General features: G+C 31.4%; 72 protein-coding genes and 1 tRNA gene. 19 read left to right on the top strand and 54 right to left on the bottom strand.

Going from position 1 to position 81,925, the window contains the following annotated elements:
- Positions 1-110 precede the first annotated feature (110 nt).
- The 3 genes from PKN74_RS01455 to PKN74_RS01445 all read right to left on the bottom strand — a co-directional run bounded on the left by PKN74_RS01455 (position 111) and on the right by PKN74_RS01445 (position 5,313).
- Entirely contained in the window at positions 111-2,345 is a 2,235-nt protein-coding gene (locus tag PKN74_RS01455) for a hypothetical protein (RefSeq protein ID WP_472307861.1), read from the bottom strand.
- Positions 2,346-2,541: 196 nt separating this feature from the next.
- Positions 2,542-3,888, bottom strand: a complete 1,347-nt coding sequence (locus tag PKN74_RS01450; RefSeq protein WP_472307859.1) for a hypothetical protein — start codon at positions 3,886-3,888, stop codon at positions 2,542-2,544.
- A 108-nt stretch (positions 3,889-3,996) separates the two neighbouring features.
- Positions 3,997-5,313, bottom strand: a complete 1,317-nt coding sequence (locus PKN74_RS01445; RefSeq protein ID WP_472307857.1) for an alkaline phosphatase — start codon at positions 5,311-5,313, stop codon at positions 3,997-3,999.
- A 344-nt stretch (positions 5,314-5,657) separates the two neighbouring features.
- Between PKN74_RS01445 and PKN74_RS01440 the strand changes: the two genes are divergently transcribed.
- From PKN74_RS01440 to PKN74_RS01420, 5 genes are read left to right on the top strand one after another with little or no spacing between them, the layout of a single operon-like run.
- Positions 5,658-6,650 (top strand): LacI family DNA-binding transcriptional regulator, encoded by a 993-nt coding sequence (locus PKN74_RS01440; RefSeq protein WP_472307855.1) that lies wholly within the window; start codon positions 5,658-5,660, stop codon positions 6,648-6,650.
- 15 nt (positions 6,651-6,665) lie between these two features.
- Positions 6,666-7,919 carry an extracellular solute-binding protein gene (locus tag PKN74_RS01435; protein ID WP_472307853.1) on the top strand — a complete coding sequence of 418 codons (1,254 nt, stop codon included), beginning with the start codon at positions 6,666-6,668 and terminating at the stop codon, positions 7,917-7,919.
- A 14-nt stretch (positions 7,920-7,933) separates the two neighbouring features.
- Entirely contained in the window at positions 7,934-8,821 is an 888-nt protein-coding gene (locus PKN74_RS01430; protein WP_045087547.1) for a carbohydrate ABC transporter permease, read from the top strand.
- On the top strand, positions 8,818-9,651 hold the full coding sequence (locus PKN74_RS01425; RefSeq protein WP_472307851.1) for a carbohydrate ABC transporter permease: 834 nt from the start codon (positions 8,818-8,820) through the stop codon (positions 9,649-9,651). Before PKN74_RS01430 ends, PKN74_RS01425 begins: the two co-directional genes overlap by 4 nt.
- A 26-nt stretch (positions 9,652-9,677) precedes the next feature.
- Positions 9,678-10,562, top strand: a complete 885-nt coding sequence (locus PKN74_RS01420; protein WP_472307849.1) for a glycoside hydrolase family 130 protein — start codon at positions 9,678-9,680, stop codon at positions 10,560-10,562.
- A 211-nt stretch (positions 10,563-10,773) separates the two neighbouring features.
- On the opposite strand, the gene PKN74_RS01415 is transcribed toward PKN74_RS01420, so the two are convergent.
- From PKN74_RS01415 to frr, 38 genes are all read right to left on the bottom strand, one after another.
- Positions 10,774-11,175, bottom strand: a complete 402-nt coding sequence (locus tag PKN74_RS01415) for a hypothetical protein (protein WP_472307847.1) — start codon at positions 11,173-11,175, stop codon at positions 10,774-10,776.
- 722 nt (positions 11,176-11,897) lie between these two features.
- On the bottom strand, positions 11,898-14,081 hold the full coding sequence (locus PKN74_RS01410) for a TIM-barrel domain-containing protein (protein ID WP_472307845.1): 2,184 nt from the start codon (positions 14,079-14,081) through the stop codon (positions 11,898-11,900).
- A gap of 161 nt (positions 14,082-14,242) precedes the next feature.
- Positions 14,243-16,585: a glycoside hydrolase family 31 protein gene (locus tag PKN74_RS01405; RefSeq protein ID WP_472307843.1), complete on the bottom strand. Its 2,343-nt coding sequence runs from the start codon at positions 16,583-16,585 to the stop codon at positions 14,243-14,245.
- Positions 16,586-16,617: 32 nt separating this feature from the next.
- Positions 16,618-17,856 carry an ABC transporter substrate-binding protein gene (locus PKN74_RS01400; protein WP_472307841.1) on the bottom strand — a complete coding sequence of 413 codons (1,239 nt, stop codon included), beginning with the start codon at positions 17,854-17,856 and terminating at the stop codon, positions 16,618-16,620.
- 156 nt (positions 17,857-18,012) lie between these two features.
- On the bottom strand, positions 18,013-18,840 hold the full coding sequence (locus PKN74_RS01395; RefSeq protein WP_472307839.1) for a carbohydrate ABC transporter permease: 828 nt from the start codon (positions 18,838-18,840) through the stop codon (positions 18,013-18,015).
- Positions 18,830-19,714 carry a carbohydrate ABC transporter permease gene (locus PKN74_RS01390; protein WP_472307837.1) on the bottom strand — a complete coding sequence of 295 codons (885 nt, stop codon included), beginning with the start codon at positions 19,712-19,714 and terminating at the stop codon, positions 18,830-18,832. Before PKN74_RS01390 ends, PKN74_RS01395 begins: the two co-directional genes overlap by 11 nt.
- Positions 19,715-19,735: 21 nt before the next feature.
- Positions 19,736-20,935, bottom strand: a complete 1,200-nt coding sequence (locus PKN74_RS01385) for an ROK family protein (RefSeq protein WP_472307835.1) — start codon at positions 20,933-20,935, stop codon at positions 19,736-19,738.
- A gap of 413 nt (positions 20,936-21,348) precedes the next feature.
- A complete protein-coding gene (galT, locus tag PKN74_RS01380; protein WP_472307833.1) occupies positions 21,349-22,344 on the bottom strand; it encodes a galactose-1-phosphate uridylyltransferase in 996 nt (331 codons plus the stop codon).
- Between the two features lie 46 nt (positions 22,345-22,390).
- Complete coding sequence (locus PKN74_RS01375) at positions 22,391-23,836, bottom strand: glycogen synthase (RefSeq protein WP_472307831.1); 1,446 nt, start codon at positions 23,834-23,836, stop codon at positions 22,391-22,393.
- 32 nt (positions 23,837-23,868) lie between these two features.
- Positions 23,869-24,483 (bottom strand): CBS domain-containing protein, encoded by a 615-nt coding sequence (locus tag PKN74_RS01370; protein ID WP_472307829.1) that lies wholly within the window; start codon positions 24,481-24,483, stop codon positions 23,869-23,871.
- Positions 24,484-24,526: 43 nt separating this feature from the next.
- The gene (locus tag PKN74_RS01365; protein WP_472307827.1) at positions 24,527-25,750 is read right to left on the bottom strand and encodes a M20 family metallo-hydrolase; all 1,224 of its coding nucleotides are present in this window, start codon (positions 25,748-25,750) and stop codon (positions 24,527-24,529) included.
- Between the two features lie 338 nt (positions 25,751-26,088).
- Positions 26,089-29,274, bottom strand: coding sequence for a UvrD-helicase domain-containing protein (locus PKN74_RS01360; protein WP_472307825.1), 3,186 nt, complete (start codon positions 29,272-29,274; stop codon positions 26,089-26,091).
- 262 nt (positions 29,275-29,536) lie between these two features.
- Positions 29,537-30,268, bottom strand: coding sequence for an ABC transporter ATP-binding protein (locus PKN74_RS01355; RefSeq protein WP_472307823.1), 732 nt, complete (start codon positions 30,266-30,268; stop codon positions 29,537-29,539).
- Positions 30,241-31,230, bottom strand: a complete 990-nt coding sequence (locus PKN74_RS01350) for an ABC transporter permease (protein WP_472307821.1) — start codon at positions 31,228-31,230, stop codon at positions 30,241-30,243. Before PKN74_RS01350 ends, PKN74_RS01355 begins: the two co-directional genes overlap by 28 nt.
- Positions 31,231-31,234: 4 nt before the next feature.
- Positions 31,235-32,176, bottom strand: a complete 942-nt coding sequence (locus PKN74_RS01345; protein WP_472307819.1) for an ABC transporter substrate-binding protein — start codon at positions 32,174-32,176, stop codon at positions 31,235-31,237.
- A 303-nt stretch (positions 32,177-32,479) separates the two neighbouring features.
- Entirely contained in the window at positions 32,480-33,940 is a 1,461-nt protein-coding gene (gene cls / locus PKN74_RS01340; protein WP_472307817.1) for a cardiolipin synthase, read from the bottom strand.
- A 7-nt stretch (positions 33,941-33,947) separates the two neighbouring features.
- A complete protein-coding gene (locus PKN74_RS01335; RefSeq protein ID WP_472307815.1) occupies positions 33,948-34,640 on the bottom strand; it encodes a dTMP kinase in 693 nt (230 codons plus the stop codon).
- Between the two features lie 35 nt (positions 34,641-34,675).
- Entirely contained in the window at positions 34,676-35,239 is a 564-nt protein-coding gene (locus PKN74_RS01330; RefSeq protein WP_472307813.1) for a chromate transporter, read from the bottom strand.
- Entirely contained in the window at positions 35,236-35,778 is a 543-nt protein-coding gene (locus PKN74_RS01325; RefSeq protein ID WP_472307811.1) for a chromate transporter, read from the bottom strand. Before PKN74_RS01325 ends, PKN74_RS01330 begins: the two co-directional genes overlap by 4 nt.
- Positions 35,779-35,790: 12 nt before the next feature.
- Positions 35,791-36,897 (bottom strand): TM0106 family RecB-like putative nuclease, encoded by a 1,107-nt coding sequence (locus tag PKN74_RS01320; RefSeq protein ID WP_472307809.1) that lies wholly within the window; start codon positions 36,895-36,897, stop codon positions 35,791-35,793.
- 59 nt (positions 36,898-36,956) lie between these two features.
- Positions 36,957-39,023, bottom strand: coding sequence for a glycine--tRNA ligase subunit beta (glyS, locus tag PKN74_RS01315; protein WP_472307807.1), 2,067 nt, complete (start codon positions 39,021-39,023; stop codon positions 36,957-36,959).
- Positions 39,016-39,879, bottom strand: coding sequence for a glycine--tRNA ligase subunit alpha (locus PKN74_RS01310; protein WP_472307805.1), 864 nt, complete (start codon positions 39,877-39,879; stop codon positions 39,016-39,018). Before PKN74_RS01310 ends, glyS begins: the two co-directional genes overlap by 8 nt.
- Before the next feature lie 16 nt (positions 39,880-39,895).
- Positions 39,896-41,569 carry a DAK2 domain-containing protein gene (locus PKN74_RS01305; RefSeq protein ID WP_472307803.1) on the bottom strand — a complete coding sequence of 558 codons (1,674 nt, stop codon included), beginning with the start codon at positions 41,567-41,569 and terminating at the stop codon, positions 39,896-39,898.
- Between the two features lie 15 nt (positions 41,570-41,584).
- Positions 41,585-41,920: an Asp23/Gls24 family envelope stress response protein gene (locus PKN74_RS01300; RefSeq protein ID WP_472307801.1), complete on the bottom strand. Its 336-nt coding sequence runs from the start codon at positions 41,918-41,920 to the stop codon at positions 41,585-41,587.
- Between the two features lie 25 nt (positions 41,921-41,945).
- Positions 41,946-42,761 (bottom strand): AmmeMemoRadiSam system protein B, encoded by an 816-nt coding sequence (amrB, locus tag PKN74_RS01295; protein ID WP_472307799.1) that lies wholly within the window; start codon positions 42,759-42,761, stop codon positions 41,946-41,948.
- Positions 42,762-42,790: 29 nt separating this feature from the next.
- Positions 42,791-44,890 carry a hypothetical protein gene (locus PKN74_RS01290; RefSeq protein WP_472307797.1) on the bottom strand — a complete coding sequence of 700 codons (2,100 nt, stop codon included), beginning with the start codon at positions 44,888-44,890 and terminating at the stop codon, positions 42,791-42,793.
- 237 nt (positions 44,891-45,127) lie between these two features.
- Positions 45,128-45,655 carry a hypothetical protein gene (locus tag PKN74_RS01285; protein WP_472307795.1) on the bottom strand — a complete coding sequence of 176 codons (528 nt, stop codon included), beginning with the start codon at positions 45,653-45,655 and terminating at the stop codon, positions 45,128-45,130.
- Between the two features lie 83 nt (positions 45,656-45,738).
- A complete protein-coding gene (locus PKN74_RS01280) occupies positions 45,739-46,134 on the bottom strand; it encodes a hypothetical protein (RefSeq protein WP_472307793.1) in 396 nt (131 codons plus the stop codon).
- A complete protein-coding gene (locus PKN74_RS01275) occupies positions 46,115-46,564 on the bottom strand; it encodes a hypothetical protein (protein WP_472307791.1) in 450 nt (149 codons plus the stop codon). Before PKN74_RS01275 ends, PKN74_RS01280 begins: the two co-directional genes overlap by 20 nt.
- 32 nt (positions 46,565-46,596) lie before the next feature.
- Complete coding sequence (locus tag PKN74_RS01270) at positions 46,597-47,022, bottom strand: hypothetical protein (protein ID WP_472307789.1); 426 nt, start codon at positions 47,020-47,022, stop codon at positions 46,597-46,599.
- A complete protein-coding gene (locus PKN74_RS01265; protein WP_472307786.1) occupies positions 47,012-48,148 on the bottom strand; it encodes a type II secretion system F family protein in 1,137 nt (378 codons plus the stop codon). Before PKN74_RS01265 ends, PKN74_RS01270 begins: the two co-directional genes overlap by 11 nt.
- Positions 48,132-48,797 carry a hypothetical protein gene (locus PKN74_RS01260; protein ID WP_472307784.1) on the bottom strand — a complete coding sequence of 222 codons (666 nt, stop codon included), beginning with the start codon at positions 48,795-48,797 and terminating at the stop codon, positions 48,132-48,134. Before PKN74_RS01260 ends, PKN74_RS01265 begins: the two co-directional genes overlap by 17 nt.
- Complete coding sequence (locus tag PKN74_RS01255; protein WP_472307782.1) at positions 48,794-49,597, bottom strand: patatin-like phospholipase family protein; 804 nt, start codon at positions 49,595-49,597, stop codon at positions 48,794-48,796. Before PKN74_RS01255 ends, PKN74_RS01260 begins: the two co-directional genes overlap by 4 nt.
- 2 nt (positions 49,598-49,599) lie before the next feature.
- Positions 49,600-52,230, bottom strand: a complete 2,631-nt coding sequence (gene alaS / locus PKN74_RS01250; protein ID WP_472307780.1) for an alanine--tRNA ligase — start codon at positions 52,228-52,230, stop codon at positions 49,600-49,602.
- Positions 52,231-52,501: 271 nt separating this feature from the next.
- Positions 52,502-52,906: a type II secretion system protein gene (locus tag PKN74_RS01245; RefSeq protein ID WP_472307778.1), complete on the bottom strand. Its 405-nt coding sequence runs from the start codon at positions 52,904-52,906 to the stop codon at positions 52,502-52,504.
- Positions 52,907-52,922: 16 nt separating this feature from the next.
- The gene (locus PKN74_RS01240) at positions 52,923-53,768 is read right to left on the bottom strand and encodes a phosphatidate cytidylyltransferase (RefSeq protein WP_472307776.1); all 846 of its coding nucleotides are present in this window, start codon (positions 53,766-53,768) and stop codon (positions 52,923-52,925) included.
- 5 nt (positions 53,769-53,773) lie between these two features.
- A complete protein-coding gene (gene uppS, locus PKN74_RS01235; RefSeq protein ID WP_472307774.1) occupies positions 53,774-54,514 on the bottom strand; it encodes a polyprenyl diphosphate synthase in 741 nt (246 codons plus the stop codon).
- Positions 54,515-55,036, bottom strand: coding sequence for a ribosome recycling factor (gene frr, locus PKN74_RS01230; protein WP_472307887.1), 522 nt, complete (start codon positions 55,034-55,036; stop codon positions 54,515-54,517).
- A 203-nt stretch (positions 55,037-55,239) separates the two neighbouring features.
- On the opposite strand from frr, the gene PKN74_RS01225 reads away from it, so the two are divergent.
- Positions 55,240-57,297 carry a metallophosphoesterase family protein gene (locus PKN74_RS01225; protein ID WP_472307772.1) on the top strand — a complete coding sequence of 686 codons (2,058 nt, stop codon included), beginning with the start codon at positions 55,240-55,242 and terminating at the stop codon, positions 57,295-57,297.
- Between the two features lie 49 nt (positions 57,298-57,346).
- On the opposite strand, the gene rsxA is transcribed toward PKN74_RS01225, so the two are convergent.
- From rsxA to rsxC, 5 genes are read right to left on the bottom strand one after another with little or no spacing between them, the layout of a single operon-like run.
- Positions 57,347-57,916 (bottom strand): electron transport complex subunit RsxA, encoded by a 570-nt coding sequence (gene rsxA, locus PKN74_RS01220; protein WP_472307770.1) that lies wholly within the window; start codon positions 57,914-57,916, stop codon positions 57,347-57,349.
- A complete protein-coding gene (gene rsxE, locus PKN74_RS01215; protein WP_472307768.1) occupies positions 57,913-58,533 on the bottom strand; it encodes an electron transport complex subunit RsxE in 621 nt (206 codons plus the stop codon). Before rsxE ends, rsxA begins: the two co-directional genes overlap by 4 nt.
- 1 nt (position 58,534) lies before the next feature.
- On the bottom strand, positions 58,535-59,872 hold the full coding sequence (locus PKN74_RS01210) for an FMN-binding protein (RefSeq protein ID WP_472307766.1): 1,338 nt from the start codon (positions 59,870-59,872) through the stop codon (positions 58,535-58,537).
- On the bottom strand, positions 59,869-60,846 hold the full coding sequence (locus PKN74_RS01205; RefSeq protein WP_472307764.1) for an RnfABCDGE type electron transport complex subunit D: 978 nt from the start codon (positions 60,844-60,846) through the stop codon (positions 59,869-59,871). Before PKN74_RS01205 ends, PKN74_RS01210 begins: the two co-directional genes overlap by 4 nt.
- A gap of 1 nt (position 60,847) precedes the next feature.
- Complete coding sequence (rsxC, locus tag PKN74_RS01200; RefSeq protein ID WP_472307762.1) at positions 60,848-62,176, bottom strand: electron transport complex subunit RsxC; 1,329 nt, start codon at positions 62,174-62,176, stop codon at positions 60,848-60,850.
- A gap of 352 nt (positions 62,177-62,528) precedes the next feature.
- Between rsxC and PKN74_RS01195 the strand changes: the two genes are divergently transcribed.
- Both PKN74_RS01195 and PKN74_RS01190 read left to right on the top strand, forming a co-directional pair.
- Positions 62,529-63,857 (top strand): sigma-70 family RNA polymerase sigma factor, encoded by a 1,329-nt coding sequence (locus PKN74_RS01195; RefSeq protein ID WP_472307760.1) that lies wholly within the window; start codon positions 62,529-62,531, stop codon positions 63,855-63,857.
- A gap of 82 nt (positions 63,858-63,939) precedes the next feature.
- Positions 63,940-64,014 (top strand) — tRNA-Glu (locus tag PKN74_RS01190).
- 347 nt (positions 64,015-64,361) lie between these two features.
- Here the strand turns inward: PKN74_RS01190 and PKN74_RS01185 are convergent.
- From PKN74_RS01185 to rpmH, 7 genes are all read right to left on the bottom strand, one after another.
- Positions 64,362-64,895, bottom strand: coding sequence for a fibronectin type III domain-containing protein (locus PKN74_RS01185; RefSeq protein WP_472307758.1), 534 nt, complete (start codon positions 64,893-64,895; stop codon positions 64,362-64,364).
- 386 nt (positions 64,896-65,281) lie between these two features.
- Positions 65,282-66,121, bottom strand: coding sequence for a hypothetical protein (locus PKN74_RS01180; RefSeq protein ID WP_472307756.1), 840 nt, complete (start codon positions 66,119-66,121; stop codon positions 65,282-65,284).
- 50 nt (positions 66,122-66,171) lie between these two features.
- Positions 66,172-66,825: an RNA-binding cell elongation regulator Jag/EloR gene (gene jag / locus PKN74_RS01175; RefSeq protein ID WP_472307754.1), complete on the bottom strand. Its 654-nt coding sequence runs from the start codon at positions 66,823-66,825 to the stop codon at positions 66,172-66,174.
- A gap of 8 nt (positions 66,826-66,833) precedes the next feature.
- On the bottom strand, positions 66,834-68,228 hold the full coding sequence (gene yidC / locus PKN74_RS01170; RefSeq protein WP_472307752.1) for a membrane protein insertase YidC: 1,395 nt from the start codon (positions 68,226-68,228) through the stop codon (positions 66,834-66,836).
- 40 nt (positions 68,229-68,268) lie between these two features.
- A complete protein-coding gene (gene yidD / locus PKN74_RS01165; protein ID WP_472307750.1) occupies positions 68,269-68,538 on the bottom strand; it encodes a membrane protein insertion efficiency factor YidD in 270 nt (89 codons plus the stop codon).
- Positions 68,535-68,894, bottom strand: coding sequence for a ribonuclease P protein component (gene rnpA, locus PKN74_RS01160; RefSeq protein WP_472307748.1), 360 nt, complete (start codon positions 68,892-68,894; stop codon positions 68,535-68,537). Before rnpA ends, yidD begins: the two co-directional genes overlap by 4 nt.
- Before the next feature lie 11 nt (positions 68,895-68,905).
- Entirely contained in the window at positions 68,906-69,040 is a 135-nt protein-coding gene (gene rpmH / locus PKN74_RS01155) for a 50S ribosomal protein L34 (protein WP_472307746.1), read from the bottom strand.
- A gap of 294 nt (positions 69,041-69,334) precedes the next feature.
- Between rpmH and PKN74_RS01150 the strand changes: the two genes are divergently transcribed.
- Both PKN74_RS01150 and PKN74_RS01145 read left to right on the top strand, forming a co-directional pair.
- On the top strand, positions 69,335-70,216 hold the full coding sequence (locus tag PKN74_RS01150) for a damage-control phosphatase ARMT1 family protein (RefSeq protein WP_472307744.1): 882 nt from the start codon (positions 69,335-69,337) through the stop codon (positions 70,214-70,216).
- Positions 70,217-70,237: 21 nt separating this feature from the next.
- The gene (locus tag PKN74_RS01145; protein WP_472307742.1) at positions 70,238-71,743 is read left to right on the top strand and encodes a 5'-nucleotidase C-terminal domain-containing protein; all 1,506 of its coding nucleotides are present in this window, start codon (positions 70,238-70,240) and stop codon (positions 71,741-71,743) included.
- A gap of 70 nt (positions 71,744-71,813) precedes the next feature.
- Here the strand turns inward: PKN74_RS01145 and mutL are convergent, their stop codons facing one another.
- Positions 71,814-73,724 (bottom strand): DNA mismatch repair endonuclease MutL, encoded by a 1,911-nt coding sequence (gene mutL, locus PKN74_RS01140; RefSeq protein WP_472307740.1) that lies wholly within the window; start codon positions 73,722-73,724, stop codon positions 71,814-71,816.
- Positions 73,725-74,039: 315 nt separating this feature from the next.
- Here mutL and PKN74_RS01135 point away from each other — a divergent pair, with 315 nt between their 5' ends.
- The 9 genes from PKN74_RS01135 to PKN74_RS01095 are packed head-to-tail and all read left to right on the top strand — an operon-like array spanning position 74,040 to position 81,834.
- Entirely contained in the window at positions 74,040-75,200 is a 1,161-nt protein-coding gene (locus tag PKN74_RS01135) for a glycosyltransferase (protein ID WP_472307738.1), read from the top strand.
- Entirely contained in the window at positions 75,193-75,612 is a 420-nt protein-coding gene (locus tag PKN74_RS01130) for a Mini-ribonuclease 3 (RefSeq protein ID WP_472307736.1), read from the top strand. The genes PKN74_RS01135 and PKN74_RS01130 overlap by 8 nt, the downstream gene beginning before the upstream one ends.
- A complete protein-coding gene (rlmB, locus tag PKN74_RS01125; protein ID WP_472307734.1) occupies positions 75,585-76,319 on the top strand; it encodes a 23S rRNA (guanosine(2251)-2'-O)-methyltransferase RlmB in 735 nt (244 codons plus the stop codon). The genes PKN74_RS01130 and rlmB overlap by 28 nt, the downstream gene beginning before the upstream one ends.
- 25 nt (positions 76,320-76,344) lie before the next feature.
- Positions 76,345-76,824 carry an OmpH/Skp family outer membrane protein gene (locus tag PKN74_RS01120; RefSeq protein WP_472307732.1) on the top strand — a complete coding sequence of 160 codons (480 nt, stop codon included), beginning with the start codon at positions 76,345-76,347 and terminating at the stop codon, positions 76,822-76,824.
- A gap of 10 nt (positions 76,825-76,834) precedes the next feature.
- Positions 76,835-77,545 carry an LPS export ABC transporter ATP-binding protein gene (gene lptB / locus PKN74_RS01115; RefSeq protein ID WP_472307730.1) on the top strand — a complete coding sequence of 237 codons (711 nt, stop codon included), beginning with the start codon at positions 76,835-76,837 and terminating at the stop codon, positions 77,543-77,545.
- Complete coding sequence (locus tag PKN74_RS01110) at positions 77,539-78,084, top strand: TIGR00725 family protein (protein ID WP_472307728.1); 546 nt, start codon at positions 77,539-77,541, stop codon at positions 78,082-78,084. Before lptB ends, PKN74_RS01110 begins: the two co-directional genes overlap by 7 nt.
- Entirely contained in the window at positions 78,078-79,484 is a 1,407-nt protein-coding gene (gene gltX / locus PKN74_RS01105) for a glutamate--tRNA ligase (protein WP_472307726.1), read from the top strand. The genes PKN74_RS01110 and gltX overlap by 7 nt, the downstream gene beginning before the upstream one ends.
- An 18-nt stretch (positions 79,485-79,502) precedes the next feature.
- Positions 79,503-80,705, top strand: a complete 1,203-nt coding sequence (gene coaBC / locus PKN74_RS01100; protein ID WP_472307724.1) for a bifunctional phosphopantothenoylcysteine decarboxylase/phosphopantothenate--cysteine ligase CoaBC — start codon at positions 79,503-79,505, stop codon at positions 80,703-80,705.
- Positions 80,638-81,834: a L,D-transpeptidase family protein gene (locus tag PKN74_RS01095; protein WP_472307722.1), complete on the top strand. Its 1,197-nt coding sequence runs from the start codon at positions 80,638-80,640 to the stop codon at positions 81,832-81,834. The genes coaBC and PKN74_RS01095 overlap by 68 nt, the downstream gene beginning before the upstream one ends.
- Positions 81,835-81,925 lie beyond the last annotated feature (91 nt).

Here is an 81,925-nt window from a genome sequence, read left to right as displayed (position 1 = left end):
TTTACATGTTACTGCTCTTGTTTATATTATATAATATCTTTTTAAAATTAAAAAAGGACCTTTTAATTAATACTTAAAGGTCCTCTAATTAAAAAAATAAATTACTGATCTTACTTTAAAGTAATAGCTAAAATGTGCATCGTTGGTATCTGAGGGAAATAAATAGATTTTATAGGCTTTCCTTTCAATGGAATCTTATTTAAATACAATCTGGTTGTTATATTTTCTTTAATTCCTAAATTATCATACCTATAACCAAATTCCATTATGATGGTTTCTCCATAAACTGGTTCTTGACACCAGTCTGAAAAAGCTATCCTATTTTGTTCTACTGTTTCATCGCTATATACAATAGTTAAATATCCCTCATAGTTACCATGATCACAGGATCCCACAACATATAAATATGAAGGCGAAGCATTGAAATATTTTAAGTAAAGCTCTTGTGATGTACATATTAAGTTATCTTTTTCTTCTATTTTAAATTTAAAATATACATCTTCTTTTTCAAAATAAAAGAGATTATTGTCCAGCAGCTTTTGAATCTCTTCTGCTGGATATTTTGCACCAATAACTCCATCAAAGTTATCAAAGTTTCCAGCTTTTCTATTTGCAAAATCAACTATTCCGTCATTATTAAATAATTCTTCTAAATTCAGTAAATAACTTTCGTTGATTTTTTCAACAGGTACCTCCACTTTTTGAATGTATTGGCTTTTCACATCTGCTATCTCATATTCTACTTGTTTCACTCCCGCTTTACTAAACTCGTAATAATTGTCTTTAAACTTGTATACAAAAATAGGATCCACCGGTTTTAAAATGACTTGATCTAAGTAAATGTTGCCGTTGTCTGGTTTAAAATATAGTATTATTTCGTTTTTATCCATGTTTATCTTTTCAACACTAACTATCCCTTTTGATGGTTTTAAAATCTCTTCTATTGAGTTATTTCCTGAAGTCACTTTAACCGTGGTCATAGGCTCAAAGATACCGCTAACGTATACTTCGTAGTCTCCAGTATAAAAATTTTCTAAAGTCTGTCTAATTCTGATACTTTCATCGGTTTTTAAAGCAACATTGTTCATATTATCAAGAGTAAAACTATAAATACCGGTATTCATCTTTTCTGCTTCTAATAAAATTGTCTTTCTCCCTGCAACTATTATTGCTTTGGTTAGTTCTTGAAACTTAGTTGGTAAAGTTTTAAGTCTGGTGATACTTAATAAGGCACAGATTGTTGATTCTGCTCCAGCATTCGTATTAATGTACACAGAATGCAACGAATCATATCCTTCACCATTTGGGCCATACATTGGAGTTTTTAGAAGATTATTTTTTTCAAAAAAACCACCAAATAATGAAGCCATATATGCGTAATTTTCTTCCTGGGTTACTGAATACAGCTTGACCAAAGTTGATATTATAGGTTCAACACCATAAGCAATTTGAGGATACAGCTTTATATATTCTCCGATTTGATAAACAGGTCCTAAAGAGAGTAAAACTGGGTAAAATTCATCAGCCAGGAACTTTACTGACTCTAAATATTTTTCATCTTGAGTAATTCTATATAATTCTAACAGAGCTTCGCCTTGACGGCTACCCCAGCTATGCCACAGCGGTGTCTCTTCTCCTTCGTCAAACGCTCCTTTTAGAAAGCCTTCGTTGATTTGCTTCTTTAAAATAGAATCACCTATTTTTATAGCTAAATCTTTCACTTTCTCGTCTTTTGTGTACTTATAATACTCTAATACCCCCATTAAAAATACAGAGGAAACATCTGAATTATGATTTAAAAAGTAATTTTCATCTAAACTTTTAGAAAGAAAATTGTAAGCTAATCTAGCCGAATTTTCTAACTTCTTTTGAAAATCTTTGTCGGTTTCAAATATTTCTAAAGCGTTAGAAATAGACCAGAAACCTCTTGCCGCCCACCAATTAGCTGATTTTCTGCTTGTGATACCTTGCTTGTTAATAGTTCCGTCTTCAAAAACAAAATTGTAAAAGTCTCCATCCGTATCTTGAAAAGCCATTACAAAATCTAAAGCTTCTTTAGCTCTTTGCAAATAAAATTCATTATTATCAAGTTTATAAAGTTCGGTGTATAAAACCGCTACCCTGGCTACATCATCGACACATGTAACTCCCTCTCCCTTGGCTGGGGTGTGGACATATTTATCGCCGTATTTCTCAGCATATATCCAATATCCTATCTTTGTTTCATCTTCAATTTGAAACTCGTCTCTTAAAAATTCAAGATGATTGAGATTTAATTCTGGCATTCCTAATACGGTTAAAGGTAGAAATATCATCGTGAAAATTATAAAATATTCCATTTTCATTACGTTGCCTCCTTTGAAACATTATTAATGGCAGAGTAAAAGTGCTGTACTAATTTGCTTAAAATATTTTAGTGTTTTGTAACTTACGTAAAGAGGGCGAGTCTTCGCCCTGTTGATCATTTTAATTAAATGCTTCGGATTATAAAATGGAAAAGAAACCTCTGCAGTATTCTAAATACCGCAGAGGTTCACGAAATTATTCAGTGATAACTTTCAGATTTTGAATTTCATGTGTTCTGTTTTCTAGAAGTTTTATTGCTTCATCAACATTTTTTGCAGAATACATCGAAAAATATCTCTTGTAAACTACCTTGTCTCCAGCTTTAAATTGCGCCATCCAGTCAGCTTCATGTGTATTTTCAAAAACACCTTTAGTTGCTTCATAAATTTCTAATTCTCCAGGAATCCATCTAAAAATCCCGTCTCTAAATTCTCTACTTTCATAGAACCAAAAATCTTCATAAACAAATTTTTTAAGGTCAGAATATACTACCGGTTTTTCTGGTAGAATCTCTGCGGCAATTAAGTCGTATCTATCAGAGAAATTAGCTCTCCAATTTTCCATCGAAACAAAACAATATGTAGCTCCCCACCACAATGGTTTCATAGGATCAATTGCTGGAAAAACTATGTATGGATTATTATCAACAATCTTTACAGCGTTTCTCTCTTTCCAATATTCATAAGGAGAAATTCCTAATTGCTCGGCCCAAATCATTCTCCTGAACATAGGCATGATATAAACTGCTTTATCATCTAAGCTTGTCAATGGTGAAGTAGCCATGACCTGTAGTTTCATTATATCAACATAATTAGTGAATGAAAACTCATTTTCTACGAGTACATCTCCTGTTTTAAATATATGTGTGGTTATTTTTTGGTTAAAACCAGGCAATTCTTCATAGTAGAGTAAAGCTTCCACTGTAACCGCAACTGGTCCAGGCTGAAACACATTGAGTTCCTTAACTTTGAATCCGGAAGAAGTTGTTTCCACATGTCTTCCTAAATAGCCATCAACATAATATGTGCTTCCAGACCATCCTGCAATCCTAGCAGTTCCAAGCTCGTTGTACAAATTACCTTCAGCATTGTTGAATTTTACAAAATTTGCAATACCATAGTTATTCACTTTCACAGTAAATTTATCAGATGAAACAATATATTCACCGTCTTTTTCTTCAACTTTTAAAGCGGGAGCAAATTGGAGTAAATCTAAATCCCAATCATCAGAAACAACTATTTTTGCTTCTTTTTTGAAGGTAAATTGAAGGAAATCTTTGGACGAGATTTTCCCATTTTTGTCTACATCAACTATTTGATATGGAAGATCCTTCCCGTTTGCTTCCTTTACTCTAATTGAATACCAGTTTGCATCGAAATCTTCACCTACTAAATCTAATAACTCAGAAAAACTCATCACATAAGGAACTTCGATGTTTGTCTTTTGATCTGTTACAACTTTTATAACTTTTTCAGCTGAAAAAGTCGCCACTGACATTAAAACAATTAGGAAAAACACAAAAAAAATTTTCCTATTTTTCATTTTACTACCTCCTCCTTTAAAGATTTTGTATTTTTATATCTCTTTACAAATCCCAAAAATTATGTTTAATGTCTATTACTTGTTAGGACTAGGGATTCCTTTTAAAAGTTAGTGCGTTTTAATTAGACTAGAAGAAGAAACTTCAATTTCCAATAATTCTAAAATAATTTTAGGTACGTCTGTATTATCTAGAATTTTGCTAAATTTTTCTGCGCCAGGGCCGAAGGCAAATACTGGTACTAATTCATCAGTATGTTCTGTAGTAGACCACTTTGCAGCACAATTAGCTTTTCCAACTATTACTTCAAAAACAGCACTTTGCTTATCTTGTGAACTTTCAATGTAATTCATTTCTTCTGGAGTTAAAGTAACTTCAAAAGATTGTTCTATGTTAGTTTTCAATTCTTCTATATCTGAAGAACTGTATATCACCTTAGCTAATCTACTCTGAAATGTCTTCATTGTTTCTAAATCAACAGTTTGACTGCCTCCTAAAGGCGTAGATAGCCCTCTTTTAGTAGATAAATTCAAACCGCTAACATTTAAAATTAATCCACCAGTTTCATGATCAGCAGTAACTAAAACTAATGTATCAGGGTTCTTTTCTGCAAATTCTAAAGCAATTCCAATAGATTCATCAAATTCAAGAACTTCTTTTAATACTCCATCGAGATTGTTTTCATGAGATCTCGTGTCGATTTGAGATCCCTCAACCATAAGAAAGAAGGGGCCACCGTCTTTTGACAAAATTTCTATCGCCTTTTGTGTCATTTCAGGTAGAAAAGGCTCTTCACTCGGCCTTTGTGTTACAGGATGAAGATGGTCGTCGTTGAACAAACCTATGACCTTTTTCCCTTTTTTACCAACATAAGAAATCATTTCTTGTTTTGTTTTCAAATAGTCAAATCTGTTAAACTTTAGATCTTCTTCTAAATCTTTAAAATAATTAACCCCTCCACCAAATACAACGGTCAAATTGCTATCTACTAACTGCTTAGCAAGTTTTGATTCTTCATCTCTACTTGCAACATGACCATAGAATCCAGCTGGGGTCGCATGAGTGACTCTACAAGTTACTACTATTCCTGTTTTATAACCATTTTTAGATAAGATCTCTGCCAAATTGGGGATAACTTCACCATTTGGAAGCATCCCGATCATTCCATTATTAGTTTTATATCCTGTAGCTAAAGCGGTTGCAGCTGCTGCAGAATCAGTTACTTCATTATTTAAAGAGTGGGTTTGGATATATCCAAAAAAGTTTGCTTTTAACATATTAAGTTCCTTTTTTTCTAAAAAACTAGTTGCAACAACATGATTTTCTCCCATGCCATCGCCAATAAATAATATGACATTTTTGATTTCAGTGGCAAACGAGAATACAGAAAAAACAATAGCTAAAATAATAAATAATATTTTTTTCATTTTTATCACCTTTTCAATCAGCAAAACTTAAGTTATTTAGCAAATGTTATGTAAGCGCTTACAAAATTATTATAATACAAAACAAAATAATTTCAAAAGAATATTAGAGCCAAATATAGATAATTAGATGTAATTAAAGCTGTTTAGGCTTAGAAAACGAAAAATATCTCAATCTTTTACAAAATGATTTTGTGAACTATGAAAAACTACAAGCTCTTCAATCATAAATGCTATTATTTCTTTCTAATTTACTCTAAACGCTTAAAATTTCACTTGCACTTTCTTCTAATTTTTGATAGAATGTTTATGTAAGCGCTTACAAGAAAAGGAGGATAAAATTAACTATGCCAACAATAGATGATGTTGCTAAACTAGCGGGCGTTTCTATTGCAACTGTCTCAAGGGTCTTAAATTCAAAAAATGGAGTTTCAGAAAAAACTAAAGAAAAGGTTTTAAAGGTAATCGAAGAACTAAATTATAAACCTTCAACAATCGCTAGAGAACTCGCTAACAAAAAAACTTCCTTCCAAGTTGGAGTTATTATAAGTGAACGAATTGCTAAAATTCTCAAAAATGAAGATCGATATGGTATAAGGGAATTTTATCTTACTGTACTGACTGGGATCGAATCTTATTCCAAAGAAAATAATATCTCATTTGAAGTAAAAACATTCGAAGAATGTAGTGAAGATTTTTTGAAATCCATTGATGGTTTTCTTGTCGTAGGTGGTGATAAGTTACCTAGTCATATTGAAGAATGTGAACTACCAAAAGTATTAGTTGATAATTATATCCCAACTTTAAAGGTAGATTCAGTTGTCTCTAACGGCTTTGACGGTGCATACTATGTCATAAACAAGATGATTGAAAGAGGTTATTTAAAAATCGTTCACATTCATGGTCCTGTTAGCTTCTATGGTTTCCGAGATAGATACGAAGGTTACACTGCTGCAATGAGTGAACAAGGTTTGTTACCTCAGACTTTTGAATGTGATGAAACCCCAGAAGGAATTGCATACGCTCTGAGTTTAGCTTTATCAAAAAATCCAGAAGTAATTTTTGCATCAAATGATGTTATTGCTTTGACTATATTGAACGAACTTAAAAACTTGGGAATAGACGTTCCAAACGATATCCAATTAATTGGTTTCGACGACATTATATCAGCCTCAATCTCGGAACCTAAGCTTTCCACCTTGAAAGTATTTAAATACGAGATGGGAAATATAGCATTGAGCAGATTAATAGACATGATTAACGATAAAAATCCCCATCCTGTATTAATTTCTCTTTTTACTACATTCATGGAAAGAGAAACAACTAAAAAGGAAAAGTAAAGGAGGTTAAGTAACATGAAGAGAGTGTTAACTCTATCTATAGTAATGTTGTTGTGTGTGTTTTCTTTTTCAGTAACTAAGTTGGTATTTTGGACTGCTCCTGATCCACAACAGGAAGTATATTGGAAAGAGTTGGTTGCAGAATATGAACAACTTCATCCCGAAATAGATATAGAATGGAGTACAATTCCAGCTGCTGGGAGCTCAGAAGAAGCCATTCTAACAGCTATTGCATCCGGAAGAGCACCAGACGTATGTACTAACATTTTTTCTGGTTTTGCTGCTCAACTGGTTGAAATCGATCAACTTATGGAACTAGACGAACTTGAAGGATTTGATGAAGTCGTTGAAAAAAGAAAAATGGGTAATATCCTTGAGGGATGGAAAATAGACGGGAAAAATTATGTTATTCCTATCTATTCAAATCCTATTTTGATGTGGTGGAGAACTTCTTTACTTGAGGAAGTAGGATTTGACTCTCCTCCTAGAACCTATTCTGAGATCTACGAATTTTCAAAAAAATTTGTTATACCTCAAGAAAGATATTCGGTTCAAGTCATTCAAGGAAGGAACTGGTGGGATAGATGGTTTGACTTTATCACTTACTATTATGCCGCCAGTGGAGGAGAACCTTACATAGATGCTTCAAAAGGTAGAGCCGTTTTTAATGATGAAGCAGGAAAAGAAGTTGCCACTTTTATCGATACAATGTTTAAAAATGATTGGACCGCTGTTGAACTTGTAAGTAATCCGTTTTACATTGGAGCTATAGCAGGTGGTCTAAGGGGACCCTGGGAAATATCTTTTGCCCAAACCCAATTTCCTGACATCGTAAATGATATAACAATCAGCCCTCCACCCGTTCCTGACAATTATCCTAAAGACAAACCAATTTACACATTTGCTGACGCTAAAGGCCTTGTAATATTTAAAAGCACAAAGCATCCAGAAGAAGCTTGGGAATTTGTTAAATGGATATTTACAAAAGAAGATTTTGATGTAAAATGGCTTGAATACACAAAAATGCCTCCTGCAAGAGAAGATTTGTTGGATAATGAAGATTTCAAAGATTTTTGGAATGAAAATCCTTTGGCAGCTGAATATGCTAAGTATGTTGCCTACGCTGTTCCTCCTGCACCTATAACTCAAACAGTCGATGTTCAAGATTTAATGACTTTTGAATTTATAGAACCTTTAATGTATCAGAAAAAAGATCCACAAAAAGCTTTAGATGATGCTGTAAAAGCTATAAATAAGATTCTTTGGTAAAGGTAGGAGAGAAAATGTCTAAAAAAAATAAAAACTTAGCAAAGAAGGAGGCAATAAAAGGGTTTTCAATTTCTTCTATATATCTCATTTATGCTGCTATATTTTGGGGTTATCCTTTTGTTTGGCTATTTATTCTAGTTTTTTCTAAATGGAAATTTGTAGGATCTCCTCAATTTGTTGGTTTTAAAAACATAACGAGGGTCTTATCAGACCCTCTTTTCTGGAAAACCGTTCTTAATGTTTTTCGTTTTATGCTATATTATATTCCTCTTGTTCTTTTAGGAGCTATGCTTTTTGCAATCGCTTTAAACAAGCTTAAATATGGAAAAACCTTTGTTACTCTTTCTTTCTTAGTCGCTAATGTATCATCAGGAGTAGCATATTCAATAATGTTCTCAAATCTTTTTGCAGTAAATGGACCTATAAATAAACTCTTGTATAATCTATTTGGAGTAACTATTCCATGGTTCACAAGTCCATCACTAGCAATGTTTTCAATTGCTTTAATAGTTATTTGGAAATTTATCGGGTATTATGGGCTAATTCTATATGCTGGAATTAGCGCCATCCCTGAGTCTTTATATGAAGCAGCAGAATTAGATGGAGCTGGTGGTTTTACAAAGTTCTTTAAAATCACTTTACCTCTTTTAAATCCTTCTATTGTTATGGTTATGGTATTGGCAATAACTCTAGCTTTTGGAATATTTACTGAACCATACATGATAACTGGAGGAGGTCCAATGAGAACTACTCTGACTCCAATGATGCACATGATTACAACCTCATTTCAAAGAATGGATCCAACATATGCTGCTACAATGGCTGTATTTGTTGCTGGAATAAGTTTTGGAATGGTTTGGCTTGTAAGAAAAATTATGGAGAGGGAAGTTGATTTAGTATGAAAACTAAAAAAAAGAAAAAAACAGGAAATGTAATCCTTCACATAGTTATGTTTGCCCTAGCACTAATTTGGATTTACCCGTATGTATGGTTATTCTTAGCCTCTGTAAAACCATCTGCAGAAATCTACACCAGATTTTGGCCAACAAAATTTACTTTAGAACATTTTAAATTCATTCTGGAAAGTGCTGAAAGAATGAATAGACCATTTGTTAGAGCCTTTTTTAATAGTTTATTTGTTTCAGTAACAGTTACTTTGTGTGTCATGTTAAGCTCAGCAATAATAGCATTTGCTCTATCTAAATACAAATTTAGAGCAAGAGATGGAATATTCAACTTTATAATATTCCAAATGGTTTTCCCTGGTTTTATGTTCACTATCCCAATGTATATTTTAATTAGAAATTTAAGGTTGCTAAACACATATTCCGCTTTAATATTACCTTCTATTATGAGCGGATGGGGGATTTTTATGTTAACACAGAGTTTTAAGGGAACGCCTGATGACTACATTGAAGCTGCAAAAATGGATGGGGCGTCTGATTTTTTTGTAATTTTTAGGATAATGGTTCCTTTAAATAATTCAGCTATGGCAATAGTTGGACTTTTCACATTCATTGGTATATGGGACAACTTTATGTGGCCTTTAATAGTAATCCAAGACTATAATAAAATGCCTCTCTCTGTTCTATTAGCCACTTTTAATCATGAATATGGTGCCTATATTGGTCCCATAATGGCCGGGGCAGTCATACAAACTATACCAATGGTTTTAATATTTATTATTTTTAGAAAAGCGTTTTTGCAAGGCATATCGATGACTTTAAAATAATTATGTAAGAAAGGAAGGGATTTACTTTGAATTTGAAACTAAAAAGACATCCATTAAACCCCTTGTTCGGGCCTAACCCTATGCATATATGGGAATCAAGATTTGTATTTAATCCAGCTGTAGTTTATGATGGGGAAATATTTCATATGCTGTATCGCGCACAAGGTGAAGACATGGTTTCAAGAATGGGTTATGCTGTCAGTTTAGACGGAGTACATTTTAACAGGATGGAAAAACCTGTCTTTGAACCCCAACACCAAAATGAGTTGTACGGAGTGGAAGATCCAAGGCTTACTTACTTAAATGGCAGATATTATATGTGCTATACAGCATATTCACCAAAGAATATAAGTGTAGCTATGGCTTCTACAAAAAATTTTATCACGTGGGAAAGATATGGAATAATTTTACCTGAAAGTCCTAATAAGGATGCTGCTTTATTTCCAGAAAAAATAAAAGACAAATATATTTTAATCCATAGATTAGAACCAGACATCTGGTTTGCATATTCTGATGATTTAAAGCAATGGGGAAATTATGTAAAAGTCGCTTCACCACGCAAAAACTATTGGGATAATCTAAAAATTGGTGCAGGAGGTCCTCCGTTGAAAACCCCTTATGGTTGGTTGCTTTTATATCACGGAGTCCAAGAAGATGTAAGACCTATTTACAGACTTGGATTCATTCTTTTACATTTAGATAATCCCTCAAAGGTTTTAAAAAGATCTGAAGAACCTATTTTAGAACCAGAAGAAACATGGGAAATTTTTGGAGGAGTTCCAAATGTAGTGTTTTCTGATGCCATGGTAGAATACAATGACCAATATTACGTATATTACGGGGCCGCAGATAATTATATTGGCTTAGCAACTATCTCAAAAGAAGAAGTTTTTAAATGGATAAATGAATGAATAAAAAACTATATTAAAGGCTTAGGATATATCCTAAGCCTTTTTTTATTTTATCTTCTCCAATGCTACATATAATAATTTCAGTTTATAATTACAAAACAAAAATTGGCAGCTTAAGTTAGCTGCCACATATTGAGAGGGGCGAACCCAGTTAAAAACGAGTTTTTTGTCTATTTATTGTTTTACATGATAATCTTCTTTTTGAGAATTTTCACTTTTTTGGTGGATATCTTTTAATAACTTCTGAATGAAATATATATGGTTTATCAACATCCATTTCTAATACAATGGATTGACCAAGGTCTACCTTGATAAAAGAAGGTAGAGACGCTGAAAAGTTCCATTTTTCGTTTGAAAAATAGAAATAGAGTCTTCTATTTGTATCGTAATATACGCAAGCATCTGGATAGTAACGATAGGTATATTTTGCTCTGTAGCCATGAGCTGGAGCCCATGGTGGTGGACTTTGATCCTTAGGTTTAGAATCTGAAACAGTTGTTCCTTTTACAAAGGAAATCTTAAGAAAATAATCATTTTTCTCATGAAAAAAGCCCTGTGCATATATTATCGAAATGACCCCTACAATTAAAAATACTAACCATATTTTTTTCATGTTAATCACCTCCTTTCAAATATAACAATTTTTCAACTTCCACTTTTGATAAAGTCCTTCTCACTTCTACATATTTTTCTATTTTAATCTATTTATTTAACTTCTTCATTATTTTAATCGAAAAAAGAAAAATCTATACCTTCCACTTTCTTTATTTCAAAATCGTATTTTAAAAATTATTTATTTCTAAAGTTCTTTTCTTTTCAAATATTATATCTTCTTTATGAATTTTTGATTAAAATGTTTATAGTCCCCTTTTTCCTCAAAATTACTCAGATCCCGCTTGTGTATTATGCTTGACTTTTTTTAAAATATGGGTTATAGTTGACTATAACACATAAAAACAAAAAGAAGGACAAAAATTGTTAAGTGAGATAAATTATCTAACAAAATTAACAATCTCTTTGATTTTTTCAATATGTGCTCATATTATACCTTTAACTTCCTTAAAGGTTCTATTTAGTATTATAGCTATACTTTTACTCACCTGTACCATCTTTGGAGAAAATTTAAGTATTTTTGTTTTTTTAGCTTTTTATCTTATAATTTCTTTGATTATTGTTATTGTCTGCAGCCTCATTAATTTAATAACGGGTATTTCTGAAGTTTACAAAAAAGAAGATAAGAGATCAATGAAAGGCATTACGCAGTAAGATTGTTAGAGAAAAATATTATTAGAATTTAAAACACTACGACTCAAAGGTCGTAGTGTTTTAAATAGACTATATTGTCATGTCTTTTTTTATAACATTCCCATTTTCATCATATAGCTCAAAGTGAATCTTTTTAACTTTTATCATGTTTTTTGGATCTTCTTTTTCTACGTGAATTTTAAAATTGTTAAGTTCTTTTAAAACTTCTATTTTCAAATGTCCAAATTCACCTTTTACAAAATTGTAGGTCAACCCATCATCATCGTAATAAGTATAAACTGCCTGAGAAGTCACTAGCCCAACAACCCACAACTCAGTAATATCTTTTTCTCCTACATAGTTCATCGGTTCTGTCAAAATTAGTAGGTTGTTTTCTTTTATAAAAAGTGGAATTTGGCTTAAACCTGCTTCAACGTAATAGTCTCCAGGTTTATATACCTTCATATTTCTTTCTTCAAATTTTGAGGCAGTCCAATTGAGCCATCTTACATCTGGCAGATATACATATCTACCTTTTTTGTTTTGTTCGTGAACAGGGGCAACCATCACAGAATTACCATACATAAACTGATCTTCAATATTTTTTTCTTTCTTTCCATCAAATACAAAAGATAAAGGTTTTATAAAAGGTTCTGATTCTTTAACACAGTTCATATATTCAGAATATGTATAAGGTAAAAGCGCATATCGAAGTCTAACTGTATTTCTCATTATATTCAAAGATTCTTCATCAAACTGCCATGGTTCTTGAGGCCTTGTATTTAAAGCAGTATGGTTTCTATAAAAAGGATTAAAAACTCCAAGTTGCATCCATCTTACCACTAATTCAGGCGAGGCATCTCCTCCAAAACCACCTATATCTGCACCTGTATAGAAAAATCCCATCATATTTAAAGATTGAAGCATTCTAATATTCACTAACATATGTTCCCACCAAGACATATTGTCGCCCATCCATATTGAAGCCATTCTATGGAGCCCAGGATAACTACTTCTCGATAGTAAAAGCAGTCTTTCATTAGGTAAGAGAGTTTTTAAAGCATCTGCAGTTGCTTCTGTCATTTTAAAACCGTATAAATTATGTACAAGATCGTGGTTTATTAATGTTCCGTCATCTAATCTATGATAAAAACTTTTATAGTCTTCCCTGTTATTAGGTATATTTTTAACAGCTTCTTGAATCAAAGATAATTTCTCTCCTAACCCGTTTTCTTCGACTTTAGCTTTTTCTAAAGACTCAAACAATCTCTGTACCCTCGTTGGGGTATAGAAAATAGAGGGTTCATTCATATCATTCCAAATACCTTTTACGCCCATATCCGTAAATATCTTGTATTGACTACCCCACCATTTCCTTGTCTTAGAATTCAAAAAATCGGGAAAGTGAGTTAGCCCAGGCCAAACAGCTGCGACAAAATCCTCTCCATTTTTATCTACACAAAAATATTTGTTTTTCTTTCCTTCTTCATACATATGGTAACCTTCTTCTATCTTTACTCCAGGATCAATGATAGGAATAACTTTAATTCCCATGTTAGCCAAATCTCTAACCATTTCTTCGTAGTTTGGAAATGTTTCTCGATTGATGGTAAACACTTTATAACCATCCATATAGTCAATATCTGTATATATCGCATCTAAGGGTATTCCAAGCTTTCTATACTTATTTGCAATATTTCTAACTTCTTCTTCAGAAAAATAACTCCATCTAGATTGTTGATACCCAAAAGCCCATTTTGGAGGAATATAAGGTTTACCTGTTAAGGCAAAATACTCCTTTATTATGGTCAATTTTTCATCACAATCAAATAAATAAATATCAAAATCCTTCGAAGTAATAGTAATCTTAATGTAATCTTTATGAGTAAATCCTATATCAAAAATAATTTCAGATGGATAGTCAACAAACAATCCAAAAGATTGTTCCCCATCTAAGATCATAAAGGGGTGTGAACCATATAAAGCCTTTTTATCAGGGGTATGGTGTGGATCATCTGTGGCATAAAACTGATAGACTTTCCCTCTTTTATTTAAAGCACCTAAGGTTTCTCCTAAACCATAAACAACATCGTCTTTTTGCATCTGATAAATAAGGTTTGTTTCTTTATCATTCACTTCAATTTTAAAATATGGAATTGTAGAACTTTCTTGAAAATCATCTTCATTTAAATTTAAAATAATGGCACCGGTTTTAAAAGGTCTACCACTTCTGTATAAGGTTGTTTGACTTGAAATTTGTAACTTTTTAAACATATTTCCTCCTCCTGTATAAATATTAGACTTACTATAAAATAATCCTTTCTAGGTTTTCTAAAATATTAGACTATTTTATAAGATAACTAATATAAAGAATATAAAAGACTTACGATTATTATACCATTTCAAATTAAGAATCACATTATGGTTGTAAAAAGTTATAAAGTAATCCATTCAATTCCAATAATTTCTTTTTCTTTTTTGCTGGGAAAGCCTATCATAAGCTCTTTTTTATCAAATTCTTTTTTTATTATTTCAATTTCTTCAAGATAGGTTTTTAAACAATCACGATCTTTTCTACATCTTTCTAGATCATCGACAACTAAAACAGCGTTAAAATCCTGACTCCAATGAGGTTCTCCCAAGCTTTTAGACTTATCTATACTTAACGGAATAATTGAACCTTTCTTCAAAAATACGGGGTGATACTTCTTAGAAATATAATATAACGGTTCTTCTTCGCTTTGTACCCATTCACCTTCCCATAAACTTAACCATGTTCCATAAGGTAACGTAATTTTATCTTCATCACATTGTTTAGAAATTTTTGGATAGACAATTATACTTCTACCAAAAAAATAAGCCAAAGGTTGGTCATCAAACTTACTGTTGTCTAGCCATATTGGACAAGTGAGTGGACAATTTCTTTCTACACTAAATTTAGCCTCTTGAAAAATATATGGCGATAAATTCATTCTTAAAGAAGCATAAAATCTATAATTGTCTATTATTTGATTATTTTTATAGTAATCAGCCATATTCCAAGGTGACCTTTCGGCACTAGGTACAGGATCTCCAGGGTGTTCTGAATGAAATTGAAATATTGGAGTAAAAACAGCCAACTCGCAAGATCTATTGTATAGATCGGGTTCGGGAAGATCTCCACTGAAACCTGCTATATCCCATCCCCAAAACGGATTACCTGATAGAGAGACATTTAAACCAGCAATAATATTAGCTTTTAAAGCCTCATATTCCGAATCTTCATCACCAACCCAAAACAAGGTGTTATTCGGCGTATGGATATATCCAGATCGACTGAATAAAATAAGTTTATCTTTTTGAATTGATTTTGCAGTTTCAAAATATTTTTCAGGATATAAATTCCTTAATTGGGTGCTTTCTAGTTCTGAGTCAATTGAAATTAAATCTCGTCCCCATAAATGTTCCCCACCATCTGTTTTAAAACCTGCCACGCCTAATTCTTCCACTAAATATTTACGTTTACTTGCCCACCATTTTGAGGCCTCTTCATTGTAAAAATCAACTACAAAACTGTTTTCAAACCATCTTCCCTTTGGAATCCTATAGTGATCTCCATCCGCGGTTTTCAAAACATAATTAGCTTTTAGAGCATAATCAACATCATTTTTATGCTGTTTTTCAAATTGATCGTAGTATTTTAAAACCGGTATTTGCCATAGAATCAATTTGATATTTTTCTGTGTGAGTTCTTCTATCATCTTTTTTGGGTTTGGCCAAGGTTCTTTGAAATTAAAATCTTCTAAAGCAAACGCTTGTTCTCCGTTTTTTTCCTTATATTCAGCCCCATTAAAAATGTAAAATGTTTGCTCATCAGACCATGCTTCAATAACCAACACAGTAGCAGGAATGTCATATTCACATGTCTTTTGTACTACTCGTTCAATTTTTTTCTGGGAATTCCACTCATTTGCAGACATCCAAGGACCAAATACCCATATAGGAGGAACTTTGGGTTGAGATATTCTATATATGTTAGCAATAGAATCTTTCATACTCTCGTTTTCCCATAAATAAATTTCTATTTTATTCATCAAAGGCTGCCCTAATGTATCAATTTCTATTTTGACATCATTCAAAGAAAAATCCCACTTTGTCCTAAATCCTGTGTTAATAAGCATTCCAAATCCTATATTTGAAAACAAAAATGGAACAGGGGCGTATGCTCTTTCTCTTTGAACTTTATATTGATCAAAAACATGAACATATCTAACTCCTTCAGTTATCTCTAAATCCTCATAGTGCTCACCTAAACCAAAAAATTTCTCTCGATTTTTCCTTTTTACACAAATCCGAATGTTATATACATCTTTTTCATCTGTCAAAAATTCGATCTTATTAATTCTACTTTTATCTCCATTTCCTTTGAATAAAAGTTGTTCTTTAAAAACATCTTCTTTCCATTCTTTAACTGTGTAGCAAAACCAATCACTTACAAAAGAATTCTTTTTACCAGTTCCTACCCTTATCCTATATTCAACGTTTGTTCCAACTTTTACTGGAGGAATAAATCCATACCATTCTGCCATATCTCCAACATTATTTTGAAACTGAGCACGACTTTCATATATTTGTCCCTCACGCTTATATTCAATCCATGCTCTTTGACCTAAAATGGGCGTTGCTTGAAAATTTATTTTCACTTCATCATTAATAAGTGGATCCCTGGGATATCTTTCAATCCCAGGGAAGCTAATATATGGATCGTCCATTCCATAAGGTTTATGTATTATTTCCATATATTTTTCTCACTCTTCCTTTCAAAAATTAATTATTTTAATTTAATCGCCTTCTCAAGTTCAGCTTGAGCGTCATTTAAAGCCTGCTGTGGGGTTTTCTTTCCGTATCTTGCTGCCTCTAGATGCTTATCGATTATATCTGCTGCTTTTTGGTATTCTACTATTGGTGGTGGAGTTACTAAATAATTTAATGATTCGAACACTGCTTCTTTGTTATATGGTGGAGTATCTTTTTTGTATAATTCAATTATCTCTGGATACATTGCAGCTGGTAATTCCCAATTTGCTTTAACTCTACTTTCCGCAACTTCTTTACTAGAAGATAAAAACGTCATCCATTTGAAGGCTGCTTCAGTCTTTTTTGTATCTTTACTCATAACTAAACCGTTTGAAAAGAAATGGGTCGCCTTCTTTTTATTTCCAGGCTCTACTGCTATATCCCAATTAAAATCAGCTTTTTCTTTAAAAGTAGGAAATGCCCAGGAACCCGTAACAATCATACCCAATCTTCCAGAAATGAAAAGATCCCAATCTCCCATTCCAGCCATTTGGGCATCTGTAGGCATTACATTGTACTTTAATACCCTATCTACCATGTATTGTAAAGTTTCTACGTTTTCCGGTTTATTTACAGTAAAAGCAGTTCCATCTTCATTTAAAAGACTTCCATTATTTTGTTGAACCATTTTATATAATTCATTGAAGGTTATAGGCTGATATATACCGAATATCATTGGGTCAAGGGCCCTTATCTTTTGAGCAGCAGAGAAAACATCATCCCAAGTCCATTCATTTGTCGGATAGGAAACTCCTGCTTTGTCAAAAAGATCCATGTTGTATATCAAAATAACATTTGAAAAACTATAGGGAAGACCATACTGGGTGCCAGCAACTTGAAACGCTTCTAACGCGTTTTTATTAATTATACTCAGATCATAACCAGTTTGCTTTATCAATTCATCCAAATTAAATAGAACTTTTTTTGAAGCATATGTATTAAAGTTTTCATAATTAAGTTCAAAAACATCTGGGGAATTCCCGCCAGCTATCACTGTAGCTAACTTCGTAAAATAGTCACCAAAACCCACCGTTTCAATCTCAACTTTTATATCTGGATTTTGCTTCTCAAATATTTCTTTCCATTCATCTAAATATTTTTCATTGCCACCTGCACACGAAAAATTCATGAACTTAATAGTCGTAACCCCAAAACCTATCGAAAAAACCATAATTACCAATGCCACCAAAATAATATTTATAGTTTTCTTCATACTCACACATCTCCTCAACAATATATTTTTTAAACCTTTTTTCTGCAAAAAATGCACTCAAAATTTAAAAATCACCTCCTTTTTTATGATAAGTTTTAGGATCTGGCAAAGGTTACTTTATAATATAGAAAGGATATAAAGCTAATAACTTAGTTATTATCCCTTTATTCCTCCTGCTGTAAGGCCTTCTTCAAAATATTTTTGTGCAAAAGCATATACAATAAGGATAGGAATGATAGATATAAGTGCTCCAGCCATAAGTAAATTGTATTCTGTGGAATATTGCCCATTTAACATACTGAGAGCCACTGGGAGAGTCATCTTATTTTTATCAGTCAAAACTATAAGAGGCCACAAATAATCGTTCCAGGCACCCATAAAGGTAATAACCGCAAGAGTAGCTATACTTGGTTTAGAAAGAGGAATTATTATATTAAAAAAGATTTTCCATTGGGAAGCACCATCCATAACAGCTGCATCTATAAAATCATCTGGAATTGTCCGAATGTGCTGACGCAATATAAAAATACCAAAAATATTGAAAAAGGAGGGTAATATAATTCCTAAATAACTATTTAAAAGATGTAAGTTTCTTAATATAAGATAATTGGGTATCAACGTTACACTTCCTGGGATCATCATAGTAGAAAGAAATATTCCAAACAAAACTTCTCTTCCTTTAAAAGGCATCTTAGCAAATACATAAGCTGCCATACTTGCTGAAAAAACATTTATAAATGTTATTGCAAGAGATACTACTACGCTATTAATAAATGCCTTACCAAAGGGAAATATAGTAAACAACTTTGAATATGATTTAAAGCTAACTTTTTTTGGAATCCATTCTATCGGTATTGCAGTTAATGCTCCACTTTCTTTTAAAGATGTAGTTATCATCCAAAATAACGGCAGAATCATAAAAATAGACAGAATAATCATTATTAAATAATATAATAATTTAAAAATTAATTTTTTATGTTTCATAGTGAACCCACCTTTTTTGGAAAATCCACTGTAATACTGTAAACAAGAAGATAAAAACAAAAAGTATCCAGGAATACGCCGATGCATAACCCATCTCATAATACTTAAAGGCATAAGAATAAATCCTTTCCATAAACACTTCAGTAGAACCAAAAGGGCCTCCTTGTGTCATAATCATTACTTGTGGAAACAACTGAAAAGAATTAATGGAAGTAATAATTAAAACAAAAAAAACAGATGGAGAGAGCAACGGAAACGTAATTCTTAAAAACCTTTGAATCGCAGAGGCACCATCAATTTCGGCCGCTTCGTAATAAGAAGGATCGATTGCTTGTAGACCAGAAAGAAAAATTAGACCAAAATATCCCACATCTTTCCATAAGCTCGCTAGAACTATTGCTGGCATCGCCCATCTTGAATCATATAACCAATTTGGGCCATGAATCCCAAAAAACTGGAATATTGCATTCACAGGTCCATAGTAGGGACTCAATAACCATCTCCACAACATAGCTGCTGCAACCCATGAAGTTAAAACAGGAATAAAAAAGATCGTTCTAAATATGTTAGTAGCTTTACTCTTTACATTTAAAAGTAAAGCTACAATAAGAGAAAAAATAATTATAAGCGGGATATATAAAACCATGTAGTAAAGCGTATTTTTTAAAACTCTCCAAAACTCTTCACTATGAAGAATATTAGAATAATTCTCAAAACCCATGAAACTAAAGGGTGTCAAAATGTCCCAATCAGTAAAACTTAAAAAGAAAGAAAACGAAATTGAAAACACTGAGAATATTGAAAAAGCTAATATGCTAGGTAAAAGAAAAGAAAATATCGTTATGTTCTTTTTAGCTTTTTTATTCAATTTCATTATGATTCCTCCAAAATTCTTTTAGCCGTTTTTCTGAATATCAACATAAAAAATCTCTTCTTGAATTACTTTATAAATTCCTCCTAAAATCCAAGCATCTGCTCCAAGATTATCTATTTCAAAAGTTACTCTTTCACCCAAATTACCAAAAGAAGCAGTTTTTGCAAACTTGATAGACTTTTCAAGGAAATATTCAGAAAATTCTAAAGCTTCCCCGCCAATTAAGATACATTCAGGTGCATAGATATTAATTAAATTCTTAATAGCAATTCCTATTATGTATGAATACTCATCAAAAACTTTTTTGAATATTTTTTCATCTTCTTTAAGAGCCAATTTTAAAAAGTCAATCTGAGAAGTTTCAAGATTTTTGTAATCTCTATACGCTTCTTTAAGTACTATATTTTTAGTATTCTCATAAATTTTGGTAGCAAGTGCATCAAATCCTGCCTCAGACTCTAGACAACCTTGACTCCCACAACTACAGGTATTACCTTTATCAATCAATGTCATATGACCAAATTCCCCAGCCCCTCCATTACCTGTATACAGTTCACCTCCAATAACAATCGATCCTCCAATTCCTGTTCCTAAAGTAAGTACTAACGCATTCTTATAATTGACTAATTTTCCTTTCCATAAGTGGGCTATAGTAAAAGAATCCACATCATTAATTAAATATACTGGTGCTTTAAGTACATGTTTTATTAAACTAGCAAGTTTTACATTCTTCCAATTTAGAAGGAATGAATCAAGTACTATACCTTTTTTAGGGTCTACTGTTCCTGAAACTGCAATCGCTATTCCAACTAGACTATTTTTGTTTTGCTCATCAACATAATTTTTTATTATGTTGGTAATTTTTACGGGATCTGCTTCTTCACCATAATCTAGTCGCGATTTTGATAGTACGTCCCCATTTAAATTGGTTATCATTATGTATAAATATCCCACTCCCACTTTAACCCCCAAAATGTTTCCATAATCTTTATTTACACAAAGTAAAATTGGTTTTCTTCCACCGGTTGAATCACTTTCCCCAACCTCAACTATTAAACCTTTTTGAATCAAACTTGAAACTATTTTCGTCACTGTAGCACTACTTAGTCCTGTTTTTCTAGCAAGTGAAGCCCTATCAATTTGTTTTTCTAGAAATATTGTTTTTAAAATTGTTTTTTCATTTATATCCCTTATTAATTCTCTGCTTCCTATTATAGACATTATTTTCTCCTTTATGTTATTATTAATGAAGTAATTTATCTCACTTACTTTCTTTACTAAGGAAAGTAAGTTTATTTTTATTATAGGTTATATTTAAAAAATAAGCAAATAAGATTAGATAGAATGAAAGAAGATTAACGAAGATTAAATGTATTTATAACTGTTTAACTTACTTTTTCTCATAATTTTTACAATTTCGGGTTTCTTATTTTTAAAAAGTTTTATTCTTAGTATCGAAAAATTTATTAAACAGTTAGAAAACAAGGTTCGCTTATATAATATTATTAAAAATGGCATTAATTCATAAATTTATTAAAGCTACTTTTATTGGTTTGACAAAATGGTATTCTAACATAATCACATTTTAAACAATTTTGTAGCGTAAAGTACCATGATAATTTTGTTTTAATTTTTTACTCAATTAAATCTGCACAAGCTTGTTCGGGAGCTATGTGATTAATGTTAAATCCTGTACCCCATTCAAAACCCGCAATATTCGTTAGTCTTGGTATTATTTCAATGTGCCAATGATAGTAAATTTCAAGTCCTTCTACAAAAGGTGCTGTATGTATAACTAGATTAAAAGGAGGGTCATCAATCTTTTTCTCAAACTTTTTGGCTATGATTGAAATAGCTTTTGCCAGATCTTCAACTATGGGAGGATTTGCTTCTATACTTCCAAAATCATGGGAATGTTTTAAAGGTAATATCCAGGTTTCATAAGGAAATCGAGAAGCGTAGGGCTCAATTACTACAAATTCTTTTGTTTTGAACACAACTCTAACCTTTTCAGTTAATTCTTGGGAAATTATATCGCAAAATACACATCTTTCTCTAAAATCATAATAAGAATTGGCACCTTCTATTTCTGAACGTATTGTGATGGGAACCATTGGTGTTGCTATGAGCTGTGAATGTGGGTGGGAAAGGGTAGCTCCTGCTTCTCTTCCTTTGTTTTTAAATATTTGAATATATTTAATATTTTTATCTTTTCTGATTTCTTGAAATCTTTTAACATAAGCCCACATTATTTCTTTAATTTGACTTTCCGGCATCTTAGCAAGAGACGTGTTATGTTCAGGTGTTTCAATTATTACTTCATGATATCCATATCCTGTCATTTTATCATATATACCGTATCCTTGTTTTTTTAATTCGTGCTCTGTACTTAAGGCTGGAAACTTATTTGGAACAACTCTAAGCCACCAACCAGAAGAGTTTGGCTTTGAAGAAGGATCTCTGAAAGCTAAAACTTCAGGAGGGGTACTGTATTCATTTCCGTAATCAAAAGGGCAAAAAATTGTCTCTGGCTCTTCCACGTTCTTCTTAAAATCCATGGGCCTTTTTGACCTTTCTGAAGATATAATAACCCATCTCCTTACTATAGGATCTTTCCGCAGTTCTATCATTTTATATGCGCCACCTACCTATTGTAATTTTTTTAAGTCTTAGAATTTAACTTTTTTTGGCCATTGCTTTTTTGTAGAGTTCTATATATTCTTTTGCAGTTTTTTCGTATGAAAAATCTGCACTCATACAGTTTTTAAATAATATTTTCCAATCATCCTTTTTCTTTTGATGATAATAAATAGCTTTCAAAGTAGTGTATAACAAAGCACTTTCACTATATTCATAAAAACCAAAACCTGTCCCAGCTTTTGAAACTGGATCAAATTCCAAAACTGTATCTTGTAATCCTCCAGTATATCTAACAACTGGAATTGTTCCATATCTCATTGAGTACATTTGACCTAGTCCACATGGTTCATATCTTGAAGGCATAATAAAGATATCTGAACCGGCATATATTTTTTGGGCTAAATCTGTATCAAAAGTAATATTTATAGAAACCTTTTGTGTATATTCTTTTTGTAAAGATCTGAAAAATTGCTCATATTTTTCATTTCCTGTTCCAAGAATTATGAATTGAACATCAGCAAGTAGTAGGTATTTTATTGTATTTGTTATCAAATCTATTCCTTTTTGTTCATATAATCTACCTATAAAAGAAATGATTGTCGAGCCCTTTTTTTGAGGTAGATTGAGATATTCTTGCAATTTTCTTTTATTTTTTATCTTGTCATCATAGCTTTTTATTGGATGAAAAATAGAGGGATCGGTTAGTGGATTGTACACAGAGTAGTCTATCCCATTTAATATGCCGTAAAGATCTTCTGATCTTATCTTTAAAATCCCTTCTAACCCAAATCCGTATTCTTTTGTTTGTATTTCTTTTGCATAGGTTGGGCTAACAGTGTTGATAACATCACTAAACATAATTCCACCTTTTAATATGTTGACTTTTCCATAAAATTCCAAGGCTTCCATATTAAAAAGATAAGAAGGTAAACCTGCTGTTGTTAGTACTCCAGAATCAAATAATCCTTGATATCCAATGTTGTGTATGGTTAATACTGTGGCTATCTTTCTAAGAGAGATATCTTCATAATAATTAGTCTTTAGGTAGACGGGTATAAGAGATGTATGCCAGTCATTGATATTTATTACATCTGTATCTGGCTCCACTTCTTTTATGGTTTTTAAAGAAGCATCACAAAAATAGGAGGTTTTTAAAAATATGTTCTCTTCTTCGTATATATTGTTGGAGTCAAATAATTTATCTGTTTTTATAAAGTATATTTTTACCTCAGAATTTGGTAAATAACTCTGAAATACAGAAAAAGGTGTTTTGTAACTATGAGAATCTGGGACTAAATTTTCCCTAACCAATTTAAACTCAGAAACATCAAAATTTTTTTCAATACTTTTATGCAAAGGCATAATTACGTATGGTTCTACACCCATTTTTTTTAAATATATGGGTAGAGCTCCGGCTACATCTGCTAATCCTCCTGCCTTTGCGTAGGGAGAAACTTCATATGAGATATATGCAATTTTCACATAGGAACCTCCTTACTTTAATTTTCTTGTTCTTAATTTCCTTTGTCTTCTTCATAAATCCCATCATATTCAATTTCTTGATCTTCTAGAATTTCTGAGATCTTATTTATATCTTTAATACCTAGTTTTAAACTAACCATTCTTTTGTTTTCTGATATCTTAGCGGTCATCAATGATAAAACATTGATTTTCTCTTGAGCAAACACGCTCAAAACCTTATTTAACTCTCCTGGTTCGTCTTTAATCTTTATAATCGCTCGTGTACCTGCCTCATCCATTGCAGAAATTGTTTTAAACGCTTTTAATAATTCAAAAAAGCCAAAGGTGCCAACAGGATACAGTTCACTATCAACAACAGGTAAAACTTTAACTCGATTATCTAACATAATCACTAAGGCATCTTCCACTAAATCATCATCAAATAGAAAACTATCAGTTGGATCCAGAATCTCTATTAATCTTTTATTTGGATCATAAGTTTTCAAAAACTCCATATCACTTTGCGATAAAAGATTATACAAAGTGCCGTCTCGTCTTATAACCATAAGTGCGTCTCCGATGGAAATAAGCCTATTTACAGCCTCCTGGATTGTTTCATAGTAGTCTATTTTTTCAAAATGAGTATTCTGCCATAATTTGATGTACATTTTCCGGCCCCCAATAACCATAAAGTTAAAGAATTCTATTTTCCTACAATTGAGACATTAAATATCCAAAAACTTTTGTATCATTTATTAAATTTTCGATCTTCACGTATTCGTTAGGCTGATGAGCAGTACCATCTTTTGTAGACCATACTACTGCAGGAAATCCCGCTGCTCTAACAATTGCTGCACATGTACCACCACCTATTCCTCCAACAAATGGTTCGAAGTTCCTTAATTCTTTTATACTATCTTTTAGCAGAAGGATTGATGGATGATCTTGTGAAGTTGGTGAGGCAGCCTTTTCTATATGGTAAGGTTCGATATTTATCTTAACATTTAACTTTTTTTCGAATTCTCTTGAAAGCTTTTTTAAGTCCTCGATCAATTCATCTATGTCATAATTTGGCAATATTCTTCCATCAAAGTATATTATGTCTGTTCCTGGAATTGTATTAACATTCTCTACATTAGCAACTTTTTTTGTTGGTTCAAAAGATGAATAGGGATAATCAAATAAGTCATCTTTTAAATTATAATTTTCATGTACGTACTTGTCACACGCCAAAGCAAATTCCATACCAGCACGATGGGCATTTATTGAAACATTAGGCATTGAAGCATGCCCTTGCTTACCTAGCGTAGTAATTTTTACCCACATTATCGACTTTTCTGCAATTTCGATAAAATCTCCTCTACTATTCCCTGCATCTGGTACATAGAACCAATCCTCTTTATTAAATATTTCTTGCTTCAGAAGATATTTTATTCCATAATCTGAACCTGTTTCTTCATCAGAAACTAAAGCTATTGCAATATTATTTTTTGGCCTAATTCCGAGGTCCATAATACTTTTTACTGCATATATAGTTGCTATTAGTGATGCACCATTATCTTCACTTCCGCGTCCAAATATCTTCCCGTCTTTTTCTACAGGTGTAAAGGGATCTGTTTCCCATAGACTCAAATCTCCGGCAGGAACTTTATCCATGTGGGTGACATACCAAATAGTCTTTTCTGGATTCTTCCCTTTATATATCGAGATAATATTAGGCCTATATCCATATTCAACCTCTTTGTCTGGGGCATCATATCTTTTAATCTCATCAAAAGCCCATCCTTTTAGTAAAGATTCTAACCATTCGGCTGCTTCTTTTTCACCAGGCCCCCCTGTTCTAGGATTAACTGAATTTATAGAAATGAATTTTTTACAACTATTAATGATTTCTTGGCTCAGAAAATCAACTTTTTTGCTTATCTTGTTTTTCATTTTTCCTTCCTCCTTTGATTAAGTTAATAGCTACATTTTAAAATTTTAAACCGCTTTTTATTCAAAGGCACTCATGTAGTAACTCCTTACAGTTTTTGGGTTCTCCTACCAAAAGGGGGAGAGGGCTCAACCCTTGTACCTCTTATAAATTCAAAATCTTATTTTTAGAAAAATCCCATTTCTAAAATGCCTTCCACATAGATCTTGATGTCCTCGTTGAAACTCTAAAAATATATCTGTCTATGTTTTAACCGAAGTAGAAAAGCCTTGGTGAAAGTCCCGTATTTCCTACCCCTACCATCCTGAAGATACTCATTCCAATATTTCTAATGCCTTTGTCACTCTATCTCTTTTAAGATACTTAAGAGAATTTCTTCAAAATTATCGTTGTATACTATCTTTATTGGTTCCATTAATGTTTTTAAACTAACTATATAGCCAGCTTTTGGTTTGCCAAAATCTTTAAGTAAATATAAATAAAATTGAATTTGAAAATTATAATCTTTTATCTTTTTTGGATCATTCAAGTCTGAAAATTTGTAATCTAGAATCTCTATTTCTCCATTTTGAATTATTACTTTATCAGGAATTCCAAAAAGCATATATTCTCTGTCTTGATATTTTACACTTTTCATAAGTCGCCACTCATTTTTTATAATCTTATTAGGTTCTGGTGAAAAGGCCTTTTTAATTATTTCTAATTCATCAAACCCCTCTGGCAATTCTTTGTTCTCTATCATATTCTTTATATGGCTTAGATTTTGGGCACTGCATAATTTTTTGTGCAACTCTGAACCTTTTGTCAATAGCGTTTGCTCAGAGAACAATTTATCGGGTTTGAAGGTAAAAGATAAACTAATTTGGCTATCTTCCAAATCTTCTGCCATCTGTAATTCTGAAGGCTTAACTTCTTGAATTAAATAAGTAGGAGCTATATATTGCTTGTAAGCTAAATTTCTAAAATCTTTTAGATTTTCTTGAGGAACCTCTTTAAATAAAATATCGGAGTAAATTTTGCTAGTTTGTTCTTCTTCATCCTTAAGTTCTATATCAGCACTATCGATTACATCCACCATATCCAGATGCCCATCTCTATTAATTTCAAAAAAGTTATTGTAAGATTCTTTTTTATCCGCTGAAACTAAAATAGGAATAAGCAAATCTTTTGCCCTTGTTATACCAACGTAGGTGAGCCTGTGGGCTTCTGTTAACTCTAAAAAATCATTATTTTTAAACCATTTTAAAATCCAGTTATCACTTTCTTGAAATATTCCATCAAAAGCTCTATTTTTAAGAAGATAGTATCTTTTACCGTCGGCATCTGGCAGTGAAAATTCTATATCAACATAATCGTGAATTTTTTTAAATCTTATATCGTTATGTAAGCCCATCAATATTACTATAGGGAATTCTAATCCCTTGGCTTTATGGATGGTCATCACTTTTACACTATTAGAAGTCTCATCTTCAATAGAAGCTTCCTCTTCTGAAAGAGAGGTTGCGCTTTTTAAATATCTTACTAATTCTGAAAAAGAATTCGCTATATTGTTATAATTTTCAGCTTCATTCATTAGTTTTTTAACGTTAGATATCGCTACTTCTGGTTCACTTGTTAGTGATAGTTTTAAAAAATAGTTGTTTTCATTTATTATTCCTTTGAATATTGCAGCCGGGGTCAAATAATATTTAAGATCTTTATATTTTTTTAAAACTTCATAGCTGTTAACTATATCATCAGAAAACATGTCTTTTATTTTTTCGAATGTTTCAAAAAATGAACCTTCTTGGTATTGAACCAATTTTGATAAATCTTGAAAACTCATTCCTACCAACAGTGACATCATATATTTAACAAATTCATAGTTATTGTAAGGATTTTGAACACAACTTATAGCTACAAATATTGCTTGTATTTCTGGTCTGCTATAAAAAGATTTGCTTCCTGATATGTAAAAAGGAATATCATATCTTGAAAAAACTTCTCTGATAACTTTTTCAGAGTATTTTAATTCTTTTGCGAGTACAACTATATCCTTAGGTTCAATTTTTCTTCTTTCATAACTTAACTCGCCATTTGTTCTCACCAAAAAGTCATTTTCTTGACCTATCAATTTTTTTATTACTTTTGCAATAGTTTCAGATTCATACAAAACACGATCCTCCCTTTTACTCAACTTCATCTCTTCGTCTTCATTAACGGTCACATATTTAATTCTTTTTTTATCTGAATCTGTTAATGAAGGAATAACTTCATCTTCTCTGGGAGGAATTTCTGGAAGAAACGTGTCTCCAGAATTAAAGGAAAAAGATTCTAACAAAATGGGATCTATATCTTCCATCTTAATATTTTCCTTGTTGAATAAAACGTTTTCTGAAATAAAATTGGCAAAATCTATTATTTCTTTGTGAGATCTTCTGTTTATGGTAAGTTCTCCAAGAAGAATTTCTTCTGAAGAATTTTTTGAATCAGCTAAGGTCTTAGAAAAAACGGAGACATCCGCGCCTCTAAACCTATAAATTGACTGTTTTCTGTCTCCTACATAGAAGAAATAATTTTCCTTAGTATGTAGCTTATCAAAAATCTCTTTTTGCAAATAATTGGTATCTTGAAATTCATCTACTATTATATACTTAAATTTATCTTGATATTTTTTGAGAATTAAGGGCTCCTCAAATATCTCTAAAACTTTTTCTAACACAGCTTTAAAGTCATACATGAAAAGATCCACAGTCTGCTCTAAGAAGAATTCACATGCAATAAGAGAAATTATTCTCAATAACCACAAAATGTTTTTATATCTTTCGCTAAAAGATGAATCTGATAGCGGAAAATCTTCAATAAGGTTTACCCTTGAAATTTCTAATCTCCAGTTATTTATAATCTCATTTATAGCGTTTTTTAATTGGTCCAGTCCCATTTCTTTTAACATATATTTAAAAGTAGATTTAAACCTCTTTTTTTCTACTTCCAGTTCTTTTATGTATTTTTCTGTATTATCTTTTCTTTTTGTGGATAACGAGTTTATCCATTCAATGTCTTTATCTTCATATAATTCCAACACCAACCTTAATGCAGAAAAAACTGATTTTTCAATTTCTCTGTTTTTTTGAAAATCATTCATGATAATAAAATTTGGGTCGACACCTATTACTATATTGTTTTCTCGTATTATTCGAGAACAAAAACTATCGATAGTTCTAATCCACGATCTAGATAAATTTACTTTAATTTCATTCCAGTATCTAGTCCATTCAAGTTTGTCATAACCAGGAGGAGGATCATCTCTAGATTTTTGCAATACAGATTCCATTATTCTGTTTTTCATTTCAGCAGCAGCTTTGTTGGTGAAAGTAACAGCAAGTATATTTTCAACTATATCAGCGTTGGGAAAATTTGCTTCTAAAATTTTAAGGTAGTATTGTGTTAATAAATAAGTTTTGCCTGTTCCAGCTGATGCTGAGATGAAAAAGTTTCTATCAGGATTTTCTATTTCCCAGTATATATCCACTCTTTTTATACCCATTTACTGCTCAATCCTTTTAATTTTTTAATGTTTTATATTTTTACATTCTGCAATTATTATATCATACAAAGTTTTTTCATTTTCAATAAAAATAAATTTTACTAGACTACAAACTAAATTATTGTATTTCTCGAACATCTTTAAAAAAACGAGACGCCGTATTAGGGCGTCTCTTCCGACCGAACGGGGCCCCGTTATTGGAGATTATAGGGGCGCATATTGAGAGTCACGTACAAAATTTATACTCCGTTTTTTACTAATTTTATAAAGAAGCTCTTATTCTGTCGGTGCCAACTTGTGATTGAGGTCTTTCGTACATAAAATCTCTTGTCACTATTCCTTCTTTTATCTCAACTATTCTTTTAGCGTACTTTTCCACTATTTTCATGTTATGCGTTACCATGAGGATTGTTAAACCCATTTCAGTATTGATTTTCAAAGTTAATTCCATTACCTTCTCAACATTTTTTGGATCTAATGCAGCTGTATGTTCATCTAATAAAAGCAGGTCTGGATATGTGATTGCAGCCAAAATCATCGCAAGGGCTTGCTTTTGACCACCAGATAATTCTTTAACTTTTGTTTTTAATCTGTCTTCTAATCCCATATTTAAAGACTTGAGCAATTCCAATCCCTGATATTTCCCAAAAGAGAAGAACCTATTTCCTTTCTTTGATCCTAGTATTAAGTTCTCTTCGATGGTTAAATCAGGAAATACCCCTCGATCTGGTTCTTGATATACTATTCCTACATTTCTAAAAAGCTTATATGGTTTGGGGTGTTTAATATCTCTTCCATTTAATACATAATCACCCTCTTCTGGATGAATTTCTCCAGTTAAAATCTTTAATAGAGTCGTTTTTCCAGCTCCATTAGGCCCAATTATTGTTACATACTCTCCCTTTTTTATCGTTAAATTCAATCCATCCAAAGCTTTTTTTTCATTAGTTTGATTCTTATTATAAACTACTCTGATGTTTTTAAGTTCAACCATTTTCTTACTTCTACCCTCCTTAAACCTATAACTATTATTATAAACAGGGAGGTAACCAATTTCATGTCACTAGACTGAAATCCTATTGTATAACCATATCTCATCGCCAAAGCTAGAAGTATTTGGTAAACAACTGCTCCTATTACAGGACACATCATGTTATAAAACAAATGGAATCTTCCAAAAATTATTTCCCCTAGTATAACCGCCGCCAATGAAGTAACTACAATTCCCTGTCCCATGTTAACATCTGCAAAACCGCCGTACATAGAGAATAAAGAACCTGCTAAACCTGCATAGAAATTACCCAAAAACAGCCCCACAATACTCATTAATTCTGGGTTTATTCCTAAATTTTTAATGCCTTCTTTGTTTCCACCATATCCCCTCAATGCAATACCAAATTCTGTCCTAAGAAAGATAATAGTGCTAAAAACTGAAATCAAAACTATTAAACTTATTAAGATTGTTGAATTATATCCTGACTTTTCTCGAAATGGTGAAAGAGTTTTTTTAGTTTGTTTTGTTGTATCTACCTCTGAAATTGAGGTGCTTGATTTTATTCCCAAAAGATCGTCTAATTTTGTTTTTTCTGTATATCGAGCCTCTTCCATAGGTGCTGTTTCTTTTGGTACTGAAATGTTTGGTCCGTTCATAACTCTAATATTTATTGAATAAAGCATAGTCATTATTAATATACTAGCAAGGAGGGAATTAACTCCTAGTTTGTTGTGGATTATTGCAGTTAACACGCCAAAAAATCCTGCTAATAAGCCTCCAAAGACTAAACACAAAATCCAGGGTACTCCTACATACATTAAAGAAATGCTAACAGCTCCCCCTAATACATAGGACCCATCCGGTGTTAAATCTGGTAAGTCTATAACTCTAAAACTTATAAACACTCCTATAGCTGCCAAAGATGCTATTAGTCCCTGTTCTATTATACCTATTAAATCCATTATATTATCCTCCTACTACTTCGTCGGCTATTTCTAAGAATTCTTTGGGTATAGTTATTTTTAGTTTTTCCGCTCTATCTAGGTTTATGTAAAAAGTTAAAGCATCTGCACTGACTATTCTCGATTCTATCTCTGAAGGGCTTTTCCCATTTATTATATCTAGAACAATTTGTCCAGTTTCAACTCCAGCTCGATAATAATCAAACCCGAACCCTAAAACAGCAGTTTTTCTAGCTATATCAACGTCACCAGCAACCACAGGTATTCCTAACTTTTCAAATACTTGTCCAAGAATTTCAGCGGAAGATGCCACTAAATTATCTGTAGAGAGATAAGCAACATCTATTCTATTTGCATTAGCATGAAGCGCTGTGACCAGTTCATTAGCCGAAGTTCCTGTTATTTCGATTACATTTAAACCTACTTGACTTCCATATTTTTTTGTTTCTTGAGCTATAAATACAGAATTTGCTTCTCCTGGGTTATAAAGTACTGCCAAGTTCTTGGCATCTGGAAAGATCGTTTTAATAAGATTAACATGAGTCTCTACAGGAACCATATCACTTATTCCAACTACATTTCCGGGATTTTTGCCAAACTTTGGAATTAATCCTGCGCTTATTGGGTCTGTTACAGCACTAAACACTACTGGTTTATCTTTTATTTCGGTTGCTGCTGCTTGTGCTGAAGGGGTAGCTATTGCTACAATTATGTCTACATCAGTTTTGAGCTTTTTTGCTATGGCTATCGCATTCTGAAATACATTTTGGGCATTCTGATATTCAATTTCTACATCTAGCCCAGAACTGTTTAACACATCTACTATTCCTTCATAGATTTTATTCAAAGCAGGATGTTCTACTATCTGTGTAATACCAACTTTAACGACAGCAAAAGTTAATGTGAATAAACTTACCAAAAGCAATGTTAACACTAATCTTTTCATTAAAAAACACCTCCTGGAGTTTTTGAAAATAGCTATAAAAAAAGGGTGCCTACTTTTTGTAGACACCCAATCTGAATTCGCCTTCGCCTAATTATGACATAAAAAGGCATTGAAAGGCACCAAACTGGGTGTCTTTCCAATGCCAAAAGTAAAAGTATCCATTGTTTTTTATATTTTTTGTATTAACTTCAGTAATTTCATGTTTATGTGAAATTTTTTTCATGGTAACCCTCTCTTCACATAATATTAATTTTTCTTATTATAACACCTTAATTGAAACTTGTCAATAGAAAATAAATTTTTTTACAATAGATTTGAAAATAATCTACAAAAAGACTCGGTAAATTTGATTATCCAAGGGAGCTTTTCAAAATAATCTTGCGGTAACTTAGTACTTATTGATAAATCTTCCAAAAAAATCTCTTCTAATTCGGTCGTTTTTTCTTTATCATAAATCAATACATTTGCTTCATAATTAAGATCAAAGCTCCTTATGTCGATGTTTGCGCTTCCTACTGTAGAAATTTTCCCGTCAATCGTCAAAAATTTTGAATGAGTAAATCTATCTTTCTTGTAAAAATAAATTTCAACATTATCTTTTATCAACTCAGCTAAATACGTCCTTGAAGCAAAATAAACCATAAAATGATCTAATTTACCTGGAAACAATATTTTTATGTTTACTCCTGAGAGAGCAGCTATTTTTAAGGCCGTCATTATACTTTCTGGAGGTATGAAATATGGAGTAGATATATATATATGATCTTTGGCAGAGGTAATCATTTTATGTATCATCTGCATTATGCTAGGAGTTTCAGATTCTGGACCACTTGCTGCTATCTGTAAAATAGAATCTCCTTTTTCCTCCTGATCTTTATAGTATTTACTAGTGTTTAATTCCAGTTCTTTTTTTCCATCTAAAGTTTTTATTTTCTTAAAATCTTCTAAGAAGACCTTCTGAAGGCCATTCACTACTTCTCCTTCAACTTTTAAATGTACATCCCTCCAGTAACCTAGTTTTCCTTTACCTACATACTCATCTCCAATGTTCAACCCACCAATATAAGCCACTTGACTATCAATTACAGCAATTTTACGATGATTTCTATAGTTTACCTGTGTATTGATAAACTTTAATATTGGAGAAAGGAAATAAGTATATAATGCCAATTCGACACCAGCTTCTTCAAGATCTTTAATGTAACTTCTCCTCACCCGAGCTCCTATTTTGTCAATTATAAACTTTACTTCTACACCTTCTTTAGCTTTTTTTATAAGAAGGTCTTTTAATTTCTTACCTGTGGAATCTCCCTTAACAAGGTAATATTCTAAATGTATTGTTTCTTGAGCATTCTCGATTTCTTCAAAGAATGAAGCAAACTTTTCTTTCCCATCTTTGAATATCGTAACCTTATTACCAAAATATAAAGGAGATCTTGATGTTCTTTCTAAAAGATTTATTAATTGTAAGCAATCATAAGATACGTTACCTAAAACTTTCTCAAGTTTTTCTATTTCTTCTTCTGTTACTATTAACTTTGATTCTAAATCAATATCACTTGTAAGTTTGCCTTTTTTCCAATTTCTTCCAAAAAACAAATATAAAGCAAAGCCTAGTAAAGGAAAAATCGCAAAAACCAATAGCCAACTTATGGTCTTTTCTGGCCTTTTTCTTTCTAAAATTACCACAACTATTGCAATTGCAGCGTAAATCAATACAAACAATGTCCACAATTTCAATTTACCAGAAAAAATGTAATACATAGTTCTATTACCTTCTATTGATCATATTTTTGCATATCTTATAAACTTCTTCATGAATCTCTTCTATCGTTTTTAGTTCGCCATCATTTCTTAAACAATTAATTATGTGCCAACTATATTTTGAAGCTACATACATTGCATTTTGATAAGTTTTGTATATGTAATCGATATTTTGTTCATGTATATCTTTTTTGCCAATACCTTCCACTTTCTTTTCTCTATTCTTTAGCAACTCGATGCTTATCTCCGGTGGAATATCAAGAAAAATAACTAGAGAAGGAACTGGTAAGGTAAATTTGTTGAACTCTAAATCCCACAGCCAATCCAAAAAGTAGTCTTTTTCATCTTTTGTTTCAAACTTTGATGATTGATAGATCATATTTGAAGTTGTGTATCTATCGGCAATTATCATGCCACCTTTTTCGTAAAAGCTCTTTAATTCTAGATTATATGTTGCGTATCTATCCACTGCAAAAAAAGCAGAAGCAGCATACGGATTAATAGATTCTGCATCTTCTCCAAAATCTCCTCTGAGATACATTTTTATTAAACTGGAGGATGCACTCTTGTAATTGGGAAATTCAACTTTTATTACTTCTTCTTTTTCATGGATAAGCCTTTTATAAAGCAACTCTGCTTGAGTGGCTTTACCACTTGCATCCGTACCTGATTCAAGTACTATCAAAACACCCTTTTTCATATTAACCCTCATTTCATATCTTATTCTTGCATACTTCAATACTTAAAAATTATCCCGACTAAAGCGGCTATTCCAATATATACAACAGGATGCATCTTAAATCTTTTCATCAAAAGCATAATTATTCCAAATAAAATTATTGCTTTGAAATTGAATAAACTTAAAAAACTATTTGTTTGGAAAAATAAGTCTAAGTTAAAAAGTGCTATTTTAAAGACCTCAAAGCCTGCTGCACCAATTAATCCTATAACTGCTGGTCTTAAAGCATAAAAACCATGTTGCACTACAGGTTTTTCATGAACTTTCCCAAAATAACTGGCTATTAGTGTAATAATTATAACAGATGGTGTAACTATTCCTAGAGTAGCTATTATTCCACCGAAAACACCACCTGTCTTGTATCCAACATAAGTTGCGGCATTTATGCCTATAGGTCCTGGCGTTGATTCAGAGATAGCTATTATATCTAATAATTCATGGGAGGTTATCCATCCATATTTATCAACCAATTCTTGTAGAAAAGGAATGGTAGCTAATCCTCCACCAATAGCAAATAGTCCAATCTTAAAAAAAGTAAAGAATAATTTTATATAGATCACTTTGAATCTACCTTTTTATGCTTAATAATTATTCCAACTATGAACGAAATTATTACCACCCATATAGGAGAAACGTCCAAAAACGCAACAACAAAGAATGAAACTAAAAAAATAATTATTCCTATATAATCTTTCACTGCTTTTTGCCACATAGTAACTATAGCATTTAGTATAAGAGCAGCGACGGCAACTCTAATCCCGGCAAAAGCATGTTGAACAATCTGATAATTTTCAAATTGGTCAAAAAAAACGGCTATGATAGTGATAATAACAATAGACGGAAAAATCATCCCTAATGTTGCCACGATGGCTCCTATAATTCCTTTTCTTTTGTATCCAATAAAAGTGGCCGTATTTACAGCTATTATTCCTGGAGTACTTTGACCTATTGCGTAATAATCTAGTATTTCTTCATCAGTTGCCCAGCCTCGTTTATTTACAATTTCTTCTTGAATTATTGGAAGCATTGCATATCCTCCACCAAAAGTCAGTGCTCCTATTTGAGCAAATACTCTAAATAAATCCCATAAATCTTTCAACTATTTTCACTCCTATTTATTTAGAGAAACTAATTGATCAACTATCCATTTGGTAGCTCTGCAATCTTCTTCATTATACTTAAAAATTCTTTCTAAAGATTCCTTATCACCTTTTAAGTATAATCGATATTCTAAAATGACAGCAAATCCATTAAGTTCAGTATTCCATTGATAACCAAAATACTTACTTATATCTTTTAAAGAATAGGAAACAACCGGCAGTGTATAATTTTTACTTATTACTTCATATAAGTCTAAAGAATTTGCGATTATTTTGTTGATTTTTTTCCTAAATTCAGGATATCTATTACCTATCTTTTCTAGGGCTATAATATCACTTTTGTCATAATGTAAAAGCGTTTTATTCTTAGAAGATAAATAAGATATCATAACTTTAACAACTTTTGCTTCGTTGTTGCCTAGAAAAAAAGGAATATATTTGTCATTTTCTAAAAATCCAAATAAAAAATCTTTTCTCATGTAACTTTCTACATCAAAGACTATATAATCTTCTGGAAAATCAAATTTTTCTAGAGATATAATCTTATCTTCTAACAAAGATTTAAGATTGTAAAGGGGTTTTCTAAATTTTCGATCCATCTTTTCTATCTGATTAGTCTTTACTATTAATACGGGATCCAATTCCATCGATTTTAGCTCTTTAATTAGATTCTGACTGAAATTAGGAACTACAGATAAATCACCCTCTTCTAAAAATTCAAGGTGACATGCTTTTTTAATTTTACAAAACTTACAATGTGATCCATGTGATTTAGATGCCTTTTTAAGATTGTTAAAGTCTTTTTTTATCCATTTTTCTCTTAAAATAATATCACTTGGCGTTACTTCATAACTTGCATTAGATGTCTCCAAAACTATCCTTTTTATAGGAATATTTTTTTCTTCAAAATACCTATATACTGCATATATATGTAGCCAATAAGTTTTTTTGAAATTATTACCTAATCTGCTTATTTTGACAACATCATCATTTATACTCTCATAATTTGCTTGAACATCTATTTCTTCAATATTCACATTAAAATAGATTCCTTGCCTCTTATAAGTAGGTACAAAGTATCCACAATTTTTAAAATTTTCATAGTACAGTAAATCCATTATTCTATGCACACCTTATCTTTCTATTCATATAAAATTGTTATAATTGAAATTTATTTTTACCCTTTGTATAATTTTTCAATATCACCGATCTCATAAAAAAGCATTGCTAAATTTTTTAAAAAACCTAGTCTGTTTAATCTAATTGCTTCGTCTTCTGACATAACGAAAACATGATCAAAATATCTATCTATATTTTCTTTCAAAGAAAGAAGCGTTTCTATTGCTCCTGAATAATCTAATTTTTTTATATGTTCTTCAAAACGAGATTTCACATCAAGGTATTTTTGAAATAATATTTTTTCTTCTTCCTCTATAAATAGTCTTCCTTGATAGTTTAAACTATTATGGTTTTTTGAAATATTATTAACCCTTTGGAATGCTATTAAAAAGTCTTGGAATTCTTCTTTCTTTAAAAATTCATCTAACGCCTTAGCAGATAAATAAGCTCTAAGAGGTTTATATGAATTTATTAATACTGCATTTATTGCCTCTTTAGAAATATCTTCTTTTTCAAGTATTGTAGCCAATCTATGATCTACAAAATCTTTTAAAACTTCTTCTTTCCCCTTTAAAGATACGTCTTGTCTGTTAGTTTCTAAATACGTTTGCTGAGCAATATTAAACAAATTATTAAGATCGAGATCCCATTCAAGAGATATCAATATTCTCAATATTCCAAAAGTCTTTCTTCTTAATCCAAAAGGATCTTTTGAGCCGGTAGGTATTTTGTTTATACCAAAATAACCAACTAAATCATCGAGTCTATCTGATAAGGATACAATATTTGATATAAGATTTGTTGAAATTTCATCATTTTCTGAAATTGGTTTATAGTGTTCTTCAGCTGTTATATATACATCTTCTTCTTCACCTTTATGCTGGAGATATATCCTTCCCATTACTCCTTGAAGTTCTGGAAATTCATATACAACCTTTGATGGAATATCAATTTTACACAATAACCCGGCTCTTTTAACCGTACTTAGATTTTTAAAATTTAACATCTGGGCTATTTTCTCTGAAATCCTTGAAATACGCTCTACTTTATCCCGGTAGCTTCCAAGTTCTCTTTGATATGTAATTTCAGAAAGCTCTGTCAACCTTTCTTCAATGTCTACTTTCAAGTCGTCCTCAAAATAGAAAGCTGCATCATCTAATCTCGCATTAATAACCCTAGTGTATCCATTTATAACGTTTTGTTCCCTTCCAAAACCATCTTGGAAAGATATAAATATATTTAATAACTTTCCGTTTTTGAATGCCACAAAACTTCTTTGATGATGCTTTATAGTAACTGTTACAATTTCTGGAGGTAAGAACAAATTTTTTTCGTTAAAACTTCCTAAGACTGCTGTTGGAAACTCTGTCATTTTTGCAATTTCTTCTACCAGATCTTTGTGTTGTTGAATAAATATGGTAATTTTATTCTCTTTTTCTAACCTTTCTATTTCTTTTTTTATTTGTTGGATTCTTTCTTCATAAAAAGGGATTACATTTTGGTTTCTAAGCTGATCAAAAAAATTATCTATGCGATTTACAACGATTTTTTCACCGAAGAATCTGTGACCATAACTTATATTCGACGATTTTTTGCCAAATATCTCGAAAGAGAGTATTTCGCCATTGTATAGACCTAATATCCAATGAACTGGTCTAACAAAGGAAAATTCTCCCGTTCCCCATCTCATCGGTTTTTTAAATGTCATTTTTGTAATAACTTCAGGAATTATGTTTTCTAAGACTTTTTTAGTAGATTCACCTTTTTTAACAAGCTCTGCGTATGCGTAATCTGAACCATTAAAATCTTTGAATCTTATCTCTTCTAAGGGTACCCCAACACTTTTCGCAAAACCTTCCAGAGCTTTTGTAGATTGATTTTGTTCGTTAAAACAAATGCTTTTGGGTGGACCCTTTCTCTCCTCCTTTTGGTCTGGCTGTTTTAAAGGTAAACCTTCTATGTATACCCCAAATCTTCTTGGAGTTATAAAAATCTCCAATTTATCAAAAGTGATATTGCTCTTCTTTAAAGATTCTCTAAGATTTGAGTCAAGTTGTTCATTTATATTATCAAATTCAGTCGGCGGAAGATCCTCAACACCTATTTCAAATAAAGCTTTATTCAAAATCGACAACCTCCATATTTAAACTTTCAAGATAAAAATTAGCACATCTCTTCGCCATATCTCTTATATCTAAAATATATTTTTGTCGTTCATTCACCCCTATAGCATTTCGTGCATCTAATAGGTTAAAAACATGTGCGCATTTTATCATATAATCATAAGCAGGTAGATATAAATTGCAATTCAAAAGATTGCTGAATTCTTTTTTATATAGAGCATACAGAGTTTTAAGCATTTCTGTATCGGCTATTTCAAAATTATAGTACGAAAATTGTTTTTCATTTTCTTTGTATAATTCCTTATATTTGACATTTGCATTCCATTTAGTTTCATAAACATTATCTAAACCTTGTAAGTACATTGCTATTCTTTCAATACCATAAGTAATTTCCACAGGTATGTACCCTAAGGGAATTCCTCCCATTTGCTGAAAATAAGTAAATTGGGTTATTTCCATACCATCAAGCCATACTTCCCATCCAACACCCCAAGCCCCCAAAGTTGGTGATTCCCAGTTATCTTCCACAAATCTTACATCGTGTTCTCTAGGATCTATCCCCAAAACTCCTAAAGAATCAAGATAAATATTTTGAACATCTTCGGGAGAAGGTTTCAAAATTACTTGATATTGATAAAATCTTTGCATTCTATTTGGATTTTCTCCATATCTTCCATCAGTCGGTCTTCTACAAGGCTGAGCATATGCAACACGCCATATATTGTTGCCTAAAGACTTAAAAAAAGTAGAGGGGCTGTATGTACCTGCCCCCATCTCTAAATCATAAGGTTGATCTATGATACAATCTAATTCTGACCAAAACTTTTCTAAAGTCATGATCACATCTTGAATGAACAATTTTATTATGCCTCCATTATTCTACAGATATTAAAAGTGGATAATGTTTTTGACCACCATCATGTATTTCTATTTCAATGTTGGGATATTTTTTCGTTAAATTTTTAACGATTTCATCTATTTTTTCTTTATTGGCACCTTCTCCATAGATAATGGTAACAATTTGATATCCTTTTTTTATCAATTCTTCAAGTATTTTTTCTGTTTCCTTGTATACATTCTTACTATGTGCTTTTAAATCTTTACCAACAAATATTAAGTATTCGCCTTTTTTTATTTTTTCACCATCGATTTGAGAATCCCTTATGGCATATGTGACATTTATAGGCACTATAGATTTAACGTAACTCATCATAGACTCCACTAACTCTTCCTCTTCAAGATTATCATCAAATCCAAGCATGGCACTTATTCCTTCTTGAACATGCTTTGTAGGAATTACTACTATTTTCTTATCTGTAAGTTCAGAAACTTTCTCAGCAGTCATAATAACGTTTGGATTATTTGGGAGTATTATAACTTTCTTATGTGGAAGTCTATTCACTGCATCAGCAATATCTTTAACACTTGGATTAACTGTTTGACCCCCTGCTACAATTTCATTTACCCCCAAACTCTTGAAGATTTGAGTTATACCTTTCCCTGGTGAAACCGCGACTACTCCCCAGTTCTTATTGTTTGAATTAATGTATTCCCCAACTAATGCATGTTCTATTTTCTCCGAAGAAGCTTGTAACTCTTTTTGTTCTTCCAAAACGTGTGTATGTTGACTTTTCATGTTGTCAACTTTAACTTTCATCAACTCACCATATTCTAGAACCTTTTCGAAAACAGCTCCTGGACGATTAGTATGTATATGGAATTTTAACATATCATCCTGATTGACTAAGACTATTGAATCACCTATACTTTCAAGAAAGGCTCTGATGCTCTCCGAATCACTTTTCTTTATCGGGGGTTTGTAAAATTTCACAATTCCCTCGGTACAATATTGGAATGTTAACTCCTCATAAGCAATCCTCGCTATTTGTTCAGGAGTTGCTTCTTCTAAAAATTTCAAGTCTACTTCTACATCTCCGTGGATAGCATCTCTCATACCTTTAAAGATATAAGCAAGTCCCTTAGCTCCCGCATCTACTACATTTGCGTCTCTTAATTTTTTTAAGTATTTTGGAGTTTCTTTAACAATTTCAAAAGAATAGGCTACAATTGCATCGAATAACTTTAGAAAATCTTCTTCATCTGCCATTGTCTCTTGCAACTTTTCTGTAAGCCTTCTAATCAAGGTTAGCATAGTTCCTTCAACTGGTTTCATGACGGCATTATACGCTCTTTCTTTTGCACTATTCAATGCCTTTAAAAAATCTTGGGTTGTAACTCTTTTCTTCCTTTCTAAAACTTCTGTTATTCCTCTAAAAATCTGTGACAAAATAACTCCCGAATTACCGCGTGCGCCCAGAAGCAATCCTTTTCTAAGCGCTTCCATCATTTCTTTCATGTCGTTTTTATTTTCAACCGCATCCATCCACTTACAAGCCTCAAGCATGCCTGCTAACATATTGCTTCCTGTATCTCCATCAGGTACAGGAAAAACGTTCAACACATTAATTTCATCTTTATGCCTTGCTAATTCTTCGGTTCCTTTTTTTATAGCAAGGTATATATCTTTAGCATATAAATATTTTTTCATTTCCATACACCTTTTTTAGCATTTTAGACCGGAGACGTTCACGTTCACCTTTAAATTTTCGATGTTTAACATTGTCTTAACCCTGTGATGAACGTTTTCCTGGATGTTTTGAGCGACTTTTTTTATAGGTAAACCATATTCAAGAATCAAGTATAAATCAACAATTAGATTTTCTTCATCTTCAGAAACATTTATCCCTTTTTCTTCACTTTTTCCTAGTATTTTGTCAAAGAAACCTGATTTTCCGTACATTTCTACGGCACCATAAGATTCGACTACTGCTTTATAAACCAACTCTCTTATAACATCATTCTTGATGTCAATTGTCCCATATTCTGTTTCTATTAACATAAAATTCACCTCCGTAGTTTTGGCTTTATGTAAGACCACTCAAAACCCCTGATAAATAACCTACGACCGCGTGGTAATCTCCACTCTTTTCTCCACTAGTAATATGTTCAACTATCTCCACTTTTGTAAATCCAACACTTATAGCAGTGGCAACAGTTCCAAATCCGCACATTGATATATTATATCGCCGAATAGAGTCATACATTGCTTCCAGATCTAAATTTTTAATTGCTTCAATTATTTTATTGTCTTTTTCTATCGTTTTTTCATGACTTTCATAATGGTTCATATCAGTAGAAGCAACTATTAAATCTCCTTCTTCTATTATCTCTCTTATAATCTTTCCAAGCCTTTTGGCAGTCTTAAGACTTTGATCCATCAAACATATAGGGACTATTTGAAAATCATTATTTAAAATATACTGAAGAAAAGGCAATTGAACTTCTAAAGAATGTTCTCTAAAATGAGCAATTTCATCGTTAGGTTGATTTATTTTTTCAATTAAATATTTTGACGTTTTATCATCTACTTCTATCAACCCTAGTGGCGTTTTCCAACTCCCTTTCTCATAAATTGATATAGGAGATCCTAATCCTGTATGATTAGGACCAATTAAAAAAACTCGATTAGCTTTGCCTTCTTGAAATACTTTTTTATAGGCTTTTGCAGCTGTTGCTCCAGAATAAACATAACCTGCATGTGGAACTATCACTCCACTGGGCGGCATCAATTTATTTAATTCAGGAGCATATTCTTCTCCAAAAAAATCCGCAAGCATCATTTTTAATCGTTCTGGATTCGAAGGATAAAAAGCCCCGCAAACTACCGGTTCCCTTACCATTATTAGGCCTCCTTAAATTTAAACTCGGATTAAAAATGATCACCAAAATCTGGTTGATTTAACGCTTCCGCTCTTATTATTATTATCAAATCATACATACTCTCTGTTGTCTCATAGGTAGAAAAAAGTTTCCCTAACACCGGAATGTCTTTTAGAATCGGGATACCTTTTTCCTTTTTTACTGAACTTATAAAATTTAAACCTCCAATTTTTATGAATCCCCCACTTGGAATTATAAAATTACTTTTTATACTTCTTTCGTCTATAATGTTTTTTTGTTCATTTTTTAGTTCACTTATACTAATTTCTAAATGAGTATTAACCATTTTTGTTATTGTATCATAAGTACCGTTTACATCCATTTTGAAACCTGATTCTATTTTAGAATAAATCTTTCCCTCTTCATCAAACACAGGAACAGATATGACGGATCTTATTGTCGCTGTATCTCCCTCATTTACATAAACTTCGGGCTTTGAAACTAAAAAAGCCTTATCTTTATTATTATTAATTATACCATCAATTCCAAAATTTTGCTTAGTTAGGAAATAAAGTTCCTCTATTGAGAATTTTTCTATATTTTGTCCTGAAAATACAAAAATTTCAAATTTTAATAATTTTCCTTTTTCAAAAAATCTAATAGTATTTTCATCTACATAATGATAATTTATACCTTGAGACAATAAATAAGGCATTAACGTTTCCATCTTTAAATCAAAATTATTTACTATAATTTTTTTGTTTTGATTGAAATCATAGATAATATTAATTTTTTCAGTTTTTGCAACGTAAGAAAGCAAATCTTTTAAATAAATTTCTCCATATAATTCATTGCCGCTTACCGCATTTTTGATATCTTTTATCAAATCACTTTTATCTTCTTCATACTCTAAAATGTATATTGATTTATCATCAAGATTCTCTAGTTTTGAATAGTTTATTTTTTCACTCAGTAGTATTTTATCAAAAATTGGTGAATTTTTAGCATTTATAACAGCAAGTTCTTTTCTTATAGTAGTTACAGGAATTTGAACATCATTTTCATTTTCAGAAAATGATACATTTATTAATTTATTTATTTCTTCAGAAATTTTTAAAGATAACTCATTACCCAAAAGAAAATAATTATTTTTATCTAATGTATATACTTTAACGCTTGTTACTTGGCTTAGAAATGAAAGATCGTAGTTAGAATTCAGCACAATATACTTTTCAGAAATTCTATTTTCATTGTCTTCTTCTTCTAATTCTAATTCATTAACTATCCCCTTAGGTATTTTATTCAAGAAATCAACTAATTCATTGATCTTTTCGGTTTCGTTTATATCTGCTAGAACCGCATAGTATTTGCCCTCAAACCCAACCACTCGACAATCAAATAGTTGTTTCAATAGTGACAAATCGTATTCCGATTCAAAAAAGAATAGCTGAGTATCATTTTTGACTTCTGTATTACTAACTTTTCCATGATCATCATCTTTCTCAAGAAATTTTATTTCACTTTTTTCTCCCTGATTTTTTAAATTGCTTTCTATAAAAATTGGTAATTCATTTTCAAACACTTTAGAATTTTTCCCAATAAAAACCGTATTCTCATCATAAAAAACAGCGTTTAAAGAATAAATCTCTTCTAAAATTCTTAAAAAGTACTCTAAATGTAGTTGAGTAGTGTTAACAGAAAATTCGACATCGGGTATCTCGCTTGTCTTTATCCAATGCCAACCAGCATAATCAAAAATTAATCCTATCGCATCTGTTAATCTCAATTTTTTAAAACTTACTTTTTGGAATGTATATGGCTCATATCCATAAAAAAATATAGAATCTTCTTTAATGTCTATATTAGTTATAGGATATAACAATTTAATCACCATGACATTTTTGGAAGTTGAAACTTCTTTAATCGGGCCTTTTACTATTTCATAAGCAGCATCTTCAAAAATATCTTCTTCAAATATAAACTTATAAACTGTTTTTGAGTCGTTAAAAGTATAATTGAACTTTTTATTTGTTTCCAAAAATATCACATTTGCATTTTGCTGAGGCTCATAATCCAAATAAATACAGAAAACATACGACGTAAAAAAAATAAAAATAATTCCAATAAGTAACTTTTCTTTTGTTTTCATTTGTGTTTTCACACCTACCTAATTTTAGAAATTGTGTTTGATAAGATACGCCTTATTAATTCAAAGTTTTATAGAATTACTTTTTATTTTTATATCGTAACAAAAGAAGTAAGGAAAGATGATTCCAATAATCCTTTTAATCAAATCCATGTTTTAATTAAACCTACGGTCTTAGGCGAGTGTGTTCCCCTGTAATCATTGTTTTATATGACTAGAGAAAGAAAATTAGAATAGCTTTTAAAAAAGTGCTTGAAATTCATTTTGCTGAGTAAATATAAGTATCCCATCTTCGAAGATTTCTAAAATTATATCTTCTCCTAACTTTTCTCCAACGGAAAGTTTCATTAAAGAGTCAAAAAAATAAATAAAAGCATTTGATCCACCATTCAAACCTTCATATAATCCCGCAAATTCTACACCTGGTTTTTCGTATCTGGGAAGATCTTCCTTGTTGTTCCACAATTCATTAAATTCTATTGTTAAAGATGATAAAGGATTAAAATCATAATGGAATTTAGGTTCATTAGGTTCAAAATTAGAATTACTTACATAACTAAATTTTGGAGGGGAAAAAATCACGGAAAGGTTAAACGTATTGGTTAAGTTTAAAAAATCAAAATCTTCCCTTTTTAAAGTCAAATGTTCGATCAACAATTGCACATTAAAAATCCCATACAACTCTTCTTGTATTTGTGATGAATAAAAAACTTTCTCCAAGTTCTCACTAGTGGAAAGCTTAAAAAAATCGTTTTCAGATAATTTCAATTCATAATTTTTCACAAAAATAAAGGTTGTAAGTATAAGAACAAAAATTATTGCATACTGTTTAATTTTTATCACCTATTATTTTATTGATTTATCTGAAGAATTACATAATATTCCTCATTCATTTTAAATTTGCTTATCTCTAAAATTTCATATTTTGAAACGATTTTCTCGGTAGGATCTAGAAAAGTGGAGACTTTAGCTTTTATACCACTAGAATAAGAATAATCAAATTCAATGAGATAAAGATTATTATCTATTAAAAACTCGAAAAATTCTTTTATTTCTTTTCTTTGCTGGTCTACACGCTGAATATAGCTGTTGTATTGAGTTTCATAATATTGTTGTTGAAGTTGAAAAGAGTGATAAGTTCGATATTTATTGTAAACTTCAATGATCAAGAGTATTGAGAAAAAAATTATCAACATCATAAATGCATATTTAAGCCACTTTCTTAAATTAGATTCTATAAAGAACATTCTTTGAATCCTCCAAAGATTCTATCGCCAAAGATTTTAATTCATCATCGCTTAAAATAATATTAGCTTCTTGGTCCACAATAATTCCAGAAAAACAATATTCATGATTTCTAATAAACTCATAATTATAAAAACTAGTCTTTACAACATACTTCCCCTCTTTTAAAGTCATCACTTTTTTTAAAATTAGCGCCTGTACAGGGAAAAACAGATCTACAAAAAATGAATATTTATATTTTTTGTAATCTTTCATTGATAGCACATAATAATAAACTACATCTGACACAAATATTTTTTTAAAAAATATCTGCTTTTTAGTTATTTCCTCAAAATATGTTTTTCTGAATTGAAATTCATTCGGAAAAGGTTTTATGAATGAATCAATATGATCTATAACAACTTTTTTTCTATTATAATTCAGTTTTATCATTTTATAACCTCCGACATATTGTTTCGGCTTAATTATGGAAGTGTAAGAGCACCTGTTACAGGCACAACATTAAATATGGGCCTTCCTTCGCTATTTACAATTCTTCCTCCCCTTCCTACTATATTTCCAAAACTCCAAAATAGATTTTTATTTTCATTTGAATTTGATTCAATTCTATACCTTATGTCATTTGTAATAAACTTAACCTTTCCCTGTATTATTTGAGTAGAAAATATCCCATTGAGGCTATTTTCGCCGTAGTGTATTGAGGCACTCCTTGTTTTATAAACCACTTCTGAGGCTATAAATTTCTCAGTTAGGTCATGAAATAATTGCTGAATAGGATAAACAACCAAATAACCAATTATTCCGAAAAAAATTATTTCAATAAACAGATACACCATAACTTCCATAAGCAAAAATCCTTCATTTGAGGATCTACTTACTTTAAATTTCAAAACTCATCCCTCCTAGATAAACATTAGAGTAAATCTCAAAAGCTAAACTAACAACAATTAAAGACAAGAAAATTATTAAAATTGGTTCTAACATTTTTAGTAATTTTTCAGAGGCATTTTTAAATGAAGAATAATAAAATTTTTCTAAAAAATCAAATACCTCCTTGTAATCTCCTTTCCATTTGGAGATACTCATAGTTAAAGAAAATTCTTTTATATCTTTTATTTTAGAAAATACTTCATTAATATCTTTTCCTTCTTCTAAATCAATTGAAACTGTTAAAAACTTAGAGAGTATATATTGAGATTTAGTATTAGACAATACCGTATCAAGTGAATTATAAATAGTCAAACCACTTTTTATTAAAAGATTGATTTCTCTTGTAAACGTAAAAAGTATGTAGTTTTTATATAAGTATTTTAGTATCGGTATCCTAGTCCATATTATATCGTTATTTTTTCCCAAGATTAAAATTATCAACCCAACTAAAAAACTTATCAACATAAACGTTAATAAATATGTTGATAAGTTTAGATTTATTTCATAACCTAGCAAAGTTGAGAATTCAGGAATGATGAAAAATTTTAATAGTACCAAAATTATCATTATAGAAGAAAAAACTAAGAAAGGATAAATTATTGATTTTTCAACGCTTTCTCTAGATAGTTTTACATTCTCATAATAATCTTTAAGATTTGCAAGATTTTTCCTTAAGGCATATGTTGTTTTGGATATACTTAATATGTACTTAAAATATTCATCAAGTTCATAAAAATCAAAGGAAGTTTCGTAATCTAAACCTTTTCTCACCATAAAATAACTTTTAAACAATACCCCTCTTATGAACTTATCAACTTGGTCGTTGAAAACTAAAAAACTTAATCCATCAAACAACGTTAAACCGGAGCTTATAAGTAAATATAGGTTATCAACAATTACTTTCATTTTATCAACATTGAACTTTTTTGTTGAAAAATAAAAGTTATCAACACGAATGTTGATAACTTTTACTTCTAAACTTTCTAAAAGTTCGTGTATTTCTTCTTCTTCGTTTAAAAGTAGATAACATGGATATTGCTTATTCAAATAAGAGTCATATAACTCAACTTTAAAAAGTTTTTTCATTCTTTTCCTCAAGTTTTAATATTTTTACGTTGTTCGTTTTTGTGAGTGTTTCGAGACAAATATCATAAAAATATTTACTTCTCATAACTTGAACAGTTTTATAGGTTCTTTGAATCGTTGAGTGTCTGTAATAATCATAATCTAGATCATAAATATCTATATCTTCGTAATCTAGTTGTAAAAGAGAATAACATGGCGTTCTCGATAGGGAGGAGGTATTGTACCACCAATCAAATGGAGGTCTTACGCCGGGGAAAAGCGTGGAATAAAAGTAAGCGTCCTCCAAAGTCTCAACTTTTTTTAATCCTATCTCTTCGGTTTTTAAATTTATCATTTCAATTTCTAGATTAAAATCTATCCAACTTTTGTCCTTGATTTCATAATTAAAATCACCAAAATTTTTTGAAAGTTGAATACAATTCCTAATATTTCCTATAAAAAAATAATCTTTATCGATTTTGTTTAGAAATGGGGTTATCTTACAAAGAATCTCATTTAGAAGTGAAATCTTTCCAAGTTTATAACAACTTAAACAAAACCCCGTTAATCCATTTGTAATAACTCTATCATACTTAGATAAATCTAAATCTTTGAGATTTTCTGCGGCTTTGACACCATTCCATCCAAAACCACCTGTAACTAATATCATACCAATTTCTCCAATATTTCTTCTTTTCTATCTACTACTGAGTTCCTTCCTAACTCTATAAGTTCTTCAGTTTGGGTGAAATCTAAAGTGTTGAAGTTTTGAGTTGGTAATTCTATAATAATATCCGCTTCTTTTTCTGTGATATTTTGCAAAATATTTTCTCTTACACCATCTATCCGGTCAAATGCATCTGCAGCATTTTTCACTTCGTTATAGTTAATTTTTTTTGATAGGAGTTTTAGCCCAACAATTTTATCTGCTCCTAACCTTTTGGTTGTTCTTATTGGTAGAATTTCTAACACTCCACCATCTGTATATTTTACACCATCAATCTTAACAGGTCTAAAAACTCCCGGGATTGCCATACTTGCTTTTACTGCAGGCAAAACTTCTCCTTCCGTAAATACTTTTAACTCTCCATTTCCAATATTCACAGCAGTACACGCAAACTTTATAGCCAAATCTTCAAACTTCAATCCTTTTAAGATAGCTTTTAAAACCCAAAAATAAATAAAAGACGGTAAACTAGCTGGCAATAAATTAGCCCCAAAGCATCTAATAAAAGGTTTTATCTCTTTTGAAGATGGCACTTTTTTTATTAAAGTCATCTTTTGCAATTTTAAAGCGTATTCATACAATAAATCCGTATTTCCTAAGGCTGCATAACCGACTCCTACTAGAGAGCCTATGCTAGTTCCTACCACCATATCAAACTTTATTCCCATCTTTTCTAATTCCATTAAGGCTCCAACATGTGCAGCACCTTTGGCACCACCGCCTGACAAAGCTAACGCTTGCAAACTTACTCCTCCAAAAAATTAGAAATATTTTTTATTACTTCTTCAACTTTTTTAACTTCCTTGCCTCCAGCCTGGGCAAAGGTTGGGCTTCCTCCACCTCCACCACCCAAGTAGCGAGCAATCCTTTTGGCTATATCTCCGGCATTAAATTTATTAACAAGGTTTTTTGAAACTTTTACTATAAAATTAACACTGTTTTCATTATTTTTGTTAAATAAGATCACTACACCGCTACCTAATCTCTGTAATAAAATATCCGCAGTGTTCGCATGAACATCTTTGTCAACGTTTTCTAAAATAGCAACTACTACTTTTTCATCTTTTACAACTAAAGGATTTTCTAGAAATTTTTCAATCTCCTTTGATGCTAGCTGAGATTGCAATCTTTTAATTTCCTTTTCTTGTTCTTTCATAAGCTTGATTAGTTCATCAACCTTACTTTCAACATTATCTCGTGGAACCTCTAATTTAGAAGATAGAGTATTCACTATTTTCTCCAAATAAGTTGTATATTTTAGGCTTTCCATGCCAGTAATAGCTTCTATCCTTCTTACTCCAGATGAAATAGAATACTCAGAAATAATTTTAAACATACCTATTTCTCCAGTGTTAGAAACGTGAGTACCACCACATAGTTCTCTTGAAAACTCATTTATTTCAACTATCCTTACTGTATCCCCATATTTTTCTTCAAAAAGGGCTATAACATCTAAATCTTTAGCTTCCTCCAAACTTTTTATATGAGTAACTACAGGCAATGCTTTTTGGATTTGTTCGTTAACAAGATTTTCAATTTCTAAGATTTCGTTCAATGTTAAGGGTTCAAAATGAGTAAAATCAAATCTCAACCTTTCGGGTTCCACATATGAACCTGCCTGCTTGATATGACTTCCAACAACTTTTCTTAACGCCGCATGAAGAAGATGTGTGGCAGTATGATTCTTTTCTGTTGCTTTTCTAAGTTTTTCATCAACTATTAGTTTAACTTCATCCCCAACTTTCACATTTCCTCTTTTTATTTTTATAAAATGAGAGATAACTGTCTCACTAATAAATTGAACATCTATAACTTCGGCTTCAAATTGGTCTGTAAAGATCATTCCTTTATCGGCAACCTGTCCGCCTTTTTCTGCATAAAAAGGCGTTTTTAAGAAAAATACTTCTACTTCTTCCCCTTCTTTCGCCTCTTCAACCAACACATTATCCTTTACAATTAGTTTTACTTCCTCAGTACCTTCGAGTCTTTTATAACCTATAAATTCTGTTTGATTTATTTTTTTGGTGACCTCTTTGTAAACTGGTTTGGTCTTATCATATTCAACCGCTCCTGAAGCATATCTTGCTTTTTCTCTCTGAGAATCCATTAATTTATTAAATTCATCTTCATTTACTGTTAATCCTTTTTCTTCCAAAATCTCTTTGGTAATATCTAATGGGAAACCATAAGTATCGTACAGTTCAAACGCTACAGATCCAGGAAGAACTTTGTTATCTCCTAAGGTTTCAATTATCTTGTTTAACCTTTCTACTCCTTTTTCTAATGTTTCAAAAAACTTTTCTTCCTCTATATAGGTGATCTTCTTAATTAATTCTTGTTTTTCAATCAACTCAGGATAAACTTTTCCCATTTTTTCTATAACAGCTCTTAAAATATCCCCTAAGAAAGGTCCTCCTGCCTTTAAAAGAGTTCCATGCCTTACAGCCCTTCTGATCAACCTTCTAAGCACATATCCTCTTCCTTCGTTAGAAGGAAGAATTCCTTCAGAAATTAAAAATGCAATTGCTCTAGCATGATCAGCTATAACTTTTATAGACACATCTTTTTCTTTATCTTTTCCAAATTTTACATTGAACGTATCTTCTATTGCTTCAATGATTTCTTTAAACAAATCTGATTTATAATTATCATAAACTCCCTGAACCATCGCACAAATTCTTTCAAATCCTGCGCCAGTATCTATATTTTTCCGTGGCAAAGGAGATAAATTACCTTCTTCATCTGCATAAAATTCTGTAAATACAATATTCCAAATCTCTACAAACCTGCCACAATCACAGGCGGGAGTACAATTTTTAGGATCCGGACAATTTTTAACATATCCTGTATCATAATAAATCTCTGAACAAGGACCACATGGTCCTGTGGGTCCTGCGGGTCCCCACCAATTTTCTTCCTTTCCGAATCTTAATATTTTATTTTCTGGAACCTTTATTTTATTTTTCCATATATCAAAAGCTTCATCATCAGTTTCATAAACTGATATCCACAGTTTTTCGGGAAACATCTTTAATTCTTGGGTCAAAAACTCCCATGCCCATTCTATGGCCTCTTCTTTAAAATAATCCCCAAAAGAAAAATTCCCAAGCATTTCAAAAAACGTATGGTGCCTAGGAGTACGTCCTACATTTTCTATGTCATTCGTTCTGATACATTTTTGACAGGTAGTAACACGAGGGTAAGTAGGTTCAACCTTGCCCCAAAATATCGGCTTAAATGGAACCATCCCAGCAACTGTAAACAATAACTGTGGATCATTTGGTATTAAAGATGCACTCGGAAGTCTTTTATGACCTTTAGATTCAAAAAAAGACAAGAATTTTTCTCTTATTTCGTCCGAAGTTAGATAGTTCATCTAATCAATTCCTCCTGTTTTATACGTATTTTTAGTGTATATAGAAATTAAATTGCATACTTTTGATGTATGCCTAATATTTAAACCAAAAAAGAAAAGGATAGGCATTTCACTCTACTACTTTTTAACTAGTATTTTTATTACTAAATGATTATATTTATAAAAAAATTTTTAAGTACTTTATGTTTAAAAATCGAGCTACTTAAATATCCAACAAAAAATTCTAAATTGAAAAAGCAAAAAAGTAATAATATAAAATTTCAACAACGAATTAATACGTTACAAGTAAATATGGTTTATCGGTAGATTCCTCTTCATACGAGATATTATTATCGATTTTTTGCAAGTCTTTCCCTGAAAGTTCTTCTCCCGTATATTCTATTTTAATCTCTCTTGATGCGCCTGGAGTTATTTGTATATTCTCAGGCTTTGTACTTAAATAATTTTCATTAACTAAAGTGTCAATAGTTAAACCTGTTAAGCTTTTATTATAAAGCGAATAATTCAATACAGCAATTTCCACATTTCTCATATCTGTTACAACTTTTGTAGCCTTTGCTTGAGTAGTGATTCCCTTAACTGATGGGATTGCAATACTAACAAGGATAGCAATAATTCCTAAGACAATTAATACTTCAAGCAACGTAAACCCTTCTTTGAATTTTCGTTCAACCATTTTAACACCATCCTTTTTATATTCCTAATATTGATAAAAGTAGATACCACATAGGAGTAGCTATCAATAAACCATCTATCCTGTCTAACATACCCCCATGTCCTGGAAGAATCTTACTTGAATCTTTAACGTTATAATATCTTTTTATGACTGACTCCATAAGATCTCCAATAGTATCAAATATCCCTACCATTATTGCTAATATTAACATTTGTAAAACATTCATTTTTGACATTAAAGAAAAAAAATGTCCTATAGATTCGAAAATAAACAAATATACAAAAGTAAAAACTATACCTCCAATTAACCCTTCCCAGCTTTTTTTTGGAGAAAAATGTGGAGAAAGTTTATGTTTGCCAAATTTTGATCCTATAAAGAAAGCTCCAGCATCATAAGCCCAAACTGAAGTGAGAGCCATTATAGCTAAGCCTGCTCCATAATTCATTTGAATTAAATAAAAATGCGAAAGGAAAAAAGATACATACAAAAGACTCAATGCAGATGATTCAATAAATCGTTTAGTATATTTTATATCTTTTACAGTTGCCAAAGTTAAAATGACACAAATGACAAATCCTAAAAAGAAAGTCACTTCCGCTTCAAAAGGTAGAATACCACGAGATTCTGCTTCTAAAGCAAAACCGTAAACCAAACTAGAAGCACCTACAATAAAAGTCAAAAGAAATTTAATTAAAGGCTTTTTAAAGTCACTTGTAAACATCTCTATTAACTCAAAAGATGATATCATAACTATAGCTGTTACCAATCCAAGAAGGGTAGGATAGGTTAAAAAGGAAAAAACAACAATAGGACCTAAAATAACTCCTGAAATTGTTCTTTTGGCTAGCTCTTTTTTATTCAAATATGTCACTCCATTTGATTTATATTGGTATGAACAGGTACTCCTCCAAATTTTCTTTCTCGTTTTGAATAGTCCAAAAGTGCATTTAAATAATCTTCACGAGAAAAGTCGGGCCATAACACCTCTGTAAAGTAAAGCTCTGAATAAGCAGATTGCCAAAGAAGAAAATTGCTTAATCGTTGCTCTCCTGCTGTTCTTATAATTAGATCTGGATATGGAACATCTGGTAAATAAAGATTTTTTTGTATGTCGTTAACGGTTATTTCATCTTTAGTGTTTTTCAAGATTTTATTAACTGCATCTACAATTTCTTGCCTCCCACTATAATTAAGTGCAAGAATTACATTTAGGTCTTCTTTTTCTTTACTCATTTCTTGTATTTCTAGGCAAGTTTCGTAAACTTCTTCAGGTAGATTTTGAATCCTACCTATAAATCTTATTTTAACCCCACTATCAATTATTTTTTTGAAATTTACTTGAAAATATCTTATAAAAAGCTCGAACAAAAAATCTACCTCTTCTTTTGGTCTTTTCCAATTTTCTTCTGAAAAAGCATAAAGAGTAATATACTTTATATTAAAATCTTTAGACCATTCTATAACTTTTTCTGCTACAATCGCTCCTTGTTCGTGTCCGTATGTTCTTTCTCTATCATTTTTTAAAGCCCATCTACCATTACCGTCCATGATAATTCCAACGTGTCTGGGTAAATTAATCCCTGCCAGGCTTTCCTTAGAAACTCCCATTTAATATTCCATAATCTCCTTTTCTTTTCTTTCAAATATTTTTTCTGCTTCTTCTTCCATACTTTTTAAAACTTCTTGAATTTCTTCTTCAATCTTTTTAGCCTCATCTTCACTTAATTTGGAATTGTTTTTGTCCTCTCTTACCTTTCTTATATCTTCTCTTCTAATATTTCTTAATGCAATTTTTGTCTCCTCCAACATTTCTTTAGTGAGTCTCACTAATTTTTTTCTATCTTCTACAGTTGGAGAGGGAAATTTTACTCTTATTACATTTCCATCATTGATTGCATTAAATCCGAAATTTGAGGCATTTATAGCTTTTTCTATGGCTTCAAGCATCTTTTTATCCCAAGGACTAATGATAACGGTCCTATCCTCACCTATACTCAAATTGGCAACCTGATTTATAGGTGTTGGAGTTCCATAGTAGTTCACTTTTATATCCTCAAAAAAAGCTGTTGAAGGTCGACCAGTTCTCACTTTTTTCAACTCTTCTTCAAAATGTACCACTACTTTCTTCATCTTTTCTTCAGTTTGTTTAGCATAAACACTTTTCCTAGCCACAATTTCACCTCCACTTGCTGAGAAAATAACAAACTTCTTTTCACAAATTCATCAGATAGAATGTAGTATAATTGACTTGATTACATTTATTAGAATCAAAATTTATTATATCACATTGTACTAATTTTTTTATCCCAATTTGAAGGAGGGTGTAATATTTTATGAAAAAAAGTTATTTCATCCTGTTCATTTTGTTTATTTCTTTAACTCTATTTTCTATTGATACGAAAGTATTAGAGAAAAACATCAGTAGCTTACATAATAATTACTTAGACATAGAATTCTTTACTGATGGTGAAAACTCTGGGTTTCTAAAGTCTGTGAAATCTACTAGCTACGACGAATCGTTTTTTTCGAGCCATAAATTCATGATATCTGGAACCACTTTAAAGAATGAAATACAAGAAATATCAGATAATTCTATTTCTTTTATTTCTTACGATAACGGGATCGAGGTTTCTACTAAATATACATTGGTAATCAGTAATTTAGTTATAACTTCTATTGTAGAAAATAAAACTAACGAACCCAAAAAAATGCAATTCGCTGAAATAATTGATTATTCTGAGACCTTCCCATTCTTTAGCTCTACAAAACTAGAAAATAATTATGTCTTTTTATTGCAGCAAGATTATGGATGCGCTGGATATATTCCACTTGATAAACCATCTTTTGACAGAATCATTCCAGGTAACAAAATGGCTAGTAATGTCTCCCAATTTACACTAAATCCAAATGATAAGATCACCTTTAATAGAATTATAATGGTTGAAAAAAGTTGTGCAGACATAGAGAAAAAGTATTATGAAATGTACGATATAGCCTTTCAAACCGTTAGTACGAACGTTAAGTTAAGCAATGGAAAGTCTTCTGAAGGGATAAGAGTTGTGTTAGAAGATAAAGTGAAAAAAATCAGATCTGTTCAAGTTGTAGATGAAAATGAAATGGCTTCATTTTATATTCCAACGGATGAAGACTACAAAATCAGAGTAGATTTTGGAAATCTTAAAACAGAACCAATAAATGTCTCCTCTTGCAATTACATATTGTTAGATGTACCGGAAAACAACTTTTTCTACCAGCCTTTTTTAACTAATAAAACAGAAAATGGTATAACTATTAATTTCAGAACTTATGTCCCTGCTCGGGTTAAAATTGAAGTATCCCCTGTAAGTAATCCTGACGAAGTATCATATGCATATGACTTGATTCCCTTGGAATATCATCACATCTCCATTCAAGAGTTATTTCCTGATAGTGTATATAACTACAGTATAAAAGTTGAGGATACATACAGCAACTTCTTAGCAACAGAAGAAAAAAGTTTCAAAACCAAACCGTACGATAATGAAATTGACAAGTTTAATTTTCTCGCTTATGGAGATACCCAAATTTATGATGATTTACACTCTTATGTGGTTAACAGAATTATTGAAGATACCCAAGAAATGTTAAACCTTGAATTTGTCATTAAACCTGGTGATCACACTGAAGAAGGGAGTTCCGAAAAAAGTTGGTCTAAATTTTTTGAATCAATGTATCCTCTAAGTTCTCAGATACCTTATTATCCAGCTTTAGGTAATCACGAACGAAACAATGAACTTTACTACAAAGCTTTCTACTTACCAACAGGTGGAGGAGATTATTCAAAGAGATGGTACTCATTTGATTATGGAAACTCACATTTCATAATTTTAGACTCTAACATCCTTGAAAACACACCTTTATTCCAAGAACAAACCAAGTGGCTTGAAAATGATTTGGAAAATAGCAAAGACAAAACCTTTATTTTTGTTGTATTTCATCATCCTTTTTGGACTACAGCAACTGAATATGGCTCTATGAACGAAAATCTTGCAGAAGGCCATTATAACACTAAATATTGGTTGCCTTTGTTCAAAAAATATGGAGTTGATGTGGTTATAAATGGTCATATCCATGCATATGAAAGGCACTATAAGGATGACATAATGTTTATAACAACAGGTGGTGGAGGAGCTAAATTAAATACGAATCATAGCGCGGAACCTTTACCCTGGCATATTAAACACGAACTTGGTAAATTACATTATGTAACTTTTGAAGTTAGAGAAGATACTGTAAAAGTGACTGTTACTGCCGTAGCAGAAGTTGACAATCCACTTTTCCCACATGAGTATAAAGAAATAAAAGAAATAATAGATGAGTTTTATATACATAAAAAAGAAAGGGAAGATTGACATCAATCTTCCCTTCTCTTTCATCTCATCTTTTATAACAAAAAAGAGACTATACTAAACCAGAAAAACCCATGAAAGCCAAAGAAAGCAATCCAACAGTTACCAAAGCCAATGCTGTCCCTTCAAAAGCCTTTGGAACATCATTTAACTGCATTTTTTCTCTTATTGCCGAAAATATTATCAAGGCAAGTGCAAATCCGCATCCTGAACCGAATGAATTGATTAAAGCTTCAATAAAATTATAATTTTCTCTTATATTTAACAATGACATACCTAATATGGCACAATTTGTGGTTATCAAAGGAAGATATATTCCTAATGCCTCGTAAAGTGAGGGACTAGTTTTTTTCAAGAAGAGTTCAACAAACTGTACCAATACAGCTATTATCAGAATAAAAACGATGGTTTGTAAGTATTCTAATCCTAAAAACACCAGTAACTCATTTAAAAACCATGTTATAGCTCCCGAAAGAGTTATAACAAATATTACAGCTAACCCCATTCCTATAGCTGAATCTTTGCTTTTTGATATTCCCAAAAAAGGACATTCACCCAAAAATCTAGATAAGAGAACATTGTTTATCAATGCAGCAGAAATAAAAAGTAAAACTAAATTCATTTCTTAGCACCTGCCTTTTTTTTCTGGTTTTTCTTTGCATTACCTATTGTGTTAAACATAGCAAGTAACATACCTAAAGTAAGAAAAGCCCCAGGTGCTAAAATAAGTAAAGGTATTTTGAAAGTATTTCCCCAAACATTTATTCCCAATATACTCCCGTTTCCTATTAACTCTCTCACTGAACCTACTAAAAAAAGAGCTCCAGTAAACCCTAAACCATTACCAAGTGCGTCAAATATAGAATCTACAACTCCGTTCTTTGAAGCAAAAGCTTCAGCTCTTCCCATAATAATACAATTAACAACTATAAGGGGTATGAAAATGCCTAGAGATTCCCATAATTCAGGAAGAAAACCATGCATTAACAAATCTATAACCGTAACGAAGGAAGCTATAACCACAATATATATAGGAATTCTTACATTTTCTGGAACAATTTTTCTTATCAAAGAAATAACTATGTTTGAGAGTAACAAGGCAAATAGCGTAGCTAATCCCATACCTAACGCATTTTTTGCACTTGTAGTAGTCGCTAAAGTGGGACAAATACCTAAAACTTGAACAAAAGTTGGGTTGTTCTTTATTAAGCCATTAGTAAAATTTTTAATATCGGCCATATTAATAAATCACCCCTTCTTGTTTTAAAAATTCTACAGCCGCATTTATTGAATCAGCAACTGCCCTTGCAGTGATTGTAGCTCCTGTCATAACATCACTTGTTTTAACAATACCCTGTTCTTTGTAACTGTCTAATGCTTCTGCTGGTACCGAAACTCCTGCATCTTTATCAACCTTTATACCAGAAATAAGTCCGGGGAGTGGAATCGAGTAGAACCTTTCCTTAACTTTTTCTTCACCAATTTTTGACCCAAGTCCTGGTGTTTCTTGAGAATAATCTAAAACTTCAATTTTGTTTAATTTGAGTGCGTCATTTTCCTTAACAAAGGAAACTAAACTCTTAACTTCTCCTCCAAATCCTCTACCAGCAATATTTAGAATATATATTTCTTTGCTATCCTCGGTAAATTTGTAGGAAGGAGAATATACTTTTGCACCTTTTGAACTAGTGTACAATACACCATCAGGATTTTCTTTCCAAATGCTTGATTCTAGATCTCGTACATTCGTTGGGATGTTTGAAACAAGATATTCTCCGGTTTTACTATCAATAAGAATCCTGATAATTGCCTGTAAAATTACATTCCAATCAACTTCTTCTTGGGGTTCTATTGGTTCGGGTAAAACTTCTTTTAATTCCGCTTTAAGAACCCCTTCTTGATTCAAAAATTCTACAGCTGCATTTATTGAATCAGCAACTGCCCTCGCAGTGATTGTAGCTCCTGTCATAACATCGCTTGTTTTAACAATACCCTGTTCTTTGTAACTGTCTAATGCTTCTGTTGGTATGTTAACTCTCGCGTCTTTATCGACTCTAATTCCTGAAGTTAGCCCTGTTTGTGGAATATTGAAGAATCTACTTTTTACATTTTCTTCACCAATTTTTGACCCAAGCCCTGGTGTTTCTTGAGAATAATCTAATAACTCAATTTTGTTTAATTTAAGCTCGTTACTTTCTTTGATTAAAGAAATAATACTTTTAACTTCTCCACCAAATCCTAAACCAGAAACAGTTAAAACATATATTTCCTTACCATCTTCTTTAAACATGTAGGATGGCGAATATACTTTAGCACCTTTTGAACTTGTATATAATATCCCATCTGGATTTTCTTTCCAAATAGCTTCATCAAGAGTCTTTTTATCCTTTGGAACATTTGAAATGATCAATGATCCGGACGTAGGATCTTTTAAAACTTCTTCTATAGCTTTTAATGTGTTTGCTATATCTCCTTCTTCTAAATATGGACTTACTAAATTATAAACGATGGATACCAATAAACCTGAAGCTAGCATAAAAACTGCTAATATTAGACCGGTTTTTAAATGTTGTTTCACTTCTTAGCACCTCCTTTAGAAGTGCCATAAATTTTAGGTTTAAGCCAATCATCTATCAATGGAACAAATGCATTCATTATAAGGATTGAAAAAGAAACTCCTTCAGGATAACCTCCAAACAACCTTATTAAAACAGTTAAAACACCTGCACCAAGCCCAAAAACAAATTCCCCCTTCGCTGTCATAGGTGTGGTGACCATATCAGTGGCCATGAAAAGCGCACCCAATATTAATCCCCCTGTCAACAAATGAAATAACGGATTACCAAATTTTATAGGATCAACTAAATAAAGAATAGAGCTAAACACTACAACGGTCCCAATATAAGATAATGGAATCATAACCTTAACCCTATCTCTTATAAGTAAATAGATGAACCCTATAATCAGCGCTAGCGTACATACTTCTCCAATGGAACCGGGGATTTTACCAACAAACATGTCCCAATAACTATAATTTTTTAAAACTTGATCAACACCCTGATCTAATAACATACCTAAAGGTGAAGCAGCGGTCATTATAGTTGGATTTCTATAATAAAATGGTTGATACCAAGTCGTCATAGCAGTAGGAAAGGAAATCATTAAAAAAACCCTCCCTACCAGCGCAGGATTGAAAAAGTTTTGTCCTAATCCTCCAAAAGCATGTTTAGCTATTAATATGGAGACCATTACTCCTATCAAAATTTGCCACCAATTTACTCCCAATGTAAGATTCATGCCTAAAAGTAACCCAGTGACAGAGGCAGAAAAATCTGGCTTAAAATCTTTCTGTTTTCTTATAAATCTTACTGTAATGTATTCTAAACCTTCTGCCAATACCATTGAATAAAGCATAATGAAAAGAGCCCTTAACCCAAAAATCCAAGTTGATGCTATAACAGCTGGAGTTAAAGCAATTAAAACATCTAACATTACTTTTCGTGTAGAATCATTTGTTCTAAAATGGGGAGCAGCGTCGGTACTAAGTCTCAAATCAACCCCTCCTTTTTTGAATTGCCTGAATCACTTTTTTGGTAGTTTGAAAAGATCTAGATAAATCAATGTTCGATGGGCATATGTATGAACATGCACCACACTCTATACAACTTAATATTCCATTTTCTTCAGCCAGATCGTTTCTTCTAGCATCTGAAAGCTTCTTAAGATAATATGGTTGTAAGCCCATTGGGCAAACTTCAACACACGATGCACATCTTATGCAAGGATAAGTACGTCTTTTTAATATTTCTTCTTTAGTTAATACTGTTATAGCATTGTTTCCTTTAAAGGTAGGTAAATCTATGCTTGAGATGGGAATCCCCATCATCGGACCTCCATATAAAATTCTGTCTATTTTGTCTTCTTCAACTATACCCACGTATTTCAAAAGATCTGCAACAGTTGTACCAATTCTAAACCAATAATTACCGGGCCTCTTAACCCCACTGCCACTTATGGTAATCCCTCGTTCAACTAAGGGCTTACCATTTACTACAGCATCATAAATAGCATAAATAGTAGACACATTGAATACCAAAGTTCCAACATCAATGGGTAATCCTCCCTCAGGAACTTCTCGCTTTGTAATAGCTGTTATTAACTGTTTTTCAGCTCCTTGGGGGTACTTCGTTTGCAAAGGCACTAATTTTATTTTTGCGTTATTTCTTACATTATTTCGAATAATTTCAATTGCTTCGGGTTTGTTGTTTTCGATACCAATAAAAATTTTCTTTGGATCTAGTACATAATCTAATATCTCTATACCTTTTATGATTTCGTCGGCTTTTTCTCTCATCATTCGATCATCTATAGTAATGTAAGGTTCGCACTCTGCACCATTAATTATCAAATAATCGACGACTTTGTTATTTGGAACAATCATCTTTATATGAGTTGGAAACATTGCACCGCCTAATCCTACAACGCCTCCATCTTTTACTATTTGAATAATTTCTTCTTTAGAAAATTTTTTAAAATCCTTGTCATGACTTAAATATTCCCATTGATCCTCAGAAGTTCTTTTCACAACAATAGCTTGATCTCTTCTACCAGTTGAAGCGTTTATAACAGATTCAATACCAACTACTTCACCTGTAACCGATGAATGAACGTTAGCAGATATTCCATTTGCAGCTTCGCCTATAAGTTGACCTGTTTTCACAAAATCTCCAACTTTTACTATAGGTTTAGCTGGGGCCCCTACATGATTAGTCATGAAAAGATAAACAACATCAGGCACCGGGAGACTCTGTATTTCTTTGTCTCTAGTGATATCTTTCCTTTGAGGAGGATGAACCCCACCCTTAAACGTAAACGTTGGCACAAAATTACCTCCTTTTTAGTATACTTTTTTAAAAAATAATTGTGAAAAATTTAACTAGAATAATTTTAATATGTGCTGCTTTTATTATAACACCAAAAAGGTACTCTAACAATGCAATCTTTGTGAAAAAATTTTAAATTTTTGTTTGTTAATTACATATTAATGTGATTTTAATATTAAAATAGTATAATAAAAGCGGTGCCTGAGCTACTTGCTTAAGTTTTGTGTTTGTATTTTAGTCTCACAATGTATAAAATTAATTTTTCATATTAGACAAGTTTAACTTTTAAACTTTAATTTAGTTTTCTATTAATGTTAATTCTTATCTTTTATAGTAGAAGGTGATTCTTGAATGTTGGAAGATAAAAAAGGTTGTGATTCTAACATTAACACGGAAGTCCAAAAAGTAAGGGTATCGGAGCCTAAACATAGAGAAGGAAAGAGCAGTCAAACATTAACCGTAAAAAGTTCAAAAAGTAAAGATTCTGAACAAACCGATATTGTGAAAAAGATCAAAAACAAAGCCCGGAAAAATAACAACACAATAACCTTTGAAGAGATAGAAGTAGTTATAACAACTTATAATAATGATGAATTTAGTCTTGAGTTTCTCATTGATTTTTACAATAAGTTAAAAGAAGCTGAAATTTCTGTAATAGATGGTGAAGAATTAGAAAAGTATTGTAAAAGTATTGAAATGGATTATGAGGCGCGAGATAATGAAGAAGATGATGCTGATGACAATTTAGATAGTATTTATGATGACTTTACTGATGAAGATCTCTATGATATTTTTGAAGGTTTTTCTGATTTGGAAGTAGAAATGTGTGACAACATTTCTATGCAAGATCCTATAAAAATCTACTTAAAAGAAATAAGTAAAAGTAAACTTTTGACTCCTTCTAGAGAAAGAAAATTAGCAATGAGAGCACAGAAAGGTGATAAAAAAGCTCGAGATGAACTGATAAAATCTAATTTAAGACTCGTGATAAGCATTGCCAAAAGGTATACAGGTAGAGGATTAAGCTTCTTAGATTTAATACAAGAAGGAAATATTGGTTTAATGAAAGCCGTCGAAAAATTCGATTGGAGAAAAGGTTATAAATTCTCTACATACGCATATTGGTGGATAAGACAGGCTATTACTCGTGCTATTGCAGATCAAGGAAGAACTGTAAGGATTCCTGTGCACTTAGTTGAAACTATTAATAAAATGAATCGCATTGTTAATGAATATATCCAAGAAAATGGTGAAGCCCCTGATTTAGAAACTCTAGCTGAATTAATGGACAAACCTGTAGAGAAGATGAAAGAAATTTTGATAAGTTCCAAAAGCATATACTCTTTAAATGCTCCGATATCTAACGATGTTGATAGTGAGGGTGAATCTGAATTATTAGACTTTGTGGATTCTGACATTCCAACTCCCCACGAAGAAGGACGAAAAATGATCATTCGAGAAAAAGTTGAAGAAGTTATTGACACTTTGTCAACTAAAGAAGCGATGGTATTAAAGATGAGGTTCGGATTCATCGATGGTAAACAAAAAACGCTGGAAGAAGTTGGAGAATATTTTAATGTCACAAGAGAAAGAATAAGGCAGATTGAATCAAAATCTATCAGAAAGCTAAAGCATCCTGTAAGAAGAAAAATGATTGAAAATATCCTTAATGAGTATTAATCTTTTTATAATTATATGAAAAGGTTGTTAACAGGATTAGTCGATAAGAGTATAACTCTTTAAAAACTCCGTTGTTAATGTGGGCCCCATAGGATAACGGTTAGTCCATTGGATTCTCAGTCCAAGAGTCAGGGTTCGATTCCCTGTGGGGCTACCAGGAATATAAGTATAAGTACTTATTTTACGAACTGCTTTTAACAAAGTAGATTGTAAACAACAAACAAGTAAATAAGTCTCCTTTCACTGGGAGAAAAAGCTAGAATATTTCAGGTGGATAACAAAATTATCCACCTGATTTATTTGTATCTTTATATTCTTCGTATGCTAAAAGTATAGCCGTATACTCTGAAATAACGTTGGTTGTATATATCGATTATCTTTTCCACCCAATATCAAAAAGAGAAGCAGTTTTTTTAAATCAATGAAAATTACTTATATCATTACCTATATCATAAGGAACAGAAAAACGAATAAGCTTAAAAAATGTCTGTATACAATATAATGTTATTCAACATCAACGAAATTTCCTGTATTTCTGTTATTTTTCCTAAATTTTGGCCAGGGAGCATATGCTAATCCGTTACTGCTTCCCTGTAGTGCATAGAGATACTTACCTGATCCGACATATATAGTACCGTCACTTCCTATCACTGGACTTGAGTCAACCCAATCACCTTTCCATTTAGCCGAAAGAGGAACAGCTTTGACGATATTTGAATATCCCGACTCTCCTACTTTGTTGTACGCTTTTACTCTGTAATAATATTTAGTATTTGGAGCTAAGTCTGTGTCTGTGTACTCCGTTACATTAGTTTCCACTGTTTTAATCTCACTCCAATCGGTTGAGTCTGTTTTTCTCTCTATCTTGAATCCTGTTTCGTTGTCTGAATCATCTTTCCATGTTACTTTTATCTCAGTTGAAGATTTGACTTGAGATTTTAGATTACTCAGAGCATTTGACAGTATTATATTAGGAACACATAAAAATAATAAGACTAATAAAAATACAACCAAACCCAAATATTCATATTTCCTCATAATAAGTGCTCCCCTTTATACTCTTTATCTTTTACTAGTCCTATGAAACAGAAAAGTGTCGAAATAATAATATCGTGAAACTTTTCACTTTCTAAAATTTTAGAATTATATCTGATTATTTTATTAATAAATTCTACATCATTTAACATTAAAATTCAAAATAATTTTAAAGAATTATGTGTCCTCATGAATTTGACAGTTAGAAAATCGAAGTGAGATTTAAAAACTTTGCATAAGCAGTTCTTAAGATAAGCCATTTTACTATATCTCCTAATAACAGGAGGGAACTACCAATCCATCTAATTTCTTCTAATTAGTAAAATTAAAAAATACAGCGATGGTGGCACCATCGCTGTATTTTCATTTATATAATTTTACATCTTATTTCATATTTTTTCTGTAGGAATAGAACCATTTTCAAGTACATGATTGTACAAACTAAAGGCGCTCTCTTGTGCTGTTTTTAGCGTGGCCTCTCTTGTTAGACAACTTATAAAAGCAGCTTCAAATGCGGAAACAGCTTCTTCAAAATATTTCTTTTGCATCACTCGTACTTCTTGAACCTTATCTTGAAACAAAATAGCATCATGGGTAATAATAATATTGTTGGATGTTTTAAAATTTTTCAACAACACGGTTAGATCTTTAAAATTTGTGGCATGTTCTGCTATTAAAAAAAGATAATCACAATGTAAGGTTGAAGTATTTTCATTTATTTTTTGTTTATCAAGATGTACAAAAACCTTTCTATTTTCAGAATTTATAAAATCAAAAAATTTTTGGTTCCAGTTTTCATAGCAAACAAATACATTTTTTAAATTATGTAGAAATTGTAGCAAAAATTCAGGCTCGATTTTTACTTCGGATTCTCTCTCATCTACGTACTCCTTATTTTCTATTAAGTTTCTGACTTTTCTTTTATTACCTAAAATCTTTTCTAACCAAACAATTTGTATCTTCTTCATTTGGAATGTTTTCATTATTAAATCAATGTACTCATCAATGCTGATAAAATCAAAAATTATCGGTTTTAAATGGAAAAAATCGTTTAAATAAAGAGCAAGTTTACCACCAGGTCCCCCAACCTGAGTCACAATCCTCGTGTTATCTCGAACCTCGTCAATTACATGCTCTACCTCTATTCCACCAAGTATTCCTAAATCCGGTGATTTTTCTTTCGTGATAATCGAGAGAGTCTGTTCCTGATACTGGTAAATTGTTCTCACTTTACTTCCTCCCCAAGTGTTCTTATTATTAACATAAATCAACACAAAAGTTATCTACGTTTTCCATTTCTTGAAGGATATATAACAACTTTTCTGTAAGGTTCCAATCCTACTGATACACTCACCAATTTAGGATAATTGTTTTTAATGTATTCATGAATAGTTTTGCGCTCAAAAGCAAACATAGGAGATAATTCAACTTTACTATTTGTTGTAATAGCTCTTTTAGCAGCCTGATCGGCAATTAATTCTAGGTTTTTCTTTCTTTTTTTTCGATATTCACCAACATCTAATCTCACTTCAAATTTGGTGTCTGTCATCCTATTGACGTAAATCATAATGAGATGTTGAAGTGCGCCAAGGTTTCTTCCCTGTTTCCCAATAATCTTACCTAAATTTTCACCTTCTAAATAAATCGTTATCGTTTTGTTATGACTTTTAATTTTAATATCCACTTCTTCTTCAAAATATGAGAGAATAGTATTCAAGAATTCATTTACTCGGTTTATTAAGTACTTTTCATTAGGATAAGCTTCGATAATCAAAGGTTTTTTCCCTATACCAAGAAAACCTTTTGAGGGTTCTTGAATAACCCTATAAGATATTTCTTCATTACTTTGCGCTTTAAACTCTTCTCTAACCTTTTCTAAGGTAGATTCTAAATCGGTTCCTTCAAAAACTTTTTTTTGCTCTATTTTTAGCACTTCGATATTCACCTCCTGACAGGCTTAGGCCCCAAACCAAAAAGTTGACGAACCGTGATCCCTTTAACGTTATAAATTTTGTTGTAAACATAAGTTAAGACTGTTTGTATAATATTATTCATTGCATAATAAATGAAAACTCCAACAGGCAAACCTATCAAAATAAAAGGAAAAATTACAGACATGACAACAGAAGTCCAAGCTGTTTTTGAATCTTGGGACATTAACATTGCATTAATAATAGATGCAATAATAGCTATTAGCAAAAGTGGAAAGTTCGCTTTAAACCCTCCAATAGAGAGATCTGTCCAGAAGAAGAATCTTGGGTTATACGCATAACTTCCTTCAAAATAATAAATAACTTGCCATAGCATGATCATAATTGGTAAAGGTATTAAAGATATTAAACATCCACTCGCAGGATTTATACCTTTCTCCTCATATAATTTCATCATTTCTTCTTGCTGTTTTTGTGGATTTTTGTATTTCTTCTTAATTTTATCCAATTCCGGCTGTAACTGTTTCATCTCAATTGCCGATTTCTTTTGTTTTCCATAAATAGGAAACAAGATTGCATTTACTATTAAGGTGAAAAGAATTATTGCCCAACCAAAATTTCCAGTTACCTTAAATAACCACCAGAAAAAGTACACTAATCCATAAAAAATGTTAGAAAAAAACCCAAATTTTCCTAGGTCCTTCATTAATGAAATTATACTCGAATATACATTACCATTTTCATCGATCCCCGAAAATGTTTCCTTCATAAATAATTTTTTTGTAGGACCTAAATAAGAAACGAGCGTACAGCTTTCTCGATCTATTTTAAACAAGTATTTGTTATCGTACACTTCTATTTTTGACGGGGCATGAAAGGCTAATGTTGCATCTAATTTAACTCCTGTTAAAAGTGATTTATTTATATAAGAAACAAAATCTTTATCTTTATATCGAATTCCTGAACTATAAGATATTGTTGGTAAAGTAACATAACCTACTAAATTATTAAACTCAACATCAAAATGAAAATTTGGATCATTAAAAAACTTATAAATCTTTTCTCCTTGATCATGAAAAACATACTTTATCTCTATGTAACTTTGATCTTTTGGAACAAAATATGAGTAACTAATTGGTAATATTTCTTCCAGGGAGGTTAAGTCTAAGATGTCAAAACTGTCTCCCATATATTCGTAGACTAAGTTATACTTCTTGGTTTTATTGTCATAAAGTTCGAAACTTATAATATGACCTTCTTTATCAAGTACCAATTTGTATAGTTTCATTTCGATCTGTAAAGTATCGTGAAGAGAACTTTCTGAAACCTGTATCTCAGGTATTGAAAAAGACAAAATTGCTAAAGTTGTTAAACAAAGAACTAGTAGGATGTTTCTTTTCTTCAAGTCACACACTCCTTCATACTTAAAATAAAAAAATCAATAATTATAGATCAAGGCATTTTCTACTTTTCTCCTTGTTCTTGTGAGAAAAAAAACTAAAAGTCGAGGGAACCGGATCAAATCCTCCTTTATGGAAAGGATTACATCTCAAAATGCGTTTTAATCCTAAATATAATCCTTTAAAAACACCAAAATTCTCTACTGCTTCATATGTATAAGCAGAGCAAGTAGGAATATATCTGCACCGAGGAGGAGTGGCTGGAGAAATATACTTCTGATAAAACTCGATCAACTTAAGAACTATTTTTTTCATTCTTTTGTCATCCTTTTTACCATACTTAAAATCACTTCTTCTATTTCAGAATAACTAATTTTATCGAAGTTATCTGACAAAGACTTTCGCGGTATAAACACAAAGTCGTAACCTAGAGGAAAATCTTTCTTGTTAGTTCTATATATTTCTCTAATATATCTTTTAACTTTGTTTCTCTGAATAGCCTTTCCAAAATCTTTCTTAACTACAGTAGATATTCTATTATATTCTAAATCATTTTCAACATAAATGATAACAAAATAAGAACTAATTACTCGTTTACCTTTCTCAAAAGCTCTTTTAAAATTCCGACTATACTTAAGTCTTTCTTTTTTTCTAAGTTTCTGATCACTCATACTGTTAAAAGCTAAACTGTTAATCGCTTTCTTCCTTTAGCTCTTCTTCTTTTAATAACTTTCCTACCTCCGGGAGTACTCTGTCTTGCTAAAAATCCGTGCGTCCTCTTACGTTTAATTTTCGATGGTTGATATGTCCTTTTCATTTTTACACCTCCAACTTCCAAAGATTAGTGTTTTTGTTTAATAATTTTCGATCAAATTTTATAATAATATTATACCCAATTTTGTACCCAAAACCTAATTTGCTAAATTTAGTCGAATAATATTATAATGATTTATTGTTGTGATGTCAATAAAATGAGGTAACAAATTTTGTCAAGTATTTATTAACATAACTCTAAAAAATAAAATACATACTTAATTTTAAGATGATAAAATTAATTTGACTAATATAAATAAACAACTATTCAGAAATAGTTTTTCAAGGAGTGAAATATGTGAAAGTAAACTATAGATGTATAAATTGTATACTGAATTACGCTTCAGAATTAACACCTAAAGTTATAGCCAATAATCATCCTTCATCTACGCAAATTTTTAATGATTATAAGACCTTAATTCAAAAAGTTTTAACGCAAATCAATCCTGATCAGGATTTGTCTTATTTGTCCAAAATATTTTTTGACGCTTTTTTTGAAATTTTTCCTGATATTGATTATTTTTATGTAGACAAAACTAATGCCAATCAACATTTTATGGAAATTTATGATGACTTAATCGACTTTTGTATATCCAGTGAAGATGCATTAAATTCGGCCTTTAAATTATGTGTAATGGGAGAACTTTTTAGTCATACTTCAGAAAACTCATTTGGAGAATTGGAAATAGAAATTAACAGTTTTTTTAGAAATAAAACGTTGACCATCAATGATATAGATCTTTTAAGAAAAGACTTAGAAGAAGCTGAGTCTTTGTTATTTATTCACAACTATGCAGGAGAAATTTTTTTTGATAAACTCTTTATTAAAATTTTAAAAGAAATTTATCCAAAGTTAATAGTTCATTCTGCTGTAAAATCTAAACCTGTTTATAAGTGTGCTACTATAAAAGACGCCGAAGAGATCTTCCTAAAAGAGGTATCTATACCATTTGAAAGTGGCTCAAAATATTTAGGTACTATATGGGCTGAAACAACACCTACATTTAAAAATATTTTTGAAAATGCTGATATAATAATAGTAAAGGGACAAGCAAACTATGAAAGTTTAGCTTCAGTAAATTTAGATAAACCTATGTATTTTTCGTTGGTAACTAATTGTCAAGTAATTTCTGATATTTTAGGAGTAAACGTAGGTGATTTAATTTTCAAAAAGTTTTAAAAATCTAAAGGAGGGGTCAAGGTGAAAAAATTTACTAGCGTTATTCTTATTTTATTGGTAGTTTTATCGATTTTTGCAAAACCAACTCATCTAGTCATCTTTCATTTAAATGACACTCATGGTCATGTATGGGGAACAGATGATGGTGGTGGATTTGCAAGAATTGCTACAGTTATTAACCAAACAAAAGAAGAAGTGGAAAAAGAAGGTGGTTATGTACTTTTTGTACACGCAGGTGACGTGAATACAGGTGTTCCGGAATCAGATCAAATGGATGCATTACCAGATTTTATGATTTTAAGTTATATGGGCTTAGATGCAATGACGCTCGGAAATCACGAATTCGATAAACCCTTTGAGACCCTTGAATTACAAAGCAAAATTGCTCAGTTTCCTTTTGTAGCTGCTAATTTTGTTAACGATTTACATGGAGGTCCTATCTTTGAGCCCTACATTATTAAAAAATGTGGTGATGTAAAAGTTGGAATTATAGGACTTGCAACAGAACAGACCTTGGTCTTAGAACCAATTTATTTGGGCAATAATACCATCTCAAACGCAAAAGAAACTTTAGAGAAATATTTACCCATTGTCCAAAAAAAGTCAGATGTGGTTATTGTTTTGTGTCATTTAGGTTATTATGATGATGAAAATCCAGAACCCGTCCTTCCTGTTAAATTTACAACAACTAATGAACTTGCCGAATCCTTTAGTGGAATAGATGTTATAATAGATGGTCACACACATTCCGTTTTAGATAAGTCTGTCGTAATAAACGACGTTATTATAGCTCAGGCAGGAGAACATGGGAAATATTTAGGTAGAATAGACCTATGGGTAGACGGCGGTCATGTTGTGGACTGGCGAAGTGGACTGATACCTATAACCACAGATATTCCTGAAGATCCTTTCATAAAGATGTTTTCTGATATGTTCTATCAGTTAGGATCAGCTGCACTTAATGAAGTAGTTGGGGAAACTAGGGTTCTTCTCGATGGAGAAAGAGCACATGTAAGGAGTCATGCTACAAATTTAAGTAATTTAATAGCGGATTCCATGATATGGAAAACTGGAGCAGACGTGGCTTTAGTAAATGGTGGAGGTATTAGAAGTTCCATAGATGCAGGAGAAATCACTTACAGAGATGTATTGACTGTACTACCATTTGGAAATACTGTATATGTACTAGAATTGACAGGAAAAGATTTAATTGAAGTCCTAGAATATGCTGCAACGATTCCTGATGGTCAAGGTGCTAAGCTTCATGTTGGTGGCTTAACTGCAGAAATAAAAGATGGTAAACCTGTTGATGTTAAAGTAAATGGAGAGCCTTTAGATCTAAACAAAACTTATAAAGTAGTAACCAATAATTATGTTGCTGCTGGTGGCGATGGCTATACAATGCTCATCGGCAAGCCCGGTTATGATACAGGATTTACAGACGCTATAGTTTTGGCAGAATATATTAAATATTTGGGAATTATTGAAGATTATCCTTCAGAACAAAGATTAAAATATTTGGACTAACGAATCTAAATTAAAAGGCATCCTTGCAAAGGATGCCTTTTAATTTATTTTTTTGTAAATGGAATGTATTTTATAGTCTTCCAAAGTATTTATCCAATTCTTTGAAACTTAAGTGAATCAATATTGGCCTTCCATGAGGACAAGTTAATAATCTGTTTTCAAAGATGCTATTTAAAAGCATTTCTAATCCAATAGGATTGTCGCCAGTTTTAACTGCACAACGACAAGCTATGGTAGCTAAGTTTTTATCAAAGATTTTTTCTAAACCTTCGAAATCAACGACTCTTAACTCATCAGCAATATCCCAAATAATAGTTTCTATATCGTGGATATTTATACCAAAAGGCAGTCCCTTAACAAATACTTCATTTTCAATCTCTTCTATAATTATTCCGAGTTTCTCTAAATAATCTTTGTTTTCTATAATTAAATTTTTTCGTATCTCATCTAATTTAACTTTAAAAGGGGTAATAAGAAGATTTGAACTTAAAGCTCCTTTTTCAAGTATTTGTTTTTTTAACCTTTCAAAAATATATCTCTCATGTGCCGCATGAAAGTCTACAATTAAAATACTTTCTGAGGTTTCAACAATAATATACCTATTTGCAACTGTTCCCACAATTCTGACCAGATTATTGGAATCAAAATCTAAACTTCCCTTGAATTGTTCTAAATTATTTTTAACACTATCAAAATCGAAATACATATTTTTATCTTTTTCATAATTGTTTTGATATTTATCTGTAGGTTTACCTTTAAACCTTTCGTGTTTAAGATTGTTTCTATCAGTATCCGAGGAAAGTTGAGCATCTTTTATCTTTTTATTAAATGAAACCACACTTTCTTCAAAGCCTTGATCGTCAAATATACTTGTTGTTGAATTTTTGGTGTACAAATCCTGAATTGAATTAGGCTTTTGGAAGTCTTCTTTTCGTTGTATTAAATCATTACTTGATTTAGTACTTACAAATTCTATAGTAAATTTAGCTTTTTTCAAAAGAGATTCTCTTATAACATTTTTTAGCAACATAACAATTTTTTGTTCATCTCTGAATTTCACCTCTAACTTTTGAGGATGAATATTTACATCTACCATATCAGGTGGGAGCTCAATAAAAATAACAGCATAAGGATGCTTCCCTTTTTCCAACATTTCGCCATAACCTTTTTCCAAAATTGAAAAAAGTGAAGCTGCTTTTACATATCTTTTGTTAACAAAAAAAGTTTGGGCTGTTCTATTATTTCTTGATATTCTGGGGTTAGAAACTACACCCCAAATTTTTATCGAAGAATCATTGTATTCAATTTCAAGTAGGTCTTGGACTTTGAGTTCAGGATAAATTTTCAGACATTTAGTAATTAAATCCATATCTTTAGTAAAGTGGTAGATTTCTCTTTTATCTCGAACATAAACAAGATTGATAAAGTTTGAAAGGGCAAATTTTTCAACAATTTCAGTTACATATCTGCCTTCAACCGATTCACTTTTTAAGAACTTTCTACGAGCAGGGATATTATAGAATAGATCCTCAACTTCAATAATTGTTCCTACTTTTGCATTCACTTTTTTTTCGTCAACTATCTCACCACCAAACATCTCTAACTGCGTGCCTAATTCATTTTCAAAAGTTCTTGATATCATTTTTATCTTAGACACCCTTGCAATTGAGGCAAGTGCTTCACCTCGAAAGCCAAAACTACTTAGAGAATATAAATCATCGATTGATGAGATTTTACTAGTTGTATGAGGCATTATAGCGATTTTCATTTCTTCGGCAGTCATGCCACAACCATTATCTTCAACTCGTATCAAAGCTTTTCCTCCATCAACTATTTCAACTGTTATATCATCGGCTTCAGCATCCAATGAATTTTCCAAAAGTTCCTTAACTACAGAGTTAGGGCCTGAAACTACCTCACCAGCCGCAATCTTCATTATTACCTCTTTAGGTAATTCTTTTATTCGCATAATAATCGGCATACATTCTTCCCTTTTTCGAAATAATAAAAGGAAATCACCTATTCTCCTTTCTTTTGTTAAAAATAAATAACTGATTTTATCTTTTTTATTATATCATCTTATTGAAGAACTAGTATTAACTATTAAACGTAATTTTTTGTTATAATTGTTTTGTGAACTTAGAAGTATATTCTAAAATAAACAATTCTCAAAAGTTATGAAAAGGTATCGTTATATTTTTTTGTTATATTTCAATATGAAAATTAATCTCAAATTTAACACATTGGAGGGACGGCGTTTTTTCAATTTTTTTGAAAATTCTACGCTATAAATAAAATGAATATTGGAATGTTTTCTGATACATATATACCTCAAAAAAATGGGGTTGCTACTGCGTTAAAATTATACAAAGATGAAATGGAAAGACTAGGGCATAATGTTTTTCTTTTTGTACCAAAATATGATATTAAATATTCAAGACAAGAAAAAAATGTATTTGAATTCCCAGCAGTAAAATTCCCCTTTGAAAAGGAGCAAAGAGTAGCTATTCCTTTTTCGTGGAAAATGTTTAAAATTAAAGATTTAAACCTTGATATAGTTCATTCTCATGATCCATTTTCTATGGGGATATTGGCCATGTCTGTTTCGAAATCACTTAAACTAAAACATATAGGAACCCATCATACTATGTATGAATATTACTTACATTATTTACCTCCGATAATGAGGCCTCCTGTTGAATTGACTCAAAAACTCATTAAAAATTGGTGTTTGAAATTAGACAGGGTGATTGCTCCAACAAACAACATTAAAAATACCCTCATAGAATATGGGGTTCCATCTTATCATATAGAAGTGATCCCAACAGGGATAGATATAAGTTCTTTTGATAAACCAATAACTTGGGATTTAAGAAAGGAATACCCATCGATAAAAGAAGGAGATAGAATCCTTTTGTTTGTGGGTAGATTGGGTAAAGAAAAAAATATTGATTTTTTAATTAGAGTGTTCTCAAAAGTCTTGCTAGAAGAAAAAAATGTAAAATTTGTGATAATTGGTGGAGGCCCTGAAAAAGAAAATTTAGAACTTTTAGCTGAAGAGTTAAAAATAAAAGAAAATGTAATTTTTACTGATGCTCAACCTAGAGAAAGGGTCATTGATGCTTACAAACAATCTGATATTTTTATATTCGCTTCTTATACAGAAACTCAAGGATTAGTAATTTTAGAAGCGATGAGTGCAGGAAAACCTGTTGTTGCTTTAGGTAAACTAGGAGTGTATGATATTCTATCCCAAGAAGATGCTGGAGGAATAATGATTGAAGAATTAAATGAAGATGATTTTGTTAATGAAATTCTAAGATTGTTGAGAGATAATATTTTATATGAAAATTTAGCGAAAAAAGCTAAGAGTTTTGTTCAAAATCATTTTTCTATTGAAGCCTGTGTTGAAAGTATTTTGGATTTATATAAAAAGGAGATTATAAGTAATGAATGAATTTGAAGAAATATTTAATTTTCAGCTAGCTGATTTGAGAGAAATTCCTATTGATAATTTTGCTTATATTGGAGATGCAGTTATCGCACTTATATATAAAACTAAATTATTAGGTGATGGAAGAATTAAAACTCGAATTGTCTACGAAAACTCAAAAAAATTTTTAAGTGCAACAGCACATTCAAAGTTTATTGACCTAATTTATGAAGAATTCAATGATACTGAAAAACAGTATTATAAAAGGGCTGTTAATTCTAATGGTGCAAAAAAAAGAGGAAATGATTATGAATATAGAAAATCTACAGGTTTTGAAGCGGTTATTGGATATTTATTCTTGACAAAAAACTATAAAAGAATAAAGGAATTGTTAGGAGTGATTGACAATTGTATGTCTACGGACGAAACATATTAAAAGAAATTGTTGAATCTGGTTATAAAATCACACACATTTTTTTTAGTGATTCAAAAGTCGAAAAAGGAAATCTAAGCGAATTTGTTTACCTCGCCGAAAGGGCTAATTTCCCCTACAGTTTCGTTAACAATGAAATACTTGCAAAAATGGCATTGACAAATAAACACCAAGGTGTTGTAGTTGATATAGGTAAAGAATTTAATTACCAATCCATAGAAATTCTGGATAACAAAGAAAATTTGTTCTTAGTGATGTTAGACCAAATTCATGACCCTCATAATTTTGGAGCAATAATTAGATCATCTGCTGCAGCTGGAGTAGATGCGGTAATCATTCCCAAAGGCAAGACAGTTGAAGTAACTCCCATTGTTGTAAAGGTTTCGTCAGGTTTGGTATTTAAAATACCCATTATACAAGTAACCAATTTATCTAATACAATAGAACAATTAAAAAAAATGAATGTTTGGGTATATGGTACTGATTCAGTTGGCATTCCATACTATGAGGTTGATTTTAGCGGAAATGTATGTCTAGTATATGGCAATGAGGGGAGTGGTATAAGAAAAACCGTTAAAAAACATTGTGATCAATTGATAACTATACCTATGTCAAATAATGTTGATTCTTTAAATGTTTCTGTAAGCGCAGGAATAATTCTTTTTGAAGTAAAAAAACAAAGGGATTTTTTAAAAAAAGAGGTTAATTAAATTTTAAAATACGTGGAGGTGTTTTATGATTAAAAATGTAAAAAAAATGGTAGTGTTAGGAGCTATTCTGTTGTTCGCTCTTTTGGGATTCTCTCAAGGAACCACTAATCTGAAAATCGGATATGTGAACTTTGATAAAACCATTAAAAATTATTACAAATGGTATGATTTACAATCATCTTACCAAATTGATTTCCAATATTATCAAAACAAGATATATGAAATGGAAAATCAATTTATGCAATTACAAGAATCTGGCGCTACAGATGAAGAACTTCAACAATATCTTTTAAAATTACAAACAACATATAACCAATATCAACAATCCCTTCAGGAAGAATACCAAACTAAAATAGATTCTCTTGTTGAGGAAGTAGTCAAAAAAATAGCACAATACGCAGAAGCAAATGATTATGATTTTATATTCTATCAAAGTGCGGTTATTTATGTAAAAGATTCATTAGACTTAACGGATGTAATTATCAGTTATATAAACGTCAAATAATTTCTTATATATGAGAAATGTAATAATTGATTGTAAAAATATAAATAAAAAATATGGGAAAAAAACAGTACTCAAAGACGTCGATTTCCAATCTAAAAAAGGAGTTGTAACAGGCTTATTAGGTCCCAATGGTGCTGGAAAAAGTACCCTTTTCAAGGTCATACTGGGGCTAGTGGTACCTAATTCAGGTGAAATCTATCTTGATGGTTTGAATATATCTCATTTACCAATCCATAAAAGGGCTCTTAGTGGTTTAGCGTATTTGCCACAAGAACCCTCTGTTTTTAGAAACTTAACAGTTATAGATAATCTTCAAATGATTGCTAATTTACTGAAGATAGAAGATTCTGATCGAAAGATATCCTCAATAATCAAGGACTTTGGATTAGATAACTTAGAGAATCAGTATGCTTACTCATTGTCTGGTGGGGAAAAGAGAAAGTTAGAATTTGCTAGAACCCTAATAACAAACCCAAAAGTCATTCTTTTGGATGAACCATTTGTAGGAATAGACCCCATAACTGTTAAAGATATCCAAAAGATCATAAGAAAACTAGCTGAAACAGGAATTTCAATAATAGTAACTGATCATAGCATTGATGAAATAGTACAAGTTGTGGACGAACTATATGTCATTCATAAAGGAACAATAATTGCTTGTGGTTCCCCGAAAATTGTCTTACAAGATGAAAATGTCAAGGCAAATTATTTAGGATGGTGAAGATTTTGAACGTAGGAGTTATTGGATATTCTGGTGACATTTATAAAGAACCTATAAAATCTTTAACTCCCATCTGCTTAGATATCGGCAAATGCATTGCAAAAAATAATTGGGTTCTACTAAATGGTGGAAGAGATGGTGTTATGTATCTTGTTTCAAAAGCAGCAAAAAATAATGGTGGGTTGGTTGTAGGATTTTTACCTTGGGGAGAAGAAGGAAATGAATATCTAACTCTTCCCATTAAAACTGGATTAGATTTTAATATGCGCTCTTTTATAATGTTAAAAAATGTTGATGCAGTGGTTAGTATTGGCGGAGAAATAGGAACTGCTATAGAAATTTTAGGGGCGTATTCATATAAGAAACCCGTTATTTTATTTAGAAAGAGTAGTGGTTGGACTGATAATATAACAAAAGTTTTAATTGAAGAAAAATATTTGGATAATAGAAAATTGGTAGAATTAAGACAAGTTTATTCTGTAGATGAAATGGAAGCTGTTTTAAAAGAAATAGAACAAGGAGTGAAAAAAAATTGGTAAGAGTAAGATTTGCTCCCAGTCCAACAGGAAATTTACATGTAGGTGGACTTCGAACTGCTTTATTCAACTGGTACTTTGCAAAAAAACACGACGGTAAATTCATTATCAGAATTGAAGACACTGATCTAGAAAGATCGAAAAGAGAGTATGAAAATGCAATATTAGAAGAACTTAAATGGGCTGGTTTAGACTACGATGAAGGTGTAGATAAAAATGGAGAATATGGACCATACAGACAAAGTGAAAGACTAGACATTTATCAAAAATACATTGAACAGTTGTTAAATGACGGCAAAGCCTATTACTGTGTTTATGAAGGTGAAGAAATAGTTTTTGAGGGTAATCCTTTACCAAACAAATATAAACTTGAGCGTAATGCTGATTCTTCAATAGTTATTAAATTTAAGGTCAAAAAAGATGAAGTGATATCTTTCAACGATTTAATTAGAGGATTAATTGAATTCAATACCAACTATATAGAAGATTTTGTTATTTTAAGATCAAACAGGATTCCAGTATATAATTTTTGTGTAGTTATAGACGATTATCTTATGAAAATAAGTCATGTAATTAGAGGAGAGGATCATATTCCAAATACCCCAAAACAAGTTTTGCTCTATAATGCTTTATCGTTCAACTTGCCAGAATTTGCTCATTTACCTCTAATTGTGGGCGAAGATAGAACTCCCCTTTCTAAAAGGCATGGAGAAGTTTCTATATCCTACTTTAGAAAAGAAGGATATTTACCTAAGGCATTGTTAAATTATTTGAGCTTATTGGGATGGAATGCTAATGAACAAATTTTCGATTTTAAAGAAAAGTTTAAAGAGTTTGATATAAAAAATGTATCGAAAAATCCAACTGTATTTGATTACAATAAACTTTTATGGACCAATGAGGTTCATCTGCGTAACAATCATATAGATGAAGTTTATCAAAATTTTGTAGATTGGTGCAATTATTGTAAAATTGATATAAACTCCGATGATGTATATATAAGAAAAGTTATCGAGATATCAAGGCCAAAGGTTAGAACTTTAAAAGAATTATACGAATTTTCCCTGAACTTTTTCAAGAACGATTTTGAATATGAAGAAGAATTTGTAAACAAATACATGAGTAAACCCTGGTTTGAAGAAGTTATTAAAATAAGTATTAACAAGTTGGAGAAATTAGACGTATTTGAAATAAAAAATATTGAATATGTTTTGAAAGAAATAGCTTCTTTAAATATAACAAGTAAAAAAAATGTTTTTCAATCAATAAGAGGTGCAGTTTTAGGAAAACTTGTTACTCCTGGTTTGTATGAATCAATAGAAGTGCTGGGAAAAGAAGAAACTATCAAAAGATTAAAAAGAACTTTAAATTTTTCTAATAACATTACCAAACTAAATAAATAATCGAAAGAGGGAAGTTACATGAAATATCCCTATCTAGAAAACAAAAACATTCTTATTGGTGTATCAAGTGGAATCGCTATTTATAAAGCTGTGGATTTGGTTTCAAAATTGAGAAAAATGAACCTCAACTTGAAGGTTATTATGACCAAGAATGCCAAAAATTGGGTATCAGATCAAATTTTTTCTGCTGTAGGTAATTGCGATGTATATTATTCTTCCTTCGATGTGAAAGGAGGATGGATACCTCATACAGAGCTTTCTAACTGGGCAGATCTTTTTATTGTTGCCCCGGCAACAGCGAATATCATTGCAAAAATTTCATGTGGAATAAGTAACGATTTACTTACTTCTACTGCTATAGCTTTTGCAAAAGAAAGTAAACTTATTGTTCCTACAATGAACGTAAGAATGTATGAAAATAAAGCCTTACAAAGAAATTTAAAAATCTTAGAAGCCGATGGATGGACCATTATTGAACCTGAAGTCGGACATCTTGCAGATGGAGAAATTGGAAAAGGTCGTTATCCTGATAATGACAGAATTTTAGAATATGCTGAATATTTGCTTTGTAAAAAGGATTTTCTAAATAAGAAGGTATTAATTAGTGCTGGACCTACTGTTGAAAAAATAGACCCAGTGAGGTACATTACTAATAGATCTAGTGGAAAGATGGGATATGAACTAGCAAGGGAATTTGCTTGTAGGGGCGCAGACGTTACCCTCGTTTCTGGTCCTACAAATTTAACAGCTCCTTCATTGGTAAAAAATTTCATCCCCGTTGAAAGTGCTATCGACATGGAAAAAGTAATGGTAACTTACTCAGAAAATAGTGATATAATTATTATGAGCGCAGCAGTGGGTGATTTTAGAATTAAAAATTTCTCTGCTCAAAAACTCAAAAAAGATGACGTTCTAGTTCTTGAACTAGAAAAAAATCCCGATATCTTAAAAGAATTAGGAGAAAAAAAAAGAGAAAATCAAATTTTAATAGGTTTTGCTGCAGAAACCCAAAACCATGAAGAGTACGCCAAAAAAAAGTTAAAAGAAAAAAAATTAGATATGATTATTGTAAACGATGTCTCAAGAAAAGATATAGGATTTGAATCTGATGAGAATGAGGTAATCGTTTATAGTTATGGGGAGGAATATCGACTTGAAAAAAATCATAAGAGAATTATTGCTGCTCTTATTATTGATTATGTCTATAATAAGTTTTGCTGAAAATTACTTTTTAATGTATCCGAGTGAATATGACCAATCAAAAAATACTGTTAAAATTAATGTGGAAAGTCTTTTAGAGTTGCAAAGTATTCCCGATGTTTACATATATGATGGAGGAATACGAAAAAAATTAATTGTTACACGAGTTAGAGAAAACGTGTACAGTTTCTATGTCAACTTAAATTCTTACTCTGGAGATGTTTATTCTTTCTTAGTATCTTCAACAGACAAATATGGGCAATATGTTTCCCAATTTTTTAACAATTTTCTAGTAAAAGATGATTTTACACCTGAAATAAAAATAGAAATTACAACGTCGATTGGAATAAATGGGTATGAATATTACTTAGATTATTATCCAAAAAACTCTTTATACTTGATTGATATCAATATCGATGATAAAGAATTTGAAAGCGAAGAAGATTTTTTAAACTCTTTAAAATATTTTAAAGATGGTCTTTATCGAGCTGAGTTTATTTTTAGAAACAGGTATGGTATATATTTCAAAGTTGAAACTCCTTTCTTGAAGGTAAATGAAGTAGTTATCACTGAAAATATTTTAAAACCTCAACAAAAATATGAAATTTTTGGATACCATATAGTTCAAAAAGGCGAAAGTTTATACAAAATTGCTAGAGAATACAATGTACTTCCAGGAGATTTAGTTAACATAAATGATTTAAGAGATCCTTCTCTGATTTATCCTGGCCAGGCTTTAAAAATAGGTAAAGTTGAATACTTTGAAAGCCCCATACACTTGGAAATAGATCTTTCAAAAAATAGGATGTACCTTTATTTTCATGATCAACTCTTGAAAACCTATGTAGTCGCAGTAGGAATGAGTGATTACACTCCACCTGGATATTATAGGATATCATATAAAGAAAAGGATCCTGCTTTATACTGGTATGATGAATATATTCCCCCCGGATCGCTTCTTAACGGAATGGGGACAAGATGGCTACAACTTTCAAACCCTCAATATGGAATTCACGGAACAACTAAACCATGGGAAATAGGAAAAAGAATATCACATGGATGTATTAGAATGTTCAATTTCGATGTGGAAGAGATAGATTTTATAACTTCTCTGGGTACAGAAGTTTATGTATATAACAGTAAAAATTAAAAACTCACGAAAGCATATCGTGAGTTTTTAATTTTATGGGGTGGCTGGTGGGATTTGAACCCACGACATCCTGAGTCACAGTCAGGCGTTC

Source organism: Defluviitoga sp. (genome assembly GCF_035349255.1).
Classification (GTDB): Bacteria; Thermotogota; Thermotogae; order Petrotogales; family Petrotogaceae; genus Defluviitoga.
This window is presented reverse-complemented; position numbering and strand designations above follow the sequence as displayed.

Bases quoted from the DNA above. Each gene is read 5' to 3' on its own strand.
- PKN74_RS01455 (WP_472307861.1), bottom strand. From the start codon at position 2,345: ATGAAAATGGAATATTTTATAATTTTCACGATGATATTTCTACCTTTA.
- PKN74_RS01450 (WP_472307859.1), bottom strand. From the start codon at position 3,888: ATGAAAAATAGGAAAATTTTTTTTGTGTTTTTCCTAATTGTTTTAATG.
- PKN74_RS01445 (WP_472307857.1), bottom strand. From the start codon at position 5,313: ATGAAAAAAATATTATTTATTATTTTAGCTATTGTTTTTTCTGTATTC.
- PKN74_RS01440 (WP_472307855.1), top strand. From the start codon at position 5,658: ATGCCAACAATAGATGATGTTGCTAAACTAGCGGGCGTTTCTATTGCA.
- PKN74_RS01435 (WP_472307853.1), top strand. From the start codon at position 6,666: ATGAAGAGAGTGTTAACTCTATCTATAGTAATGTTGTTGTGTGTGTTT.
- PKN74_RS01430 (WP_045087547.1), top strand. From the start codon at position 7,934: ATGTCTAAAAAAAATAAAAACTTAGCAAAGAAGGAGGCAATAAAAGGG.
- PKN74_RS01425 (WP_472307851.1), top strand. From the start codon at position 8,818: ATGAAAACTAAAAAAAAGAAAAAAACAGGAAATGTAATCCTTCACATA.
- PKN74_RS01415 (WP_472307847.1), bottom strand. From the start codon at position 11,175: ATGAAAAAAATATGGTTAGTATTTTTAATTGTAGGGGTCATTTCGATA.
- PKN74_RS01410 (WP_472307845.1), bottom strand. From the start codon at position 14,081: ATGTTTAAAAAGTTACAAATTTCAAGTCAAACAACCTTATACAGAAGT.
- PKN74_RS01405 (WP_472307843.1), bottom strand. From the start codon at position 16,585: ATGGAAATAATACATAAACCTTATGGAATGGACGATCCATATATTAGC.
- PKN74_RS01400 (WP_472307841.1), bottom strand. From the start codon at position 17,856: ATGAAGAAAACTATAAATATTATTTTGGTGGCATTGGTAATTATGGTT.
- PKN74_RS01395 (WP_472307839.1), bottom strand. From the start codon at position 18,840: ATGAAACATAAAAAATTAATTTTTAAATTATTATATTATTTAATAATG.
- PKN74_RS01390 (WP_472307837.1), bottom strand. From the start codon at position 19,714: ATGAAATTGAATAAAAAAGCTAAAAAGAACATAACGATATTTTCTTTT.
- PKN74_RS01385 (WP_472307835.1), bottom strand. From the start codon at position 20,935: ATGTCTATAATAGGAAGCAGAGAATTAATAAGGGATATAAATGAAAAA.
- galT (WP_472307833.1), bottom strand. From the start codon at position 22,344: ATGATAGAACTGCGGAAAGATCCTATAGTAAGGAGATGGGTTATTATA.
- PKN74_RS01370 (WP_472307829.1), bottom strand. From the start codon at position 24,483: ATGTACATCAAATTATGGCAGAATACTCATTTTGAAAAAATAGACTAC.
- PKN74_RS01365 (WP_472307827.1), bottom strand. From the start codon at position 25,750: ATGAAAAACAAGATAAGCAAAAAAGTTGATTTTCTGAGCCAAGAAATC.
- PKN74_RS01360 (WP_472307825.1), bottom strand. From the start codon at position 29,274: ATGGGTATAAAAAGAGTGGATATATACTGGGAAATAGAAAATCCTGAT.
- PKN74_RS01355 (WP_472307823.1), bottom strand. From the start codon at position 30,268: ATGGTTGAACTTAAAAACATCAGAGTAGTTTATAATAAGAATCAAACT.
- PKN74_RS01350 (WP_472307821.1), bottom strand. From the start codon at position 31,230: ATGGATTTAATAGGTATAATAGAACAGGGACTAATAGCATCTTTGGCA.
- PKN74_RS01345 (WP_472307819.1), bottom strand. From the start codon at position 32,176: ATGAAAAGATTAGTGTTAACATTGCTTTTGGTAAGTTTATTCACATTA.
- cls (WP_472307817.1), bottom strand. From the start codon at position 33,940: ATGTATTACATTTTTTCTGGTAAATTGAAATTGTGGACATTGTTTGTA.
- PKN74_RS01335 (WP_472307815.1), bottom strand. From the start codon at position 34,640: ATGAAAAAGGGTGTTTTGATAGTACTTGAATCAGGTACGGATGCAAGT.
- PKN74_RS01320 (WP_472307809.1), bottom strand. From the start codon at position 36,897: ATGGATTTACTGTACTATGAAAATTTTAAAAATTGTGGATACTTTGTA.
- PKN74_RS01305 (WP_472307803.1), bottom strand. From the start codon at position 41,569: ATGAAAAAATATTTATATGCTAAAGATATATACCTTGCTATAAAAAAA.
- PKN74_RS01300 (WP_472307801.1), bottom strand. From the start codon at position 41,920: ATGTTAATAGAAACAGAATATGGGACAATTGACATCAAGAATGATGTT.
- amrB (WP_472307799.1), bottom strand. From the start codon at position 42,761: ATGGTAAGGGAACCGGTAGTTTGCGGGGCTTTTTATCCTTCGAATCCA.
- PKN74_RS01290 (WP_472307797.1), bottom strand. From the start codon at position 44,890: ATGAAAACAAAAGAAAAGTTACTTATTGGAATTATTTTTATTTTTTTT.
- PKN74_RS01280 (WP_472307793.1), bottom strand. From the start codon at position 46,134: ATGTTCTTTATAGAATCTAATTTAAGAAAGTGGCTTAAATATGCATTT.
- PKN74_RS01275 (WP_472307791.1), bottom strand. From the start codon at position 46,564: ATGATAAAACTGAATTATAATAGAAAAAAAGTTGTTATAGATCATATT.
- PKN74_RS01265 (WP_472307786.1), bottom strand. From the start codon at position 48,148: ATGAAAAAACTTTTTAAAGTTGAGTTATATGACTCTTATTTGAATAAG.
- PKN74_RS01260 (WP_472307784.1), bottom strand. From the start codon at position 48,797: ATGATATTAGTTACAGGTGGTTTTGGATGGAATGGTGTCAAAGCCGCA.
- alaS (WP_472307780.1), bottom strand. From the start codon at position 52,230: ATGAACTATCTAACTTCGGACGAAATAAGAGAAAAATTCTTGTCTTTT.
- PKN74_RS01245 (WP_472307778.1), bottom strand. From the start codon at position 52,906: ATGGTTGAACGAAAATTCAAAGAAGGGTTTACGTTGCTTGAAGTATTA.
- uppS (WP_472307774.1), bottom strand. From the start codon at position 54,514: ATGGGAGTTTCTAAGGAAAGCCTGGCAGGGATTAATTTACCCAGACAC.
- frr (WP_472307887.1), bottom strand. From the start codon at position 55,036: ATGAAGAAAGTAGTGGTACATTTTGAAGAAGAGTTGAAAAAAGTGAGA.
- PKN74_RS01225 (WP_472307772.1), top strand. From the start codon at position 55,240: ATGAAAAAAAGTTATTTCATCCTGTTCATTTTGTTTATTTCTTTAACT.
- rsxA (WP_472307770.1), bottom strand. From the start codon at position 57,916: ATGAATTTAGTTTTACTTTTTATTTCTGCTGCATTGATAAACAATGTT.
- rsxE (WP_472307768.1), bottom strand. From the start codon at position 58,533: ATGGCCGATATTAAAAATTTTACTAATGGCTTAATAAAGAACAACCCA.
- PKN74_RS01195 (WP_472307760.1), top strand. From the start codon at position 62,529: ATGTTGGAAGATAAAAAAGGTTGTGATTCTAACATTAACACGGAAGTC.
- PKN74_RS01185 (WP_472307758.1), bottom strand. From the start codon at position 64,895: ATGAGGAAATATGAATATTTGGGTTTGGTTGTATTTTTATTAGTCTTA.
- yidD (WP_472307750.1), bottom strand. From the start codon at position 68,538: ATGAAAAAAATAGTTCTTAAGTTGATCGAGTTTTATCAGAAGTATATT.
- rnpA (WP_472307748.1), bottom strand. From the start codon at position 68,894: ATGAGTGATCAGAAACTTAGAAAAAAAGAAAGACTTAAGTATAGTCGG.
- rpmH (WP_472307746.1), bottom strand. From the start codon at position 69,040: ATGAAAAGGACATATCAACCATCGAAAATTAAACGTAAGAGGACGCAC.
- mutL (WP_472307740.1), bottom strand. From the start codon at position 73,724: ATGCCGATTATTATGCGAATAAAAGAATTACCTAAAGAGGTAATAATG.
- PKN74_RS01135 (WP_472307738.1), top strand. From the start codon at position 74,040: ATGAATATTGGAATGTTTTCTGATACATATATACCTCAAAAAAATGGG.
- PKN74_RS01130 (WP_472307736.1), top strand. From the start codon at position 75,193: ATGAATGAATTTGAAGAAATATTTAATTTTCAGCTAGCTGATTTGAGA.
- PKN74_RS01120 (WP_472307732.1), top strand. From the start codon at position 76,345: ATGATTAAAAATGTAAAAAAAATGGTAGTGTTAGGAGCTATTCTGTTG.
- lptB (WP_472307730.1), top strand. From the start codon at position 76,835: ATGAGAAATGTAATAATTGATTGTAAAAATATAAATAAAAAATATGGG.
- PKN74_RS01110 (WP_472307728.1), top strand. From the start codon at position 77,539: ATGGTGAAGATTTTGAACGTAGGAGTTATTGGATATTCTGGTGACATT.
- coaBC (WP_472307724.1), top strand. From the start codon at position 79,503: ATGAAATATCCCTATCTAGAAAACAAAAACATTCTTATTGGTGTATCA.